The sequence below is a fragment of the Polaromonas sp. genome (assembly GCF_016185115.1).
In the GTDB taxonomy this organism is placed as follows: Bacteria; Pseudomonadota; Gammaproteobacteria; order Burkholderiales; family Burkholderiaceae_C; genus Polaromonas.
The window spans coordinates 1-113,472 of the sequence record NZ_JACPOF010000004.1; the positions used below are offsets into that span (position 1 = coordinate 1).

The 113,472-nt window shown below is 59.7% G+C and carries 106 protein-coding genes and 1 pseudogene (1 of these 107 only partly in view); 75 read left to right on the forward strand and 32 right to left on the reverse strand.

Features of this window, described 5'->3' with window-relative positions; genetic code table 11:
- Positions 1–245: 245 nt before the first annotated feature.
- The 20 genes from HYX42_RS00750 to HYX42_RS00845 all read left to right on the forward strand — a co-directional run bounded on the left by HYX42_RS00750 (position 246) and on the right by HYX42_RS00845 (position 19,784).
- Positions 246–1,010: an SDR family oxidoreductase gene (locus HYX42_RS00750; RefSeq protein ID WP_293398693.1), complete on the forward strand. Its 765-nt coding sequence runs from the start codon at positions 246–248 to the stop codon at positions 1,008–1,010.
- Between the two features lie 31 nt (positions 1,011–1,041).
- On the forward strand, positions 1,042–2,697 hold the full coding sequence (locus tag HYX42_RS00755) for an AMP-binding protein (RefSeq protein ID WP_293398694.1): 1,656 nt from the start codon (positions 1,042–1,044) through the stop codon (positions 2,695–2,697).
- A gap of 40 nt (positions 2,698–2,737) precedes the next feature.
- Complete coding sequence (locus HYX42_RS00760) at positions 2,738–3,580, forward strand: amidohydrolase family protein (protein WP_293398695.1); 843 nt, start codon at positions 2,738–2,740, stop codon at positions 3,578–3,580.
- 3 nt (positions 3,581–3,583) lie between these two features.
- A complete protein-coding gene (locus HYX42_RS00765) occupies positions 3,584–4,387 on the forward strand; it encodes a crotonase/enoyl-CoA hydratase family protein (protein WP_293398696.1) in 804 nt (267 codons plus the stop codon).
- Complete coding sequence (locus HYX42_RS00770) at positions 4,384–5,163, forward strand: enoyl-CoA hydratase-related protein (protein WP_293398697.1); 780 nt, start codon at positions 4,384–4,386, stop codon at positions 5,161–5,163. Before HYX42_RS00765 ends, HYX42_RS00770 begins: the two co-directional genes overlap by 4 nt.
- A gap of 173 nt (positions 5,164–5,336) precedes the next feature.
- Entirely contained in the window at positions 5,337–6,350 is a 1,014-nt protein-coding gene (locus HYX42_RS00775; RefSeq protein ID WP_293398698.1) for a Bug family tripartite tricarboxylate transporter substrate binding protein, read from the forward strand.
- A 62-nt stretch (positions 6,351–6,412) separates the two neighbouring features.
- Positions 6,413–8,053, forward strand: coding sequence for a CocE/NonD family hydrolase (locus HYX42_RS00780; protein ID WP_293398699.1), 1,641 nt, complete (start codon positions 6,413–6,415; stop codon positions 8,051–8,053).
- Positions 8,054–8,100: 47 nt separating this feature from the next.
- Positions 8,101–9,084 (forward strand): tripartite tricarboxylate transporter substrate binding protein, encoded by a 984-nt coding sequence (locus tag HYX42_RS00785; RefSeq protein WP_293398700.1) that lies wholly within the window; start codon positions 8,101–8,103, stop codon positions 9,082–9,084.
- 7 nt (positions 9,085–9,091) lie between these two features.
- Positions 9,092–10,105, forward strand: a complete 1,014-nt coding sequence (locus HYX42_RS00790) for an amidohydrolase family protein (protein WP_293398701.1) — start codon at positions 9,092–9,094, stop codon at positions 10,103–10,105.
- Positions 10,092–11,288 carry a M24 family metallopeptidase gene (locus tag HYX42_RS00795; protein WP_293398702.1) on the forward strand — a complete coding sequence of 399 codons (1,197 nt, stop codon included), beginning with the start codon at positions 10,092–10,094 and terminating at the stop codon, positions 11,286–11,288. The genes HYX42_RS00790 and HYX42_RS00795 overlap by 14 nt, the downstream gene beginning before the upstream one ends.
- 25 nt (positions 11,289–11,313) lie before the next feature.
- Entirely contained in the window at positions 11,314–12,270 is a 957-nt protein-coding gene (locus tag HYX42_RS00800; protein ID WP_293398703.1) for a D-2-hydroxyacid dehydrogenase, read from the forward strand.
- Positions 12,271–12,582: 312 nt separating this feature from the next.
- Positions 12,583–12,957 (forward strand): YciI family protein, encoded by a 375-nt coding sequence (locus tag HYX42_RS00805; RefSeq protein WP_293398704.1) that lies wholly within the window; start codon positions 12,583–12,585, stop codon positions 12,955–12,957.
- Positions 12,958–12,960: 3 nt separating this feature from the next.
- Positions 12,961–13,845 carry a VOC family protein gene (locus HYX42_RS00810; protein WP_293398705.1) on the forward strand — a complete coding sequence of 295 codons (885 nt, stop codon included), beginning with the start codon at positions 12,961–12,963 and terminating at the stop codon, positions 13,843–13,845.
- Between the two features lie 18 nt (positions 13,846–13,863).
- Positions 13,864–14,016, forward strand: coding sequence for a hypothetical protein (locus tag HYX42_RS00815; RefSeq protein ID WP_293398706.1), 153 nt, complete (start codon positions 13,864–13,866; stop codon positions 14,014–14,016).
- Between the two features lie 78 nt (positions 14,017–14,094).
- Positions 14,095–14,769 carry a DUF2269 family protein gene (locus HYX42_RS00820; protein ID WP_293398707.1) on the forward strand — a complete coding sequence of 225 codons (675 nt, stop codon included), beginning with the start codon at positions 14,095–14,097 and terminating at the stop codon, positions 14,767–14,769.
- A gap of 16 nt (positions 14,770–14,785) precedes the next feature.
- Positions 14,786–14,923, forward strand: coding sequence for a hypothetical protein (locus HYX42_RS00825; protein ID WP_293398708.1), 138 nt, complete (start codon positions 14,786–14,788; stop codon positions 14,921–14,923).
- A 58-nt stretch (positions 14,924–14,981) separates the two neighbouring features.
- Positions 14,982–15,899: a LysR family transcriptional regulator gene (locus HYX42_RS00830; RefSeq protein WP_293398709.1), complete on the forward strand. Its 918-nt coding sequence runs from the start codon at positions 14,982–14,984 to the stop codon at positions 15,897–15,899.
- A 159-nt stretch (positions 15,900–16,058) separates the two neighbouring features.
- On the forward strand, positions 16,059–16,523 hold the full coding sequence (locus HYX42_RS00835; protein ID WP_293398710.1) for a (2Fe-2S)-binding protein: 465 nt from the start codon (positions 16,059–16,061) through the stop codon (positions 16,521–16,523).
- Between the two features lie 10 nt (positions 16,524–16,533).
- Positions 16,534–18,675: a xanthine dehydrogenase family protein molybdopterin-binding subunit gene (locus HYX42_RS00840; RefSeq protein WP_293398711.1), complete on the forward strand. Its 2,142-nt coding sequence runs from the start codon at positions 16,534–16,536 to the stop codon at positions 18,673–18,675.
- Positions 18,676–18,755: 80 nt separating this feature from the next.
- Complete coding sequence (locus HYX42_RS00845) at positions 18,756–19,784, forward strand: XdhC family protein (RefSeq protein ID WP_293398712.1); 1,029 nt, start codon at positions 18,756–18,758, stop codon at positions 19,782–19,784.
- A 9-nt stretch (positions 19,785–19,793) separates the two neighbouring features.
- Here HYX42_RS00845 and HYX42_RS00850 read toward each other — a convergent pair whose 3' ends face one another.
- Positions 19,794–21,938, reverse strand: a complete 2,145-nt coding sequence (locus HYX42_RS00850; RefSeq protein ID WP_293398713.1) for a glycosyltransferase family 41 protein — start codon at positions 21,936–21,938, stop codon at positions 19,794–19,796.
- A 37-nt stretch (positions 21,939–21,975) separates the two neighbouring features.
- On the opposite strand from HYX42_RS00850, the gene HYX42_RS00855 reads away from it, so the two are divergent.
- Positions 21,976–23,013, forward strand: coding sequence for a glycosyltransferase (locus tag HYX42_RS00855; RefSeq protein ID WP_293398714.1), 1,038 nt, complete (start codon positions 21,976–21,978; stop codon positions 23,011–23,013).
- Positions 23,014–23,023: 10 nt separating this feature from the next.
- On the opposite strand, the gene HYX42_RS00860 is transcribed toward HYX42_RS00855, so the two are convergent.
- Entirely contained in the window at positions 23,024–24,469 is a 1,446-nt protein-coding gene (locus HYX42_RS00860) for a FecR family protein (RefSeq protein ID WP_293398715.1), read from the reverse strand.
- 17 nt (positions 24,470–24,486) lie between these two features.
- Positions 24,487–25,818 (reverse strand): surface lipoprotein assembly modifier, encoded by a 1,332-nt coding sequence (locus tag HYX42_RS00865; RefSeq protein WP_293398716.1) that lies wholly within the window; start codon positions 25,816–25,818, stop codon positions 24,487–24,489.
- A gap of 267 nt (positions 25,819–26,085) precedes the next feature.
- On the opposite strand from HYX42_RS00865, the gene HYX42_RS00870 reads away from it, so the two are divergent.
- The 16 genes from HYX42_RS00870 (at position 26,086) to HYX42_RS00945 (ending at position 46,333) form a co-directional block, all read left to right on the forward strand.
- A complete protein-coding gene (locus tag HYX42_RS00870) occupies positions 26,086–26,490 on the forward strand; it encodes a metalloregulator ArsR/SmtB family transcription factor (protein ID WP_293398717.1) in 405 nt (134 codons plus the stop codon).
- Complete coding sequence (gene soxC / locus HYX42_RS00875) at positions 26,484–27,812, forward strand: sulfite dehydrogenase (protein ID WP_293398718.1); 1,329 nt, start codon at positions 26,484–26,486, stop codon at positions 27,810–27,812. Before HYX42_RS00870 ends, soxC begins: the two co-directional genes overlap by 7 nt.
- Before the next feature lie 103 nt (positions 27,813–27,915).
- The gene (locus HYX42_RS00880) at positions 27,916–28,944 is read left to right on the forward strand and encodes a c-type cytochrome (RefSeq protein WP_293399969.1); all 1,029 of its coding nucleotides are present in this window, start codon (positions 27,916–27,918) and stop codon (positions 28,942–28,944) included.
- Positions 28,945–29,040: 96 nt separating this feature from the next.
- Positions 29,041–29,508, forward strand: a complete 468-nt coding sequence (soxY, locus tag HYX42_RS00885) for a thiosulfate oxidation carrier protein SoxY (RefSeq protein WP_293398719.1) — start codon at positions 29,041–29,043, stop codon at positions 29,506–29,508.
- A 55-nt stretch (positions 29,509–29,563) separates the two neighbouring features.
- Entirely contained in the window at positions 29,564–29,875 is a 312-nt protein-coding gene (gene soxZ, locus HYX42_RS00890) for a thiosulfate oxidation carrier complex protein SoxZ (protein ID WP_293398720.1), read from the forward strand.
- Between the two features lie 117 nt (positions 29,876–29,992).
- Entirely contained in the window at positions 29,993–30,769 is a 777-nt protein-coding gene (soxA, locus tag HYX42_RS00895; RefSeq protein ID WP_293399972.1) for a sulfur oxidation c-type cytochrome SoxA, read from the forward strand.
- Between the two features lie 102 nt (positions 30,770–30,871).
- Positions 30,872–31,453 (forward strand): sulfur oxidation c-type cytochrome SoxX, encoded by a 582-nt coding sequence (soxX, locus tag HYX42_RS00900; RefSeq protein ID WP_293399974.1) that lies wholly within the window; start codon positions 30,872–30,874, stop codon positions 31,451–31,453.
- 289 nt (positions 31,454–31,742) lie between these two features.
- Complete coding sequence (soxB, locus tag HYX42_RS00905; RefSeq protein WP_293398721.1) at positions 31,743–33,461, forward strand: thiosulfohydrolase SoxB; 1,719 nt, start codon at positions 31,743–31,745, stop codon at positions 33,459–33,461.
- Between the two features lie 233 nt (positions 33,462–33,694).
- Entirely contained in the window at positions 33,695–36,592 is a 2,898-nt protein-coding gene (locus HYX42_RS00910; RefSeq protein ID WP_293398722.1) for a 2-oxoglutarate dehydrogenase E1 component, read from the forward strand.
- Between the two features lie 49 nt (positions 36,593–36,641).
- The gene (odhB, locus tag HYX42_RS00915) at positions 36,642–37,901 is read left to right on the forward strand and encodes a 2-oxoglutarate dehydrogenase complex dihydrolipoyllysine-residue succinyltransferase (protein WP_293398723.1); all 1,260 of its coding nucleotides are present in this window, start codon (positions 36,642–36,644) and stop codon (positions 37,899–37,901) included.
- Positions 37,902–38,067: 166 nt separating this feature from the next.
- Positions 38,068–39,495: a dihydrolipoyl dehydrogenase gene (gene lpdA, locus HYX42_RS00920; RefSeq protein ID WP_293398724.1), complete on the forward strand. Its 1,428-nt coding sequence runs from the start codon at positions 38,068–38,070 to the stop codon at positions 39,493–39,495.
- Positions 39,496–39,507: 12 nt separating this feature from the next.
- Positions 39,508–40,611 carry a cell division protein ZapE gene (zapE, locus tag HYX42_RS00925; protein ID WP_293398725.1) on the forward strand — a complete coding sequence of 368 codons (1,104 nt, stop codon included), beginning with the start codon at positions 39,508–39,510 and terminating at the stop codon, positions 40,609–40,611.
- Positions 40,608–41,258 carry a hypothetical protein gene (locus tag HYX42_RS00930; protein ID WP_293398726.1) on the forward strand — a complete coding sequence of 217 codons (651 nt, stop codon included), beginning with the start codon at positions 40,608–40,610 and terminating at the stop codon, positions 41,256–41,258. The genes zapE and HYX42_RS00930 overlap by 4 nt, the downstream gene beginning before the upstream one ends.
- A 96-nt stretch (positions 41,259–41,354) precedes the next feature.
- Complete coding sequence (locus tag HYX42_RS00935; RefSeq protein ID WP_293398727.1) at positions 41,355–42,641, forward strand: HlyD family secretion protein; 1,287 nt, start codon at positions 41,355–41,357, stop codon at positions 42,639–42,641.
- An 18-nt stretch (positions 42,642–42,659) separates the two neighbouring features.
- On the forward strand, positions 42,660–44,828 hold the full coding sequence (locus tag HYX42_RS00940; RefSeq protein WP_293398728.1) for a peptidase domain-containing ABC transporter: 2,169 nt from the start codon (positions 42,660–42,662) through the stop codon (positions 44,826–44,828).
- On the forward strand, positions 44,825–46,333 hold the full coding sequence (locus HYX42_RS00945) for a TolC family protein (protein ID WP_293398729.1): 1,509 nt from the start codon (positions 44,825–44,827) through the stop codon (positions 46,331–46,333). The genes HYX42_RS00940 and HYX42_RS00945 overlap by 4 nt, the downstream gene beginning before the upstream one ends.
- 30 nt (positions 46,334–46,363) lie before the next feature.
- Here the strand turns inward: HYX42_RS00945 and HYX42_RS00950 are convergent, their stop codons facing one another.
- From HYX42_RS00950 to ompR, 4 genes are all read right to left on the reverse strand, one after another.
- Positions 46,364–46,576, reverse strand: coding sequence for a hypothetical protein (locus HYX42_RS00950; protein WP_293398730.1), 213 nt, complete (start codon positions 46,574–46,576; stop codon positions 46,364–46,366).
- A 360-nt stretch (positions 46,577–46,936) separates the two neighbouring features.
- Complete coding sequence (locus HYX42_RS00955; RefSeq protein WP_293398731.1) at positions 46,937–47,881, reverse strand: hypothetical protein; 945 nt, start codon at positions 47,879–47,881, stop codon at positions 46,937–46,939.
- 44 nt (positions 47,882–47,925) lie between these two features.
- Complete coding sequence (locus HYX42_RS00960) at positions 47,926–49,302, reverse strand: sensor histidine kinase (RefSeq protein ID WP_293398732.1); 1,377 nt, start codon at positions 49,300–49,302, stop codon at positions 47,926–47,928.
- A 93-nt stretch (positions 49,303–49,395) separates the two neighbouring features.
- Positions 49,396–50,133, reverse strand: a complete 738-nt coding sequence (gene ompR / locus HYX42_RS00965; protein ID WP_293398733.1) for a two-component system response regulator OmpR — start codon at positions 50,131–50,133, stop codon at positions 49,396–49,398.
- Between the two features lie 261 nt (positions 50,134–50,394).
- Between ompR and HYX42_RS00970 the strand changes: the two genes are divergently transcribed.
- Positions 50,395–51,102, forward strand: coding sequence for an SIMPL domain-containing protein (locus HYX42_RS00970; RefSeq protein WP_293398734.1), 708 nt, complete (start codon positions 50,395–50,397; stop codon positions 51,100–51,102).
- A 1-nt stretch (position 51,103) separates the two neighbouring features.
- On the opposite strand, the gene HYX42_RS00975 is transcribed toward HYX42_RS00970, so the two are convergent.
- Entirely contained in the window at positions 51,104–51,604 is a 501-nt protein-coding gene (locus tag HYX42_RS00975; RefSeq protein ID WP_293398735.1) for a multidrug/biocide efflux PACE transporter, read from the reverse strand.
- A 98-nt stretch (positions 51,605–51,702) separates the two neighbouring features.
- Here HYX42_RS00975 and HYX42_RS00980 point away from each other — a divergent pair, with 98 nt between their 5' ends.
- On the forward strand, positions 51,703–52,596 hold the full coding sequence (locus HYX42_RS00980) for a LysR family transcriptional regulator (protein WP_293399977.1): 894 nt from the start codon (positions 51,703–51,705) through the stop codon (positions 52,594–52,596).
- Positions 52,597–52,717: 121 nt separating this feature from the next.
- Here the strand turns inward: HYX42_RS00980 and HYX42_RS00985 are convergent, their stop codons facing one another.
- Entirely contained in the window at positions 52,718–53,341 is a 624-nt protein-coding gene (locus HYX42_RS00985) for an outer membrane beta-barrel protein (protein WP_293398736.1), read from the reverse strand.
- A gap of 192 nt (positions 53,342–53,533) precedes the next feature.
- Between HYX42_RS00985 and HYX42_RS00990 the strand changes: the two genes are divergently transcribed.
- A complete protein-coding gene (locus HYX42_RS00990; protein WP_293398737.1) occupies positions 53,534–54,391 on the forward strand; it encodes an N-formylglutamate amidohydrolase in 858 nt (285 codons plus the stop codon).
- Positions 54,392–54,406: 15 nt separating this feature from the next.
- Positions 54,407–55,513, forward strand: coding sequence for an NAD(P)/FAD-dependent oxidoreductase (locus HYX42_RS00995; protein WP_293398738.1), 1,107 nt, complete (start codon positions 54,407–54,409; stop codon positions 55,511–55,513).
- 65 nt (positions 55,514–55,578) lie between these two features.
- On the opposite strand, the gene HYX42_RS01000 is transcribed toward HYX42_RS00995, so the two are convergent.
- The 3 genes from HYX42_RS01000 to HYX42_RS01010 form a co-directional block, all read right to left on the reverse strand.
- On the reverse strand, positions 55,579–56,022 hold the full coding sequence (locus tag HYX42_RS01000) for a pilin (RefSeq protein ID WP_293398739.1): 444 nt from the start codon (positions 56,020–56,022) through the stop codon (positions 55,579–55,581).
- A 215-nt stretch (positions 56,023–56,237) separates the two neighbouring features.
- Positions 56,238–58,331, reverse strand: a complete 2,094-nt coding sequence (locus HYX42_RS01005; RefSeq protein ID WP_293398740.1) for an NADPH-dependent 2,4-dienoyl-CoA reductase — start codon at positions 58,329–58,331, stop codon at positions 56,238–56,240.
- Positions 58,332–58,787: 456 nt separating this feature from the next.
- Entirely contained in the window at positions 58,788–59,840 is a 1,053-nt protein-coding gene (locus HYX42_RS01010) for a quinone-dependent dihydroorotate dehydrogenase (protein WP_293398741.1), read from the reverse strand.
- A gap of 90 nt (positions 59,841–59,930) precedes the next feature.
- Between HYX42_RS01010 and rpiA the strand changes: the two genes are divergently transcribed.
- Positions 59,931–60,602 carry a ribose-5-phosphate isomerase RpiA gene (rpiA, locus tag HYX42_RS01015; protein WP_293398742.1) on the forward strand — a complete coding sequence of 224 codons (672 nt, stop codon included), beginning with the start codon at positions 59,931–59,933 and terminating at the stop codon, positions 60,600–60,602.
- Positions 60,603–60,676: 74 nt separating this feature from the next.
- Positions 60,677–62,356 (forward strand): alkaline phosphatase family protein, encoded by a 1,680-nt coding sequence (locus HYX42_RS01020; RefSeq protein WP_293398743.1) that lies wholly within the window; start codon positions 60,677–60,679, stop codon positions 62,354–62,356.
- Positions 62,357–62,395: 39 nt separating this feature from the next.
- Here the strand turns inward: HYX42_RS01020 and HYX42_RS01025 are convergent, their stop codons facing one another.
- Positions 62,396–63,313 (reverse strand): LysR family transcriptional regulator, encoded by a 918-nt coding sequence (locus tag HYX42_RS01025; protein WP_293398744.1) that lies wholly within the window; start codon positions 63,311–63,313, stop codon positions 62,396–62,398.
- A gap of 87 nt (positions 63,314–63,400) precedes the next feature.
- On the opposite strand from HYX42_RS01025, the gene HYX42_RS01030 reads away from it, so the two are divergent.
- The 4 genes from HYX42_RS01030 to HYX42_RS01045 are packed head-to-tail and all read left to right on the forward strand — an operon-like array spanning position 63,401 to position 67,595.
- On the forward strand, positions 63,401–64,597 hold the full coding sequence (locus HYX42_RS01030) for a 3-hydroxybenzoate 6-monooxygenase (protein ID WP_293398745.1): 1,197 nt from the start codon (positions 63,401–63,403) through the stop codon (positions 64,595–64,597).
- A 29-nt stretch (positions 64,598–64,626) separates the two neighbouring features.
- Positions 64,627–65,493 (forward strand): fumarylacetoacetate hydrolase family protein, encoded by an 867-nt coding sequence (locus tag HYX42_RS01035; RefSeq protein WP_293398746.1) that lies wholly within the window; start codon positions 64,627–64,629, stop codon positions 65,491–65,493.
- An 8-nt stretch (positions 65,494–65,501) separates the two neighbouring features.
- Positions 65,502–66,554 (forward strand): gentisate 1,2-dioxygenase, encoded by a 1,053-nt coding sequence (gene gtdA / locus HYX42_RS01040; protein ID WP_293398747.1) that lies wholly within the window; start codon positions 65,502–65,504, stop codon positions 66,552–66,554.
- A gap of 48 nt (positions 66,555–66,602) precedes the next feature.
- Positions 66,603–67,595: a tripartite tricarboxylate transporter substrate binding protein gene (locus HYX42_RS01045; RefSeq protein WP_293398748.1), complete on the forward strand. Its 993-nt coding sequence runs from the start codon at positions 66,603–66,605 to the stop codon at positions 67,593–67,595.
- 155 nt (positions 67,596–67,750) lie between these two features.
- On the opposite strand, the gene nth is transcribed toward HYX42_RS01045, so the two are convergent.
- Genes nth through HYX42_RS01060 form a run of 3 tightly spaced genes read right to left on the reverse strand, consistent with a single transcriptional unit; the run spans position 67,751 to position 70,058 of the window.
- On the reverse strand, positions 67,751–68,392 hold the full coding sequence (gene nth / locus HYX42_RS01050) for an endonuclease III (RefSeq protein ID WP_293398749.1): 642 nt from the start codon (positions 68,390–68,392) through the stop codon (positions 67,751–67,753).
- Positions 68,393–68,428: 36 nt separating this feature from the next.
- Positions 68,429–69,787 (reverse strand): type II toxin-antitoxin system HipA family toxin, encoded by a 1,359-nt coding sequence (locus HYX42_RS01055; RefSeq protein ID WP_293398750.1) that lies wholly within the window; start codon positions 69,785–69,787, stop codon positions 68,429–68,431.
- Between the two features lie 4 nt (positions 69,788–69,791).
- Complete coding sequence (locus tag HYX42_RS01060) at positions 69,792–70,058, reverse strand: helix-turn-helix transcriptional regulator (protein WP_293398751.1); 267 nt, start codon at positions 70,056–70,058, stop codon at positions 69,792–69,794.
- 182 nt (positions 70,059–70,240) lie between these two features.
- On the opposite strand from HYX42_RS01060, the gene HYX42_RS01065 reads away from it, so the two are divergent.
- The 6 genes from HYX42_RS01065 (at position 70,241) to HYX42_RS01090 (ending at position 77,845) form a co-directional block, all read left to right on the forward strand.
- Positions 70,241–71,449: a PLP-dependent aminotransferase family protein gene (locus HYX42_RS01065; protein ID WP_293399979.1), complete on the forward strand. Its 1,209-nt coding sequence runs from the start codon at positions 70,241–70,243 to the stop codon at positions 71,447–71,449.
- Positions 71,450–71,678: 229 nt separating this feature from the next.
- Positions 71,679–72,902 (forward strand): MFS transporter, encoded by a 1,224-nt coding sequence (locus HYX42_RS01070; RefSeq protein ID WP_293398752.1) that lies wholly within the window; start codon positions 71,679–71,681, stop codon positions 72,900–72,902.
- A gap of 17 nt (positions 72,903–72,919) precedes the next feature.
- On the forward strand, positions 72,920–73,333 hold the full coding sequence (locus tag HYX42_RS01075) for a hypothetical protein (RefSeq protein WP_293398753.1): 414 nt from the start codon (positions 72,920–72,922) through the stop codon (positions 73,331–73,333).
- Between the two features lie 45 nt (positions 73,334–73,378).
- Complete coding sequence (locus HYX42_RS01080) at positions 73,379–74,620, forward strand: MFS transporter (protein WP_293398754.1); 1,242 nt, start codon at positions 73,379–73,381, stop codon at positions 74,618–74,620.
- A gap of 205 nt (positions 74,621–74,825) precedes the next feature.
- On the forward strand, positions 74,826–75,866 hold the full coding sequence (locus tag HYX42_RS01085) for a DUF262 domain-containing protein (protein WP_293398755.1): 1,041 nt from the start codon (positions 74,826–74,828) through the stop codon (positions 75,864–75,866).
- A 758-nt stretch (positions 75,867–76,624) separates the two neighbouring features.
- A complete protein-coding gene (locus tag HYX42_RS01090; protein WP_293398756.1) occupies positions 76,625–77,845 on the forward strand; it encodes an MFS transporter in 1,221 nt (406 codons plus the stop codon).
- Between the two features lie 5 nt (positions 77,846–77,850).
- On the opposite strand, the gene HYX42_RS01095 is transcribed toward HYX42_RS01090, so the two are convergent.
- Both HYX42_RS01095 and HYX42_RS01100 read right to left on the reverse strand, forming a co-directional pair.
- Positions 77,851–78,168, reverse strand: coding sequence for a transcriptional regulator (locus tag HYX42_RS01095; protein WP_293398757.1), 318 nt, complete (start codon positions 78,166–78,168; stop codon positions 77,851–77,853).
- An 11-nt stretch (positions 78,169–78,179) separates the two neighbouring features.
- Complete coding sequence (locus HYX42_RS01100; protein ID WP_293398758.1) at positions 78,180–78,524, reverse strand: toxin; 345 nt, start codon at positions 78,522–78,524, stop codon at positions 78,180–78,182.
- A 116-nt stretch (positions 78,525–78,640) separates the two neighbouring features.
- Between HYX42_RS01100 and HYX42_RS01105 the strand changes: the two genes are divergently transcribed.
- From HYX42_RS01105 to HYX42_RS01120, 4 genes are all read left to right on the forward strand, one after another.
- Entirely contained in the window at positions 78,641–78,850 is a 210-nt protein-coding gene (locus HYX42_RS01105; protein WP_293398759.1) for a hypothetical protein, read from the forward strand.
- Positions 78,851–79,281: 431 nt separating this feature from the next.
- Positions 79,282–80,034, forward strand: coding sequence for a phosphatase PAP2 family protein (locus tag HYX42_RS01110; protein WP_293398760.1), 753 nt, complete (start codon positions 79,282–79,284; stop codon positions 80,032–80,034).
- 18 nt (positions 80,035–80,052) lie between these two features.
- The gene (locus tag HYX42_RS01115) at positions 80,053–80,976 is read left to right on the forward strand and encodes a diacylglycerol kinase family protein (RefSeq protein WP_293398761.1); all 924 of its coding nucleotides are present in this window, start codon (positions 80,053–80,055) and stop codon (positions 80,974–80,976) included.
- Positions 80,977–80,981: 5 nt separating this feature from the next.
- Positions 80,982–81,842, forward strand: a complete 861-nt coding sequence (locus HYX42_RS01120; protein ID WP_293398762.1) for a metallophosphoesterase — start codon at positions 80,982–80,984, stop codon at positions 81,840–81,842.
- On the opposite strand, the gene HYX42_RS01125 is transcribed toward HYX42_RS01120, so the two are convergent.
- The 3 genes and pseudogenes from HYX42_RS01125 to msrB form a co-directional block, all read right to left on the reverse strand.
- The gene (locus HYX42_RS01125) at positions 81,836–82,450 is read right to left on the reverse strand and encodes a hypothetical protein (RefSeq protein ID WP_293398763.1); all 615 of its coding nucleotides are present in this window, start codon (positions 82,448–82,450) and stop codon (positions 81,836–81,838) included. The two genes, HYX42_RS01120 and HYX42_RS01125, sit on opposite strands and share 7 nt — an antisense overlap.
- A gap of 107 nt (positions 82,451–82,557) precedes the next feature.
- Positions 82,558–83,205, reverse strand: coding sequence for a peptide-methionine (S)-S-oxide reductase MsrA (msrA, locus tag HYX42_RS01130; protein ID WP_293399982.1), 648 nt, complete (start codon positions 83,203–83,205; stop codon positions 82,558–82,560).
- A 77-nt stretch (positions 83,206–83,282) separates the two neighbouring features.
- A pseudogene (gene msrB / locus HYX42_RS01135) lies at positions 83,283–83,777 on the reverse strand (peptide-methionine (R)-S-oxide reductase MsrB).
- Positions 83,778–84,036: 259 nt separating this feature from the next.
- Here msrB and HYX42_RS01140 point away from each other — a divergent pair.
- Positions 84,037–86,400: a transglycosylase domain-containing protein gene (locus tag HYX42_RS01140; protein ID WP_293399985.1), complete on the forward strand. Its 2,364-nt coding sequence runs from the start codon at positions 84,037–84,039 to the stop codon at positions 86,398–86,400.
- 41 nt (positions 86,401–86,441) lie between these two features.
- The gene (locus HYX42_RS01145) at positions 86,442–86,921 is read left to right on the forward strand and encodes a hypothetical protein (RefSeq protein WP_293398764.1); all 480 of its coding nucleotides are present in this window, start codon (positions 86,442–86,444) and stop codon (positions 86,919–86,921) included.
- Between the two features lie 144 nt (positions 86,922–87,065).
- On the opposite strand, the gene HYX42_RS01150 is transcribed toward HYX42_RS01145, so the two are convergent.
- Both HYX42_RS01150 and HYX42_RS01155 read right to left on the reverse strand, forming a co-directional pair.
- Positions 87,066–87,293, reverse strand: coding sequence for a CsbD family protein (locus HYX42_RS01150; protein ID WP_293398765.1), 228 nt, complete (start codon positions 87,291–87,293; stop codon positions 87,066–87,068).
- Positions 87,294–87,506: 213 nt separating this feature from the next.
- A complete protein-coding gene (locus HYX42_RS01155) occupies positions 87,507–88,106 on the reverse strand; it encodes a 3'-5' exonuclease (protein WP_293398766.1) in 600 nt (199 codons plus the stop codon).
- 381 nt (positions 88,107–88,487) lie between these two features.
- Here HYX42_RS01155 and HYX42_RS01160 point away from each other — a divergent pair, with 381 nt between their 5' ends.
- A complete protein-coding gene (locus tag HYX42_RS01160; protein ID WP_293398767.1) occupies positions 88,488–88,745 on the forward strand; it encodes a hypothetical protein in 258 nt (85 codons plus the stop codon).
- Positions 88,746–88,764: 19 nt separating this feature from the next.
- Positions 88,765–89,148 (forward strand): translation initiation factor Sui1, encoded by a 384-nt coding sequence (locus tag HYX42_RS01165; RefSeq protein WP_293398768.1) that lies wholly within the window; start codon positions 88,765–88,767, stop codon positions 89,146–89,148.
- Here the strand turns inward: HYX42_RS01165 and HYX42_RS01170 are convergent.
- Positions 89,145–89,558, reverse strand: coding sequence for a hypothetical protein (locus HYX42_RS01170; protein ID WP_293398769.1), 414 nt, complete (start codon positions 89,556–89,558; stop codon positions 89,145–89,147). The genes HYX42_RS01165 and HYX42_RS01170 overlap by 4 nt on opposite strands.
- Positions 89,555–90,895, reverse strand: coding sequence for a multicopper oxidase domain-containing protein (locus HYX42_RS01175; protein ID WP_293399987.1), 1,341 nt, complete (start codon positions 90,893–90,895; stop codon positions 89,555–89,557). The genes HYX42_RS01170 and HYX42_RS01175 overlap by 4 nt, the downstream gene beginning before the upstream one ends.
- 234 nt (positions 90,896–91,129) lie before the next feature.
- Between HYX42_RS01175 and HYX42_RS01180 the strand changes: the two genes are divergently transcribed.
- Positions 91,130–91,351, forward strand: coding sequence for a DUF3820 family protein (locus tag HYX42_RS01180; RefSeq protein WP_293398770.1), 222 nt, complete (start codon positions 91,130–91,132; stop codon positions 91,349–91,351).
- A gap of 157 nt (positions 91,352–91,508) precedes the next feature.
- Here the strand turns inward: HYX42_RS01180 and HYX42_RS01185 are convergent, their stop codons facing one another.
- The 4 genes from HYX42_RS01185 to HYX42_RS01200 all read right to left on the reverse strand — a co-directional run bounded on the left by HYX42_RS01185 (position 91,509) and on the right by HYX42_RS01200 (position 94,709).
- The gene (locus HYX42_RS01185; RefSeq protein ID WP_293398771.1) at positions 91,509–91,763 is read right to left on the reverse strand and encodes a pentapeptide MXKDX repeat protein; all 255 of its coding nucleotides are present in this window, start codon (positions 91,761–91,763) and stop codon (positions 91,509–91,511) included.
- Positions 91,764–91,845: 82 nt separating this feature from the next.
- Positions 91,846–92,637 carry a molybdopterin-binding protein gene (locus HYX42_RS01190; protein ID WP_293398772.1) on the reverse strand — a complete coding sequence of 264 codons (792 nt, stop codon included), beginning with the start codon at positions 92,635–92,637 and terminating at the stop codon, positions 91,846–91,848.
- 17 nt (positions 92,638–92,654) lie between these two features.
- Positions 92,655–93,248 carry a cytochrome b/b6 domain-containing protein gene (locus HYX42_RS01195; RefSeq protein ID WP_293398773.1) on the reverse strand — a complete coding sequence of 198 codons (594 nt, stop codon included), beginning with the start codon at positions 93,246–93,248 and terminating at the stop codon, positions 92,655–92,657.
- Between the two features lie 570 nt (positions 93,249–93,818).
- Entirely contained in the window at positions 93,819–94,709 is an 891-nt protein-coding gene (locus HYX42_RS01200) for a dienelactone hydrolase family protein (RefSeq protein ID WP_293398774.1), read from the reverse strand.
- Between the two features lie 376 nt (positions 94,710–95,085).
- Between HYX42_RS01200 and HYX42_RS01205 the strand changes: the two genes are divergently transcribed.
- Together HYX42_RS01205 and ybaL are read left to right on the forward strand one after the other, a co-directional pair.
- On the forward strand, positions 95,086–95,871 hold the full coding sequence (locus tag HYX42_RS01205; RefSeq protein ID WP_293398775.1) for a DUF2726 domain-containing protein: 786 nt from the start codon (positions 95,086–95,088) through the stop codon (positions 95,869–95,871).
- Positions 95,872–96,074: 203 nt separating this feature from the next.
- Positions 96,075–97,769, forward strand: coding sequence for a YbaL family putative K(+) efflux transporter (ybaL, locus tag HYX42_RS01210; protein ID WP_293398776.1), 1,695 nt, complete (start codon positions 96,075–96,077; stop codon positions 97,767–97,769).
- 248 nt (positions 97,770–98,017) lie between these two features.
- Here the strand turns inward: ybaL and HYX42_RS01215 are convergent, their stop codons facing one another.
- The 3 genes from HYX42_RS01215 to HYX42_RS01225 all read right to left on the reverse strand — a co-directional run bounded on the left by HYX42_RS01215 (position 98,018) and on the right by HYX42_RS01225 (position 102,292).
- Entirely contained in the window at positions 98,018–99,544 is a 1,527-nt protein-coding gene (locus HYX42_RS01215; protein ID WP_293398777.1) for an NAD(P)H-hydrate dehydratase, read from the reverse strand.
- 37 nt (positions 99,545–99,581) lie between these two features.
- Positions 99,582–100,841, reverse strand: coding sequence for a D-amino acid dehydrogenase (locus tag HYX42_RS01220; RefSeq protein ID WP_293398778.1), 1,260 nt, complete (start codon positions 100,839–100,841; stop codon positions 99,582–99,584).
- A gap of 113 nt (positions 100,842–100,954) precedes the next feature.
- Positions 100,955–102,292 carry an amidase gene (locus tag HYX42_RS01225; protein ID WP_293398779.1) on the reverse strand — a complete coding sequence of 446 codons (1,338 nt, stop codon included), beginning with the start codon at positions 102,290–102,292 and terminating at the stop codon, positions 100,955–100,957.
- Between the two features lie 152 nt (positions 102,293–102,444).
- Between HYX42_RS01225 and rpsB the strand changes: the two genes are divergently transcribed.
- From rpsB to lpxD, 11 genes are all read left to right on the forward strand, one after another.
- Positions 102,445–103,194 carry a 30S ribosomal protein S2 gene (rpsB, locus tag HYX42_RS01230; RefSeq protein ID WP_293398780.1) on the forward strand — a complete coding sequence of 250 codons (750 nt, stop codon included), beginning with the start codon at positions 102,445–102,447 and terminating at the stop codon, positions 103,192–103,194.
- A gap of 135 nt (positions 103,195–103,329) precedes the next feature.
- Positions 103,330–104,244, forward strand: a complete 915-nt coding sequence (tsf, locus tag HYX42_RS01235) for a translation elongation factor Ts (RefSeq protein WP_293398781.1) — start codon at positions 103,330–103,332, stop codon at positions 104,242–104,244.
- 63 nt (positions 104,245–104,307) lie between these two features.
- On the forward strand, positions 104,308–105,018 hold the full coding sequence (gene pyrH / locus HYX42_RS01240) for a UMP kinase (RefSeq protein ID WP_293398782.1): 711 nt from the start codon (positions 104,308–104,310) through the stop codon (positions 105,016–105,018).
- Between the two features lie 60 nt (positions 105,019–105,078).
- Positions 105,079–105,639, forward strand: a complete 561-nt coding sequence (gene frr / locus HYX42_RS01245; protein ID WP_293398783.1) for a ribosome recycling factor — start codon at positions 105,079–105,081, stop codon at positions 105,637–105,639.
- A gap of 28 nt (positions 105,640–105,667) precedes the next feature.
- A complete protein-coding gene (gene uppS, locus HYX42_RS01250) occupies positions 105,668–106,423 on the forward strand; it encodes a polyprenyl diphosphate synthase (protein WP_293398784.1) in 756 nt (251 codons plus the stop codon).
- On the forward strand, positions 106,423–107,283 hold the full coding sequence (locus HYX42_RS01255; RefSeq protein ID WP_293398785.1) for a phosphatidate cytidylyltransferase: 861 nt from the start codon (positions 106,423–106,425) through the stop codon (positions 107,281–107,283). The genes uppS and HYX42_RS01255 overlap by 1 nt, the downstream gene beginning before the upstream one ends.
- On the forward strand, positions 107,280–108,467 hold the full coding sequence (ispC, locus tag HYX42_RS01260; RefSeq protein WP_293398786.1) for a 1-deoxy-D-xylulose-5-phosphate reductoisomerase: 1,188 nt from the start codon (positions 107,280–107,282) through the stop codon (positions 108,465–108,467). The genes HYX42_RS01255 and ispC overlap by 4 nt, the downstream gene beginning before the upstream one ends.
- Before the next feature lies 1 nt (position 108,468).
- Complete coding sequence (gene rseP / locus HYX42_RS01265; RefSeq protein ID WP_293398787.1) at positions 108,469–109,860, forward strand: RIP metalloprotease RseP; 1,392 nt, start codon at positions 108,469–108,471, stop codon at positions 109,858–109,860.
- Positions 109,861–109,895: 35 nt separating this feature from the next.
- Positions 109,896–112,196, forward strand: a complete 2,301-nt coding sequence (gene bamA, locus HYX42_RS01270; protein ID WP_293398788.1) for an outer membrane protein assembly factor BamA — start codon at positions 109,896–109,898, stop codon at positions 112,194–112,196.
- Positions 112,196–112,708: an OmpH family outer membrane protein gene (locus HYX42_RS01275; protein WP_293398789.1), complete on the forward strand. Its 513-nt coding sequence runs from the start codon at positions 112,196–112,198 to the stop codon at positions 112,706–112,708. The genes bamA and HYX42_RS01275 overlap by 1 nt, the downstream gene beginning before the upstream one ends.
- Positions 112,709–112,747: 39 nt before the next feature.
- Positions 112,748–113,472: the 5' portion of a UDP-3-O-(3-hydroxymyristoyl)glucosamine N-acyltransferase gene (gene lpxD / locus HYX42_RS01280; protein ID WP_293398790.1), read on the forward strand. Its footprint extends 343 nt past the window's final position; only the first 725 of its 1,068 coding nucleotides appear in the window; it begins with the start codon at positions 112,748–112,750; its stop codon lies off the right edge, out of view.

A 113,472-nucleotide genomic window follows, 5' to 3' on the forward strand; every position in this document is an offset into this window, starting at 1 on the left:
CAACAAGGTCGTGATGGCGCCGGACCTCGTGGCCCGCATGGCCGAGCTGGGTGTGTACCCCAAGACCGGCACGCCCAAACAGCTGGGCGAGTTTGTGACCGAGCAGCGCGGTGTGTGGAAGAAGGTCGTCACTGACCTGAAACTGCAACCCCAGTAAAACATTTTTTACACATTGGCGGCAGGCCTGCTGCGCCAGCATCGGCCGCCGCGTACCCTGAATTCAACTTCAATCAAAGGAAATCTTCATGACAGCAGCACGCAAAAAAGCCCTGGTGACCGGCGGCGCAACAGGCATAGGCAAAGCCGCAGTACTGGCGCTGGCCAAAGCCGGCTACGACGTGGCCATCAATTACGGCTCAAGCGCCGCCGCGGCCAAGGCTACCGCTCTTGAGGCTGAGAAACTGGGCGCGACCATGCTGTGCATCCAGTGCGATGTGAGCGATGAAACTGGCGTGCGCGCCATGATGAAAACCATTGAAGAGAAGTTCGGTCACCTCGATGCGCTGGTCAACAACGCCGGCACTACCGCCAAGTGGAAGGTGAAGGATCTGGAAAGCCTGGACCTCGATGAGTGGGACCGCACTTTTGCGGTCAATGTGCGCGGCCTGTTCCAGGTGACGCGTGCTGCCGTGCCCTTGCTGAAGAAGGGCAGCAACCCGTCCATCGTCAACACCGCCAGCATCGTCGGCCTGCGTCCCGGCCCGCAGCCCCTGCCTTACGCCGCCAGCAAGGCAGCGGTCGTCAACATGACCAAAACCCTGGCCTGGAACCTGGGCCCCGAGATTCGCGTGAACGCAGTCGCACCGGGCTGGATGGAAGGCGACTGGATGGAACGCATGCTGGGCGACAAATACGAAGACCTCATGGGCAAGCGCGCCCGTGCCACGCCGCTCAAGCGCTGCGTGACGGCAGAGGACGTGGCCGAGACCATGATGAATTTGCTGCAGGGCAACCGCTTTGTCACGGGCGAAATCATCGTCATCGACGGCGGCTTCACGGCCTCGACCTGAACACCCACAAAACAACGCAAAGGCACACATCATGTTGCAAGGCTTTGTACCTTTCCCACCCGAGTTCGCTGCCGACTACCGTGCCAAGGGCTACTGGCGTGACCAGTCGCTGGCGCAGGAGTTCGACGCTGTCTTCAAACGCTACGCCAACAAGATTGCACTGGTCGACGGCAAGCGCGAGTACAGCTACGCCGACCTGGACCGCATCACCGACAACCTGGCACTCAACCTGCTCGAAATCGGCATCAAGCCGCAGGACCGCATCGTGCCGACGCTGCCCAATGTGGCCGAGTTCGTCATCCTGTACTTTGCGCTGCAAAAGCTGGGCGCAATCCCTATCGCCGCGCTGGTAACGCACCGCTACCTCGAGATCAGCCAGTTCGTGAACCTCTCGCAGGCCACCACCTGCGTCTACCCTGAAACGCAGGGCGATTTCGCCTTTGCGCCTGTGATTGACCGTGTACAGGCAGAGCAGCCTTGCCTGAAGTTCCGCATCGTGCTGGGCAAGGCCGGCAAGGGCGAACACTCGCTGGTCGAGCTGATCGAAAAGCCCGCCACGCTCAAACGCAGCGAACTGGAGAAGATCAGGATAGACCCGACCGACCCCTGCATCTTCCAGCTTTCGGGTGGCACAACGGGCATACCCAAACTGATCCCGCGTACCAACAACGACTACGCCTACAACTCCAAGGTCGCTTCGCAAGCCGCGCATGTGGACGGTGACTCTGTACTGCTGCTGGTGCTGCCGATTGCGCACAACCTGCCGCTGGCCTGCCCAGGCATCCAGGGCTTTATGTTCAACGGTGGCAAGGTGGTGGTGCATGCCAACACGCGGCCTGAAGAAATGTTTGCGCTGATCCAGCAGCACAAGGTGACCCACCTCAAAGTGGTGCCGGCCTTGCTGATCCGTCTGATCAACGACCCGTCCATCGGCAAATACGATTTGTCATCGCTCAAGCAGATCCAGAGCGGCGGCCAGCGCATGCAGCCTGAGGTGCGTACCAAAACGACGGAGCTGATTCCCTCGGCTTTTGTGCAGGAGAACTTCGGCATGTCCGAAGGCGTGCTGATGTTTGTCAGCTTTGATGACCCGGCTGATGTGAAGCTTGAAACCTGCGGCCGGCCCATCTGCCCCGACGATGAGGTTCGCCTGGTGGATGACGATGGCAAGGTGGTCGCCTTCGGTGAAGTCGGCGAGCTGACCTGCCGCGGCCCCTACACCCTGCGCGGTTACTACGGCGTGCCGGAGTACAACGCACGCCAGTTCACACCTGACGGCTTTTACCGTTCGGGTGACCTGATGCGCCAGCACCCGTCGGGCAACTACATTGTTGAAGGCCGCAAGAAGGACCTGATCAACCGTGGCGGTGAAAAAATCAGTGCCGAAGAAATCGAGAACCTCGTACTCATGCACCCCGCCGTGCAGAACGTGGCCATCGTGCCCATGCCCGACGCCAACCTGGGCGAGCGCATGTGTGCCTATGTGATTCTTCACAAGGGTCAATCGCTGCAACTCAAGGAACTGGTAGCCTTTCTGCTGACCAAGGAAATCGCCAAATTCAAGCTGCCCGAGCGGCTGGAAGTGCTGGATGAGTTTCCGGTGTCGACCTTCGGCAAGGTGTCGAAAAAAGCGCTGGGCGAAATGGTGACGGCCAAGCTGGCACTGGAACAAGCGGCCACGGCCTGAATCACGGCCTGAACATCAAAATTTAAAGAGAACAGAAAAAATGCGAATCATTGACCTGCACTGCTACCCCGGAACCCAGACATGGATTGACGCCCAGGGCCCTTACCCCGAAGCGCTGGCGACTTACTGGAAGCGCGATTGGGTCGCCAAGGACGAAGAGGGCGTTATCCAGGAATTTACAGACGCGGGCGTTGAAGCCTGTCTGGTCGCACTGGATCTTGAAACCACAGTCGCCACGCCGCCGTGCACCAACGAGTATGTGCACGACATGTGGAAGCGCCACCCCAAACGCGTGATCCAGTGCTGGGGCGCGGTTGAACCTGCCAAGGGCGAAATCGCCATCCAGCAGGCCAAAAAAGCCGTGAAGGAACTCGGCTTTATCGGCTTTCACTTCCACCCCATCATGCAGCACTTTGCGGTGGACGACAGGCGCCACTACGACCTGTTCGAAGTCATCAATGAACTGGGCGCAGCCGTGATGATTGACGTAGGCACGACCGGCATGGGTGCCGGTATGCCGGGCGGCAACGGCGCACGCGTGCGTCATGCGCACCCCTCGGCGATTGACAACCTGGCAGCGGATTTCCCCAACCTGAAAATCATCATGGCCCACCCCGGCTGGCCGTGGGTGGATGAGACCACCGCTGTCGCATTGCACAAGGGCAATGTGTACTGGGAAATGTCGGGCTGGGCGCCCAAACACTTTCCGGGCAACCTGAAGGTCGATATTCGTGGTCGCCTGCAGGACAAGATCATGTTCGGCAGCGATTACCCGAGCCTGCCTTACGAGCGCATCCTGCGCGAGTGGAAAGAACTGGGCTACAAGGACGAAGTGATGGAAAAGATCATGCACGGCAATGCCGAGCGTGTGCTGGGTTTGTAGGCGATGAGCAGCGACGCTCCCCTCCTGCTTGAACGCCACGGCAATGTCGCCGTGCTCACCATCAACCGCCCGCAAACACGCAATGCGCTGTCGGGCGAAGAGGTGTTTTCCGCGTTTGAAAGCCGTTTTGCCGAACTCAACGCCGACAAAGGCGTTCGCGCAGCCATCCTCACCGGCAGCGGCACCGCATTCTGTTCGGGCGGCAATGTTGCGGACATGCGCAACAAGACCGGCATGTTCGGCGGCGGTGCAGCAGAGGTCACCGAGGGCTACCGCGTCGGGATTCAGCGCATACCGCGCGCCTTTCTCACGCTTGAAGTGCCCATCATCGCGGCCGTCAATGGCCCGGCCATGGGCGCGGGCTGTGACCTGGCGAGCATGTGCGACATTCGCATCGCATCAAGCAGCGCGAAGTTCGCAGAGAGTTTTGTCAAGCTGGGCATCATTCCGGGGGATGGTGGTTGCTGGTTGTTGCCGCGCGTTGTCGGGCAGTCGAAAGCGGCCGAGCTTGCGCTGACGGGTGACACGATTTCTGCGGACGAGGCGCTGCGTATCGGGCTGGTCTCGCGTGTAGTGGCGCCTGAAGAGTTGATGGCTGCGGCGCTCGAACTGGCCGGCCGCATTGCCGCCAACCCACGCGAAGTGCTGCGCTGGACCAAACAGCTGCTGCGCCAGGCACAGACCCAGACGCTGGACCAGGCACTTGTTGAAGCGGGCAGGGTACAGGGCCTGGCGCACCAGACAGCCGACCATCATGAAGCCGTCAATGCGTTTTTTGAAAAGCGGCCACCGGTGTTCTCCAAATGAACGCGCAGGACGTGATTCTCGAAACGAGGCCGGCCGATGGCGTGGTGCTGCTGCGCTTGAATCGGCCTGAAGTGCTCAATGCCCTCAACATTGCCTTGCGCCATGCACTGGCTGAAACCTTTGCGCGGCTGGATGCCGACGAGAGCGTGAAAGTCATCGTGCTGACTGGCAACGAGCGCGCTTTCTGTGCAGGTGCCGACCTCACTGAGTACGTGGATGCCACACCGGTCGAGATAGTCAACCGCAATATGGGCCGCCTGTGGGATACCGTTGCTGCTTGCCGCAAGCCGGTTATTGCTGCGGTGCGCGGCCATGCGCTCGGTGGTGGCTGCGAGCTGGCCATGCATGCCGACATCATCATTGCAGGCAAGGGCGCAAGCTTTGGCCAGCCTGAAGTGAAGGTCGGCATCATGCCGGGTGGTGGCGCGACGCAGCGCCTCACGCGTGCTGTCGGCAAATTTGCCGCAATGAAAATTTTGCTGTCGGGTGAACCCTTCAAGGCCGATGCGGCTCTGGCGATGGGGCTGGCCAGTGAAGTTTTGGAAGATTCAGAGGTAGAAGCACGGGCTTTGCAACTGGCAGGCCAACTGGCAGCGCTGCCTGGCATGGCGTTGCGTTTTATCAAGGAGGCTGTGCTGCAGGGCATGAACAACGGCCTGGATGCGGGGCTTGAATTCGAGCGCAAGTGCTTCCCGATTTTGTTTTCGACTGCAGACAAGACCGAAGGCATGCGTGCGCGCCTCGACAAGCGGCCCGCGAAGTTCACGGGTACCTAGTTACCCGCATGCATCCACGTGAATCCGCACACCGGATTCACAAACCGGATGACAGGTATCACGACGATTCATTCGACTTCGTGTGTGACGGAATCTAGGATTAAGCCTACGGCTTAAAAACCAGAAAAACCGGTCTGAACCCAGACTGTTCTGTCAATACAAAGGAGACGACGATGACGATGCAACATACCCCCCACAACTATTCGCGCCGGCAAATGCTGCAGGCTTCGGCCGCAGCAGTGGCCGCAGGCAGTGGCTTCCCCGCCGCGATGGCGCAGGGCAATGAGATGAACATGGCCAAGATCATTCTGGGCTCGCCAGCCGGTACGCTGATGGATCTCTTCTCCCGCCGCATCGCTGACGCGATCCAGCCCGCTTATGCACGCAACATCATTGTCGAGAACCGCAATGGCGCCGGCGGCCAGATCGCAATCTCGGCAGTCAAGGCTGCGCCTGCCGATGGCACGACCATCCTGGCGACGCCGTCGCCCATGATGTACCTCTACCCCTATACCTACAAAAAGCTGCCGTATGACCCGGTCAATGATTTCACGCCGGTCTCGCTGGGTGCTGTGTTTGATGTTGGTTTTGCCGTCGGCCCCATGGTGCCCGCAAGCGTGAAGACCATGCCCGAGTTCTTTACGTGGTGCAAGGCCAACCCGGGCGCTGCCAATTTCGGCTCACCTGCCGCTGCATCAACGCTGCATTTTGTAGGCAGCATGGCTGCGCGCGCCGCTGGCGTTGACCTCACGCATGTGGCCTTCCGCGGAACCACGCCTGCCATCCTGGACATGATTGGCGGCCAGATTGCTGCCGTCTGCGCGCCTGTCGGTGATTTCCTGCCTTTCCTGGCCGATGGCAAGTGCCGCATCCTGGCCACGACGGGCGCAAAACGCAGCCGCTTCGCCCCCAACGTGGCGACCTTCCAGGAGCAGGGCTACAAGGACATCGTGCTCAACGACTGGTTTGCGTTTTTTGTCGCTGCAAAGACACCGCCCGCACATGTGCAGCGCCTTAATGCCGCCATCAAATCCGCACTGGCGACGCCGGCCGTCATCAAGGCGCTTGAAGACAGGGGCCTCGAGCCGCGCTGGTCCACCTCTGCCGACATGGCTGCGCGCCTGAAATCAAACATGGCGCAGTGGGCGCCCATTGCGAAGTCCTTCAATTTCTCGGCAGACTCCTGAACTACGCGGCTCGCTGAAGTACAGCGGCGGCCAGATGAGATTGCCCAGATAAAGGATTAGCCGTGATTGAAGAAAAAGATGTGATGGTCCGCATGCGTGACGGTGTGGAGATCGCCGTACGTATTTACAGGCCTGCCGGGCCTGGCCCTTTTCCCGTGCTGTATGCGGCATCGCCCTACCGCTACGACAACAACGAGTTGCCGGCCACACCGCAGTTTTTGTGGCGCGAGACGGGTCCCATCGAGTTTTACATCGAGCAGGGTTATGCCTATGTGCATGCCGACGTGCGCGGCACCGGCATGTCGGGCGGCGACTATGGCCTTTTCAGCGAGGCCGAGCAGCGCGATCATTACCAGCTCATCGAGTGGATAGCTGCGCAGGCATGGAGCACCGGCAAGGTGGGCGGCATAGGGCAGTCTTACTATGCGATGTCGCAGTGGCACATGGGCATACAGAACCCGCCGCACCTGGCATGTATTGCGCCGTATGACGGCATGCTGGATTTTTACCGCTTCTTCGGCACGCTCAACGGCATCGAGTCGGACTGGTTCGGCATCTGGTTCAACAGCAATGTGCGCGTGGCCAACAAGTACCCGGCCAACGGTGGCAAGCCGCGCGAGCTGCCGCAGGACATGGCCTATCTGGTGGGCCAGCATCCGCTCAACGATGCATTCTGGAAGGAGCGCACGGCGATCAACCGTGTGGGCGAGATCAAAGTGCCGGTCTTTTCCATCGGTGTCTGGGCCAAGCAGGACCTGCACCTGGAGGGCAACATCCTGGCCAGCCGCCTGCTTGGCGAAAAATGCAAGCTGCTTGTCAGCGGCGTGCCCACGCCTTTCCACGCGGCAGGCGAGTTCGAGTCTATTCCCTTTCACCGCGATGTCATGCTGCCGTTTTACGACCGCTACCTCAAGGGCATTCCGTCTGCGTATGACGCCCGGCCGCCTGTGGAATACCCGGTGCGCAATTCGCAGATCAGGAAGCAGGGCTCAGCCTGGCCTCCCGCAAACGCACGGCGTGAGAAGTTGTTTCTGGGCACGGTGAAAACCGGTTCGGTCAATTCGGTCAATGACGGGTCATTGCACCGCGATGCTGGCGCAGGTGAGGGGCGCGATGCCAGCCTCACCTGGAGTTACCCCCATCCTGACTGGGTGCTGGGCACTGCCGTCATCACCCCGCAGGGGCCGGACACGGTGCGCGGCGTGCTGACCTTCACCAGCCCGCCGCTTGAAAACGACAGGATCATGGAGGGTAATGCCAAGGCCGTTATCCACGTTGAGAGTACGCGGCGCGACACCGATGTGTTCGTCAAGATCACCGAGCAGTTCGCGCCCGATGTCGCAGCACCCCCCGGCGCCCAGCCGCGCGCAGTCATCGTGACCAAGGGCTGCCTGCGCGCATCGCATGCGCTGTCACCGAACGCACGCGACCCCAAACTCAGCAACGCCGATACCCCGTACTACCTTCACGAGTCGGAAACATTTTCAGAACCTGGCACCTTGCTGAAGCTTGAAATTCCCTTGCGCTCCATGGCCTACCAGTTCAAGAAGGGAAGCCGCATCCGCATCGAGATTGCCAATACGGACACACCGGTGACTGAAGTTGTCTGGGCGCATATCTACAACCCGCAAAAGATGGGCTCCGACACGATCTACCTGCGTGAGCCGCATGCGTCGTATGTCGAAATCCCGTTCGTTGATTGAAACGTTGGTTCCATGACGCATGGCCGTTGGATTGAAGGAGACATCAGGTGAACCCTGCAAAAAAAATATTCAGGTTTTTCTCGTCTGTGCTGTGTGTCGCCGCTCTGGCGGTCATCGTACCGGCAAACGCGCAATCGCCTTACCCGGCTCGACCAGTCAAGCTCGTAGTTCCCAGCCCGCCGGGAACAGGGCCCGATCTGCTGGCCCGGCTGATGGCGGTGAATCTGTCGGCCAGTCTGGGGCAGCCCTTCGTGGTGGAAAACAAGGTGGGCGCCAACGGCAATATCGCCGCGGAGTTTGTCGCCAGGTCGCCAGCTGACGGTTACACGCTGCTGGTAGGACCTGATGCGCTACTCACCATCAACCCCCATGTGTACGCCAAATTGCCGTTCAACCCGACGGGTGACTTTATTCCCCTGTCGTCGCTTGTCTCGCAGGAACTCTTTCTCTGCGTGAACCCGTCGGTGCCTGTGAAAACCTTGCGGGAGTTCATCGATTTGTCCAGGAAAAGTGGCACACCCCTCAGCTATGCATCGGCGTCGAGCGGCACCCAGAGCCACCTCGCCATGGAAATCCTCAAGACCCGCACCGGCATGAACCTCATGCACGTGCCCTACAAGGGGGGTGCTGCGGCATCATTGGCGACCATGTCCGGCGAGGTGTCGGCGCTGTTCGGCGCCACCGCGCTCAAGCCCCAGATTGCCTCGGGCAAACTCAAGGCGCTGGCTTCCACCGGATCCAAAAGGTCGACCATCCTTCCGGATGTGCCGACAGTGGCCGAGACCGTTCCGGGTTTTGAGAGCGTGCTCTGGATAGGATTGTTTGCGCCTGCCGCAACCCCCCCGGAGGCCGTTGCTGCGATGCGCGGTGCAGTTCAGAAGTTTCTGACCGCCCCGGAATCGCTCGAGAAGATTGGGACCGTGGGGTTCGATCCCTATGTCACATCACCCGAAGCCTTTCGCGACCTGGTGCGCAATGACCTGGTCAAATATGCGCAGGCGGTCAAGGCTGCTGGTGTGAAGCTTGACTGACGGCGACATGACTACTTCACCATACCGCAGCAACTGTGGATGTGACGGCAAGCCGCACCGCATCGACACGCATCACCATATTTTCCCGCCCAGCTATCTGGTCAAAGAGCGCGACCGCATTCTGGCGCCGGCGCCGGGCTATACAAAGCAGTTGACCGAATGGACACCGCAAAAGGCCATCGATGAAATGGACCGCAATGGCGTGGCCACTGCTGTGACATCGATCTCCACCCCGGGCATCTGGTTCGGTAATGCCGAGCAGACACGTGTGCTGGCGCGTGAGTGCAATGAATATGCTGCCACGATGTCCGGCGAACACAAGGGCCGCTTCGGCATTTTTGCGGCCTTGCCTTTGCCGGATGTGGACAACAGCCTGAAGGAAATTGCCTATGCGCTGGATGTGCTGGGCGTCGACGGCTTTGGGCTGGTGACCAACTACGGCGACGTCATGCCCGGCGACCCCCGGCTTGCGCCGGTGTTCGATGAGCTCAATCGCCGCAAGGCGGTGGTTTATTTTCACCCGACGGCGGCGCATTGCTGCATCAACCACGGCACGGGCCTGCCCCCGGCGATTCTCGAGTTTCCATTCGACACCACGCGCGCCATCAGCAGCCTGCTGTGTAGCGGGACTCTGTCACGCTGCCCGGACATTCGTTTCATCTTTTCGCATGGTGGCGGTACCTTGCCCATGCTTGCGGGGCGCATCGCCCGTGTGCTCACGGTGCGCAAGGAACTGGCCGAAAAAGTGCCGCTGGGCGCCATGCATGAGTTCAGGAAGCTTCACTACGACATGGTCAGCATCAATACTGCGGCAGCCTTCCAGGCCGTGCGCTCGCTGGCCGAGATACCGCAGTTGCTGTTTGGAAGTGATTTCCCTTACTGGTCTCCATCCGTGGCGGTCGAAGAGCTCTCGCAGCTTGGCCTGACAGAGCAGGAGGTGTGCGACATCGAGCGGAACAATGCGCTGAGGCTGCTGCCGCGCCTGGGAACTGCCATGAAAGCAAACGATGGAAAGAATTGACGAACGGCTTTGCAACATCGTCTCGACCGCCGAACTGGAGCGGCGCTGGGCCCTGGTCCGCAAGCGCATGGAAGACGAGAAGATCGACGTGCTGGTGGCGCACGGCACCAACGGTTATGGCGGCGGCCCGGGGCATTTCAGGTGGCTGACGGGCATACCGGTCATGAACAGCTACGCGCAGGTCGTGATCTTCCCCAGGGACGGGCTGGCCACCGTGATCCACCACGGCGACTTCGGCGGCCGCAAGGAGAACGATCCGGCGACGCCTGAGTTCAGGGGCATAGGCGAGCGCTTCATGACGCCCAGCTTTCCTGCAATTTCCTATGCCGCAGGATATGAGGCGGAAATCGCTGCAAGGGTCATCAAGGAGCGCGGTTATTCGAGGATCGGCCTGGTGGCGCCGTCGTCGGTGTATCACGGCTTTGTGAGCCGCCTGCACGAACTGGTGGGCAGCGGGAAGATCGTGGACTTCACGGAACCAATCGACGGTTTCAAGGCCATCAAGAGCGACGAAGACATCGCCTGGATACGGCAATCCGCGAGGATGCAGGACGAAGTGATGTCGGAGATCGCAGGCTTCGTGACGCCGGGCATGAAAGACTTCGAGGTAATGGCTTATGCGCAATACCTGGGTCAATTGCGGGGCAGCGAGGGCGGCTACATGATAGGCACCTCGGCGCCCATGGGCCAGCCGGCCATGATCCGCCACCGGCCTTTTCAGGGCCGGACCATACGGGATGGTGATGTGCTGATGTTCCAGTGTGAAAACAGCGGCCCGGGCGGCTTTTTTGTGCACCTCGGCCGCATGTTCGTGCTGGGCAAGGCATCGCAGGAAATGAAGGATGCTTTCGAGGAGGTGGTCGAGGCGCAGAAGTACACGCTGGGGCTGCTGCAGCCGGGCGTGTCTTGCCGCGAGGTGTTCCACCAGTTCAACGGCTACCTGCGGTCGCGCAGGCTGCCCGAGGAAAGGCGTTTGCATTGCCACGGCCAGGGGTATGAAGTGGTCGAGCGCCCCCTGGTGCGGGACGATGAATCCATGGACATCGCGGCCGGCATGAACATCGGCATCCATCCGGCCATAGCCAATGCACGCATGTTTGTGACGGTGTGCGACAACTTCCTGTTGACCGACGGCGCGCCTGAGCGGCTGCACGCCACGCCGCAGCAGATTTTCGAGATTTGACTTTAGTCCCTGCAGGATAACGCGCATGAAAAAACCAGAACTGCTGATACTGCTGCCACATGAAAAAATGCGCAGCAAGCTGCAACAGCTCATCGCTTCCCGCTTTCCGGATGTCACGTTGCACATGGCAGGGGACAAGGCCGGGGCATTGCCGGTCATCGGGTCTGCCGATGTGATCGTGACTTTCGGCTCCATGCTGGCTTCGCCGCTGCTTGCGAGTGCGCGCGAACTCAAATGGGTGCATTCGCTGGGGACGGGCGTGGATGGCATCTGCGACAACCCCGAATTGGCAGCTGGGGTGGCTGTCACGGCGACGCGGGGCATTCACGGGCCCGTGATGTCGGAGATGGCTTTTTGCATGATGCTGGCGCTCAGCCGAGACCTTCCGCGCAATATACGCAGCCAGGCTGTGCACAAGTGGGACCGCTGGCCGGCAGCGCTGCTGTTCAACAAGAAGATCGGGATTATTGGGGTCGGCGCCATCGCGCAGGATATTGCCCTGCGATGCAAGGCCTTCGGCATGCATGTGACCGGCGTTTCCCGCGCGCCGCGCGAACTGGCCAACTTCGACCGCATGGTCGGTCACGAAGGCATGCTTGATGCAGTCAGGGATTTTGATTACGTGGTGCTGACCATTCCCTACGCGCCTGAAAGCCACCACATCGTCAACGCGAAGTTTTTGTCGCAGATGAAAGCCAGCAGCTTCCTGGTAAACATTGCAAGAGGAGGTGTCGTCGATGAGGCTGCACTGCTTGAAGCCCTGAAGAACCGACAGATTGCAGGTGCCGGACTGGATGTCTTTGTCACTGAGCCTTTGCCTGCAGACAGCCCTTTCTGGGTCCTTGACAACGTGATCATCACGGCCCATCAGGGCGGGTTCTCAAACACCTATATTGCCGATGCCTTTCCGTGCCTGGCGCACCACCTTGAAATTTTTTGCGCTTCGGGTGTGGACGGCATGGACAGTTTGATTGCACATTGAATTTTTACCGCATATATATGGCAGTTACCCCTGATTAGTGCTTTCATCGTGCCGCCAAAAGCGGGAGGACGAATCTTTGCAAAACTGGAAACTGGCGATTGCCGTGTTCGTCAACTTGTTGCGAGCGGATGACGCGGTCATTCGTTGCAACCGCCGCCCATGCCCGGCGTTTAGGGCTGCGGGTTGGGTAACGGTGACCTTGGCGCAACTGCGCCAGGTATCCGCCGTGATCTTTTGCTTGCCCACAGGCAAAGCATCTGGATTTGCAGCAGAAGACTGATTTCAATCAGTATTTTTTAAAAGGAAGACCGAATGTCTACCCATCAACAAGAGATTGAGCGACTCAAGTCGCTCATGCTCAAAAAATCGTATTACGTGATGTTTCGCAAGGTGATTGACCGCAGCAAACTTGCTGCCGTGCTGCTGGATCACTACCACTGGATCATCGCCCTGGAGAAGAAGGGGCTGGTGTTTGCCTCGGGTCCCTTGTTCGAGGCGGATGGAAGTCAGGGCGTGGGCATGACGGTCTTTCGCGCCAGTTCAGAGGAGGAGGCTTCGGCGCTGGCGGCGGGGGACCCATTCTGCGCTTTGGGCGCAATGACGTTCACCATTCAACGCTGGCAACTGAATGAGGGCCGGATTCAAATCCACCTGGACATCTCCGATCAAACCTACAGCCTGGGGTAAACGATGGCACAAGTGAACTCTCTTCGCGGCGTGACGCTGGCCACAACGTCGCGCGACATACAAATGCGCTTCTACTCCGAACTGTGGGGCCTGACACCCGTTGTGTATTCCAGCGCCAATTCAACACGCTGGCTGCGAGCACGCGGCTCCGAGCCATGGGTGCTCGGATTCACGGATGCCGCGCGCAACGGGCTGGAGCGGCTGCGGCTTGGTGCAGCCTCCAATGCCGCCGTCATCGCATTGCACGCCCGTGCGCTAGCCGCTGGCTGCCCTGTTCTGACTGAGCCAGCGCCACTGGAAGGGCCTGGGGCGTATTTCGGTTTTCTGCTGCACGATCCCGACGGACGAATCGTCGAAATCAGCGCCACTGAGCAACACGCTGCGCGGACAGACCTGGATACACCCTTGCCATTGCGCATGAGCCATGTGGTGCTCAACTCGCCCGACACACGTCGCACACTGGCCTTTTACTTAGACATCCTGGGTTTTCAGATATCTGATTGGTATGAAAACGATGCCATCGTGTTTCTGCGGTGCAATGAAGATCATCACTGCCTGGGCATCGGACAAGGCAGCAATACGGCGATCAACCACATGGCATTCCTGGTTGATGATGAAGCAGCCGTCCTGGCCGCAAGCGAACGCGCCAAAGCGGCTGGTGTACCGCAAATTTGGGGGGCGGGAAGGCACGGGCCTGGCGGCAATGTGTTCAGTTATTTTCGGGATCCGGCTAACTTTGTTTGTGAATACACCGCCGAACTCATCCAGATCGAACCCGACCAGGTGTGGAATGCAAAAGAATGGAAGCGCACGCCACAGAACGCCAATGTTTGGGGAACGGGCGGGCCCACGCCTGAAGCCATTCGCTTGATGAGCGGTGAATTTTAAATAGAGGAGGTAGACGACATGATGACGTTTAACAAGGCGACTGGCATGACCACCGTAGCCACAATTTCACGCAGTCGAGCACTGCGCGCACTCGCCCGATCCGATCAGCTTGAAACGGCCAAACTGGTCATTGGCTCGCCACCAGATTACGTCCTCAATGCCTTCTCTTGATGCCCATGCTGATCGGTGGGCGTATTCCCGCACAACACCATCGTCGCGGCAGATTAATCTTTAGAAAACCCAACTACCATGAAATCCACTTTTATCAAATTGCCTATCATCTCAGCCGTACTGCTGACCATCGCCTGGCTTTTGGGGAAACTGATCCCGTTTTACACCGTATTCAAGCTGCTGCACGTCCTGGCATTCGTTCTACTGGGCGCCGGACTGTTGGGCGTTCTGGTGAGTGACCTGCGTGCGCGTCGGGCGCAGTCGTTGCCGCTCCTCGTTGACTCTCTCGAAGCCATGATGACTTTTTATTACAAGCTGGTCATGCCCGGTTCCCTGGGCATTTTGTTGAGTGGCTTCACCATGATTTTTGGCTACTACGGGTGGACGTTCCTTGATATGCCATGGCTGTCGGGGATGATGGTTTTGTTCGTGTTCGAGTTTTTTGAGGGCCACCTCATCATGAAGATGCACTACCTGAAGCTGCGCGAAGGTGTCGCTCAGGCCAAGGCAACGGGTGGCTGCGTTCCCGCGCTTGAGAGCGAGCTACGGGCCAGACTCACAACGGCGACGCACTTTCTCGATGTGCCCAACTTTGCGCTGATTGTGGTGCTGGGCATTCTGCGGCCTACCGATTGGACTGTTTTTGCCGTCGGACTGCCGCTGGTGATTGTGGTGACCGCGTGGATGACCAACCGCATCCCGAAACGCCTGCCCTGGCAAGGCGCTTTTACCAAGTCGCCATCGGCTGCGTAATGGGTATTTGCCAGCCATGAAAGAGCGCATCTTTTGGCTGGGATTGGCCGTTGCGTTCCTCATTGCAGCATGGCTACTGAATTCGCACGTGCCCTGGGCGATCAACCTGCTGTTGCCTGCAGCTGGCTGGTTTGCCTTGAAAGGCCTGACTTGATTTTGGAAATGGATAATCCCGGTTAAAGTCAATAGAGGGCTTTCATTTCTGTTCGTGCATGAACATCAACACCGTCGACCTCAATCTCTTCCTGGTTTTTCAGGCGATCTACGCAACCCGCAGTGTGACGCTGGCGGGTGATCGTCTTGGCATGTCCCAGTCTGCGGTCAGCAATGCACTCAAGCGTCTGCGAGAGCGCTTTGACGACCCGCTTTTTGTGCGCACGCCCAATGGCATGGTGCCCAGCGCTGTCGCTGCAAAGCTGATTGAACCGGTCGAAGAAGGCCTGGCCAAGCTGAACCAGGCCATAGACCAGAGCCGGCGCTTTGACCCGGCCACTTCAAACCAGCTGTTCCGGATTGCGGTCAATGACATCGGGCAACTGGTGCTGATGCCCCCCTTGCTGGCCAAAGCCCAGGAGCTGGCCCCCCACGTGAGATTTGAAACAGTCGAAGCTTCGCCATCCAATTGCAGGCAACTGATGGTTGACGGCGAGATTGACATGGCCATTGGCAGCTGGCAGCCACTCGGTACCGGCATCTATCAACAGCGCCTGTTTGAGGAGGGTTATGTGGCGCTGCTGAGTGCAGATCACGAATTGAAAGCCGAAAAACTGGAGCTTCCCGAGTATCTCGATGCGGCGCATATCGTTTACCGGCCCAGCGGCGCCAGTTATGACGCCCTGCATTCAACCTTGTCGGAACTGAACGTCCTGGACAAGCGCAAGGTGGTATTGACTGCCGTTCATTCGCTCGGGCTGTCAACCATGGTGGCTAACTCACGATTGCTGCTCAGTGTGCCGGAGCGGCTCGCGCTGGCCATGGCTGCCTCACGCACCGGTTTGCGCATCGCGCAGCTGCCATTTGATGTGCCGCGCTTTCCCATCAAGCAGCAGTGGCACGAGCAGCGTCATGCCGATGCAGGCCACCAGTGGCTGCGCCGTATGGTGTTCGACATCTTCAACGACCTGCCGTAACTTTTGGAAACAAGCCCGGCTGTCGCCGATGTTACGTGGTGAGGGTTTCTACGTGGACGCGGCCGGATACGCAGTCGTAGCATGTACGCGTGCCGAGCCTGGAACCGGTTGCCGGTTCGGGGCGGACTGACGATAGCAACTCCAGAAGGACCCCCCACCATGAGCACAAAATTCAACGTCAACGGCCGCGCCGTGTCCGTCAATGCCGAGCCGGATACGCCCCTGTTATGGGTGATACGCGACGAACTCGGCATGACGGGTACCAAATTCGGCTGTGGTGTGGCGCTGTGCGGCGCCTGCACTGTGCATCTCAATGGCCAGCCGGTACGTTCCTGCCAGACGCCGCTGTCGGCTGTTGCGGGTAAAAAGGTAGCCACTGTTGAAAGCCTGTCGCGCAACAACACCCACCCGCTGCAGGTGGCGTGGATCAAACACGATGTGCCGCAATGCGGTTATTGCCAGTCCGGGCAACTGATGAGCGCTGCAGCCCTGCTCAAGGGCAACAGCAACCCCAGCGATACCGATATTGATGCGGCCATGAGCGGCAATATTTGCCGCTGCGGGACTTACCCGCGCATCAAGGCCGCCATCAAGGATGCCGCTTCAACCATGCGCAAAGCCTGAGGGGAACATCATGAATGCTTCACTACAAACCGCGTCCCTGAACCGCCGCAGCTTCCTCAAGACATCATCCACGGTGACCGGCGGGCTGATGCTTGGTGTCAGCCTTGGCCTGCCGCTGTCAACGCAGGCTGCCGGCACGCTTTACACGCCCAATGCCTGGGTGCATATCGCCGATGACAACACCATCACGCTGATATCGGCGCGTTCTGAAATGGGGCAGGGTGTCTACACGTCCATGCCCATGCTGATTGCGGAAGAACTCAATGTCGACATTCGCCGCATCAAGGTGGCGATTGCGCCGCCCGACGGCAAGGTCTATGGCAACGCATTGCTGGGTGGCCCGCAACTGACCGGCGGCTCTACCTCGGTGCGCGATGGCTGGGAAAAACTCCGCATTGCCGGCGCGCAGGTGCGCACCATGCTGGTATCTGCAGCAGCCGCAAAGTGGAATGTGGACGCATCTACGCTGAGAGCCGAAAACGGTGTGGTGATTGGCGCGAAAGGCAGGCGCGCGACCTATGGGTCCCTGGCAGAAGCCGCATCCAAGTTGCCTGTGCCCGAGAAGGTTGCGCTGAAAGATCCGAAAGACTTCACCATCATCGGCAAGCCGACGAAACGGCTTGACACGCCGGCCAAAACCAACGGCACGGCCGAGTTTGGTATTGATGTGAAGATGCCTGGAATGGTCTATGCCTCGCTGGAGCAATGCCCTGTGATTGGCGGGACTGTCAAAAGCTTTGATGGCGCCAGGGCGAAGGCGATGCCCGGTGTGATTGATGTGGTGCAGATTCCCGATGGCGTCGCGGTTGTCGCCGACAGCTACTGGCATGCCAGAAAGGCCAGAGCCGCCTTGAGCATTGTGTGGGATGAAGGCCCGGGTGCGGCGATTACCAATGCCTCCATGCTGGAAGGTATTCGCAAGGCGACGGACAAACCCCTGCCGCTGAAGGCTGTGGGTGATGCCGATGCGGTGATTGCCGGCGCCGCCAAAGTGGTTCGCGCCGAATACGTTTCGCCGCTGCTGGCGCACGCCACCATGGAACCCATGAACTTCACTGCCAGTTACAGCAACGGCAAGATGGCCCTGATAGGCCCGACCCAGTGGCAGGACGGCGCGCAGGGCGCTGTGGCAAAGGCGCTGGGCATGAAGCCCGAAGACATCACGGTTAAAACCACTTTCCTGGGAGGCGGTTTTGGCCGGCGCATTGATCTTGACTTTATCGTGCAGGCGGCCCAGATATCAAAGGCGGTCAACAAGCCGGTCAAGCTGCTGTGGACGCGGGAAGACGACATGACGCACGACTTCTACCGGCCCATGTCCGTGCACCAGCTGGCGGCAGCAGTGGGGCCTGACGGCAAACCGACAGCAATGACTTTCCGCATGGTGTCGCAGTCGGTGACGGGCCGTGTGTTTGGGCTGCCCGGCGAGGCGCAGGACCCGCTGATGACCGAGGCGGCACTTGCGCCTTACGACATCCCGGCGACGCGCCATGAGATCGTCAAGCATGACAGTGGCCTGCGCGTGGGCTACTGGCGATCGGTCAGCCATGCGCTCAACGCTTTTGCCAATGAAAGCTTCATCGACGAACTGGCCGCAGGTGCAGGCAAGGACCCCTATGCCTACCGCATGGCCCTGCTTGAAAAACAGCCGCGTTTTGCGAATGTGCTCAGGATGGCGGCCGACAAGGCAGGGTGGGCCACACCGGCACCTGCGGGCCGCTACCGGGGTATTGCGCTGATGGAAGGTTATGACACCTATATGGCGCAGGTGGCCGAGATATCCGTCAAGGACAAACAGATCACCGTGCACAAGGTGACCGTGGTCGCAGACCTTGGCCGCATGGTCAACCCCGACACCGTGATCGCGCAAATCCAGTCGAGTGTGGTGTTCGGCTTGACTGCAGCGCTGAACAGCCAGATCACGCTGGACAAGGGGCGCGTGCAGCAGACCAACTTCGGCGACTATCCCGTGTTGCGCATGAACGAGGTGCCGGTGATTGACATCACGCTGGTGCCGAGTACCGAAAAGCCTGGCGGCATTGGCGAGCCTGCAACGGCGCTGGTCGCCCCTGCAGTTGCCAATGCGCTGTTTGCTGCAACAGGAAAGCGCGTGCGGCAATTGCCGCTGCACGACAACCTGGCCAGGGCGTGACGATGACTGGCAGGAATGGCCTGAACTGAAAACACATCGGCCTCCGCCGATGCGGGGCCGATTTTTGGTAACCTGCGGGTATGGACAACATTGATCTCGAAGTTCTGAAGACCTGTTCGCAGTGGCTGGCCTCAGGCCTGCGCTGTGAGCTTGTGACTGTGCTTAAAACCTGGGGTTCCAGCCCGCGGCCTGAGGGGTCCATGCTGGCCATCTGTGAGGATGGCCGTGTGGTGGGTTCGGTTTCAGGTGGCTGCATCGAAGACGACATGATCGACAGGGCGCGGCGTGAAGGCCTGAGCCGTACGCTTCCTGCAGTCGTGACCTACGGCATGACGGCGGATGAGGCCCACCGGTTTGGCCTGCCTTGCGGCGGCACGATTGAACTGGCCATAGAGCCGCTGTCAGTGGAGAGCAGGATTGACGACATGCTGCAGCGCCTGGGTGCAGGTGAACTGGTGGCGCGCCGGCTGGACATGCAGACCGGCGTGGTCACACTCAGCAATGCATTGCCCGCGCAGTCGATGCAGGTCTCTGCAAATGCGCTGGTCACCTTGCATGGGCCGCGCTGGCGCCTGCTGATCATTGGCGCCGGGCAGCTGTCGCGTTTTGTCGCGCAGATCGCACAAGGCATGGATTACGCCGTCACGGTTTGCGACCCGCGCGAGGAGTATCGCAACTCATGGCAGGTCCCCGGTGTGGAGCTGGTCACCGACATGCCTGACGATGTCGTTCAGTCCATGAAGCTGGACAGCCGCTGCGCCGTTATTGCACTGACGCACGACCCCAAGCTCGACGACCTGGCCCTCATGGAGGCCTTGCGTTCGGACGCTTTTTACGTGGGTGCCATTGGTTCGCGCGTCAACAACCAGCGCCGCCGCGAGCGGCTGGCCGAACACTTTGAGATGACTGATGAGGAGCTGAACCGGCTGCATGGGCCTATCGGTATTTATATCGGCAGCAAGACGCCTTCGGAGATTGCGATCTCGATTCTTGCGCAGCTCACAGCCGTCAAGAACGGCGTGGCCCTTTCACGAGCCTCAAGCGTTGCAGATGCCAAGAGTGAACTGGGCCTTCCGCCCACCGGTGAGGTGTGTGAGGTTACCGGCTGACGGGGGTTTTTAGAAACCAGGCGCAGAGGCCGCCGGTACATCAAAAGCAGACGGAGGCAGTCCGGCGTGCGTCCGCTCCGCCATCAGGGTCCATGCGCTTTCCCAGTCCCTGATTCTTGCCGCGGTATCAAATAGCGGTGATGCTGCAACCCTGGATGCCATGCTCTGGCGCAATGCCGTCAGCTCGGCGCTGTTGCGACCCAGTCTTGTCGCAGCCGCTATATACGCTTCCCGACTCTCAACTACACATTCCTGCAGTCCGGCCGCACTCAGGATGCTTCCACCCATGCGTGATGCCATGCTTTCCCCCGGGCAGGTGAGGGCGGGCAGGCCGATACGCATGGCGTCAGCCAAACCTTCGCAGGCGTTAACGGCCAGGGTGTCCAGAAAAAGATCGGTACCCTGCATCGCGCCCAGCATGGCTGCCCGCGTCATGGGTGAGGCGAAAAAAAGCCGCTTGCTGTTGATGCCTGCCGCCTGCGCTTCCCGTACCAGGTTGGCTGCAATTCCGGGGTCGTAGGGCGGAAGCCACATTACTGCATCCGGCAGGGAGCGCAGGATTTTCATCCATGCGCCAAAGCTGGCGGCGTCGAGGCATAGCGGGTGAACGAAGGTGGAAATTACAAAACAGTCTTCTGGCAATCCGGTGTCCCTGCGGTCTTGAAGCTCAGGTATGCAGGTACCAGCCAGCGTGTCCAGCCAGCATGTGACCGGCAGTCTTACGATCGCGCCTCTGTGCTGTTGCGACATCCGGTCAGGATGCACCCAGCTGTCCGAGACCACGTAGTCGCATACGCCGCGTAACTGGAATCCGTGCCTGGCAGGGATACCCAGTTGCACGGGCGCAACCCGCATTTTTGCAATCTCGCTGCGCGGGCGTGCTGCGGCAGACGCCATGTCGATAAAGATATCGAGCCGGTCCAGTCGGATGCGGCCTGCGGCCTCGGCGTCACTCATATGGGCCAGCTCAACCACGCTCGCAGCATGGGGCCGAACCGCATCCGCCCATTGCGGCTCTGGCGCTTTGGTGGAGGCATAGACGTGACAAGCGAAGCGGGACGCATCATGCATGCCCAGCTGGTGAATCAATGCATCGCGGACCTGGCTGTCACGCAGGTCCGGCAGGGCCAGGCCCACATGGATCCGGCCGTCGTTTCCGGGGCCGCCTGCCGTGCTCCGCAGGTGACGGACATAGGGTCGGAGTTTTTCTTGCCGGTTTGCTTCTGATGCCTTTGCCGTGTGCACTTCAATGGTTTCGACCTCGGCTTCTGTCAATCCCAGGATGTCGCTGTAGAAGCCGACAGACTGCCAGTCACGGGCGATACCCTGGGGTGTGTCTTCCGCAATTCGTTGCCGCAGCAGCTTTATGAATTTGCCCTGGCTGCGCCAGTCACACACTGTTGCGGCTTCAAACACCTGTGCCGCACAAAGCTGCAGGGCATCGGGCAGTTGTTCCTGGGACAGAGTGGCCGACATGGGTGGCCAGCTGGATAAAAAGCCGCGCAGGTGGGCGATGCCTGCAGCGTCAAGGCCCGAGATGGCCTGATCAGCCTGCTTTAGCTCGCCATTGAACGCGAGGATGATGATCTGCCGCGTGTGCAAGGCCATGTCATCAGGGAAAAGCGCCCTGGCCTCCAGGACGGCCTCGAGCGCCTCTGGCAGGCTGCGTGCGCCACACAGTGCATCGCACAGGTGGGCCCGGTAGTCCGCTCGGTAGGGCGCCAATGCCACGCATCGTGCCGCACAACTGATTGCGGTGGCCCAATTCAGCTGAGCAGCAGCCATCAGGCCCGTGTTGTTGAGGCTGCGCAGGTGATTTGCGTCGAGTTCAAGCGCCCGGGCATACGCCAGGCGGGCGTAGTCGATATCTCCGCTGGCCTGGGCGGTGATGGCCAGGTTGGCGGCACCGTCTGCACTTTGCATCAACACCGCCTCCAGTGTCAGCATCACCCTGTATGCGGCAATGGGCCTGCCCAGCGCGGACAGCATGGCGGCGCACGCCGAGGCCGTATTGACGTTGCCCGGCTGCAGTGCAAAGGCTTCTTCAAACGCCAGCAGTGCGTATTCGATTTTCCCCTGGGCATGCAACTCGCTGCCGCGCTGCATCAGGGCGTCATGGCTGGCAATGCTGTCCGGGCTCCGCAGATCTTCCATCCCCGAATTATGTTGCAGCGTTACGGCCCCCAAGGCCGTGCATGACTATGATTCGGGCATGGATGCCACTGCGCCGTCAACACTTCACCTGCTGGGCCACTTCACGGAACTGTTTACCGGCGCAGAACGTGAACTGCTGGAGATACGGCACCTTGTGGGCGCACGCAGGCCCGTGAAGATCTGGTCTGATGTACCGGTGAGCGCTGCTTACGCGGGAGACGCCATCAGCAGCATCCAGCCTTTTGCGCGCCAGTATCCGGCAAGCGGTGTGCTGCTGATTGCCGGGGTGCATATGCAGGCCGGTGTCTGGCTCAAATACACAAAGTTTGAGCGCATCATTCTTTTTTACAACCTTGCCAATCACGGGCAACTGTTTGCAGTGATCGAGGACATTCGCCATGCAACCGGACTGGAACCGGAACTTGTGTTCGTCTCGCACATGCTGCAAAAAAGCGTCGGCTTGCCGGGGCAGGTGATCAGGAGCCTGATGGACATCGCCCCTTTTACCCGGGTGGGCGAAGAACGCCTTGCCGGGAATGCGTCTGGCAAGAGCTCCGGTTCAGGCGGGCAGCGCAAAGCCCTGGCTGTGGGACGCATCAGCCGCGACGCCCCCGACAAGCATCACCCGGAGGACCCGGCCCTTTACCGCATGCTTGCAAGCAGGGGCGTGCGCGTACGGATCATGGGGGGCATGTGCCTGGTACCGCTACTGTCCGGCGTGGACGGTATCGAACTGATGCCCGCAGGCGCGATGCCGGCGGCTGATTTTTACCGCTCTCTCGACATCTTCTTTTACCGCACTGGGGCTTCCGTTGAGGCCTATGGGCGCGTGGTGGTGGAAGCCATGGCGAGCGGTTTGCCTGTGGTGGCCCATTCTCGCGGAGGCTACGCTGAGGTGGTGGAAGACGGCGTTTCAGGCTTTCTGGTTCACACCCAGGAACAGGCCTGGGACACGCTGATGCGGCTTTGCGCTTCTGCTGAACTTCGCACTGATGTGGGACGTGCGGCGATGGTGCAGGCCTTGTCGCTTCATGGCCGCGATGCCATGGAGCGGGACCTGGCGTTTTACCTTTAGCCGGAACGCTTCAGGGAGCCCTGAAAACAGCAACGCCGGTGAAGGTGCCGCCAACGGCACCGTTGCCGGAGACGATGGTGCCGTTGTAAAGCACGCCGGCGTTTACTGCATTGGCGCCTGTAAACAGCACATACAGCTTGCTGTCCGAGCTGGTCACGGTGGAACTGGAGAAATACACAAAGTTCTGGGAGATGGTTCCGAAACTGGTGGCCGCATTGAACTTCAGCAGGCGGCCGCCGAGCTGGGTGGGATCGAAATTCACCTGCAGTGTCGCGGAAGTGAGGGTTCCGCTCGTGCCCGTGTAACTGGTCGGGTTGGTGCCTCCGACCAGCACATAGTTTGCAAACACATTGCCCGTTGTCGGCAGGGTGGCCGTTGGCTGCCCGACAAGGTAATGGTTCTGGTAAATATTGGACGTGGTGCCGTTGAAGGATTTTGTACCCGTTACCCAGTTGCCCCAGCCGATGAAATTGTTGTCAGCGATAGTGCCCCGCGACCCCGATTCCGCGCTCGTGGTGACGTCAAATGTCGATCCGTTGATCAGGATTGATGTCGCCTTGCCCGAATCCAGCGTGCCCGAACCTGCGTTGTTGGAGGCCGCAGAGACAAATGTGCCGTTCTGGTCGGTGTTGTTCAGCGCGGTGTGGAAATGCCCGATACCGCGCAGATCGGTGAATGTACCGGTGTTGCTGACCTTGCCATCGACTTTGGTTTCCGTCGTCGTCGTTGTCTTTGTCGTCGTTGTTGTGGTCGTGGTTGTTTTGGTTTCTGTCGTCGTTGTAACCTGCGTCGTCTTGCCCTCGGCGTTCGTCTGGTTTCCCGCAACCGTAGGCTCCTGCTCGGGACCCGGTGTGGGCAGGCTTGCCTTGACGTTGGTTCGTACGGGTGCTTCCGTGCTGTTGAGCACCCTGACGGATTCACCGGCTGTAAGGCCCACGCATCCGCCGGCATTGCAAACCTCGATCGAGTCAAGCTCCGTTGTCACGCCCACCGAGCCGTCGGGGTTGTAGCCCACATTGAAGCCGGATCCGCGGATCCCTATGGTGGCCGTGGCGGTGTTGACCTTGTAGTTCTCGCGGTTGCGTTTTCCAATCAGGCCCGTGATGGCGCGCATGCTCCCGCGCAACAGGTCGACGAGGAAACGGTCCTCTTTGGGGTCGGCCTTGTCCACATAACTGGCGATCTTGAATTCGGTATTTGGCTGCAGTGATATCAGGCCGCCATCGGTGAACTTAACCTGGGCACGGCCATTGATACCGGTCAGGATCGACTCACCGCTTTCGAGATCCTTGCCCTTGGACAGTGGTGCCGTGCCTCCGTCAGGACGCCGCACATTGACCTCCCCGGCGGTGAATTGCGCCACCCCGGCGGTCGAAGCCGCGCGGGATTGCAGCGGATAGATGGATGCCAGTGCAATGACAAGAACCGTTTGCTGGATCTGGAGTGAGGTGGTCATGATTTTCCCGGGACAGCCTAGAAATCGCGGCGCAAAGAGATCGAAATCGTTGAACGTTTGTAGTCGGAAAGGGCCACGTTCGACTTGACCCGGGTCAGCGCCAGTTGCGGTATGACGCGCCAGGCTTTGCCGGGTATCCAGTTCAGCCCAAGGTTGAGGTTGAACTGATCATCCTTGCGTGTCATCAGAAAAAGGGTGTCTGGCCCGTTGTACCTGCGGTTTTCATAGCTCAGGCCCGCAAAGAGCGAGAGATCCGGGGACAACTCCTGTTGCACGCCCGTGCGTATGCCATAAAGTTTGTGGCCTGACTGCGGAAAGGCGCTGTCTTTTTCTTTTTCCGTGCCGATGTAGCCCCCCCCGAAGGTGAGGAACCCGTTGCGGAAGGCGTGGGCATATGACGAGCCAATGACCGTTCTGTCGGTATTTCTTGTCGGCTGCCCCGGGTAGCTGAGTGAACCCCACTGGATATAACTGCTGAGCTGCCTGAAACCATCAAACCGGTACGTCCATTCGCCGACGATACCCGCCTGGTCACGGGATCGGGTGCCGTTGACATCGTAAGTGCCGACCTGAACCACGCCCGTGAACTCGTTTTTTTCGTAACGGTAGCTGGCGCCCGCGTTGGCGTCGAGCTGCAGGTTGTTGTAGGTCGCGTTTTTCTGGTGGCCCCGGGCATTGCCGGAGAGGTTTGCGATGAGGGACCAGCGCGGATCGATCACGTAGCGGGCGGACATGCCTGCACTCAGCGTGGCGTAGTTGTCCTTGGTGGCAAGGCCCGAATTGTTGATCGTAAACACCAGCCCGCCAAAGGCTGGCACGGCGACATTGGAGTTGGCGACCCCGCTGTTGATATTGCTGTCATACCCGATGCCGGCCTCGACATAGGACTTGACCGAAGAGCGCGCCGCCTCTTCGGTGCGGTCTATCGCCTGCAGGAACTGGTCTATGGTGGCTGCGGCTTCTACCGGAATGTTGTCCTGTTTTGTCTGGAGCAAAACCCGGCGAGACCCCACGGTATCCCCCACGGAGAAGAGGGCGCGGCCGAGTTCGGCGCGGGCCCGCGAGTTTTCGGGCTGCACCGACAGCACGCGTTCAAGGGCAAAAATCGCGCGGGTGAACTGGCCGGTTTCATTGGCGGCAATACCCAGGACCGTGTCGAAGTCAGGATCGCCGGCGCGCGGTGTTTCCTGGGGTTCCAGCAGGTCAAACGCTTCCCTGGCCTGGCTTTTGTCCAGCAGCGCGCGTGCATCGCGCACGAGTGCATCGACTTCCGCATGCACAAGACCCGCTCCTGAGGCCAGAAGCGATGCCAGCAAACCGCTTGCAAATAATTTTTGTTTTGACCTCATGGCGCTCACAACCCCCACAGTTTTTGTAATTTTAGGCAGCCACCTTTGAAACAAAAAGTTTTATAGCACGCGGTGTACTTGCACGCCGTGACTTTTTACACTTGTTTCCGCTCCGCAAAGCAGCGTTTGCCCTCGAGGCCACATCATGGTGATACGTAACAAAATGTGCGCGGCGTGTTGCGTCACACCAAGGGTAAGTCCGGGCATGACGGAATTGATTCAGCGCCCAGAATATAAGCAAATACTTATATTTAAGCCGACATGCCAATGGAAAAAATGATTCAGGCCGATGGGCCGGTAGAGCAAAGCCGGGTGTTTGAACTGGCTGCCGAGCTGTTTGCGGTGCTGTCCACGCCCATGCGGCTGCGCGTGCTCAGTGCGCTGTGCGTGCGTGAGAAATCAGTCAATGAACTGCTCATGGAGATCGACACCACGCAGCCCAACCTGTCACAACACCTGGCCGTGCTTTATCGCACGGGGGTCCTTGCCAAACGCAAGGAGGGCGCGCAGGTGATTTACCGCGTGCAAAGTGAGAAGGCCATTGCCCTGTGCCGCAGCGTCTGTACCCAGATTGCGATTGAGCTTGATGAGCCGGATGCCTTGCCCCCCGGCCAGGCGCTCGCGCCCACATCGCCCCTCAAGGCGCCCGGGAAAGCGCCCCGGACATGCTGAGCCGCTTCATTCGCAGGGCGCCCGAGAATTTCCTGACGCGCGACCAGATGCAGGACGTCCGGGCCGGCAGGCGCGGTTTCCTGGCCGGGGCACTGGCTGCCGCGTCTTCCGCTGTCGCCGTCAATGCGCAAGCCCAGGCCGCTGAAGGTGATCCCAACATCCTGAACCTGCCGCCACACAGCACGGGTCTAGGCCAGCCGGTAGCCGCGCGGCCGTACGGCTTGCCCAGCGAGTTTGAAAAAAACCTGCAGCGCCGTGAAAGTCCCGGCCTCACGCGCATAGGCCAGGCCAGCGTCAGCTTTTGCCCGCTACAGGGCCTGTTCGGCATCATCACCCCCAGCGGCCTGCACTTTGAACGTCACCACCAGGGCTGGTGGGACATTGACCCCACCAGGCACCGCCTCATGGTCAATGGCTCGGATGAGACCATGCTCAAGCGCCCCATGGTGTTCAGCATGGACGAACTCATGCGCCTGCCCAATGTCAGCCGCATGCATTTCATAGAGTGCGGCGCCAATACCGGCATGGAATGGGGCAACACTGCCGTGCCGACGGTGCAGTACACGCATGGCATGCTCAGCTGTAGCGAGTTCACCGGCGTGCCGCTGCGCACGCTGCTTGAACTTTGCGGCGCCGATTTGAAGCGCGGCAGGTTTGTGCTGGCCGAGGGCGCTGACGGCTCCGGCATGACGCGCACCATCCCCATGAGCCTCATCATGAGCGGCGAGGTGCTGGTGGCCTATGGCCAGAACGGCGAAATGCTGCGACCCGAAAACGGCTACCCGCTGCGCCTCATCGTCCCCGGCGTGCAGGGCGTGAGCTGGGTCAAATACCTGCGCCGTATCGAGCTGGGCGACATGCCCTACGGCACAAAAGACGAAACCATCCACTACGTCGACCTGCAACCCAGCGGCCTGCACCGCCAGTACACCAGCATTCAGGAAGTCAAAAGCGTCATCACCTCGCCCAGTGGCGGTCAGGTGCTGCTGGACAAGGGCTTTCACACCATCACCGGCCTGGCCTGGAGCGGCCGCGGCAAAGTCAAAAAGGTTGATGTCTCCACCGACGGCGGCCGCAACTGGCGACCCGCACGCCTTGAAGGCCCGGTGCTGGGCAAGTGCCTGACGCGTTTTAACGCCGACTTTGTGTGGGACGGCAAACCTGCCATCTTCCAGAGTCGGGCAGTCGACGACACCGGGCAGATCCAGCCCGACTATCACCAGCTCAGGCAGGTGCGGGCTTCGCGCAGCATCTATCACAACAATGCCATCCAGTCCTGGTCGCTTGAAGAAAACGGCGAGGTCAAGAATGTCCAGGTTTAAGACCTCTTCCACGCTGCTGCGCCACGGCCTGTTGATGACCGCCGTGAGCATTTCCTCTTTTGCGCATTCGCAGGTACCTGCCAAAACGCCAGCACAAACCGCCATGTCTGCGATAGGCCGCACAGCCACACCGGCAGAGATCAAGGCCTGGGACATCGACGTGCGGCCCGATTTCAAGGGCCTGCCCAAGGGCCAGGGTTCCGTGAAGCAGGGCGAAGTGATCTGGGAGGGCAAGTGCGCTTCGTGCCACGGCAGCTTTGGCGAGTCGTCGGAGGTGTTCACGCCGATCGCTGGCGGCACCACCGCAGAAGACGTCAAGGCAGGGCGCGTGGACGGCCTGATGCCGGGCGCCAACCAGCCGCAGCGCACCTCGCTCATGAAGGTCGCGACGCTGTCAACGCTGTGGGACTACATCAACCGCGCCATGCCCTGGAATGCGCCCAAGACATTGACGACCGATGAGGTCTATGCGGTCACGGCCTATGTGTTGAACCTGGGCAACATCCTGCCGGCCGATTTCACCCTCTCGGATAAAAACGTCCGCGACGTGCAGGCCATGCTGCCCAACCGGAACGGCATGACGACTGCCCATGCCATGTGGCCAGGCAAGGAGCTTGGTGGCACTGCAAAACCCGATGTGCAGGGCTCGGCCTGCTTGTCAAATTGCGGCCCTGAAGCCGTCATCAAAAGCTTTTTGCCTGACTACGCCCGCAACGCACACGGCAACCTGGCCGGGCAGTCGCGCATGATTGGCGCCAGCCGGGGTGCGGACACGACACAGCCACCGCCAGCCGTGTTTGGCCAAAACACCCTCGCAAAACCTGTTGTGGCACAGGTAGCCGCAGCTCCTTTATCCAGTGGGCCGACGACATCAGGCATCACGCCCCTGCTGCAAAAAAATGCCTGCCTGGCCTGCCATGGCCTGAACAGCAAACTCATAGGTCCCGGCTTCAATGAGATCGCAGCCAGATATAAGGATAAGGGCCGCGCCGACGCGGTGAATTACCTCTCGGGCAAAATCAGGGCAGGCGGGCAGGGCGTCTGGGGTGGCATTGCCATGCCGGCGCAGTCTCTCAGCGAGGCTGAAGCGTCACAGGTCGCGCAGTGGCTGGCCCAAGGCATGCCCAGATGATGCAGGTAACCCGGTAGAAATCCCCTGTGAAGCTCAGCAGTTTTTGTGTCCAATATTCAACAGTCTTCAAGTTTTTTCAGACCAAAGGAGTCCACCATGGAACGTCGTGATTTTCTGGCAAGCGGTTCAGGCGCAACAGCGCTGGCGCTGGCTGCCGCTACAGGCCTCGCCCCGGCGCATGCGCAAAACGCGCCCGGCTGGAACAAGGCCGCTTTTGAAACCAAATCGCTTGCCGATGCAGCCAAGGCCCTGGGCGCCACCAGCGCACCGGTCGAAAGCAAGGACCTGGTACTGCAGGCGCCCGAGATCGCCGAAAACGGCGCCGTGGTGCGTGTTGCCGCACAAAGCAACATCGCCAACACCACGCAAATCTCATTTGTGGTCGAGAAAAACCCGTTTGCGCTGGCAGCCGCGTTCGACATTCCTGCAGGTACCGATGCCAATGTCTCGACCAACGTCAAGATGGGCCAGTCGTCCAATGTTTATGCGCTGGCCAAAGCCGGCGACAAGTTCTTTTATGCAGTCAAGGAAGTGAAAGTCACGTTGGGCGGTTGCGGCGGTTAACCGCGCATCTGTTCATTCAAGACCCACAACCCAACACTGAATTCAGGAGAAAAACATGTCAGATCCAATGAGAATCCGTGCCCAGGCCCAGGGCGACAAAACCACCGTTCGTGTGCTGGTCAGCCACGAGATGGAAAGCGGCCAGCGCCGCGATGCCGCCGGCAAAATCGTACCGGCCTGGTTCATCCAGAACATCAACGCCACCTGGAATGGCAAGACCGTGATGAGCGCCCAGTGGGGCACGGCGGTGTCCAAGAACCCTTTCATCCAGTTCGCCTTCAAGGGCGGCAAGGCCGGCGACAAAGTTGTGGTCAGCTGGGTGGACAACCGCGGCGACAAGCGCAGCGACGAAGCCGTGATTACCTGATTTATCCCTTGACGCCCCGCTTGCGGGGCTTGCGCACCGGTTACAAAAAAACGTCGAGGAGACACGATGAAACTGACCCGTTCAAGCGGCCTGACCCTGCTGGCAGCACTGGCCACCATGGCAGCCGTGGCGACCTTGCCCATGACGGCATCCGCCCAGAAAACCACGGCCGAGGGCATTGCCGAATACCGCGCCATGCTGGCCGACGGCAACCCGGCAGAGCTGTATGAAGCCAAAGGCGAGGGCCTCTGGAAGGAAGCCCGCGGCCCCAAGAAAGCCTCTCTTGAAAGATGTGACCTCGGCAAGGGCCCGGGCGTTGTCAAGGGCGCGTTTGTCGAACTGCCGCGCTACTTTGCCGACACCAATCGCGTGCAGGATCTGGAATCGCGTCTCCTGACCTGCATGGAGCAGCAGCAGGGTTTCAGCGCTCTTGAAATCGCCAAAACGCCTTTTGGCGCCGGTGAACAAAAAACCATCGAATCGCTGGTCGCCTACATTTCGGGCGAATCGCGTGACATGAAGTTCAACGTGCCGCAGGCCCATGCACAGGAAAAGCTCATGTACGAGGTCGGCAAGAAGGTGTTTTACCTGCGCGGCGGTCCGTATGACTTTTCATGCGCGTCCTGCCATGGTGCCGACGACAAGCGCGTGCGCCTGCAGGATTTGCCAAACCTGACCAAACAGCCTGGAGCGTCCACCGGCTTCGGCTCCTGGCCGGCCTACCGCGTCTCCAGCGGTGACCTCTGGAGCATGCAGCGCCGCCTCAACGACTGCTACCGCCAGCAGCGCTTCCCCTTCCCGGGTTACGCGTCTGACGCCACCATCGCCCTCGGTGTGTTCATGGGTGTCAACAGCAAGGGCGGTCAGTCGATTGCCCCGGCCCTCAAACGCTGAGCGGGGAGTTTCAACATGAAAAAAACAATCAACCAGACCGCCAAACGGGTCAGCCTTGTTTCAATGAGCCTGGGTGTGGCCGTGCTGCTGGCCAGCTGCGCCATGGCGCCGACATCCCAGCAGGTGGCCGAAGCGACCCAACAGGTCATGAAGTCGTCTTTCCGCGCCCAGGGCGAGGCGAAGATGGACCGGCTGGTGCAGGATGCGTCCAACCAGGCGTGCTCTGAAGCTGCGGGTGCGGCGCTTGACGAAAAACTCGCCAAGGCTATTGAAGCAGCCAACCTGAAGACGGTGAAGTTCCCGGCCGACGGCAAGCTGATTGGTGACTGGGCCGAAGGTGAAAAAATTGCCCAGAACGGCCGCGGCCTGACCTGGAGCGACCCGGCCAACTCGGTCAACGGTGGCAGCTGCTACAACTGCCACCAGATCAGCAAGGCCGAGCTGTCGTTCGGCTCCATCGGCCCCAGCCTCTACAACTACGGCAAGCTGCGCGGTGTGAGCAACCCGGCATCGCCCGAGAGCAAGCCTATCGTCGACTACACCTGGGGCAAGCTCTGGAACTCCAAGGCCTACAACGCCTGCTCCGACATGCCGCGTTTTGGCCATGCCGGCATCCTGACCGAACAGCAGATTCGCGATGTCATGGCGCTGCTGCTGGACCCGAAATCACCGGTCAACCAGTAACAGGTCCGCGACAGGCTTCCGACTGATCAGTGGCAGCCTTCAGCCATTTTTTAACGTGCACGGCAAAAATTTAGCGTGTACGTTAAAAAATCTCAAAAAGTTAAGTTCCATATTAACTTTTCGTGGTTTGGACCTGTTTTTGGACCGTCGATCGCTTCAAAATGTCCAAAAAACGGTCGTTTTAAGGTGGCAAATCGGCTGCAGGCCAATAAATACGTACGTGAGCAGCTATTAAATTGATAGTAATTAATACCTCCCAAACGCTTTAGCCAACACCAAGTAGCCCGCCATGAACCTGTCCCGCCGAGAGTTTTCAAGCGTCATGGCCGCCGCGCTGGCCGCCGGTTTTCCGCTGCAGCGCGATGCCAGCGCCGCCCAGGCCGGCGCGCTGTACGACGTGCCGCGCTCTGGCAATGTGCACCTGCTGCACATGACCGATTGCCACGCGCAGCTGATGCCAAGTTATTTTCGTGAGCCATCGGTCAACCTGGGCGTGGGGACTATGCGCGGCCGGTCGCCGCATCTGGTGGGCCAGCACCTGCTGAAAGCCGCCGGCATCAGGGCCGGCAGCGCAGAAGCCCATGCGCTGACTTACCTCGACTTCGAGCGCGCCGCCCGCCAATACGGCAAGGTCGGCGGCTTTGCGCATTTGGCGACGCTGGTCAAACAGCTGCGGGCCTCGCGGCCCGGCGCCTTGTTGCTGGACGGCGGCGACACCTGGCAGGGCAGCGCCACGGCACTTTGGACGCAGGGCCAGGACATGGTCGATGCCGCAAAACTGCTGGGCGTGGATGTGATGACCGGCCACTGGGATTTCACCTACGGCCAGGACCGCATCAAGAAGATCGTCGAGGGCGACTTTGCCGGCAAGATCGACTTCCTGGCGCAAAACGTCAAAACCAGCGACTTCGGCGACCCGGTGTTCAAGCCTTACGTGATTAAAGAGATGAACGGCATCCCGGTCGCCATCGTCGGCCAGGCCTTCCCCTACACGCCGATCGCCAACCCCGGCTGGATGACGCCCGACTGGAGCTTCGGCATCCGCGAAACAGACATGCAGGAAACCGTCAACGACGCCCGCGCCAGGGGCGCGCAGGCCGTGGTGCTGCTGAGCCACAACGGCATGGACGTCGATCTGAAAATGGCCTCGCGCGTCACGGGCATAGACGCCATCCTGGGAGGGCATACGCACGACGGCGTGCCGCGGCCAGTTATCGTGAGCAACCCCGGCGGCAGGACCATAGTCACCAACGCGGGCAGCAACGGCAAGTTCCTCGGGGTGCTGGATCTGGATGTGAAGGATAAAAAAGTCACTGGCTTCAACTACAGGTTGCTCCCGGTGTTCTCAAAACTCCTGCCCGCAGATGGCGCCATGGGCGAGCTGATCACCAGGGTGCGTGCACCTTATGAAGCAAAACTGGCCGAAAAGCTCGCCACCACCGAGGGCACGCTGTACCGCCGCGGCAACTTCAACGGCACCTTTGACCAGGTCATCCTCGACGGCCTCATGGAAGTGCGCGGTGCGGAAATCGGCTTTTCGCCGGGCTTTCGCTGGGGAACCTCGCTGCTGCCGGGCCAGGCCATCACGCGCGAACACCTGATGGACCAGACCGCCATCACCTACCCGTGGACGACGCTGACCGACATGCGCGGGGACATGATCAAGACCATTCTTGAAGACGTCGCCGACAACCTCTTCAACCCCGACCCCTATTACCAGCAGGGCGGCGACATGGTGCGTACCGGCGGGCTGACCTGGACCTGCGAGCCGGGTGCAAAGATGGGTTCACGCATCCAGGACATGCGCCTCAAGGGCAAGTTGATCGAGGCCGACAAGACCTACAAGGTTGCCGGCTGGGCGCCCGTGGCCGAGGCCAGCAAAAACGCCGGTCCGCCCATCTGGGAGGTCATGGAGACGTACTTCAAGGCCCACAAAACCATCAAACCGGTCAAGCCGAATACACCCACACTGATCGGCGTGGCTGGCAATCCGGGGCTGGCGGGCTAGCGTGTACGGCAAAAACTCATGCCGTCAATGCATGGGAAATCAGGTGCTCAAACATGCGCCAGGCCCATGGTTTCTTGGCCCTGTCGCAGAACGGTGGCACAATCATGGGTGTTTCTGAAGGCCCTTCCTGCCACAGTCGCATCCGCAAATCGGTCCAGCCGTGATCGCGGAAGGTTAATCAACCCAGCTTTAACCAGCTAATGTTTCCCCAAGGGAAACGGAGGTCAGCGGATATGAGTTCAAACTCGCAGTCGTCCACGTCTGCATCGTCAATTTACGCCGCCTACAGCGGCAACACCTATCTCTTCGGCGGCAATGCGCCCTATGTCGAAGAGATGTACGAAAACTACCTCGCCAATCCCGGCAGCGTGCCCGACACCTGGCGCGAGTATTTCGACGCCCTCCAGCACGTTCCCGCAGTTGACGGCAGCAATGCCAAAGACGTGCCGCACCTGCCGGTCATCAATGCATTCGCCGAGCGCGCCAAACAGGGCCAGACCAGGGTTGTCGTGGCCAGTGCCGATTCCGAAATGGGCCGCAAGCGCACCGCCGTCCAGCAGCTCATTGCCGCCTACCGCAACGTCGGCGCACGCTGGGCCGACCTCGACCCGCTCAAACGCACCGAGCGCGACAAGATTCCCGAACTTGAGCCGTCTTTCTATGGTTTCGGCGATGCCGACCAGGAAACCGTCTTCAACACCAGCAACACCTTCTTCGGCAAGGACACCATGTCCCTGCGCGAGTTGCTGAACGCCCTGCGCGAAACGTATTGCGGCACCATTGGCGCCGAGTACATGTACATGACGGACCAGAACCAGAAGCGCTGGTGGCAGCAAAAACTGGAAGCCATCCGCAGCAAGCCCAGCCTGAGCAAGGAAAAGAAGCTCCACATCCTGGACCGCCTGAGCGCAGCCGAAGGCCTGGAGCGTTTCCTGCACACCAAGTACGTCGGCCAGAAGCGCTTCTCGCTTGAAGGCGGCGAAAGTTTTATCGCCTCCATGGACGAACTCATCCAGCGCGGCGGTGAAATCGGCGTGAAGGAAATCGTCATAGGCATGGCCCACCGCGGCCGCCTGAATGTGCTGGTCAACTCCCTGGGCAAGGTGCCGGCAGACCTGTTCGCCGAGTTCGACCACACAGCACCTGAAGACCTGCCCAGCGGTGACGTGAAGTACCACCAGGGTTTCAGCTCCGACGTGACCACCCCTGGCGGCCCGGTTCACCTGAGCCTTGCCTTCAACCCCTCGCACCTGGAAATCGTCAACCCCGTGGTGGAAGGTTCCGTGCGTGCCCGCATGGACCGCCGCGATGACCCCAAAGGCCTGCAGGTGCTGCCCGTGCTGGTGCACGGCGACGCCGCCTTTGCAGGGCAGGGCGTTGTGATGGAAACACTGGCGCTGGCCGAAACGCGCGGTTATTTCACCGGCGGTACGGTGCACATCGTCATCAACAACCAGATCGGCTTTACCACCAGCGACCCGCGCGACAGCCGCTCGACGCTGTATTGCTCCGATGTCGTCAAGATGATCGAAGCACCTGTGCTGCACGTCAACGGTGACGACCCCGAAGCCGTCGTGCTGGCCACCCAATTGGCGCTGGAGTTCCGCATGGCTTTCCAGAAGGATGTTGTGGTTGACATCATCTGCTTCCGCAAGCTGGGCCACAACGAGCAGGACACGCCTGCGCTGACCCAGCCGCTGATGTACAAAAAGATTGCGCAGCACCCCGGTACGCGCAAGCTGTATGCCGACAAGCTGTCCGCACAGGGCATGGGCGACACGCTGGGCGACGACATGGTCAAGGCCGTGCGCGCCGCCCTGGACGCAGGCAAGAGCACCTTTGACCCGGTCATCACCAACTTCAAGAGCAAGTACTCGGTCGACTGGAGCCCCTACCTCGGCAAGAAGTGGACAGATGCGGGCGACACCGCATTGCCCATGGCCGAGTGGAAGCGCATCGCTGAAAAAATCACGACCATTCCTGCAACCGTCACGCCGCACCAGCTGGTCAAGAAGGTCTATGACGACCGCGCAGCCATGGGCCGCGGTGACGTGCCGGTGGACTGGGGCATGGGCGAGCACATGGCCTTCGCCTCGCTGGTGGCCAGTGGCTACCCCGTTCGCCTGTCGGGTGAAGACTGCGGCCGCGGTACCTTCACGCACCGCCATGCCGTCATTCATGACCAGAACCGCGAAAAGTTCGACACCGGTACCTATGTGCCGCTGCAGAACGTGGCCGACAAGCAGGCGCCGTTTGTGGTCATCGACTCCATCCTGTCAGAAGAAGCCGTGCTGGCTTTTGAATACGGCTATGCATCGAACGACCCCAACACGCTGGTGATCTGGGAAGCGCAGTTTGGCGACTTTGCCAACGGCGCACAGGTCGTGATCGACCAGTTCATTGCCTCCGGTGAAGTCAAGTGGGGCCGCGTCAACGGCATCACGCTGATGCTGCCGCACGGCTATGAAGGCCAGGGCCCGGAGCACAGCTCGGCACGCCTTGAGCGCTTCATGCAGCTGTCGGCAGACACCAACATGCAGGTGGTGCAGCCGACGACGGCCAGCCAGATCTTCCACGTGCTGCGCCGCCAGATGGTGCGCAACCTGCGCAAGCCCTTGATCATCATGACGCCGAAGTCGCTGCTGCGTAACAAGGACGCGACCTCGCCGCTGTCCGAGTTCACCAAGGGCGGTTTCCAGACGGTGATCCCCGAGCAGAAAGAAGACGTCATCAAGAAGGCCGACAAGGTCAAACGCATCGTGGCCTGCTCGGGCAAGGTGTATTACGACCTGGCCAAAAAGCGTGAGGAAAAGGGTCTTGACGACACGGTGCTGATCCGCATCGAGCAGCTCTACCCCTTCCCGCACAAGGCATTTGCCGCCGAGCTCAAGAAGTACCCGAACGCCACCGACATCGTATGGTGCCAGGACGAGCCGCAAAACCAGGGCGCATGGTTCTTTGTGCAGCACTACATCCACGAGAACATGCTTGAAGGCCAGAAGCTGGGTTATTCCGGCCGTGCGGCTTCCGCGTCGCCTGCGGTGGGTTATTCACACCTGCACCAGGAGCAGCAAAAGGCGCTGGTTGAAGGCGCTTTCGGCAAGCTCAAGGGTTTTGTACTGACCAAATAAGGTCACTGTCGCCCCACACAGATACACAAGAAATAATTGAAAGAAATACATGGCTATCGTAGACGTCAAAGTTCCCCAGCTGTCTGAATCCGTGGCGGAAGCCACCATGCTGCAGTGGAAGAAAAAAGTCGGAGACGCAGTTGCGGTCGATGAAATCCTGATCGAGATCGAGACTGACAAGGTCGTGCTGGAGGTGCCAGCACCTTCAGCAGGGGTCATCACCGAAATACTGGTGGCCGATGGTGGCACCGTGGCTGCCGAGCAGCTCATCGCCAAGATCGACACCGAAGGCAAGGGCGCTGCGGCTGCTCCTGCACCGGCTGCTGCAGCCGCAGCGGCGCCTGCCGCCGCACAGGCCTCGGCGCCCGCTCCCGCAACTTCGGGCGCTGGCTCCATGGCTGGCGTGGCCATGCCTTCTGCCGCCAAACTGATGGCCGACAACAACATGGCCGCAGGTTCCGTTCCTGGCACCGGCAAGGACGGCCGCGTGACCAAGGGTGATGTGCTGGGCGCCGCCGCCAAACCTGCTGCGGCTGCAATCCCTACCGGGGCACCTGCCACTGCGTTGCCTCAGGTGTCTGCGCCTTCCAGGGCATCCGACCTGGGCGACCGCCCCGAGCAGCGCGTGCCCATGAGCCGCCTGCGCGCCCGTATCGCCGAGCGCCTGCTGCAATCGCAATCGACCAACGCCATCCTGACGACCTTCAACGAAGTCAACATGGCCCCGGTCATGGACATGCGCAAGCGCTTCCAGGAAAAGTTCGAAAAAGAGCATGGCGTCAAGCTTGGCTTCATGAGCTTTTTCGTCAAGGCTGCGGTTCACGCCCTCAAGAAATACCCGGTTCTGAATGCGTCTGTTGATGGCAATGACGTCGTCTATCACGGCTACTTCGACATCGGTATTGCGGTGGGTTCGCCGCGCGGCCTCGTCGTGCCCATCCTGCGCAATGCAGACCAGATGAGCTTTGCCGACATCGAGAAGAAGATTGCAGAGTTCGGCCAGAAGGCCAAGGACGGCAAGCTGGGCATTGAAGACATGACAGGCGGCACCTTCTCCATCAGCAACGGCGGCACTTTCGGTTCCATGATGTCCACCCCCATCATCAACCCGCCGCAAAGCGCCATCCTGGGCGTGCACGCCACCAAGGACCGTGCCATGGTTGAAAACGGCCAGGTTGTGGTTCGCCCGATGAACTACTTCGCCATGTCCTATGACCACCGCATCATCGACGGCCGTGAAGCGGTCCTGGGCCTGGTGGCCATGAAGGAAGCGCTGGAAGACCCGGCACGCCTCCTGTTTGATTTGTGACACCCCTGTTGCCGCTCACTGCGTGTAGCGGCCTCCCCCTTCAAGGGGGCGACACCTGCGGCCCGGCAAAGCCGGTTCCGCGGTGTCTCTTGAAAAGGCTTTGCTTCGTTCGCCGGTGCGAAGGCAAACCCAGGTATTGCCACCGGCAGCTTTATTGAAAGAGTACATGTCAAAACAATTCGACGTGATCGTCATCGGCGGCGGTCCTGGCGGCTACATTGCCGCCATCCGCGCTGCGCAACTGGGCTTCAATGTGGCCTGTATCGACGAATGGAAAAATGCCAAGGGTGGCCCCGCACTGGGCGGTACCTGCACAAATGTTGGCTGCATTCCATCCAAGGCATTGCTGCAGTCGTCAGAGCACTACGAGCAGGCCAGCCACCACTTTGCCGACCACGGCATTGAGGTCAAGGGACTGGGCCTGGATGTGGCCAAAATGATTGGCCGCAAGAACAACGTCGTCAAGCAGAACAATGACGGCATCGTTTACCTGTTCAAAAAGAACAAGGTGACTTTCTTCCACGGCCGCGGCTCTTTTGCTGCAGCCAAAGATGGCCTGTACGACATCAAGGTGGCGGGCGCTGCCGAAGAAACCATTTCCGGCAAACACATCATCGTGGCCACCGGCTCGAATGCCCGTGCATTGCCTGGTGCGCCGTTTGATGAAGAGAACATCCTCTCAAACGACGGCGCCCTGCGCATAGGCGCGGTGCCGAAAAAGCTGGGCCTGATCGGCTCCGGCGTGATCGGCCTGGAGATGGGTTCCGTCTGGCGCCGCCTGGGTGCAGAAGTCACGGTGCTCGAAGGTCTGCCGACCTTCCTCGGTGCAGTTGACCAGCAGATCGCCAAGGAGGCGAAAAAGGTTTTTGACAAACAGGGCCTGAAGATCGCGCTCGGCGTGAAGGTCGGCGAGATCAAGAACAGCAAAAAGGGCGTCAGCGTCGCTTATACCGATGCCAAGGGCGAAGCCCAGACGCTGGAAGTTGACAAGCTCATCATCTCCATCGGCCGTGTCGCCAACACCATAGGCCTGGCGCCTGAAGCCGTGGGCCTCGCGCTGGACGAGCGCGGCGCGATTGTGGTTGACGGTGACTGCAAGACCAGCCTGCCCAATGTCTGGGCGATTGGCGACGTTGTACGTGGCCCCATGCTGGCGCACAAGGCCGAGGAAGAGGGCGTTGCGGTGGCCGAGCGCATTGCTGGCCAGCATGGGCATGTCAACTTCAACACCATTCCCTGGGTGATCTACACCAACCCCGAAATCGCATGGGTTGGCCAGACAGAAGAGCAGCTCAAGGCTGCAGGCCGTGCCTACAAGTCCGGTACCTTTCCCTTCCTGGCGAATGGCCGTGCCCGTGCATTAGGTGACACCACCGGTATGGTGAAGATGCTGGCTGATGCTACGACTGACGAAATCCTGGGCGTGCACATCGTGGGCCCGATGGCGAGTGAGCTGATTGCCGAATGTGTGGTGGCGATGGAGTTCCGTGCCAGCAGCGAAGACATTGCACGCATCTGCCATGCCCACCCATCGCTCAGCGAAGCCACCAAAGAGGCAGCGCTGGCAGTGGACAAACGTACCCTGAACTTCTAAACGGCAACACGGGTGACAGGTCCGGTTCGCGCAGCCTACGAGGCTGAGCTTGTAGCGCGGGGTTACGTCAGTGACCCCGCCCAGTTGCGGGCCGTAGATGCACTTGAGCGTTGCGCTGCCGAATGGGCCGGGTTCAAGGCGCAGCGATCCAATGCCCTCAAGAAGCTGATCAATCGCCCGCCGATTCCTCGTGGCGTTTATATGTTTGGCGGCGTGGGGCGCGGCAAAAGCTTCCTCATGGACTGCTTTTTCAACGCCGTGCCGCTGAATCGCAAAACCAGACTGCATTTTCATGAGTTCATGCGTGAAGTGCACCGCGAGTTGCGCGACCTTCAGGGAACGGCAGACCCGCTGGACGAGCTCGGCAAGCGCATGTCGAAGCGCTATCGCCTGATCTGCTTTGACGAATTCCATGTCGCGGACATTACCGATGCGCTTATCCTGCACCGGCTGCTGGCGGCGCTGTTTGAAAACGGCGTCGGGTTTGTCACGACATCCAACTTTCACCCGGATGACCTCTACCCCAACGGCATGCACCGGGATCGCGTGCTGCCGGCCATTGAGCTGCTCAAGGAGAAGCTTGAAATTGTCAACGTCGACAACGGCACGGACTATCGCCGGCGTACGATGGAGCAGTTGACGCTCTACCACACGCCGCTGGGTGCAAAGGCCAATGCCGAGATGAGGGATTCCTTCAACAAACTGGCCGAATCGCCCGACGAAAACCCCATCCTGCATATCGAATCGCGCCAGATACAGGCCAGCAGAAAGGCCGGTGGCCTTGTATGGTTTGATTTCAAAACGCTCTGCGGCGGGCCCAGGTCCCAAAACGACTACCTTGAAATCGCCACGCAGTTCCACACTGTTTTCCTTAGCGATGTACCCGCCATGCCCATGCGGATGTCCTCGGAAGCGCGGCGCTTTACATGGCTGATAGACGTGCTTTACGACAGGCGTGTAAAACTCATCATGTCGGCAGAGGTGGGCCCCGATGCGTTGTACACGGAAGGGCCTCTGGCCCACGAGTTTCCCCGCACCATCTCACGCCTGGAAGAAATGCAGTCTGCCGAGTACCTTGCGCTGGAGCGCAGGGATGTAGACACCACATTGACATGAAAAAAATACTGTTGTTGCTGCTGTCGGCTCTGGCGCTTGCTGTGCATGCGCAGCTCCCGCCTGCTGCCGCCCCGGCATCTGTCCCGATGGCGGATGTGGAGCGTACCCGCATCAACAACGCGCGAGCGCGCCTTGAGGCAGGCTTTGTGACAGAGGAGATTGCCTGCTACAAAAAATTCCTGGTCAACAGATGCCTCGACGAGATCAAACCAAGGCGGCGAGACGCCATGGCTGATCTGCGGCGCCAGGAAGTCCTGCTTGATGAGCTGGATCGCAAGGCCAGGGCGGCCGAGCAGATTCTCAAAACGGAAGAAAAATCGTCACTTGAGAAACAGCAGGATGCGGCCGACAGGCGCGCAACGTCCCTCAAGGATTTTGACGATCGCATGGAACGCGACGCGCAGAAAAAAGCTGATCGGGATACCCTGAAAGCGAATGAGAAAACCAATGTCGAATCGGCTGCCAGCAGGGTGACAAACAACCAGCAAAAGGCATCGGGCCGGTCCACAAAAAAGGCCGAAAGTGCCGAAGAAGTCCGCAAATTCAACGAGCGGCTGGAAAAAGCGAAGGAGCGGCAGGCCAGGCATGAGCGTGACGAGGCCGCCCGCACCGGCCCGCCCGCCAAATCACTGCCCCAGCCTCAATAGCATCCTTACCACGGCATGCCCCAAAGCGGTTGCATAGCTGCGACCCTCGACTAAAATCGGCTGGCGATTTGTAACATTTTGCAATCGCTCCCTGATTTGACCCCAAACCCGCCAATCCCAAAGCCTGATACCAAGCTCTTCCGCGAGGAAGTGCTGGAAGCGCGCAGTACCAGTGCTTTGGGGGAAATTGTTCTCAATCCGCGCGTGTCCATGTCCTGGTTCGCAGGCATCGCCGCCGTGATTGGCCTCACCGTCGTGCTGTTCATGACGCTGGGCAGTTACACCCGCCGCTCCACGGTGACGGGCCAGCTGGTCCCATCCGCGGGTGTTATTCGCGTTTTTACGCCCCAGCCCGGTGTGGTGGTCGAAAAGGCCGTTGTCGAAGGGCAGGCCGTTAAAAAAGGCGATGTGCTCTACGTGTTGAGCAGCGACCGTGTGGGTGCCGGCTCACGCGAGATTCAGATGGACATAAGCGCCCAGGTAGATGAGCGCAAACGCTCCCTGGAGGCGGAAATCGCCCGTAACCGCATTGTTGAAACCGGCGATGTCGGTTTGCTTGAGCGCCGCGTCGGCATTTTGCGCGCAGAGGCTGCCGCCTTCCAGCGACAGCTTGAACAGCAGCAGATACGCCTGAAAATTGCGGAAGATGCGCGCACGCGTTACCAGGGCCTGGCCGACCAGGACTACATACCGCGCGAGCAGCTTTACCAGAAGGAGGCCGAGCTCAGCGAGCAGCAGGCAAGAATGCAGCAACTGCAGCGCGAGTCCCTGACTGGCCAGCGTGAACTGGCAACAGCGGTGCGTGAGATAGAGGCAACGCGCATGCGCTTTGCCAACCAGAATTCGATTCTGCAGCGCAGCATCTCGTCTGCCCGGCAGGAGCTGACCGAAGTTGAAGGCCGGCGCCGCGTGGTGATCACTGCGCCCGAGGCGGGCCGGGCAACCCTGGTCGCCGGGGAAGTTGGCCAGACTGTGGACACCACGCGCCCACTGGTCAATGTGGTGCCCCAGGACGGGAAACTCGAAGCGCGCCTTTATGCACCCAGCCGCACCATCGGATTTGTGCGCAAGGGTGACAGGGTGCTTGTGCGTTACCAGTCCTACCCTTTCCAGAAATTTGGCCAGTACGAAGGCGTGGTGGAGTCCGTGTCCAACGCCTCTGTGCCGGCGACCGAACAGATTGGCTTTACCCTGCCGGATACCCCGGTGGGTGAACCCGTGTTTTCCATTACCGTCAGGCTGAACCAGCAAAGCGTCAGGACCTACGGTACCGAACTGCCCCTGCAGGCCGGGATGCGGCTGGATGCAGACATACTGCAGGAGACCAGGCGCCTCTATGAGTGGATGCTGGAGCCGCTCTACAGCATTTCGGGACGGATGTGATGTTGAAGAAGGACCACCGTGGCCTGGATTGAATCGCTGTCCCTGGGCTTGCGCCGACGCCTGCCTGTCATCCTCCAGACAGAAGCTGCCGAGTGCGGCCTGGCATGCCTGGCCATGGTACTGGGCTACCACGGTGTCATGACCGATCTTGCGACATTGCGCGCACGCCATGCGATTTCCCTCAAGGGCATCACGCTCGCGTCACTTGGCAAACTTGCACAGGAAGAAAAGCTGGGTTTTCGGGCTGTCAGGCTGGACTTGCCGGACCTCGACAAGCTGCGCCTTCCCGCCATCCTGCATTGGGATCTGAACCATTTTGTGGTGCTCAAGGCGGTCACGGGCAACACCATCACGATTCACGACCCCGATGTCGGGGAGCGCAAGTTTCGGCTTGATGAAGTTTCCCGGCTTTTCACAGGTGTGGCCCTTGAGTTGTGGCCTGATCCCGGTTTTGAGCCGCGCAAGGAAAAGACATCCATTTCTCTGGGGCAGTTGACGGGCCAGGTCTCGGGATTCCTGCCTTCCCTGGCCCAGTTGCTGACGCTGTCGCTGGTGCTGCAGGTCTTCGTGCTGGTCAACCCGCTGTTCATGCAGTTGATCGTCGATCAGGTTGTTGTGTCGCGCGATACCAGCCTGCTGACGACTCTGGCGCTGGGCTTTCTCCTGCTTTTGCTGGTGCAGCAGGGCATAGGCCTCGTGCGCAGCTGGTTGCTGCTGTCCATCAGCACATCCATCCGGGTGCAGTGGAAGGCCAACATCTTCAGTCACCTGCTTCGCCTGCCGCTTGAGTATTTCCAGAAACGGCATCTGGGCGACATTGTCTCCCGCACCAATTCCATCGATGAGATCCAGCGCGTGCTGACCGGGGCTTTCGTGGAAGCCCTGTTTGACGGTCTCATGGTCATCCTGACGCTGGGCATGATGTTCCTGTACAACCCGAGCCTGGCCGGGGTTTCGGTTCTCGCAGTTGCGCTTTACCTCGGCCTTCGACTCGCCTGGTTCAAGCCGCTATACCGTGCGACTGAAGAACAGATCGTACGTGCCGCAACGCTCTCTACCCACTACCTTGAGACGATACGCGGCATGCGGACCATCAAGCTGTTTTCACGGCAAATGGTGCGAAGGAGCGCATGGCAGACACTGCTGGTCAATGAAACAAATGCCTCGCTCAAGATCCAGAAGCTGCGCATTTTTTACGGCCTCGCACGAAGCACGCTGAGTGGCGTCTTCAACATCATTCTGCTGTGGGTGGGTGCCAGCCAGATTCTTGCAGGCAACCTCAGCGTGGGCATGCTTGTGGCTTTCCTGGCTTACCGCGGCCAGTTCGATGCACGTTTTACAGGGCTGGTTGACCAGTTCATTGACCTGAAAATGCTTGCCCTCTATGGCGAACGCCTGGCCGATGTTGTGCTGACGCCGGCCGAGGTCAACACGCGCCGTACCCTGACCACGCAGGCCGCATCGCAGGCGCCTGAGATACGCATCGAAAACCTGCGCTTCCGTTACGCAGAGCAGGACCCCTGGGTGCTGGATGGCCTGAACCTGCTCATAAAGCCCGGTGAGGCGGTGGCCATTACCGGCGCGTCGGGCTGTGGAAAAACCACGCTTGCCAACCTCCTGCTGGGTGTGTTGAAGCCCACCTCCGGGAGCATTCATATCGGAGGCGTTCCGCTTGAACATATGGGCCATGAGGAGTGGCGCGATATGGTGGGTACGGTGATGCAGGATGACACCCTGTTCTCGGGCTCCATCGCCGAAAACATCTGCTTTTTTGATCCCCGGCCGGATCCAGCCCATATCGAGGAATCGGCCAGGCTGGCCGCCATTGCTTCGGACATCGAAGCCATGCCCATGGGATACCAGACGCTTGTCGGCGACATGGGGACAGTGCTGTCCGGTGGCCAGAAGCAGCGTGTCACACTGGCGCGGGCGCTGTACAAGAAGCCGCAGGTGCTGATACTCGATGAGGCCACCAGCCATCTCGATGTCAGGCGTGAAATACAGGTCAATGCCTCCATCGCAGGGCTGAACATCACCCGCATCGTTATTGCCCACAGGCCGGAAACCATCAAAGCTGCGCACCGGGTTGTCGATATGAACCGGGGGCAGGTCGTTTATGACGGCTCTCCCCAAGGTTATTTTGCGCAGGTAGAGATGGATTCCCCGTCTCCCGCGTTGCCAGCGTGAAACGTCCTGGCGTCAGGCTGACGGGTATCGCAGGGCTGATGGCCATGGCCTTTGCGCCCTGCGGATTTTCGGTACACGCACAAACCCCGGTGGATGCGGCCATTCCATTGCGCATGGACACCTCGCTAAACCTGCTCACGCGTGCACCTTCAATCGTTTTGCCAGGTACGTCCGCGGCCACCAGTCCGGGGGCGGGGCAGGGTGATCCTCTTCCCCTGTCCATCAACATACAGGAGCCCGGCAGTACCTCCTGCCGCGACCTGAGCCCTGCAATGCTCAAGCGCCTGACCTTGATGGACACGGTGCAGTATGTGATGTGCAAGACGCCGCTGTATAACCAGGCCGTCCTGCTTGTTGATGAGCAGCAGGCAGGCGTGGACCTGGCAAGGTCCGCTTACAGGCCTCGCATGTCGGCCAACGCAGAGCTGGCGACCAACCGTATTCCCCTGAGCAACAGCGGCTCGGGCTCCCTGAGTGCAAGTGGCACCGGGTCGCTGGGTGTCTCGTGGGTGCTTTTTGACTCTGGGGTACGTGACGCCAATCTTGAACAGTCGCGCCAGACATTGAGTTCAGCCAGGGCGGCACAGCAAAATGCTGCCCTGAACGCCATCAACGAAGCCTTGCGGCTTTATGTGGAGGCCGCCGCAGCGCTGTCCCGGCTGGAAGCGCTAAGGGAGACCGAGGCGGTGGCACGCCAGAGTGTGCAGGTTGCGCAGGCCAAGTACGATGCCCAGGTGGCATCCCTGTCCGAGAAGCTTCAAACCCAGACTGCACTCGCACAGGCCGTACTTGACCGCGTGCGCGGCGAGGGCGTCTGGGAAACGGCCCGCGGTGCGCTGGCTGTGGGTATGGGTTTTCCGGTTGCTGTCGACCTTGAACTGGCTCCACTTTCTGAAGCCTTTCCGGCAGGTGGCGGCAGGCGATTTGATGCGGCCTGGATGGAGAGCACCAGGCTCGACCACCCCCGCCTGCGAGGCGCCAGGGCAGATGTACTTGCGCTGAAGTCCCGGCTGGATTCTGTCCGCGCGGAAGACGGTGTGAGTGTTTCTCTGGCGCTTGGCGCTGGCAGTACCAGGGATTTCAGCGTTCGAAATGGACGCGCTGACAACAGCGTGAGCGGATCGGTGGTGGCCAGTATTCCCCTGTTCAACAAGGTGGAGCAGCAGGCCAGGGAGGGACAAATCCTGGCCCAGATTGGCAGCCGCGAAGAGGCGATTATTCAGGCAGAACGGGAGGTCGAGTCCGAACTCTGGCGAAACATCAAACTGCTGGAAACAGAAGGCCAGAATCTGGAAGCCGCCACAGTGCTGCTGTCATCGGCAAACCAGAGCTACCGTATTACCCTTGGGCGCTACAAGGCGGGTGTAGGTTCGATTCTTGAGTTGATTGCAACCCAGGTCGCCCTGGCCGGCGCACGCTCACAGCTTGCGCAAGCGCGCATTTCGCAAGCCCAGGCAAGGCTCAGGCTGGAGGTCGCCGCAGGGCGAATCGTGCTGAGCAAATAAAAAAGCCCCTGACTCAGGGGCTTTTAAAAATCAGAGTGTGCCGGTATCGACGGGTGGCGGAGGTGGTGGCGTCACAGTGCCGCCGTCTTCGCTGCTGCTATTGCTGCTGTTGCTGCTATTGCTGCGACCACCGCAAGCCCCACGGCCTGGCTTCTTGGGCGATGCTGCTTTATGGGACCTTGCCTTTGGCTTGCCGCAACCGCCGGCTACCAATTCCATTTCTTCAAGAGTAAGAATTCGCATGATGCTTCCTTTATTTTTACTTCAGTAACTGTGGCGGGCCCGATTTTTTGGGTCCAATTACGTTTGGTTTCAAGATAATGGATCTCTCTGATCAAACGACAATTGAATTGTAAGTCGTAAATTGATTTTGATGCAATTAGTTACAAGTCAAATATTTCACATTTTTGACTCTATTTTCACGTGTCTTGGGGCGGCAAGGGGCAATTTGGCTGATGTCCCACCTGATAAGCGCATCCTCGATTTGCTGTTTGCGTAATTTGTTACAGGCAAATGGGGGTGTATTTGGCGGGCGTGGATGCGATTCAACTGGTTACAAGTAAATTGTTTCCGAGTTTGACCCAATTACATCCCGCCGGATCGTTAAAGGCCCAACTGTGCGGTGTCCACTTCGTAAGTCAGGGTGATCTGCTTTCTCGTGCGAACGGTGTTAAATGCCCTGGTCAGTGCCGGATTGGCGTAGTCGCGGAGCAGTGGCGGCCGGCTGGCTGTGAAGTAGACCGCCGCGTTGTGATACACCTCCTGCGATCCGGCCAATCCCACTTCCTCCCAGTGGCCGCAGACCTGAATGAGGCACGGTGCATGGGTGATGCCCAGTTTTCTCAGGGCTATGGCGCGGTGATATCCGTTGTTCAGAACCATGCGTGGCCCGAACCGCACGACATTTAATACATTTGTCGTAAACCCGACGCTGAGCGCCAGCACAGCCTGGACATGGCCGCCGACCGTGTGACCCTTGATATCAGCAGGTTTGACGAGTTTTGCCCCCAGAAAACGTGCATCGTGGGTATCCGAGCTAAACACATACCGGCCGTTTTCCTCAAGCGCAACGCCAAAAGCCGATGGATCGGGCGTGAGAGGCAGGCAAAGTTCGGCCAGGGCCGTTTCTGACAGCGGCGTTTTGAGCGAACGGGTCATTTTCTGGACACTGGATTGTGTGATGTGCTGCTGGCTGACGATCAGCTTGTCGAGTTCCACCATCCCGAATGAGACCGGGACTGCCGGAAAGCACGCCTGGAAGTGCGGGAGCCTGGTCAGCTTGTCGACATGCGCCTGAAGCTTGCGCGAGAGCGGTTTGACCTCGGGTTTGTCCGCTATTCCAGCCTCGGAAACCTGCAGGCCGGCAAATACGCCAGCCGCTTTTCGCCACATGTCAACCAGTGTGCCCTCGTCAATGTCCCGTCCATCAACGGCCTTTTTGCGGACAAATTCGATGAAGTCGGGCAAACGGGTGACCCCCAGGAGGCACAGCTCCTGGTCAACTGTTATTCGAGATGTGCTGGTTTTGCGGCCGGATTTTGATGTCATGCCTGATTTTAGAGAGCGATTCAACCCGGCATTGACTCATGCACTCAGCACCTGCGCAACTTGATGTGCGCAGCCAGCCCGCCCGAGGCGGTGTTGGCCAGTCCAAAGATGCCGCCCATACGCTGAATCGTCTTGTCGACGATGGCCAGTCCGAGGCCGGCGCCTGTAGCCGCCGTCCGTGCCGCATCACCACGGAAAAACGGCCGTGTCAGTTTGGGAAGTGTTTCCGGCGATACACCCATTCCGTGATCGCGCACCTTGATCAGCACCCACTGGTCCCGGGCCCTGGCCGCGATATCGATGATCGCAATTCCGGTTTCCGGCGTTTTTCCATACCTCCGGGCATTCTCGATAAGATTGGAAATGACCCGGAGCAGTTCGATCTCGTCCGCCAGAACATTCATGTTATCAGGTATGGAGATGGTGATTTTCAGGTCTTCGTGGTCCGCAACTGCGTACGCTGCGGCCTCCACCACCGCATTGAGCGACACCGGCGCCAGTTGGGCAGGGTCGGGCCTGGCGTAATCCAGAAACTTGTCGATGATGGCGTCGAGTTGCGAGATATCTGCAGCCATGTGGGCGCGCGCATCTTCATCGGAGACGCTCATCTCGGTTTCCAGGCGCAGGCGTGCCAGGGGGGTACGCAGGTCATGTGAAATGCCGGCCAGCATGATGACCCTGTCCTGCTCTATTTTCGAAAGCTGCTCGGCCATGCGGTTGAAGCCGATGTTGACCTCGCGGATTTCACTCGTCGCCGCCTTCTCGTCGAGCAGGCTCGCATCGAAATCGCCATCACGCATGCGGCTCGCCGCGAACGACAGCTGTTTGAGCGGCCGGTTGATCAGGCGTGCGATGAATGCAGCGCCTGCCAGCGAGAGCACGGCTGCGGTAATGAGCCATATGACCCAGGTACTGCCTCTGGACGGCCCCACCCGGGACACATCGGTCAGCAGCCAGAAGGAGTCCCGGTCTATGGTGAAGCCCACCCAGAGGCCTTTTTCGCCATTGACGCTGCTGGCCACGATGGTGCTGGGGCCAAGCCGTGTCTTGAGCTCTTCGGTGATGCGCTCGCCCAGATCATCACTTTCAAAAACCTCGAACCTGTCTTTGGGCTCGTGCATCGTGATGCGAACACGCTCTTCGTCCGCAAGTGTCTTGATGAGGGAAACGCGCGCAATGGCATCGGAATAACGCAATGCTGCACGGCTCAGATTGACGAGCGACGCCAATTGCTGGGCACTCTGAATGGCGCGGGGTTCGGACTCAAGGGACCGGAAGGTCTGGAGCCAGGCAACTATCGACCCGAAAAGCAGCAGCGACAGGAAAAAGAAAGTGCGCCAGAAAAGGCTGAAACCGCGCCGCGGCCGCAGTTCCAGCGGTGCGGGTGCAGTTTCGAGGGGAGCCGGGCTTGTGAAATCCATGTACTTGTTGTGCGCCTTGATGTGCACACAAGTTTATGCTGAGCGTCGTCTATCGGTAAAGACTGTTTTCAATACCGGCCCGTGACAGACCCGTCAGTTGGTGCCGTCCGGCACAAATACATAGCCCACGCCCCAAACCGTCTGGATATAGCGGGGCACGGCAGCATCCACCTCGATCAGCTTGCGCAGCCGTGATACCTGGACGTCCAGACTTCTGTCGAAGGGCTCGAACTCACGGCCCCGTGCCAGTTGGGCCAGCTTTTCCCGCGACAGGGGTTGTCGGGGATGGCGCACCAGCGTTTTCAGCATGGCGAACTCGCCGGTCGTGAGGGGGAGTTCTTCGCCGTTCTTGTGCAGCGTACGCAAACCCATGTCGAATGAGAACGGTCCGAAAGTGATGACCTCCTGGTCGACCGAAGGAGCTCCTGGCACCTCGGCTGTTGGACGGCGCCTCAGAACCGCATGGATACGTGCCAGCAGTTCGCGGGGGTTGAAGGGCTTGGACAGGTAATCATCCGCACCGACCTCAAGGCCCACGATGCGATCCACGTCTTCGCTTTTGGCGGTCAGCATGATGATGGGGGTCCGGTCGTTGGCTGCGCGCAGGCGGCGGCATATCGACAACCCGTCTTCGCCCGGCATCATCAGGTCCAGCACGATCAGGTCCACGGCATCACGCAACATGATCCTGTTGAGCGCTTTGCTGTCCTCTGCAAGGATGACCTCAAACCCTTCCTGGGCGAGGTAGCGCCGGAGCAGATCGCGGATACGGGCATCATCGTCAAGGATAAGAATTTTGTCGGCGCGGGCAGTCGTTGTAGCTTGGTTCATGGTGATCCGGTAATTTGTAACATGGCCATTTTGAGGGCTGAAAACGTGTGATGTGGCATTTTTCCTTCACTTTGACACACTGTTACAAAACATGGTTAAGAACAAGCAATTTATACGGCGATCCTGACCCGCGCGTTTGTAGTCAGAATTCGCCAGTTCAAAATTTGCCGTCGGCCGCAAGGGAAAATATTGCCCTCGACCGGGACGCCCCGCATTGCAGACGGCCCGGGCCCAAATAAAAACCCTTGTGAAAGAACCCTGATGCACACCTCAAGACTGATCGCCGGCTTTGCCTTGCTGGCCGCTACAAGCGGGCTTTTTGCCCAGACCGTTTTCCGTGAAGCGCCGCAAAATGTCGCCCAGCTTTCAGCCAGTGGTTCAGTTGAGGTGCAGCAGGATGTGCTCTCGATTTCATTGAGCACCACACGTGACGGTGCCGACGCCACAGTTGTTCAAACGCAGCTGAAACAGGCGCTGGATGCAGCACTGGCGCAGGCAAGGCCGGCGGTGCTTCCCGGCCAGCTTGACCTGCGAACCGGCAACTTCAGCCTATACCCGCGTTATGGCAAGGACGGCAAGATCAATGGCTGGCAGGGGTCCACGGAACTGGTGCTTGAAGGCAGGGACTTTTCCCGCATCACCACCACTGCAGGGAAGATCCAGACACTGACCCTGGGTAATGTGAGCTTCTCCTTGAGCCGTGAACAGCGTGCGAAAGTGGAGGGTGAGGCGCAGACCCAGGCCATCGAGCGTTTCAAGGCCAGGGCGCTTGATGTTGCCAGAGGCTTTGGTTTCACCAGCTACACCTTGCGTGAAGTCTCCATCAACGCCAACGACCAGGGTCCGGTTCCGCGCCCCCGGGTCATGGCCATGCAGGCCAAATCCGAAATGTCTGATTCCCCTGTTTCTGTGGAAGCCGGCAAGAGCACGGTCGTCGTCAATGTCAGCGGATCGGTTCAGATGAGATAAGTCACCCGTTTGCGGGTGAGCGCTCATTTGTCGCAACGGCTTTTGACGCAGGGCAGCGCTTCAGTTGGGCCCGGGCTTTTCGTTTCCTGAGGATGGCTTCCCTCAGGTAGTCGTAGGTCCAGTTAAAGCCAAACGTGTACGGCAAAAAGAACAGCACGATCCCGATATCCAGTACAAAGGCGTGCCACAGGCTGATTGAAAGCCACCAGGCCGCCAAAGGCACGACTGCGATCAACAGGCCAATTTCAAACAGTACGGCATGCACCGCCCTTGCAAGCAGGGTGCGGCGAAAACCCATGCGTTGCTGGGCGCGGTCAAACGCCGCATTGAAGACCATGTTCCAGGTCATGGCCATCAGGGAGATCATCAGGGTCAGCAGGCCCATGTGTGCCAGCGGGCGATCGAGGAGCCAGGCACCCAGTGGTGCGCATATGGCAATGGCGAGCACCTCGAAACCCAGAGCGTGGAAAAAGCGTTCCTTTATCGATCGGTGTGTATTCATCGTGGGTGTCATCGTCAGGTTAATGTCTGTATTTTCATCTTTATGGTCAATGGATTAAAATCGATAACCATCTATAAAATCGATGATTGATTGAATTCGTGCGTCATTCTCCCGAAGCCCTTTCAGCTTTCGCCGAAGCTGCCACGCTGGGTTCTTTCTCGGCCGCTGCACGCAAACTGGGCAAAAGCCAATCCACGGTAAGTACTGCCATCGCCAACCTCGAAGTTGATCTGGGCGTGACGCTGTTTGATCGCAGCACCCGTAAGCCCGGCTTGACTCCTGAGGGGCGCGTGCTGCTGGGCCGGGTCAAAGATATCCTTGCCGCCAGTGACCGGCTTGACCTGGCTGCCAGCCAGCTGGGTGGTGAGCTGGAGGTGAAACTTGGGGTGGTCTGGTCGGACACCTACCAGTCAGACCGCTTCGAGGAAATGCTGCAAGCGTTTGACCAGCAGTTCCCGGATCTTGAATTTGAATGCCTGATTGCCGAGCACGGGGACCTTGTATCGCTGGTGCAAACAGGCCGGGCCCAGATTGGCGTGGTGGCTGCGCAGGCGGTTTATCCGCCGGATATCGGGTCGGCGACCATTGCAGAGCAGTCTGAAATTACCTTGTTCGTCGCGACTTCCCACCCGCTGGCGAACATGACCGACATCACGCCGGACGTGCTGAATGGCTTTCGCGAGCTCAGGCTTGAGACCTATCTTGAGCCCGAACAACAGGCCGTTTCCGCAGCCCGGAGAGCCTGGTCCGCACCCAGCTACCTGATGCTGCTGGAGATGGCGGTGTTGGGCATGGGCTGGGCCGCCATTCCGCGCTGGATGGTGACCCGGTTCGCTGCAGACAAATTGAAGGAGCTGGATGCGCGCGGCTGGCCACGCCGCGTGCCGGTAGATGCCGTCTGGTCACGGCGGAGGCCGCTGGGCCGCGCAGGCACGTGGTTGCTTCATGAAATGCTCGCCTTGCCTGGGCAGGCGCCAGGCACGCCAAAATAAGCTGCGCCTATACGCGGCGCCCTTTCTCTCTGGCCTAAGTTTCTCCGGGGTAGTCGCATAAAAAAACCTGCAAGCCCGTGAGGGCATGCAGGTTTGAGGTCAGGAATACTCCGGGGAAAAATCAGAAGTGGTAACGCACACCCAGGGTGGTGGTGTTGAGACGTTCGCTGCCGCCGCCCTTGTATCGTGGGTTGTATTCGTCATACTGCAGGACTGCGGACCACGCCGGCGTGAAGTTCCATTCAGCGCCAATGCCATAAGACGCACCGAAGCGGCTGTCGCGTCCTCCGGTAACACCGCTGGCCGGAGAGGTGGAGACGTCTGTGCGGACGTAGCTGCCACCCACGCGGCCGAGCAGGTTGAAAGACTGACCAAGCGGCAACCTGCCCACAAGGCTCAGGCTGATGCCGTTTGCGGTGGTGGATCCACCGAAGCGGTTGACACGGCCAAAGTCGTTATAGCCCAGCTCAAGGCCGAAATTGTTGTTGAAGTAGCTGCCGCCGTACAGGCTGTAGGCGTTGTTGTTGCGGTCATTGATAAATCCGCCGAGGCCGGGCGTACGGTCACCATAACGTGAACGGCCGGCGTTGAAGCCGAAATACCCGGAACCGGGCGCATACATGGAATAGCCACTCGAGCCGGAGCCCGTTTGTGTGGTTTGCGCCTGCGCGCTCATGGCTACTGTGAAAGATCCGGCGGCCAGGGCCAGCCCGGTCAATACGCGGCTCAATTTGGTTTTAGTCACGATTCGTCCTTTGGTATGTCGTGATGTTTATCTGCAACTCCATACATGCTGGAGGTGAATGCACTCTATTTGCGCGTAAGCGCGCCCTGTGTAGGTGCGGCAGGGCGGCCCTTGTAGGACATGACTGACGCTGGGCCATGAAGGCCGCCGGTTCAGGCCGCATTCAGGTCTGGACGGGGCACAATTGGCCGCATGAATTCACCTGCACAGCTTGTTCGCCATGTCAGGGGAAGCTCTGTCCTGGTGCTTGACTCGCCGCACAGCGGCACCGCTTACCCTGAAGATTTCGGGCATGCCTGCGATATGCCTGTGTTGAGGCGTGCAGAAGACACACATGTCGAGAAACTCTATGACTTTGCACCTGCTTTGGGAGTGCACTGGATTGAAGCGTTTTTTCCACGCAGTTATCTGGATGTGAACCGCAACACCACAGAAGTGGATGTCACGCTCTTCGATGAGGCCTGGCCGGACCCGGTCGAGACAGACCCGCGCATCATGTCCAAGGTCCGGCTGGGCAAGGGTCTGATCTGGCGCACGACAGATGACGGCCTGCCGCTCTACAGGCGCAAGCTCTCGGTGGCAGAGGTGAAGTCGCGTATTGATCGCTGCTGGAAGCCCTATCACGCCGCGGTAGGGGCTGCAATTGATGAGGCGCACCGCATGCACGGCTACAGCATCCACCTCAATTGCCACTCGATGCCGGCGGTTGCCTCGAGCAAGGCCACAGACTTTCCGGGTGAGGCGCATGCCGATTTTGTGGTGGGCGACCGTGACGGGTCTACGGCCAGCCCCGCGCTTTCACGGCAGCTCTGCGAGCACCTGTCTTCGCTCGGCTACAGCGTGGCCTACAACCACCCCTACAAGGGTGTGGAACTGGTACGCCGTTATGGCAACCCCGGCTTGCATCGCCACAGCATCCAGCTGGAGATCAACCGCAAGCTGTACATGAACGAAGAAACCCTTGAGATGAACGAGGGCTTCGACGCCCTGAAGAAAAATCTCGGGTCACTGGTCCGGCGGCTTCTGGACATCAACCCGCGCAAACTGTGACTGGCAGGAAGACTGATGGAAGAGGTTGATTGTGTAGTGATTGGTGCGGGCGTGGTGGGCCTGGCCACAGCGCGTGCGCTTGCCCTGCAGGGCCGTGAGGTGATGGTGCTTGAGGCTGCTTCCGCCATAGGCACGGGCACCAGTTCACGCAACAGCGAGGTCATTCATGCAGGCATTTATTACCCGCAAGGCTCATTGAAGGCGCGCCTGTGTGTCGAAGGCAAGCAACTGCTCTATGCCTACTGCGAAGAGCGGGGTATTGGCCACAGCCGTTGCGGCAAACTGATTGTGGCGACCAGCGCCGCGCAGGTGGTGCAGTTGCAGGCCATCATTGAAAAAGCCGCTGCCAACGGCGTGCATGACCTGGTGCTGTTGACCCGGGATGAGGCGAGGGCACTGGAGCCCGCCCTGGAGTGCATGGCCGCGGTGCATTCGCCGGGCACCGGCATTGTCGACAGCCATGCGCTGATGCTCTCAATGCAGGGTGATCTTGAAAACGCGGGCGGCATGGTGGCGTTCAACTCGCCGCTGGCCCATGCCGTATTCAGCCAGACGGGTGCGGTGTTGACCACGGTTGACGGCACCTGCCTGAATGCAAACACCGTGGTGAATGCGGCCGGGTTGAACGCGCCCTTGCTGGCCGGAAAATTCGAGGGGCTGCCGGCGGAATTTGTACCCGTCAGCCACTACGCCAAGGGAAACTACTTCACACTCGCTGGCCGCTCGCCATTTGGCCGCCTGATCTACCCGGTTCCCGAAGCTGCGGGGCTGGGCGTGCACCTGACGATTGACCTCGGTGGCCAGGCGAAATTTGGGCCTGACGTGCAGTGGGTTGAATCAGCCGACGACCTGGTGGTTGATGCTGCGCGCGGCGAGGCTTTTTATGCCGAGGTTCGCAAATACTGGCCGGCGCTTGCCGACGGCGCGCTGCAGCCCGGGTATGCAGGCATACGGCCCAAGCTGCACGGGCCGGGCGAGCCCGCAGGGGACTTCGTCATTCAAGGCTCTCTGGACCACGGCGTGCGTGGGCTGGTGAACCTGTTTGGCATTGAATCGCCAGGCCTGACGAGCTGCATGGCCATAGCGCGCTGCGTCAGTGAGATGCTGCAAAACAGGCACTAGCCCTAATGGCGGTCAGCACGTAAAAAAGCCCCTGTGAAGGGGCTTTGGTCATCAGGCAGTCAAGCTTAACCGCGGCAGCTTGCTGGCAGATATTTGGTGTCCATTGGCGTACCGGTTCCAGGTCCGCAAACCCAGATCACCACACCATTTTGACCCGTGGTGCCAGCCAGCTGAACCGTCTTGCCGGTAATGCTGCTGTCGCCCTGAGCGGTCACCGTCACAAGGCCAGATGAAGCGCTCGTGTTGGAATAAACCAGCGATGCCACATATTTTGAGGACTGAGTGGCGATGGCGGCATCCGATGCGGTGGCTGGAAACGCACCGCTGGCGGCAACATATTCAGCAATCGACGTCCGTGCAGACGACGCGGCCAGAACAATTTCAGACACTTTGGCGCGGGTTGTGTAGTCCTGATAAGCCGGCAGGGCTACAGCAGCCAGGATACCGATGATGGCAACAACAATCATCAGCTCGATCAGGGTAAAACCCTTTTGAATAGCACGCTTCATAAATACTCCTCCTGTTAAAAATATGATCCAACCAGACTAAGCAGTTTTCAGACCAGCTTTGCAGCATCCCGATAAAGGCAAAAAATCAGGGTTATCGCGTAAATTTTCACTTTTTTGCTATATTTTTGCAGCGAGTGTGACAATTTTGTCTTTCTGGCGAGAGGCGGCGGCGGCCTTGTCGCGAGCAAAGTCAAATTTGCAGCCGATGTTGCAAATCAGAGCACCGCTGCCAGCCGCGTCCCCTGATCAATCGCACGTTTGGCGTCCAGTTCCGAGGCTTCATCTGCACCGCCTATCAGGTGCGTGGTGACCCCCGCAGCACGCAGCGGTTCGAGCAGCTCGCGCAGGGGTTCCTGCCCTGCGCACAGCACGATGCTGTCGACTTCCAGCACAGTGCCGTTCTCGCGCTTTTCTCCGAAAGTGATGAAGAGCCCCAGACTATCGCCATGCGCGCCTATGCTTTCGTAATTCACGCCCGACAGCATCTCGACGTTTTTCATCTTGAGGGCTGCGCGGTGTATCCAGCCCGTGGTCTTGCCCAGGCCCTTGCCCAGCTTGCCGGGTTTGCGCTGCAGCAGCGTGACCTGCCGTGCCGGCGGGGTGCTGACAGGGCGCACCACGCCGCCGCGTGCCTGTTCCGGGTCGGTCACGCCCCATTCGGCAAGCCAGGCCGGCAGATCAAGCGCGGTGGAGTGGCCGGGCTCGGACACAAGGAATTCAGCAATATCAAAACCGATTCCGCCTGCCCCGATCAGCGCGACGCGTTGCCCCACGGGTTTGCGGCCCAGCAGCACATCTATATAGCTGAGCACGGCCGGGTGGTCCTGGCCGGGGATGCGCGGGTTTCTGGGTGTGACCCCCGTGGCAAGAATGACGTCGTCAAATTTGCCGCCGATCAGGGCTGCCGCATCCATTCGCGTATCAAGGTGCAGCTTGACGCCGGTGGCCTCTATGCGACGACCGAAATAGCGCAGTGTTTCTTCAAACTCCTCCTTGCCGGGCACGCGCTTGGCCAGATTGAACTGTCCGCCTATGCGGTCGGCGGAATCGTAAAGATCCACAAGGTGGCCGCGCTGGGCCAGCGTGGTTGCTGCTGCAAGGCCGGCTGGCCCGGCGCCAATCACTGCTACGCGCTTCTTTACAGGCGAGAGTTTGATGACCAGTTCGGTCTCATGCACGGCGCGCGGGTTGACGAGGCAACTGGCCAGCTTGGCCTGGAAGGCGTGGTCAAGGCAGGCCTGGTTGCAGGCGATGCAGGTGTTGATGTCCTGCCCGCGACCCTGCGCCGCCTTGTTGACAAAATCCGGGTCGGCCAGAAAGGGCCGGGCCATGCTGACCATGTCTGCGCAGCCGTCGTCCAGCACCTGTTCAGCGACTTCCGGCGTGTTGATGCGGTTGCTGGTGACCACGGGAATATTGACGCCTGCAGCGCGCAGGTCAGCGCGCAGCTTTTTGGTCACCCAGGTAAACGCACCGCGCGGCACCGAGGTGGCAATCGTCGGCACACGAGCCTCATGCCAGCCTATGCCGCTGTTGATCAGCGTGGCGCCGGCGGCCGCCACTGCCTTGCCAAGCTCGACCACTTCTGCCCAACTGCTGCCATCGGGAATCAGGTCAATCATCGACAGCCTGTAGATGATGATGAAGTCACGGCCGACGGCTTCACGCGTGCGTCTGACGATTTCAATCGCCAGCCGCATGCGGTTGGCGTAGGAGCCGCCCCATTCATCCTTGCGATGGTTGGTGTGGGTCACCAGGAACTGGTTGATGAAATAACCTTCGCTGCCCATGATCTCCACGCCGTCGTAACCGGCATCGCGTGCCAGCAGGGCGCAGCGTATGAAGGCCTTGATCTGGCGTTCGACGCCTGCCGCGCTGAGCTCGCGTGGCGTGAAGGGTGAGATGGGGCTTTGTATGCGTGAGGGCGCGACGCACAGCGGGTGGTAGCCGTACCTGCCCGTGTGCAGGATCTGCAGTGCGATCTTGCCGCCTTCCGCGTGCACGGCGTCTGTCACCTGTTTGTGCCTGCGGGCTGCGCCTGAACTGGCGAGCATGCCGGCAAAGGGTTTTGTCCAGCCCGCAATGTTGGGTGCAAACCCGCCCGTGACCATCAGGCCCACGCCGCCGCGTGCGCGCTCTGCGAAGTAGGCTGCCATCGCCGGGAAGTGCTTGCGCCCGTCTTCCAGTCCGGTGTGCATGCTGCCCATGAGCACGCGGTTTTTCAGCGTGGTGAAACCGAGGTCTAGTGGTGCGAGCAGGTGGGGGTAGGGGGAGGCGGATGAAGAGCCTGGGGTGGGAAGGTGCGCCATGCGGGTTCTTGTTTTGTCAATGTGCGCACGATGGTAGCGGCAGGTTTGGCCCGAATGCCGCGGATGCCCGCGTCCGGGGCATGCTTAGTGGCGGGCCTCTATGGCGGCTCGGTGTAAACCCTTTCAGGCTGGCCCGGTTTCGCGTGCGGGTGTGCGAAATGGCTTGCCCCGTCTGGCCGGCGGAGAATCCTGAAAATTTAACGTATATGTTAAAAAACCGCCAAATGTTAAGTTGGGTATTAACATTTGGCCTGCTGGAAGGCTTTGCGGCGTTTTGGAGGTCAAAAATCAGCCCAAAAAGGTCATTTTCAGGCATCAAATATGCCGCCAGACCAATAAATACACACGTGAGCAGCTATTTAAATGATAGCAATTTCAGGCCTGGAGCCAGATTCAGGCGAGTCTGGCTGGCGAGTGGGCGCGCGTAGCAGCTCCGCAATCACCGCCCCAGCGGCATCAGCGCATCTTTTTGATCGCCAGTGCGGCTTCGGTGACGAGTGCGGGGCCCTTGTAGATCAGCCCGGTGTAGATCTGGACCACATCAGCACCGGCTTTTATCTTCGAGGCCGCGTCAGCGCCGCTCATCACGCCGCCCGCGCCAATGATGGGAAAGCCCTTGCCCAGGGACGCCCGCAACAGGCTGATCACGCGGTTGCTCGCCTCCAGCACTGGTGCGCCGCTGAGCCCGCCGGCTTCTTCGGCATGGACCATGCCCTTGACGGCTTCGCGGCTGATGGTGGTGTTGGTGGCAATCACGCCGTCCATCCCGTGGCGTTTGAGGGTGGCGGCCAGCAGGCTGACCTGGTCTTCATCAAGGTCGGGCGCAATCTTCACGAAAAGCGGCACGCGCTTGCCGTGGCGGCTGGCCAGCGTCTCGCGGCGTTTGGCAATGGGGCCCAAAAGCGCGTCAAGGGCCTCGTCACTCTGCAGGGTGCGCAGGTTTTTGGTGTTGGGGCTGGAGATGTTGATGGTCACATAGTCCGCATGCGGATAAACGCCGTTGAGGCCGATGAGGTAGTCATCCACGGCATCCTGGATAGGTGTGGCGGCGTTCTTGCCTATGTTGAGGCCCAGCAGCAGTGCAGCCGGACCCGTTTGCTTGCGAACCCGTGATGCCTGTACGTTGGCAATAAAAGCATCCAGACCGTCGTTGTTGAACCCAAGGCGGTTGATCAGGGCATTGGCCTGCGGCAGGCGGAACATGCGCGGTTTGGGGTTGCCGGGTTGCGCCTTGGGGGTTACCGTGCCGACTTCAATAAAACCGAATCCCATGGCGGCGAGGCCGTCAATGCAGCGCGCGTTTTTATCCAGGCCTGCGGCCAGGCCCACCCGGTTGGGAAACTTCAGGCCGGCCAGCTCGATCGGGTCATCGACTCGGGTGTTGCAGTAAGCCAGCGACAGCGGCGTGCCCTGGGTACGCGCCAGCGAGGCCATCGTCAGTTCATGGGCGGTTTCGGCATCCAGGCCAAATAAAAAGGGGCGGGCGAGGGCGTAAGGGATCAGGGACATTGGATAATTTGTTGTGTACTGTGCAGCAAGCGCCATTGTCGCAAAACACATTCCGGCCCTCCATTCCCCCAACTGACACCCAAGCCCACCATGACCCAAGACGAACTCAAAACCCTGGTTGGCCAGGCAGCACTGCTTTATGTCGAACCCGGCAGCATCGTGGGTGTAGGCACCGGTTCAACGGTCAACAAATTCATTGATGCGCTGGCCGGCATGAAAGACCAGATTGCAGGCGCCGTGTCCAGCTCAACCGCCTCCACGGCACGCCTGCAGGCGCTGGGCATCAAGGTGTTTGACGCCACCGAGGTCGATGAGCTGGCCGTCTACATCGACGGTGCCGATGAGATAGACCACGCCGGCTACATGATCAAGGGCGGCGGTGCAGCCCTCACGCGCGAGAAAATCGTCGCCGCCCAGTCGCGCAAATTTGTGTGTATTGCGGATGAGTCCAAGCTGGTGAAGACGTTGGGGGCTTTCCCGGTTCCGGTGGAGGTGATTCCCATGGCGACTGGTCGAATCACTCGTCAATTTGCGGCTCTGGGCGGTGTGGCCGCATTGCGGCTCAAGGACGGTGTGCCGCTGGTGACCGACAACGGCCAGCACATCCTGGACGTCACAGGCCTGAAGATCATCGACCCCCTGGGTTTTGAGTCCCAGGTCAACCAGTGGCCCGGTGTGGTGACTGTCGGGGTCTTCGCTTTCCAGAAAGCCGACGTCTGCCTGCTGGGTGCCCCCGGCGGCGTCAAGACGATGCTGTTTTAAGCCAGGGCTGCTCCCGCAAGCGGCTGGCTGTGCCAAGCCCGCAATGACGGGCCAAATTCATTTAGGCTTGAGCCATGCCCTCCATGTTTATTGCCTCCTCGAAAAGGCCAGCAGCCGTGCGTAGTCGCACGCGGACCTTCATCGCGCTCCTGGCAACTGTCGTCCTTGCCGCGTGCGCATCCCCACCCACCCCGCAAGCGCCACCAAAACTGGTGGTGCTGCTCGTCGTCGACGGCCTCCCGCAAAGGCAGATCACCGCCTACCGCGACCAGTTGGCGCCTGACGGGCTGGCGCGTTTTCTGGACCGCGGCGCATGGTTTGCCGATGCGCATTACGAACACGCCTTCACCGTCACCGCCGCCGGCCATGCCACGCTGCTGACGGGCGCTTACCCCCACCGTACCGGCATCATCGGCAACAGCTGGCGCGACCCCGCGACCGGTGCGCCTATCTACAACACGGCTGACAGCTCTGCCACCTACATCGACCACAGGACCGACCCCGTCGACGACGGCACCAGCCCGAAAAACCTCAAGGCTGAAACCGTGGGTGATGTGCTGCGGCATGCTGATGCGGCATCGAAAGTGATCGCGGTTTCCGGCAAGGACCGCGGCGCCATCCTGCCCGCAGGCAAGGCCGGCACTGCCTATATGTATATGGATGAATCGGGCCAGTTTGCGTCGAGCACCCACTACATGAAAGAGCACCCGGCCTGGGTCAATGCATTCAATGACGCGAAACCCGCCGACCGGTATTTCAAAACCGAATGGAAACCGCTGTTGCCCGACGCGGCCTATGCGCGCTCATTGCCCGACAACCAGCCCTGGTATGCACGCGGCGGGCAGTTGCCGGCCCTGATGGGTTCGCCTGCAGATATTTCGCCCACACCCTCGTTTTATGCAGGCCTGCTGCGCAGCCCGTTTGCCGATGCGCTGGCGCTTGACTTTGCGCGTGCAGCCATTGCTGGCGAGCAACTGGGCCAGGATGCATCGCCCGATATTCTGGCCATCAGCCTGTCAGGTCATGACTATGTGAACCACGCCTTCAGTGCAGAGTCGCGCCTGTCGCATGACCACCTGCTCCAGCTTGACCGACTGCTGCAGGCCTTTTTTCTCGACCTCGACGCGCGCGTAGGCAAGGGCAACTACCTCGCAGTGCTCACGGCAGACCACGGTTTCATGCCGGCACCCGAAGTCCTTGCAGCCCAGGGGCTGGCGGCTGGCCGGGTGAGTTCCAGCCTGATGCTGGGCCGCATCAATGCGGGGCTTGTGGCGCGCTTTGGCCCCGGCCGCTGGGCCAGCTTCTCGGCTTCGTCGCTGCTGCTTGATAAAAAGCTGGTCGCGCAAACGCAGGCTGATGCCAATGTGGTGATCGAAGAAGCGCGCAGGCTTTTGCTTGCCGAGCCGGCGATTGCCACCGCCTATACCCGCCGCGAGCTTGAAAGCCGCAGCCGCGCAGGCGAGCCTTCATTCGACGCGTCTGAAAAATCCTGGCACCGTGATGTGTCCGGTGACATCCAGTACACCGTCAGGCAGAACTGGATGTTTGGCGGCAGTACTGGCGCCACGCATGGCTCGCCGTATGACTATGACAACCACGTTCCGCTCCTGATGTATGGCCCGGCATGGATGAAGCCCGGCCGCATCGACAGCCGCGTTCACATGACCGGCCTGGCCCCCACGCTGTCAGGCATATTGGGCATCGCCACGCCGGCCATGTCTGAAGGGCGTGTGCTGCCGCTGCAGGCGCCTTGAAGCAGAAGACACATCAGGATTCTGACCCTGCGTGGGTCGCTAGTGCCTGTTCTTGCCGTCGCGGTACAGCCCGGCAATCACATTGCGCAGCCAGATGTGGCCGGGGTCCCTGGCCTGCCTTTCATGCCAGTGCTGCTTGACCTGGTAAGTCGGTATCGCAAACGGCGGCTTCCAGACCTTCACCTCTGATCCCCTTGCCATGATCTCGCCGGCCTTGCGCGGCAGTGTGCACAAATAGTCCGTAGCGCCTATGACAGTGGCCAGCCCGATGAAGTTGGGTATCTGCACACCCACCTTGCGCCTGACGTTCTGCTCGCGTATGGAGCTGTCCACCACCAGGTGGCCCGTGCCCGATGAGCTGACCAGCACGTGAAGTTCGGACTCGTAGCGCTTGAGCGTCAGCTCGCGTTTGATGCGCGGGTGGTCGCGCCGCGCCAGGCAGACAAACTCTTCATCGAACAACACCTGCTGGTAAAAACGCGATTCAATGCGCGGCATGAAACCGACGGCCAGGTCAATGTCGCCGGCTTCCAGTGCACGCGAAGTCCTGTCGGTGATGTTGGTGACATCAACCCGCACGCCGGGCGCAGTTCCGCGCAGCGTATTGAGCAGGCCGGGCAGCAGCACCGTCTGGCCGACGTCGGTCATGCAGAGGCGAAACAGCCGGTCTGATTTTGCCGGCGCGAAGTCCAGTTTGAAATCAATCGTCGCCTGCAGCATGCTGATGGACGAGCGCACCAGCTCTATCAGCCCGCTTGCATGCAGCGTCGGCTCCATGCCGTCGGGCGTCCTGACAAACAGCGGGTCATTGAAATGTCGCCTTAGCCGCGCCAGTGCCAGGCTCACGGCTGGTTGCGTCAGCGACAGCCTGTCTGCCGCGCGTGAGAGGTTGCCGGTTTTGTGGATTTCGTCAAACAGAAGCAGCAGGCGAAGGTCAATGTTGGCAAGCTTGTTCATCAGTATTATTTATGAAATATATAAAACCCATTTTATAGACTGATGTTGCCAATCTCCCGATGATGGCGTTCCTCAAGGAGACAGACATTGAAGAACGCAGACAGGAATCCGGGCGGCGACCAGTTGCCCGTCATCATTGCCGGTGGCGGCATAGGCGGTTGCGCCGCCGCCCTCATGCTTGCAAAGCGCGGCCACAGGGTGCTGCTGCTCGAGCAGGCCAAAGAGTTCGCAGAGATAGGCGCCGGCATCCAGCTCGGCCCCAATGCCTTTCGCATGTTCGATGCGCTGGGCATCACGGAGCGAATCGACAAACTGGTGTCCTACCCCGATAACCTGGTGATGATGGACGGCCTTACCGGCGCGCAGGTCACCAGCATGCCTCTGGGCCAGCCCTTTGTTGAACGCTTCGGCAAACCCTATGCCGTCATCTACCGTGCCGACCTGCACCTGGTGCTGGTAGACGAATGCCGCAAGCAGCCCCTGATCACCATGCGCACCAGCCAGAAGGTGCTGGGCTTTGACGACGACGGCACACAGGTGAGCGTGCGCACTGAAGGCGGTGAGAACCACACGGGCAGGGCACTGATCGGCTGTGACGGCCTCTGGTCACCCGTGCGCAAGCAGTTGCTGGACGACGGCAAGCCAAGGGTGTCGGGGCACATCGCCTACCGCGCCGTACTGCCGATGGAAGACGTACCCGTCGAACTCCGCCGCAACGACATGGTGTTGTGGGCCGGCCCGCGCAACCACCTCGTGCAGTATCCGCTGCGGCGCGGCGAGCTCTTCAACCTGGTCGCCGTGTTTCACAGCGACAGATACGTCGAAGGCTGGGACGCTTCGGCTGACCCGGTTGAACTGCATGCCCGTTTTGCCAGCAACTGCCCCGCAGTCAAGGCCATGCTGGACAGGATAGAAACCTGGCGCATGTGGGTTCTGTGTGACCGCGATCCGGTCGACAACTGGAGCCGTGGCCGCGTCACCCTGCTCGGCGATGCCGCCCACCCCATGCTGCAGTACATGGCGCAGGGCGCCGCCATGGCGATGGAAGACGCAGTCAGCCTTGCAGGCCATATCAGCCGCGCCGGTGACAACATCGAAGCAGCTTTTGTCGCCTACCAGGGCGAGCGTTACCTTCGCACCGGCCGCGTGCAGCTCACGGCCCGCATGTATGGCGAGGTCTACCACGCGCACGGCGTAGCGCGTGAACTCCGCAACCAGATGCTGATGCCGCGCACCGCGGAGCAGGGCTACGAGAGTCTGGCCTGGCTGTATGACGCGGCCTGATCATTTCTGATTTTTTACAGGGACATGTGATGAAGATTTGCAGATTTAACGACAACCGGCTCGGTATTGTCGAAGGTGATGAGGTGCTTGACGTGACAGCGGCGCTCGATGTGTTGCCCGCGCTGCGCTATCCCTATCCTGTGCATGACCAACTGGTGGCCCACCTGCCGGAGTTGCGTACACGCATTGCAGCACTCAAGGCATCGGCGACGCGCCTGCCGCTGGCTCGCGTCAACCTGCTGTCGCCAGTGGCCAACCCCGGCAAGATCATTGCCGCACCGGTCAATTATGTGAAGCACCTGCAGGAGGTGCTGGACGACCCCAATCTGCACCACGACAACCAGATCAGCCACATCCAGCGTGCGGGCCTCTTTTTAAAGGCCAACAGCTCGCTGAACGGTGCGGCCGAAGGCGTGACGCTGGTACTGCCCGACAGGCGCACAGACCACGAGATTGAACTGGTCGCCGTCATCGGCAAGACTGCACGCAACGTGAAGGCGGCCGATGCGCTGGACTACGTGGCTGGCTACAGCATTGGCCTGGACATCACCATACGCGGCCCAGAGGAGCGCAGCCTGCGCAAGTCACCGGACAGCTATACCGTGCTCGGCCCCTGGCTCACCACGGCCGATGAAATCGCCAACCCCGGCCAGCTTGCGATGGAACTGCTGATCAACGGCCAGACCCGGCAAAAGACCAGCACCAGTGAACTCATCCTGGGTGTGCAGGCCCTGATCGAGTTCGGCTCGCGCTTTTACACGCTGCACCCCGGCGACCTGATCTTCACCGGCACACCCGAAGGCGTCAGCCCCATTGAGGCCGGTGACCAATTCAGCGCACGCATTGAGGGCCTGGGCGAAATGCAGGTGCTCATCAAACCCCATCTTGCGAATTGAGCCTTTTGATGCAACAGACATTGAGCGCATCAAAGCCAGGCAACGTTTCGGGCGAACGCCAGGCTTTCTATAAAACGATTGACGCCGAAAGCATGGCGCCGCTGTGGGAAGTGCTGGGTGACCTGGTGCCACGTGAACCGCGCACACCCTGCGTGCCCTGCCACTGGCCCTGGGATGCGGCGCGTGCACGGCTGATGCAGGCGGGTCAACTCATCACTGCGGCAGAAGCAGAGCGCCGCGTACTGGTGCTCGAAAACCCCGGCCTGCGTGGTGCTTCGTCCATCACCCATTCGCTCTATGCCGGCCTGCAGTTGCTGTTGCCCGGAGAGATCGCTCCAGTGCACCGCCACACGGCGACTGCCGTGCGCCTCATCATGGAAGGTGAGGGCGCGTACACCTCCGTCGATGGCGAGCGCACGCCCATGCATGTGGGTGACTTTGTGATCACGCCGTCGTGGACCTTCCATGATCATGGCAACCCCGGTAAAGAGGCGGTGATCTGGTTCGACGGGCTCGACGTTCCCATCATCAAGCTATTTGATGCAGCGTTCTCCGAGCATCAACCTGCGTCACCGTTGCCCGCGCGCGCTGAAGACGATTCGCTGGCGCGCTATGCCGGTAATTTGCTGCCGGTGGATTACCGTGCAGGTCTTGCAAACCCGGTTTTCCGCTACCCCTATGCGCAGACACGCAGCACGCTTGTGCGTCTGCAGGCGAGCGGCCCGCTGCATTCGGCGCACGGCATCCGTATGCGCTTCGCCCATCCCGGCACAGGCGGCTGGCCGACGCCCACCATAGGCGCCTTCATGCAACTGCTGCCCAAAGGCTTTGAGGGCACAGCCTGCCGCAGCACCGACGCCACTGTGTATTGCGTGGTCGAGGGCAGGGGCCACAGCGACATTGGCGGCACGCGCATCAACTGGGGCCCGCGCGATGTGTTCATGGTGCCCTCCTGGGTGGATGCCCGGCACACGGCTGGCGAAGATGCCGTGCTGTTCAGCATGTCAGACCGGCCTGCGCAGCTTGCGTTGGGCATCTGGCGCGAAGCCCTGCAGCCCTGACCCAATTTCGTTCAGCCCGGCTTTTTAATAACCACGAAGGAGACAAACATGAAGAACAAGCGCACCATCCTGAAAGTCTTTTCCGCCCTGGCAATCGCCGCAACAACCTGTTCAGCCATTGCGCAGGCTGCGGTTGACGGCTATCCCCACAAACCCGTCACCATCATCACGCCCTTCGCGCCGGGCAGCGGCCCGGACGCCGTCCTGCGCATGGTGGGCGAGGTGTTGTCGAAAAAATGGAATCAGCGCGTGGTGGTGGACAACCGGCCGGGCGGCGGCGGTTTTATCGCCATCGATGCCGCAAAACGTGTCGCGCCTGACGGCTACACATTGCTGCTGCTCGACAGCGAGCAGGTCAGTCTGTTGCCTTACCTCTACAAGCAGCGCAACTTCAGGACGCTGGATACATTCGATCCGGTGGCTGCACTGTTCCGCACGCCATTTTTCGTCGCAGTATCAAGTGAGTCAAAGTGGAAGTCCATGGCTGACCTTGTAGCCGGTTCAAAGGCGGCCAATGGCAATGTGACCTATGGTTCCTGGGGCGTCGGCAGCCCCGGCCACCTGGGGGGCGTGATGCTCGAAGGCCTGTCGGGTGTGAAGATGCAACACGTGGCCTACAAGGACGTGAGCCAGCTCTTCATCGGCGTGAGCTCGGGCGAAGTGAACTGGAGCCTCGGCGCCCTGCCGTCAAGCAGGGCGGCCTATCAGGCAGGCAAGCTGCGTTACATCGCGGTAGCTGCACCCAAACGTATTCCTCAAATGCCTGATGTGCCCACCGTCGCAGAGGCTGGTGGCCCTGCCGGGATGGAAGTCAGCTCGTTTGCCGTGTTGCTGGCGCCCAAGGGCACAGCCGATGCGCTGGGCAGAAAAATCAACGCCGATGTCGCGCAGGCGATTGCCGACCCCGGCATACGAGCGCGGTTCGATACCTTCGCCTTTGAACCGCTGGCCTGGCCCAAGGCTGAAATCCTGGCGAACACGCAGGCCAAGGCCGTCGTCTACAAGCAGCTGGTGCAGCAGGGCAATATCAGCCTGGACTGAATGGCGATCCGCCCTCCATGGGGCGGGGAATGATTCGGATTCAGGGGGTGATTTCTTCTCTGTCATCCCGGACTTGCTCCGGGATCCATCCCCGCTTCGTTTCCGATGGATTGCGGATCAAGTCCGCAATGACAGCCGGGGCATAAACCTAAAACTTACTCAGGCCGAGGCGTCTTGGGCTCGTAATCGCAGTACGGGCTGACCGCACATTCCCAGCAGCGCGGCGTGCGTGCCACGCACACATAACGACCATGCAAGATCAGCCAGTGATGTGCATCGACCAGGTATTCCGCCGGCACCCGCTTGAGCAGCTGCATCTCGACCTGCAGCGGGTTCTTGCCCGGCGCCAGGCCTGTGCGGTTGCTGACGCGAAAGATGTGCGTATCGACCGCCATGGTGGCTTCGCCAAAAGCCGAGTTCAGCACCACATTGGCAGTTTTGCGTCCCACACCCGGCAGCGCCTCCAGCGCCTCACGTGTGCGCGGCACCATACCGCCGTGCTGCTCGACCAGCATGCGGCAGGTCTCCATCAAATGTTTGGCCTTGCTGTGATACAGGCCTATGGTCTTGATGTAATCCTTCAGGCCATCAATGCCCAGGTCAAGAATCGCCTGCGGTGAGTTGGCCACCGGAAAGAGTTTGCGCGTTGCCTTGTTGACGCCGACATCTGTGGCCTGTGCTGACAGCAGCACGGCTGTCAGCAATTCAAAGACGCTGGTGTATTCCAGCTCGGTCAGCGGTTCGGGGTTGGCGGCTTTGAGAGTTTCAAAAAATGGGGTGATGGCGGCGGCTTTCATGCCCCGAGTCTAGCTATCAACGGCCACTTCGTAGTTTCAGGTCATTTCATCGGTAAAGCGGCGGGCCTGCGCGAGCATGCCGGCGCGTATGGCCTTGAATACTTTGGCAGGAAAGCCCTTGGGCAACAAGGCCTCCGCCCGTTCAAGTGCGCCCGGCACCTGCAGCACCAGCGCCACCATGCTGTCGAAGGCATTGGGCACGCCGCTTTGCTGCGCCAGCGTCTGCCAGTGGCGGGTGTGGATTTCCTGCAGGTTGTAGTGTGCATTCTTGCTGCGCAGCGCCATGGCCAGTTTTGCACGGCGCGGGCTGACCTGGTTGGGTCCGTTACCGATGATGGGCCACGCCGACAGTACGTCATACAGCGGCGTCATGCGATAGCCGCCGCCTCGTTCAAGAAAGATCGAGAAGTTTTTGGCATGGCCATCTGTGGCGGCCATGATCCAGAAGGCGAGCAGGGTTTTGACAAATACCAGCTTGTCGGCATTGGCCTGGCTGCTGTTGTCAAGCTGGCGCAGGATGGCGCGCACGCCCGGTCCACCATCTGATTCGTATTTCATATCGCCCGCTACGCCGAGAGCCTGGCAGAAGTCCTCCTGGGGCAGGCGGGCCAGCCAAGGCGTGCGACCTGGGGGTGTCTCAAGTGCGCGGTCAAAACGTTCGACGACCAGCACCTTGCGCTTGCCAAAGGTAGCGATGTCGCATGCGGCTACCGGCAGGCCCAGTAAGCCCAGGATTTGCGCGCACAGCCATTCGTTTTCGACTGATTCGTGCATGTCTGCACGCACATTGCCGACCAGGCCCAACGGCAATTTAAAGATATGGGTTGTCGGGGTTGCGTTCAACGGCCTGCACCACTGCCCGTTGTGCCACAGCAGGGCGGTCTTTTCCTGCGCACCTGCAATTGAAATGCGGAAATCATCTTCATCTTGAAAGCCCAGCACCCGACCCGCCGTCACAGCGTTATTGATAGCCTGTTCAACACCCACCTCATCAAGCGGTACCGCATCAATGCGGTCAAAACCTTCCGGCGCGATTCCGGGCGCAAGCAACTGCACCGCTCCGACGCAGTCTCGCCCAATAGCCGAAAGAAGGTCGAACGCCGCTGTGCTGCCGGTTGCAAATTTGTCGCGCAACCTGCGGCGGATGGCGTCACTGTCTGGTAACAGGTTGTCGAAGTAGTTGTGCACCACCTGTCCACGATGCGGCAGGTTGCCCGGTACAAATGGCATCGACAGCGAGACGGGCCTGCCGGCCGCGGATTGCAGCCAGTCGGCCTGGTACTGAAACCGGTGCTCTCCGTCACTCAGGTACCAGGTGCCCACTCTTTCGCCGTTGGACCAGACGGCAAGTTCGTTGTCCTGCGGTTTTGTGCGGGGCCGACGAAAGGTCACCATACGTTCACCACTTGGGCGAGTAGGGTTGGGGGATGTCTTCCGCCACGCGGTGCTGAGGCGGTTCCTCAATGACAAGCTTGCATCCAAGTGCCGAGACCATGCGTGCAATCTGGTCAAAAGCCGTGACCTCTGGCGCGGCTTCTATGCGTGCAATGCGTTTCTGACCAACGCCCAGCATCTCGCCCAGTTGCGTCTGGGTCAGGTTGCGCGACTGCCTCAGGGTTCGAAGAATGGTTCGCAGTTGTTGAGGGGTGTCTACCGGGTAAGTCAAAATACGCCTTTAAAGTAGTTAACAAATAATACGTCTTTAAGGTAGTTAAGTCAAATAACTCCTTATAAGTAGTATAAAACTCTTCCCCTCGGGTTCTGGCATTTCCCCCGTCCGGTGCTGCCAACCCCAATTGGCGACAATAAGTGTTTCCCCAAAAGCACTCCGAGACCTCACCCATGCCATTGCAATTTGCCGACCGCCTGAACAGCGTCGAAACCTCTGCCATCCGCGAACTCTTCAAACTGCTGGGCAAGCCCGGCATCATCAGCTTTGCCGGCGGCTTTCCTGACCCGGCCATGTTTGACGTTGAGGGTATCCGTGAGGCCTCCGCCAAAGCCCTGCAGGAAGAACCCGGCGGTGCGCTGCAGTATGGCGCGACTGAAGGCTATGAACCCCTGCGCCAGCAGCTCAGCCAGTTCATGGCGACCAAGGGCGAAGGCCGGCCTGGTACTGCGGTCACGGTTGCGCCCAATGAACTGATCGTCACCACCGGCAGCCAGCAGGCACTTGACCTGCTCGGCAAATGCATGATCTCGCCCGGTGACAAGGTCATTGTTGAAGGGCCAACTTTTCTTGCCACCATCCAGTGTTTTCGCCTCTACGGCGCAGAACTCATCAGCGCGCCGGTTGATGGCAATGGTGTGAAGACCGACGAGCTTGAAAAACTCATCGCCCAGCACAAGCCCAAATTCGTTTACTTGATCCCCACCTTCGGCAACCCCAGCGGTGCACTGCTCAGCCTTGAGCGGCGCAAGAAGGTGCTTGAGCTCGCCGTCAAATACCAGACGCTGGTGGTGGAAGACGACCCGTATGGCGACCTCTACTTTGGCGACGCACCGCCGCCCTCATTGCTGGCCCTGAGCGCCACCGTGCCCGGCAGCCTCGAGCTGCTCGCGCATTGCGGCTCGCTCAGCAAGGTGCTGTCGCCCGGCCTGCGCGTCGGCTGGATGATCGCGCCCGCCGCCCTCATGGCCAATGCCGTGATGTGCAAGCAGTTCAGCGATGCGCATACCAGTACCTTTGCCCAGGCCACAGCGGCCCAGTACCTCAAGGCCGGCCGCATGCCCGCCACGCTAACCAATGTGCGCAAGGTGTATGCCGAACGTGCCCGCGCCATGGGCGAGGCATTGACCAAAGAACTCGGCGACGCCGTCGAGTTCACGCAACCGCAGGGCGGCCTGTTCTTCTGGGCCAGGCTCACGGGCAAGGGCGGCAAGGTGAAAGACGCCGGCGAGTTTGCAAAACGTGCGATAGAGCAGGGCGTCGCTTTTGTGCCCGGCGCGCCTTTCTTTGCGGCTAACCCTGATGTGTCTACTTTCCGCCTGAGTTTTGCGACGGCTGATGTGGAGAAGATCAAAGAGGGTGTGGCGCGTCTGGGCAAGGCGATTTGATATCTCCCATTTTTGTCATTGCGGACCTGATCCGCAATCCATGACGCCGCTCAGGTACCCCGTGGATTGCACACCAGGTTCCAATACTGTCCGTTTAACCCAAACCGTTCGGGCTGAGCTTGTCGAAGCCGGTTTGTACTGTGACTACCCTTCGACAGGCTCAGGGCGAACGGCTGAACAAACAGTATTGGATTAGTCCCGCAATGACAAACCCCTGACCCCACCCACAGTGACCTCTCCCGACCCCGTCTCCGCCGCCACCCGGCGCTCCATTCTGCTGCTGTCAACGGCCACGTTCTCCAGCATGGTCACGCAGCGCATCTGCGATGCCATGCTGCCCGAGCTGTCGCGCGTGTTTGCCGTCGGCCTGCCCAAGGCCGCGCAGGTGGTCTCCGTGTTTGCCATCACCTACGGCATTTGCCAGCTTGTCTTTGGCCCGCTGGGCGACAGGCTGGGCAAATACCGCATCGTCACGCTCTGCGCTTTCTTTTGCAGTGTGGGCAGCGCTGTCGCCGCGTTTGCGGGCACGCTTGATGTGTTGCTGTTCGCGCGCTTTCTCACCGCCGTGGGCGCGGCCGGCATGATTCCGCTGGCCATGGCCTGGGTGGGTGACTCGGTGCCTGATGACCGCCTGCAGGAGATGCTCACTAAAACCGGCCTGGGCAGCACGCTGGGCCTGGTCATTGGGCAGTTGCTGGGCGGGCTGCTGACCGATGCATTTGGCTGGCGCTGGTGTTTTGCGTTTCTCACGCTGCTGTTTGCCCTTGTCGGCACCTTGCTCTATACCGACCTGCGCCGCCAGGGCGTCACCCTGTTGCCGCAGCGCCAGCACGCAGGCGCTGAAGCCGTGCAGGCCGTCGCGCAGGCAGGCTTCATCACCCAGGCCTGGCGCATCGCCAGCGGCCCGTGGTCACGCATCGTGCTGATCATGGCCACGGTTGAAGGCGCTGTCGGCTTCGGCGTGCTGGCCATCTGGGCTTCGCACCTGCACAACAAGCTGGGCCTGTCGCTGTCGGTCGCGGGTGCCGTGGTGTCGCTGTTTGGCCTGGGCGGCATGCTCTACATGGCCATGGGTCGCAGGCTGATCGCCCGCTTCGGCCAACAGGGGCTGGTCATGCTGGGTGGCGGTGTGCTTGGTGTGTGCGCCTGCATCATCGCCTTCACCCCGCACTGGTTGCCGGCGATTCCGGCCAGCCTGTTTGCAGGTTTTGGCTTCTTCATGTTTCACAACACCATGCAGGCCACCGCCACCAACATGTCTGCCGAAAACCGGGGCACCGGCGTGTCATTGTTTTCATCGGCGCTGTTTCTGGGCCAGTCAATTGGTGTGGTGCTGGCTGCGGGTTTGATCGCATTGGTAGGCAGCAGCACCGTCATCGCTGGCGGCGGGGTGTTGATGGCGTTTGAGGGCCTGTTTTTTGCGTGGTCGCTGAAGCGGCGAGACAACAGTTAAACAAGCAAGGGGGCGTGATGAGCGATGGTTTGAATCACTCAGGCCAGTCAGGTCAGCCGGTTGGCGAGCTTGCCGGTGCCAATGAACAGGGCTGGTTGCGGCGGTTTTTCTGGCGTTACTGGGGCGGCGGTTATCGCCTGCCAGTCAGCTATTGGCTGGTCGGCTGGGTTCTTCAGTTTGTGTTGCTGTTTCTCAGCGTCGTTGTTGGCGCCGCAGTGGGCGCCCTTGTCGGCTCGGCTGTGCTGGCATTGCTGGTGATGAGTGCTCTGGCCCTGGCCGTTGCCGTATGGGTCAGTACAGGCCTGTGGCGTTCTGCCACCGTGTACATGCAGACCTCATCAAGGGTATGGGGCACGCTCGCAAAGGTGAGCGCCGTGGGCAGTGTGGTTCAGGTACTTGTGCAGGTGGGCTCTCTCTGGTCAGGCAGATAGCCACACGCCCGGCGATGACCCACCCATGACATGAATTGATTGCAAGTGACCAAACCTTCCGACTCCGTCTCAGCCGCCACCAGCCGCTCCATCCTGCTGCTGTCGTGTGCCGCGTTTGCCAGCATCGCCGCGCAGCGCATTTGTGATGCCATGCTGCCCGAGCTGTCGCGCGTCTTCAGCGTCAGCCTGGGGCAGGCCGCGCAGGTGGTGTCTGTCTTTGCCATCACCTACGGCGTGGCGCAGCTCATGTACGGCCCGCTGGGCGACAGACTCGGCAAGTTTCGGGTGGTGACATTCGCCACGCTTTTCTGCAGCGTCGGTTGTTTCATCTCTGTGCTGGCGGCCAGCCTTGATGTATTGCTGTTCGCCCGCTTTTTAACCGCCATGGGCACCGCCGCTTTGATTCCACTGGCCATGGCCTGGGTAGGTGACTCGGTGCCCAACCACCGCGTACAGCAAATGCTCACCCGCACCGGCCTGGGCAACACCCTGGGCCTGGTGTTCGGCCAGATGATGGGCGGCATCATCACCGACGCCTTCGGCTGGCGCTGGTGTTTTGTGTTTTTGACGCTGCTGTTTGCCGTGGTCGGCGGCTTCTTGTGGCTTGACCTGCGCAGGCAGCAGCTTGAGGCGCGTGTTCAGTCAGAAGCCACGCCGGTGCAGTCAGTAGACCCTGCTGATAACAAACCCCGCGCCAACTTCATCATGCAAACGCTGGGCATCTTCAAATACCCCTGGGCCCGCGTGGTGCTGGGGCTGGCGCTGATTGAAGGCGCTGCTGTCTACGGTGCTCTCGCCATCTACGCCACCCATGTGCACTTGAAGCTCGGCCTGTCGCTCACCAAGTCTGGCGCAGTGGTGTCCGTCTTCGGCCTGGGCGGCGTGCTGTTCATGGTGATGGCCCGGCACTTGATTCCCCGCCTCGGCCAGTCAGGCATGGCGCTGGCAGGTGGGTTGATGATTGGTGCAGGCGGCCTGCTTATGGCACTCACGCCGCACTGGTCGCTTGCGGCATTGGCCGTCTTGCTCGCAGGCTTCGGCTTCTTCATGTTTCACAACACCATGCAGGCCAACGCCGCAGCCATGGCCCCCGAAGCGCGTGGCACGGCAGTGTCGCTGTTTGCATCGATGCTGTTTCTCGGCCAGTCGGTTGGCGTGGTGCTGGTTGGTGCTTTTATTGGGCGGCTGGGCAGCAGCGTGATGATTGCGATCGGGGGTGGGGTGATGGTGGTGTTGGGGGTGGTGTTTGCTTGGGCGCTGCGGTGGCGGAACTCCCCCCTTCGTTAGGCGTATATCTATTTTGGCCGCACCCTCGTGAGAGTGGGGGTAGATGGTAGCGTTTGCTTTTGTGGGGACCTGCAGCAAAACGACAAGATAATTAAGCTTTCTTGAGCCTAAACTTCAAGAACGCCTAGTACCACCCTTGAATTCATGCATTCGAACACGTTGATAAGATGTACCGGTAGCCATCATCTCTGAAAGAACAAGCAATATGGAAGTCATCCGCTCAGTCTTCACAATTAGTGAACTAAGAGATATGTGGGAGCGCCGTGAACTCATAGTGAATAAAAATTATCAAAGATCATCTGCAGTTTGGCCGGAGGCCGCTCGAACATATCTGATCGACACGATTCTGAATAATTATGTTGTTCCTAAGGTGTACTTTTATCAAGTCTTTGACAAGTCAAGAAAGAAGGTCATACGTGAGATCGTTGACGGTCAGCAGCGCATAACTACGATCTTGGATTTCCTGAATGGCCACTTTAACTTGACCAGTCGATCCGCGCATTACGCAGGGAACGATTTCGAAACTTTGGATGATGAAACTCAACAGAAGTTTCTAACATATAGCATTGAAGCTGACATCATTGCTTCAGCTGAGCAAGCGGATTTGCTCGCGATGTTCACCCGCATGAATGCTTACACTGCACCCTTGAATCCAGCGGAAAAACGGCATGCGCAGTTTGAAGGGCCTTTCAAGTGGTTCGTGCTTGAAGCAAGTGCGACCCTAGGCCCACAGCTTGTGGGCTTGGGGATCCTCACTGCAAAACAAAGTATTCGGATGCAGGATTCTGAGTTTCTAACTGAACTGGCGATTGTGCTGGAGAACGGAATCACAAATAAGTCCGAAAAAGGGCTTGCCGATATCTATAAACTTTATAACGGTGACTTCCCAAGGGAGCAAGAGTTTAGCGATAAATTCGTAGAGTTCTTTGAGTTGTTAACGGGAGAATTCGCGCCCTTGCAAGACACGTTCATAACCAAATCCTACGTCGTGCATTCGTTGTTTTGCGCACTGATGCAGAAAAAGTATGGCATCCCTGGTGGAGATGTGCTTGGCATAAATACAGACGGCAAATTTTTCAACAATTTGCCGCGTACTCTCGACATGCTTGGCAAGCTTATGGAGGCGCATGAGTTGCACGCTAATGAAGGAATGTATGCTGAATACGTGGATGCATGCTTAAGTACCACGCATAGAGTAAAGCAGCGTGAGATTCGGACTCGATGGATCGGTGCTGCCCTGAGCTGAACATATTTTCATGGATCTCGGTCCAAGTTATGTCCAATTGATTGCCCGCTTATCGAGGCGACGAGCGCAAGCAAATTCAATATTGGATGACCAAGCCAAAGGTTTCTTAAAACCCTGGGAGCTTAGATTTCTCGGGGAGTCGTTGCTGTCCAATGTTTGGCTAGATTGGAATAACTTTGTCAAACAAGTTCTTGTCGGATCTTGTGCTGGAAGTGCGACGCGCGCAAACCTACCAATACTTCCAAGGGCGGCGGCAGATAACACCGAAGCCCGGATAAGGCACGAATTTAAGCGGTACTCAAGAGGTGCCGTACCCGCTGTGGGGGCCGTTGATAACGGGCAAATGGAACCAACTTGGGCCCATCCAGACTATCTCGTCACTTGTGTAACCGGGCTGGCACCTTCCAACGCAGTTGTGTTGCAGGGTGCGTTCGGTTCAGGCGGTTTGGCCGGTGCAAGGAGAATTCACCTTGTTAGAAACGCGTGCGCTCACAAAAGCAAGGCAAATCGCCAAAACGTACGCGGTTTGCGAACGCTGTACAGCACGGCACATTTCATGGATCCAGTCGATATTCTTTGGGGTAAAAGCGCCGCCAATGGAATAGCCATATATGAATGGATACTTGATTTGGAAACAATGGCAGACCTTGCGACTGCGTAGTGTTGCAGGATCGAATATTCGGTTTGTGCAAAGATCATTGTTTGTGGCCATGGGATGAACGTGGCACCATCCGCTGACTGCAACCCGAAGGCGCATCATGCAAACGCCCACATCACCAAAAGTCGGCCTTACCCTGGCCGCCATCCAGCTCTTCTTCACCCTCTCCTGGACGGTCTACGTCATCTTCTTGCCGCAGCTTGCAGCTCAGGTGGGCATTGCGAAAGAGGCGGTGCTGCTCATCTTGCTGATGGACCAGCTCATCTTTCTGGTGGCCGACACGGCCATGGGTGTGGTGGCTGACAAATCTGTTCGGGTGTTTGGGCGGCTGGGGCGCTGGGTGGTGATAGCTACCGTGCTGTCTTGCGCCGCCTTCTTGCTGCTGCCGCTGGTGGCTGCGCAGGGGCCGGGGGTGCAGTGGCTGTTTCTGGCGTGCACGGTGGTCTGGTCTGTCACCTCGTCTGCCTTGCGGGCACCGCCGCTGGTGCTGCTGGGCAAGTATGCGAAGGTGTCTTCCATTCCCTGGCTGGCGAGCCTGTCGTTCTTCGGTTTGGGTGTGGCCGGTGCGCTGGCGCCTTACCTGACCGTGACCCTGCGCGGTGTTGATCCGCGCTGGCCGTTCGCGCTTTCAAGCATTGCACTGGCGCTGGCGACCTTTGGCATTGTTTGGGCTGAGCGCAGTTTGAAGCAGGGCGCTGTCGCTGTTACCCCCACCGTTGAGGCAGCCAGTGATGCGCTGCTGAAGAAGCCGCCCGTGCTGCCTTTTCTGGCGGCCATGGCCTTGCTGGGTGTGGGCTTTCAGGTGCACTTCTCTTTGAACACGGCGCCGCTTTATTTGCGGTTTGCACAACCGGCGCAGCTTGAGTATTTGATGCCGGTGTTCTGGGTGGGATTCAGTTTGCTGATGCTGGCTGCAAGCCGGCCGGTGGCGCGCTTTGGCGGTGTGTGGGTGATGGCGATTGCCGCCTGCGTGGGCGCGTGGGCCACCTGGCTGACGACGGTGGCGGGCTCGCTGCCGCTGCTGGTAGCCGCGCAGTTTGTGGCGGGCGGGGCCTGGGGCATCTTGATGATGAGTGCGTTTACCAGCGCGCTGGTGATTGGCCGCACGGGCCGCGAGGGGCTGGTGACGGGCAGCATGTTCTCGCTGCTGGCGCTGGCGGCGTTTGCCCGCATCGGTATCGTGGCTGCGCAGCTGAACAAGGACGCCAGCCTGGTGCCGCTGATCGCCTGGTTGCCTACCGTAGCCTGGGTGGTGGCAGGGCTGGTGCTGCTGGCGATGGCGCGGCTGTTGCGCGGGCAGCGTTCAACTGATTCTGCCTAGTCAATTCAAACTGATTCCAGGCGCGCCACCATGTCGGGGAACTGCGCGACCATTCGAATCAGCAGGGCAGCCTGGGCGTTGGGTTTTGCGCGGCCCTGTTCCCAGTTTTCAAGCGTGCGTGGGTTGGTGCGCAGGTAGCGGGCAAACACCGGGCGCGACAGGTGCAGTTGTTCACGCACGCTCACCACGTCCTCCGGTGAGAGGGTGGGGGCGGGCTTGCTTTCGACTTTAAAGGTGCGCAGCGTGAGTTTGCCTTCGCGCTGCGATTTCAATGCGTCAAAGCCTTCTGTCAGCTCTGAAAAGATGTCGCGTTTTTTCTTCATGTTGCTGGCCTTTATCTTGGCTGGCGATTTGCCAACTCGCTTTTAAGAAGCTGTTTCAATACCTTGCGCTGGTCAGGCGTCAGATCGTCAGCGTCGTCTTTGTCATACACGGTGAATAACCAGAACTGGTCGCCGCCAAAGTACCAGTAATAAATGACCCGCAATCCGCCCCGTTTGCCTTTTCCCCGGCGCGGGTCGGGCTGGCGCAGTTTGCGCAAACCTCCGGTACCTTCAATCACATCGCCAGCTTCCGGGTTGACCATCAGCTCAAGCTGGAGTTGCTGATAGGCCTTGTCGTCCAGATAGTCTGGCCTGACTCGCTCGAATGGCGGCAGTTCTACGAAGGTGGCTTTCATTTCTTATTGTACGTTAGTTGCGTATATTTCAGATTGCGAGTGTCTGCAGTGTATTGCGACCTCAGGTCAGCGGCGGCGGCTGCAGAAACCCGACAACCCGACCGACCACTGCCTTTTTGTTTGCGCCGGGCGCGATGAGCGATGCGCAGACAGCGCAGGCGCGTGCGCTGCTGTCGCGCTGGCGCGGCCCGGGCACGCTGGTGGTGGTGACGCACCAGATCAACATCACGGCGCTGACGGGCATCTACCCGGCTTCGGCGCAGGGCGTGGTGCTGCGGCCATCCGCCGATGGCAGTTTGAAGGTGCTGGGCACGGTGACGCCCTGAACTGACTGCCTGGCGGGCGCCCGGCCTGATTATTTTTACTATTGTTTTGATAGCTGCTCACGTGCGTATTTATTGGTCTGCAGCCTTATTTGGCACCTGAAAATGGCATTTTTTGGTGTTTTTGAAGCCGTTTTTGGCTCTGAGGCGGGCGCAAAAGCTCAAAAGTTAACTTCCATATTAACTTTTGCCTGAAATTTAACGTGCACGCTAAAAATTTGCTGTATACGTTAAATGTTGGAGTGGCGGCGTCTGGCGGCCTGTCTCCGCCATTGCGTGCGCAGGTAAGCCAACTGTTCGCGCCTTCGCCCGCGCGCCGCCTTGCTGCACACCCGTCTTGCGAGCTGGGCGCATGACCGAAAGCCGCGCCGGCCAGACACTGCGGCGGCAAAGTCCTACCCGTTTGCCGGCGCCTGTGACGTAAGCTCGAAGCCATGCCTTCGCCGCCCCCAGCGTCACCGACCTTGCCAGATTCATCACGCAAACCATTGGGCTTTGTGCGTGCGCGTCTCTCACCTGAGGGTTACCTGGGCCTGCACCTGACGATCGGCATGATGGCCGTACTGCTGGCGGTGTTTGTGTTTGCAAATATTGCAGAAGACGTGATGACCAACGATGGTCTCGTCCTGTTCGACGAACGGGTACTGCAGTGGTTGCGTTTACATGCCACCCCAACGCTCACGGCACTCTTCATTTTTGTGACGACCATGCACAACACGCTGGGTGTGCTGTTGATGACGTGCCTGCTGGCGATGTGGATGGGTGCGAAGAAGCGGTGGGACTGGGTGTTGCTTGTGCTGCTGTCGGTGCCACTGGGCATGCTGCTCAATTGGTTGCTGAAAAGCGTTTTCCAGCGCGACAGGCCGATTTTTGACCAACCCATCCTGACACTGGTGACCTACAGCTTCCCGAGCGGGCACACGGCTGCTGCCACGCTTTTTTACGGCGTGCTTGCTGCATGGCTGCTGACGCTGCTGCACCGCGCCTGGTGGGCGCCCGTGGTGGTGGTGGCTGCAGGCATGGTGTTGCTGGTGGCGCTGAGCCGCGTTTACCTGGGCGTGCATTACCCGAGCGATGTATTGGCGGCCATGGCATCAAGCACTGCCTGGCTGGCCATCACGTTTACCGGGGTGGCGACGTGGCGCAAGCGGCAGCGCTTTGTGCTGAACCGTTCACGACCAACCTGATCTGGGTATCAAGCGTTCATGCCATCCACCAGAAAAATCGCTGTCATCCTCAACGCGTCTGCAGGGTCGGGGTGCGATGAAAACTCGGCCCGAAGTTTTGCAGAGAAGTTTGCAGCCCATGGCATTGAAGCCAAAGTCACTCTGGCCAGGAACGGCGGTGAACTGGTGGGTGCGGCACAGCAGGCGGTGAAAGACGGCATGCCCATGGTGGCGGCAGGCGGCGGTGATGGCACGCAGAACGCGGTGGCGTCTGAACTGGTTGGCACGGACATGATTTTTGGCGTACTGCCCATGGGCACCCTCAACCACTTTGCAAAAGACCTGGGCATTCCGCTGGCCATGGACGACGCCATCGCGACGATTGCTGCCGGGCACAGCACGCAGATTGATACCGCAGAGGTCAATGGCCGCAGGTTTTTGAACAACTCCAGCCTGGGCCTGTACCCCGACACCGTGCACCTGCGCGAAATCCAGCAAAGCCGGCTGGGGCGCAGCAAGTGGCCGGCCTTCTTCTGGGCTGCGCTGACCTCGCTCAAGCGTTACCCCTTTCTTGACCTGCAACTGACGACAGACAAGCGCAGCTACCGGCAGCGCACGCCTTTTATCTTTATCGGCAACAACGACTACATCATGGAAGGCTTCAACATCGGCGCGCGCAGCAGCCTGCAGGATGGGCGGCTGAGCCTTTACTTTGCACACCGCACAGGCCGCCTCGGGCTGTTGGTGCTGGCTGTGCGCGCCGTGTTTGGCCGCCTGAAGCAGGCAAAGGATTTTGAAATGCTGCACGCCACAACGCTGACGGTTGCAAGCCGCCACCGGCATTTGCGGGTGTCTACCGATGGTGAGGTCAATGTCATGAGTACACCGCTGGTGTACAGAATTGTTCCCCGCAGCCTGAATGTGTTTGTGCCACGCCCGGCATCAACGGAAGTGAAGGAGTAAACACCATGCGCACCATCGCCCATTTGTCTGACCTGCACTTTGGCCGCGTGGATGCTGCGCTGCTGGACCCGCTGACCGAATTCCTGCACGCTGCCAGGCCCCATGTGCTGGTGGTGTCGGGCGATTTGACGCAGCGCGCCAAATCAAAAGAGTTCATCGCAGCGCGCGCCTTTCTCGATGCCTTCGACATGCCCAAAATTGTGGTGCCCGGCAATCACGACGTGCCGCTGTACCACGTGTTCCGGCGCTTTTTCAGCCCGCTTGGGAGGTACCACGAGCACATCACCACCGACATGGAACCGTTTTATGTGGACGATGAAATTGCGGTGATGGGCATCAACTCTGCCCGTTCATTGACCTTCAAGGGTGGCCGCGTGAACAGGGAGCAGCTGGAGCGGGTGCGGGCGCGCCTGGACCCGCTGCATGACAGGCTGGTCAAGGTACTCGTCACGCACCACCCGTTTGATTTGCCGGCCCACATGGACAAGGACGACCTGGTGGGCCGTGCGCGCAAGGCCATGAAGGAGTTTGCCAACAGCGGCGTCGATGTGCTGCTGGGCGGCCACATGCATACCAGCGAGGCCATCACCACAGATGCGCGTTACCAGCACGGCGCCTATTCGGCGTTGTCGATACAGGCGGGTACCGCCACGTCAACCCGGCAGCGCGGTGAGGTCAACTCGTTCAACATGCTGCGCGTGGCGTGTGACCGGGTGGAAGTCGACGAGATTGGCTGGGCTGCAGAAGAAGGCATCTTCAGGAAGACCGGCATGCAGGCTTTCACGGGGACCAAAGACGGCTGGGTGCCTGCAGGCTCCCGGGATGCGCCGCCCGCTCAGCCGCCTGTTCAGTCACCTGTTCAATAAGGCAGGGCGAACCCGTTTTTACCGGCGTTCAGGCGCAGCACAGTCGGCTTGCCTGCCACTTCCTGTGCAAAGAGCGATACGCTGGCGCCGGGCACCAGCAGGCTGCGGTCGCCGGGGCGTGAGGTGACGACAGGTACATCGGCCGGGACGATGACGGTTTTTTCGCCGTCCTTGTATTTGAGCTTGAGTGTCCTGCCTGCGGCGCTGTTCGATATCGTTCCCACATCATCAACCGTTGCATTCGTCATGGTGCTTTGCGGCAGCAGGTCAAAAAGGCGGTGGCCTTCACCAGTGCCGCGTGCTGCTTCGGGGAAGACGCTGACGGCAATGGCACGCTGCGTGCCATCGGCCTGCGGCATGGCGGCGGTGCCGATGTAGCTGCCGGGCTTGATGTCTTCAAGCCTGATGGGGTAAACCTCTGACACGACCAGTTTGTCGGAGATAAGAAGGTCAACCACCTCGCCGCTGCGGTCCTTCACCACCATGCTGGTGGGCGTGACGCTGACGATGTTGCCGCGCATGCGCACGACAGGCGGGGTTTGTGCGGCGGCAATGCTGGTGGCGAGGAAAAAAGCACAAAAGGCTGCAAAGGCACGGCGTTGTTGCATGGGGGCTCCGTTATGTTTTGTTGTGAATGCGAAAGCTATTGTGGCCGCTGGGCAAGGCAACCTGCGTTATCAATGCCAGCAGCACATATTCACCACCGCTGCATTGCTCACCTGCCGGCCTGTGACACCAGCATAGGCTTGTCTCTATAGACCTCGGGCATCACCAGCTTGAGGTTGGCAATCTTGGGCCTGTCAAACCTGGCGATGTAGGGCTGGTTGGGGTTGAGCGTGGCGTAGTCCTGGTGGTAGGCCTCGGCCGGGTAGAAGGCGATGGTGCCGCCCAGTGGGGTGAGCTGGGTCACGATTTTGTCGGGGTAGACCTTTGCCGCATCAAGCTGGGCGATGTATTTTTCAGCCACCTGCTTTTGCGTGGCGTCCTTGTAGAAGATGGCAGAGCGGTATTGCGTGCCGCTGTCGGGGCCCTGGCGGTTGAGGGTGGTCGGGTCATGCGCGACCGAGAAGTAGATTTGCAGCAGCTTGCCGTAAGACACGACTTTGGGGTCGTAGGTGACCAGCACCGATTCCGCATGGCCGGTGCGGCCAGAGCCGATCATGTTGTAGCTGGCGGTGGACTTGTCACCACCCGCATAACCCGACACGGCATTCAGCACGCCGTTGGTGTGCTGGAAAACTGCCTGCACGCCCCAGAAGCAACCGCCTGCAAAAACGGCTGTTTCGCGTGCGGCCTGCGCGGTGGCTGGTGCGTCCATCGCGGGTGGTGGCAGCTTGACGGCTTTTTCTTCCGCCAGGCTCATGCCCACACCGCCGCCAAAAAATGCAAATGCAGCCAGGGCAACAGCGCCTGTGGCAAAAAGTGTTTGTTTGATCATCATCATGCTGCCTTGAAGTTCATCGCCACGCCGTTCATGCAATAGCGCAGGCCTGTGGGTTTTGGGCCGTCATCAAACACATGGCCAAGGTGGCCGCCGCAGCGGCTGCACAGTACCTCGGTGCGTTTCATGAAAAGGGTGGTGTCGCTCTCTTCAACAACGGCGGTTTTGGCAATCGGCTGGTAAAAGCTGGGCCAGCCGGTGCCGCTTTCAAACTTGGTGGCAGACGAAAAAAGCGGCAGCGCGCAGCCGGCGCAGGCAAAGGTGCCTGGGCGCTTTTCCTTGTTCAAGGGGCTCGTGTAGGGTGTCTCGGTGCCGGCTTTTCGCAGCACGCTGTACTGGTCTGGCGTGAGCAGCTTCTTCCACTAGGCGTCGGTTTTCACGATTTCATAGGCGCGCGCCGCGTGTGCGGGCGACGACAGCAGCAGGCCGCGTGCGCCGGCAATCAGGGCAGGGATGGCGGCCAGGCTGAAAAGGGAGTTTCGTCTCGACATCATGTTGTAGTCTTTCTTTGTACTTGATGAATCAGTGGAGGTAGGAGTGTTGGTCTGGCCAACAGTTCATTTCTTACGGTTGTTGCCGTTCCCGCACGATTACTTCTGTTTACGCTGGCAAACTCCAAACCGATTCAAAATACCGCAAAACAGCTAAAAACCCGCGTCTTGTAGGGGCATTGCGCCGCAGTCCTACAGTCGGGCAAACACGACCCGCCTAGACTCGGGCCTGCATATGACGACACCCCCAAACCCGTCCGGTATGTCCGGTACGTACACCTCCCGCTTCAGGCAGTTCGCAGACCGTGCCTGGTACCACCTGCGCCACCCCACCCGGCGCGGTGTTCTGCTTGCTGTGGCGGCAGTACCGGCGCTGTTGCTGCTGTATGTGTTGTTGCTGATTCCTTTCACGCCCAGCATTTCAGACCTGCGAAAAGCCAAGACAGCCAAGCCCTCCGTGGTGCTGTCGGCTGATGGCAAGGAACTGGCAGTCTTCAAGCGCGCCAACCGTGACTGGGTCAAGCTTGAAGACATTTCACCTAATGTCGTGAATGCGCTGATTGCGACTGAAGACCGCCGTTTTTATGATCATCACGGCATGGACTTCAAGCGCACCGCCGCAGCCGCAGTCAACACCTTCAAGGGTGACCTGCAGGGCGGCTCGACCATCACGCAGCAGCTGGCGCGCAACCTGTACCCGGAAGACATTGGCCGCTCGGCCACGCTGACGCGCAAGATCAAGGAGGCCATCACGGCGCTCAAGATTGAGTCGGTCTACACCAAGGACGAGATTCTTGAGACCTACCTGAACACCGTGCCATTTCTCTACAACGCCTACGGCATAGAGATGGCGGCGCGCACCTACTTTGACAAATCTGCCGATGAGCTGGATGTGCTTGAAAGCGCGACCCTGATCGGCATGCTCAAGGGCACCAGCTACTACAACCCCGTGGTCAACCCCGGCCGCGCGCTTGAGCGGCGCAACACGGTGCTGGCGCAAATGGTCAAGCACGGCAAGGTGCCTGAAGCAAAGCTCGCAGCGCTGAAGAAGATGCCGCTCAAGGTTGATTTTGAGCGCCAGGAAGAACCGCTCGGTTCTGCACCGCACCTGGCGCAGCAGCTCAAGCGCTGGCTGATTGAGTGGGCCGACAGGAACGACTACAACATCTATGCCGATGGCCTGGTGGTGCGCACCACCCTCGATTCGCGCCTGCAGAACATGGCCAATGCAGCCGTCACCATGCAGATGGACAGGCTGCAGGCAGTGGTCAATTCAGACTGGCGCCTGACCTCTGGCTGGAATGCCAAAACACGGCCGGGCCAGGCGCGTGAGCTGGTGCTGGGTTTCATACGCGACTCGAAAGAATACAAGGCCGCGCGGGCTGCAGGCTACAGCGATGATGAGTCGATCAAGGCCATTCAGGGCAATGCGACCGTCCTGCAGAAACTGCGTAATGACAAGCTGCGCCTGCAGGCCGGCTTCATGGCCGTAGATCCGACCAACGGCCATGTGAAAGCCTGGGTCGGCAGCCGTGACTACGCCAGCGACCAGTTTGACCATGTTTCGCAGGCGCGCAGGCAGCCGGGCTCGACCTTCAAGCCTTTTGTGTATGCCGCAGCATTTGAAAACGGCTCACGCCCCAATGATGTGTTTGTGGACCAGGCGCTGGAAATCCCCTTGGGTAATGGTGCCTTCTGGCGGCCCGGCGATGCGGGTGGCCCCAGCGGCGCCACCATGACCTTGCGCCAGGGTTTGATGTATTCAAAAAACAGCATCACTGCGCAGGTCATGCAGGGCGTAGGCCCGCAGCATGTGGCCAAACTGGCGAAATCAATGGGCGTACGGCAGAGCAAGATGGACGAGGTGCTCTCGCTCGCACTGGGCACCAGCCCTGTAACCCTGAAAGAAATGGTCACCAGCTACAGCACGCTGGCCAATGACGGGCGCTATATCGAGCCCATGATGATTGCCCGCGTGGAAGACCGCAATGGCAAGGTGCTGGAGCAAATGGTTGAACCCGTGGCTGAAACAGCGATGCAGACGACTGTGGCCCAGACGGTTGTAGATGTGTTGCGCGGCGCCGTTGACCAGGGAACCGGCGCGGGCATACGCAGCCGCTACGGCATACGCGCTGACGTGGCCGGCAAGACCGGTACGACGCAGGACAACACTGATGCCTGGTTCATCCTCATGAGCCCGCAACTGGTGGCGGGTGCCTGGGTCGGGTTTAACGACAACCGCGTGACCATGGGCTCGGGCTGGGGCCAGGGTTCACAGGCGGCACTGCCCATCGTCGGCGAGTTTTTCAGGCGCGCCTACCGTGACAGGGTGGCAGATGTGAATGCCAGATTTACAGCCCCACGCGACACCAGTGTGGCGGACCCGGCCCCTGTAGAGATTGAGGTCAACAGAACACCTGCGCCTGTTGAGGAACCGAGTCCCATAGACCGAAGCGTGAGTTTTGCCAACCCCGCCGCGCCGCGCGAGGGCAGCTGGCAGCCTTCGCCCGGCATCAGATATGTCACTGTACAAGTGCCTGCTGCAGAATTACAGGGACCGCAGCCGGTGGCCAATGCCGATATCGTTCCGCGCGACCTGCAGCCGCCGGAGCCCCGCAGGCCTTGATGCCGCCAGCAGGAACCGCCACAAGCCTTTAAGCTGGCGACATGAATTCGTTCAAAAAGCCGGTTCTCATGACTATTGCGAAAGTTCTCCATCGGGCGTCATGGTCGGCATTGATGGCCGGATGTGCCTTGCTTGCAGCCTGCAACCAGTGGTCGGAGGACTCGCCGCAGGATGACATCCAGCAAAAACTGGTCGGCAGCTGGCTGCGCGAATACAACCAGGAAGGCGCCCATGTACGCCGTCTGCTGGTGCTGGGGTCTGATGGCCAGTTCACCGAATCTGCAAAGGTCGTGATGGGTGATGCGGTGACAACGCACCAGCATGCGGGGCGCTGGCTTTATGACGGCATGAACCTCAAGCGCCACTACACCAGCTTTGACGGCGTGCAACCCTCATCACCGGTACTGCCCTATGCCACCTTCCAGGTGAGGTTTGAATCCAGCCGCGAACTGGTTGGCACAGATAACGTGCGCAGGCGGGAAGTGCGTTACCAGCGGGTGGAAGATGGCTCGGCGCTTTGAGGAGTTTTAACGGCCCATGAAGGGCCCATGCAAACAGGCCGGTTCTGCCGGCCTGTTTAACTCGGGGAGACTGTATCTCCCGGAGCTTTGATGCCCTCAGGGCATCTAAAAAGTCGAGGCACCATGCAAGTGCCGTGGCGCTGATCAGCGCTTGTCCAGATCCTTGTGCCACTGGGTGCCGGCATCCCTGGCCTTGTCTGCTGCGTCTTCAATGTTTTCCTTCACGTCGCCGACGGTCTTCTGTGCCTTGCCTGCAAATTCACGTGCGTGGCCTTTGGCTTCCATTTGTTTGTTACCCAAAGCCTTGCCGGTGTGCTCCTGGATCTCGCCAGCAGCTTCCTTGATCTTGCCTTTGACCTGGTCCTTGTTCATGAGTTTTCCTTTCGGTTGGACATGGAAAATTCCATGCCTTCAAGTTAATGGCAATGAAAATTCTGCAAAGCAGGGATGCGCCGCAGCGTTTTGTCAGAACCGGCCTACACCGTCGTTACAGGTAAAAACATGCGGCCATGCCTGTGTAAACGCCTATGGACAAGGTGATGCCGGACGCCCAGGCATGTGAGTTCAGTCGAGTGCTGTGTTGCCCTAAAGACCCAGGGCCTTGTACACACGCAGCGCAGCATATGCGTCGTTGGCGGCATAAACAAGTTGCGACTCGTTGAGTCTGTCATTGGCCCAGTTTGACGTGGCGGCTTTTTTTGACTTGATGAATCGCTTGTTGAACAGCACAGCCACTGCGCCGCGTACGCCCATGTCCTTGCGGTAGCCGCGTTCGCGAAAAATCACGTTCAGTTCCAGCACGCCCTGCAGGTCAACACCGAGCTTGTGGATGATGCGGCGGCGGTCATCGCCCAGGCCGAAGCCAGCCTTGATGATGTGCGGTGATTCGAGCAGCACGCCGACGGCGCGGCGGCATTCGGCATCGGTGAGCTGGAAGATCCAGGCTTTTTCAAGCGTTGACAGCTGTACGATGTGCGGCCCGTCGCTGGCCTCGTTCTTGAGGAAGGTGGGTTTGGATTCGGTATCGAAGCCCAGCACTGTTTCGCCTGCCAGGTCTTTCAATGCCTGGGCCGCCTGTTCAGGCGTAGCCACGACCTGGATCTGGTTCAGGTCCAGCCGGTCAAAGACTTCAAGCAGTGCAATTTCTTCCTTGCTGGGTGTGTGGAGTTTAGGGCCTGTTAACATTATTTTCAGGAGTGCGAACGGGGTAAAAACAGCGCCAATCAAGGCGCGCGACGACGGCAAGGCTCCTGCCTTGCCTAGGAGTGCAACGCTGAGTGGCGCTGTTTTTACCCCGTTCCCTGCGGGTTGTGATCAAAAGGGCCGTGCGCGGCGTTGCAAAGCCTTGCCGGGGTCTACCCCGGCTGCGTTTTGCGCCTTGCGCACAGCCCTTTTGAATCACAACGCACCTCCTGAAAATAATGTTAACAGGCCCTAATCATGTATGGATCAAAATAGGGTCTCGAGGCCTTCAGGCTGTCGTAGCCTGTGTGCGCAAGCCACAGAGCTTACCTGTTCAACCCGATGACACTCCCTTTGCTCACCACATAACCGGTACAAACATTCATGGCAACAGCCCAGGCCATCACGACGGACGAGTTCAAACTCTTTCCGTCACCACGCAACCGCCATCGCACCATTTTTGAATGTCAGGTGTTTGTGCCTTACCCCTACATGCTGATTGACATGGATAGCTACGGCTTCAAGGGCAAATCAAGCCTCTTTGCAGCCTACAGGCTCAGCGATGAAAAGAATGGCCAACTGGTGACGCTTGAGCTGCCTGAAGACGAGATCAAATTCAAAAAACTCTTTGTGCCGGATTGACGTGCCGGATTGAACCCTGATGAACAGCAAGACAAAAACAGGATTGAGTGGATTGGCCGGCCTGGGTGGGCTGGTGTATTCAACCGACGCGGGCCGCATGTGCCCTGACTGTCGCCAGCCGGTAGCGAGCTGTACCTGCAAACGGTCGGTGATCCCCAAAGGCGACGGGGTGGTGCGCGTGAGCCGCGAGACCAAGGGCCGGGGTGGCAAGAGCGTGACGCTTGTGAAAGGCCTGGCGCTGGATGCTGACGCACTTGCACAGGTCGGCAAACAACTGAAGACTGCCTGCGGTTCTGGCGGCACCGTGAAGGAAGGCGTGATAGAAGTGCAGGGTGACCATGTCGACACCGTGATGGCGGCGCTGCAGAAGCAGGGCCATCTCGTCAAAAGGGCAGGCGGCTAGCCGGGCGATTTGATGGCAGCAGAGGGTGGCTGTAACAGCGTGACTGACAGCCTGATGGGCCCCAGCATTTTTTGCAGTCCGGCCTGCACGCTTTGAACGTTGCTGCGCTGCGGGTCAAACGCGACAGCCAGCGCTGCTGGCTCCATGGACACGCGTGTGCTGCCTTTGTCCACGCCCGCTGTGGCCTCACCAAGTGCGATTATTTTCTGGCGCATTGCTTCGTTGCGTGTGACGGGGCCATCCCATGCAAAAAAGGCCATCTGGTGCTTGTTGGCCAGCGTGCGTTGAAGCAGGGCATGGTCGTACACCGCCGCGATGCGGTCTTCGACGCAGTAGCCACAGGCGACGGCTGCCGTGCCAGCCAGTGCCAGCCACAGACAGAGCGCATGGCGGGTGAGTCGAACTTTCATTTGCCGGCCCCCGCCTGGGGCTTGCCCGCCTGCGCATCGACCCAGTGAAAATAGGCCATGTATTGCCGGATCTCGGCGTCCCCCAGGCCCTGGTTGGGCATGGGAATGTTGTTGTATTCCTTGAGCATGGCCTTGGCATCGGCATCGGTCTGCAGCATCTTGTCGGGTGACTTGAGCCATTGCGCCAGCCAGGCGTCGGTGCGCCGTCCGGTCACGCCAGCGAGGTCGGGCCCGAGCTTTTTGCCCTGGCCAATTGAATGGCAGGCCAGGCATTTGCTTTCAAACGCCAGCTTGCCTGCGGCCGTGCCCGCGTCTTTTGGCGTGGCTGTGGCCTCCATGTTGTGGTGTTCCAGTTCGCTTTCTTTTGGTTTATCTTCGGTAGATATCAGGCCGACAGCGCCCTGTGAAGCGTTGGCGAAGTGGTGATCCACCATGATGTAGGAGCCGGCTTCCGGGATGATCATTTCAACAATCGCGCTGTTGCTGGAGCCCAGCAGCACCGTCTGCATGCCGCGCATCTGGTTGTCGGGGTTGCCGTCCATCCAGACGCGGTCAAAAATCGTTCCAACCACGTGAAAGCTGGATGTCCTGCTTGGACCCACGTTGAGTACAAACAGCCTGACGCGTTCGCCCGGTTTGGCGGGCAGCGGATTTTTCACCATGCCGTTATGAACGCCGTTAAACACGGTATGCGTTGGCTGCGCGGCCTTCAGGCGTTCGTTGTCAAGCACATAGAGCGGCGCACCGTCAGCCTTGCGGCCATCCGCATCGGGCCTGGCGTAAAACTCGCTTTGGACAACCAGGTATTCGCGGTCCACCTTGGTTGGGTAGCCTTCACGCGGTTCCACAATCACCGCGCCGTACATGCCCGAGGCGATGTGTTCAAGAATCATCGGCGTGCCGCAGTGGTACATGAAGACCCCCGGGTAATTGAGCGTGAACTCAAACTCTATGGTCTGCCCCGGTGCCACCGAACGGTACTTGTCCTGGGGTGAGACCATGGCTGCGTGAAAGTCCATGGAATGCATCATTGGCGCGGCTGTCATGGCGATGCCGGGTGCAACTTCATCGCTGCGGTTGGTCATGCTGAAGCGGATCTTGTCGCCCACCCGTGCCCGAATCGCCGGACCAGGCACCTGGTCGCCAAATGTCCAGGCGCTGAACTTCACGCCGGGGGCGATTTCAATGATCTTGTGGGTTGTGTCGAGCCTGATCACTTTGACGGGTTCTGGGTCTAGCGGCTTGAGCGCCGCACTCATGTTCAGGGAGGCACCGCTGGCAAACGCGCCGGTGTGCCGTTCGTTGCTGAGCCGGGCCGGGGCTGGTTTCAGGTCCATGCTGGCCGGATCGTAGCGATCAACCACGGCTGTAGGTGCTGGATTGCAGGCACACAGGGCGAATGCAGCGCTGCACCCCGCGAGAAAACGGCAGATTGCGGTGTACATCGATGGCGCCTTTTGTAATGGTTGGTCGCTTGCATGATGTTCCCGGGCTGCGGAGTTTTATATGATGCAGATCAATGAAGTGCTCAATAGGGGCATGCCAAAAACCTTTGCTCATTCTGCATGACCATGGATTCCGAACAACTGGAACTCTTGCTGACCCGCGAGATGCCTTATGGAAAATACAAGGGCAGGGTGATTGCTGATCTGCCGGGCAACTACCTGAACTGGTTTGCCCGCGAAGGCTTTCCCAAGGGTGAAATCGGGCGCCTGCTGGCCCTGATGCAGGAGATTGACAGCAACGGACTCAAACCGTTGCTGGATCCGCTGAGAGGCAGAAACCCCCGTTGAAGTGCCGGCCATGTTTTGCCATTGGATTTGAAAAGGCACGATGTAACGGGTTTAGGCAAGCGGGGGCCGCGGGACTGGCTTCGCCAGACCGCAGGCGCCGTCCCCTGAGAGGGGAGAGGAGGCTACACGCAGTGAGCCTCAACAGGGGTGAACCTGTTTATTTTTTCATCTCGTCTTTCTTGGCCATGCCGTCCTTGGCCATTGCATCCTTGCCCATCGCGTCTTTTTTCATGGCATCTTTTTTCATGCCGTCCTTGGCCATGCTGTCCTTCTTCATGCCGTCTTTGGCCATGGCTTCAGGCTTTGCCATCGCATCCTTGCCCATGGCATCTTTTTTCATGGCGTCCTGGGCCATGGCGCTGCCGGCGAAGAGCACGCATGCGGAGATCAGGGTTGCAGTGAGGTTTTTCATGTTGTCGTCCTTGGTAAAAATGATTGATCAATCGTTGAATGAATGGCACAGGGATGTGCCGCGTCTGGGGTAAGCCGATCGCTCAGCTGCCCCCGAACCAGTTGTAGCCCTGGTCTTCCCAGTAGCCGCCAGGGTAGGTGTTGGTCACAAAGATCGCCTGGATATGTTTCGGATTTTTGTAGCCCAGCTTGGTGGGCATGCGCAGCTTCATCGGGAAGCCGTATTTGGGCGGCAGCACCTGGCCGTCGTAGGTGAGTGCCAGCAGCGTCTGCGGGTGCAGGGCGGTTGGCATGTCTATGCTGGTGAAGTAGTCGTCTGCACACTTGAAACCGACGTACTTTGCGGTGGTGTCTGCGCCAATCAGTTTGAGAAAGCTGGCGAAGGGCACGCCGCCCCATTTGCCGATGGCGCTCCAGCCTTCGACGCAGATGTGGCGCGTGACCTGGTCTGCCTGCGGCATGGCACGCAGCTCCGGCAGCGACCACTTGCGTTTGTCGGTGACCATGCCCGCCACTTCCAGGCGAAAGCCTTCCTCGGGAACCACACGCACTTCGTCTTCGCCGTAGTAGGCATTGAAGGGGAAGGGCCGGGTGATCATCGACTCGGGGTAGGTTGGGGCCAGCCGGTTGGGATCGAAAAGCAGTCCCTGCAAATCGTCGTTGATACGGGATATGCGGCCCAGGGCGGCATTGATGCTGGCGCTGTCGTCCAGCACGCAACCGGTCAGCATGGACAGGCCGCCCAGCGTGAGCGTTGAACGCAGAAAATTGCGGCGGGGGTTGCTCAGCTTGTTGGCGATGGCGATGCGGTCGACAGCTTCTTTCAAAACTGCATCTGAATCGATGCCGAGCTTGCGGGCTTGTTTGATGTTCATGAGATTTCTCCTGGCGCCTAGCGTCCGCGAACCATGTAGACCAGCGTTTTCGGTACCAGTGCGACCATGACAACGTGGATGACGACGAAGGCTGCGAGGCCGGCCATTGAAAAGAAGTGGACGAAGCGTGCGCCTTCATAGCCACCCATGAACTCACGCAGGATGGGGAACTGAACCGACTTCCACAGCACCAGGCCGGACAGCACAAGCACGATGCTGTCTACCATCACAAAAAGGTAGGCCAGGCGCTGCACTGCGTTGTAGTGGGTGGGGTCGGCATGCGCCAGCTTTCCCTTGAGCGCCGCCAGCATGTCGGCCACCAGTGCGCGTGGCGAGAGCGGAAAGAATTTGTGAAACAGGCGCTTGCTGAAGATGTTGAAAGCCAAATAGAGCAAGCCGTTGAAAATCAGCACCCACATGGCGGCAAAGTGCCACATCAGGGCGCCGCCCAGCCAGCCGCCCAGGGTGATGTCTGCCGGTATGGCGAAACCGAGAAACGCCGTCGCGTTATAGATGCGCCAGCCGCTCATCATCAGCAGCACGACCGCAATGGCATTGAGCCAGTGCATGGCGCGCAGCCAGCCGGGGTGTATCAAGGGTTTGGTGCTCATGGTGAGGTCCTCGTTTTGCGGTCTTGCCGCTTTGTTGTATTTGCAGGATTGGTCGCGGCAATACGCCAGGTCTTACAACTGTTTTGATTTTTTTTGGGATCAAGGTGCCTGAAGCACGCGGGGCAAGCTATACGAAGTGAGCGACCGTGGGGGGTTCTTCTTCGCAAGCAGGGGCCGCGGAACTGGCTTTGCCAGGCCGCAGGCGCAGCGGCCCCCTCGGGGGGCAGGGAGCTACACGCAGTGAGCGAGCGTGGGGGCTCTTCTTTGCAAGCAGGGGCCGCGGAACTGGCTTTGCCAGGCCGCAGGCGCAGCGGCCCCCTCGGGGGGCAGGGAGCTACACGCGGTGAGCGGGCGTGGGGGCTCTTCGTCGCAAGCAGAAGCCGCGGAACTGGCTTTGCCAGGCCGCAGGCGCAGCGGCCCCCTCGGGGGGCAGGAAGCTACACGCGGTGAGCGGGCGTGGGGGCTCTTCTTTGCAAGCAGGGGCCGCGGAACTGGCTTTGCCAGGCCGCAGGCGCAGCGGCCCCCTCGGGGGGCAGGGAGCTACACGCAGTGAGCGACCGTGGGGGCCATTTACATCCTGAGGTTCTTGTTAAAGAACTCCAGGGTCCGTCCCCAGGCCAGTTTGGCGGCGGCTGCATCAAAGCGCGGCGTGGTGTCATTGTTGAAGCCGTGCTGGGTGCCGGGGTACTGGTACGCGGTGTGCGGCACATTGGCGGCCTTGAGCGCTGCTTCATAGGCTGGCCACGAGGCGTTGATGCGTTCGTCAACAGCGGCGAAATGCATCAGCAGGGGTGCCTTGACCTTGGCGGCATCGGCGGGTGATGGCTGGTTGCCGTAGAAGGGCACGCCTGCATTGAGCTCGGGCATGCGCACCGAGAGCATGTGCACCATGCCGCCGCCGTAGCAAAAGCCGACTGCGCCGATCTTGCCGTTTGACTCAGGTCGGTTCTTCAGGAAGTTGGCGCCCGCGACAAAATCCTCCAGCGCTTTTTTCTGGTCGAGTTTGGCGAACTGTTCGCGCGCCTTGTCTTCATCGCCTGGGTAACCGCCCAGTGGGGTGAGGGCGTCAGGCGCGAAGGCGACAAAGTTGTCGAGCGCCAGGCGGCGGGTGATGTCTTCAATGTGGGGGTTGAGGCCGCGGTTTTCATGAATGACCAGCACCGTGGGGAGCTTGCCCGTCATGCCGGCAGGTTTTGCCAGATAACCTTTCATGGTGCCGTTGCCCGCGGTTGATGGGTATTCAATCATCGCGGCCTGGATGCGTTTGTCGTCCTTGGGCACGACCTGCGCACGGGCGAAGTCGGGGCTCAGGGCCGCGAGCAGGCCGGCCGCCGTCACGCCGCCGACCGCAAACTTCTGCGCCCGGTCAAGAAAACCGCGCCGGTCTATGGTGCCGTGCACATAGGCATCAAAAAGAATCAGCAGTTCCTGGTCGAAATCCTGGGCGGTCTTCAGTTGCATGGCTATCGCTCCTTGCGGTGGGTTGGGTGACAAGAATCCTGAGGCTGCGCCGGCGTCAAGGCTGCCTTGGAGATCGCAGCATAACGCTCGCGGTGAACCATGGACACCCGGCTTTCCCCTGCCTGTCGCTGCGTGGGGCCCCCTTTTCGTGCGCTATGGAAAGCGTAGCTGGTTGCGTTGGGACAACAACGACCGGCGGGGTTTTGCCTTCCGGGGCTGTTTTGATCCTATAGTTTGAAACCGGTGGTAACAGTAAGTTGTGCAGGCGTAACAGGTGTGGGAATGGCCACGCCGGCGCGAGTACCATCAAAACGCACGGAACACTGTGCAGGTGGCCCGGGCGGACTGCCTTGAAAACACAACAACAGGAGTTACCGTGAACCTGACTGGCTTGCTCATGACCTTTCTCGGCTTGCTGCTGGGCGCCGTGATCGGCATAGGCGGATATGTCTGGTGGCTACGCAGGCAGGCCAGCGAGTCGCTTCGCCTGCCGGACAAATGGCCCCTGGTTTCCCGGGTGCTGATCACCAATGAAGAATACGAAGTGCTGAAGTGGCTGCGCACGACTTTTCATGACCACATGGTGATGATCAAGCTGCCTGTGCTGCGTTTCACCAAACCGACAGACCTTGACAAAAACGGCGGCGGCAAACGCTGGCAGGATTTGCTGGGCGGCGTCTACTGCACCTTCACCATCTGCACTGCCAATGGCAACGTGGTCGGTTGTGTCGATGTGCCGGGCAAACGTGGCATCAGCAAGTCGGCCCGTCAGGTCAAGGAATCGTTGCTGGAAGACTGCCGCATCGCCTACACGCTGGTTCGCAGTACGGCATTGCCCAGTGGCAGCGCGATGCGTGCTGCCTTTCTGGGTGAGGTGGAGGTGGAAGAGCAGGTCGAGCACCAGCCGACCAGGGGCGGGGACAGCAGCTTCCACGCTGACCTGGACAGCTTCACCCGGCAAAAGCGCCTGGCTGCAAAAGATGCTGCGCTCAGGGAGCTCAACAAGGGCAACGACGTCAAACCCGAGCCCAAAACGCAACCGGCGGGTTTTAACCCCGATGGCACCGGGTCTTTCACCACGAGGAAGCCTGACCGTTTCCCGCAGCAGTGGGATGACTCATTTATCGGCATGGATGAAAGCCGGCCTGCAAAGCTGAGCTAGTTTTCCGCTCTGGCACTGCGCGCCGGGGAGGGAGCTAAATACGGCGGCTGCGTAATGGCTTTCGCCATTTTTTCGCGGGCATGGTGTAAATTCTTTGCTGTCATTTCGCATTGCGTGCCACGCGTATTGCGCTTTACCCATCACGTTTTTGTAGTTGCAGCCCCGGCTGTGCTGCATGCCATCTTTTCTAAAGGATTCACCGCATGCCCCACAGCGTTTCGCTGATCAGTACTATCGCCGCCGGTCTTGGCCTGGCCCTCATCTTTGGTTTTATTGCTGCGCGGCTACGCCTGCCGGCCCTCGTCGGCTATTTGCTTGCTGGCGTTGTCATCGGCCCTTTCACACCGGGTTTTGTGGCTGATGCCGAAATTGCCAGCCAGCTGGCCGAAATCGGTGTGATGTTGCTGATGTTTGGTGTGGGTCTGCATTTTTCGCTGGACGATTTGCTGGCGGTGCGCAAGATCGCCGTGCCGGGCGCCGTGGTCCAGATGACCGTGGCGACTGCATTGGGCATGGGGCTGGCGCACTGGTGGGGCTGGAACCTGGGCGGTGCCCTGGTGTTTGGCCTGTCGCTGTCATGCGCCAGTACCGTGGTGTTGCTGCGCGCGCTGGAGAGTCGCAACATTCTGGACTCCGCCAACGGCCGCATCGCTGTCGGCTGGCTGGTGGTTGAAGACCTGGCCATGGTGCTGGTGCTTGTGATGCTGCCGCCGCTGGGCGGCTGGCTGTCTGGCAAGGCGGGCTCTGATGTGAATGCCCTCTGGAAGACGCTGGGCGTCACCCTGCTGCAGGTGGGCGGTTTTGTGGCGCTGATGCTGGTGGTGGGCAGGCGCTTCTTCCCGTGGGTGTTGTGGCAGGTGCAGCGCACCGGCTCGCGCGAGCTGTTCACGCTGTGCGTGGTGGCTGCGGCAGTCAGCATTGCCTACGGCTCGACCATGCTGTTCGGCGTGTCGTTTGCGCTCGGTGCCTTTTTTGCAGGCATGGTGATGCGTGAGTCGGAGTTCAGCCACCGTGCGGCGGAAGAGTCGCTGCCGCTGCGTGACGCTTTTGCGGTCCTGTTTTTTGTATCGGTCGGCATGCTGTTCGACCCGTGGGTGATCATCGAGCGGCCGCTGCAGGTGCTGGCAGTGGTTGGCATCATCGTGGTGGGCAAGTCGCTGGCGGCGGGCATGCTTGTCATGGCTTTCCGCTATCCGCTCAACACCGCACTGACGGTGTCGGCCAGCCTGGCGCAGATTGGCGAGTTCTCTTTCATCCTGGTCGGGCTGGGCGCATTCTTGGGTTTGCTGCCGCCCGAGGGGCAAAGCCTGGTGCTGGCGGGCGCGCTGATTTCGATTGCCACCAACGAGCTGGTTTTCAAGGCCGTGTCGCCGCTGCAGAAATGGCTACTGGCCAAATCACCGCTGGCCCGCAAGCTGGAGGCACGCGACGACCCGACAGCCGAGCTGCCTGCGACGACCGAAGCCAAATACCTGGCGAAGCACGTCGTGCTGGTGGGCTACGGCAGGGTGGGGCGGCGCATAGCGGAGGCCCTGACGGCCAGGCAGATTCCCTTTGTGGTGGCCGAGCAAAACCGCGAGATGGTCGAGCGCCTGCGCGCCCAGGGCATCCCCGCAGTTTCGGGTGACGCCGCAGAGCCTGATGTGCTGATACAGGCCCACATCGCGCATGCCCGCATGCTGGTGATCGCCACGCCAGACACGCTGGATGTGCGCCAGATGATCGCGTCGGCACGGGCGTTGAACCCGACCATAGAGACCGTGGTGCGTACGCACAGCGAGGCTGAGGCGAAGCTGCTGGCCACCGAGAATGCCGGGCACATATTTCTGGGTGAACACGAACTCGCGTTGTCGATGACGCGGCATGTGCTTGAGCGGGTGGGGCCTGAGCCTGCTTGACGCCTGCCAGCAGTTTTTTTCGAAAAACAGCTGTTATAGCTATAACAGCTGTTTCCGAGCCCCTGCAACCACGGGTTGAAGGCCAAAAACCACCGAAAAAGCGCGAAAAATGGCCATTTCTAAGTGCCAAATCGGGCTGCAGGCCAATAAATACGCACGTGAGCAGCTACGTAATTGATAGCAATTTTGCTCTTTCGTTTACAGGCCCTGGTGATTGCAGGCTGCCCGGATGCTGGACAGCGCGGCCGTCAAACCCGGCAAAGCGCCGAAGCCGTCAAATTCTCGTGCGGCCGATTTACCAGCCAGTCGTCCGCCATCCGCCCGTGTGTAAACACCGCCGAACAGGCGGCTTCAAAAGCCTGCTGCCCGCCGGCCATGGCCGCCCCCACCATGCCTGCCAGCACATCGCCCGTACCGGCAGTCGCCAGCAGCGCATTGCCTGTGGGGTTGATGCAGCTGGTCTGGCCTGGTGACGCGATCACGCTGCCTGAGCCTTTGAGCACCACCACCACGCCGAAACTTTCAGCCAGTTGCGCCGCGACCTTGAGCCGGTTGGCCTGCACATCGGCTGCTGTGATGCCTGCCAGCCGCGCGGCTTCCAGCGGGTGCGGTGTGAGCACGGTCTTGTAGCCGCGTCCATGCCGCGCCTTCAGCAGCGTCTGCAAGGCGCTGTCGCTGGCAATGGCATTGAGCGCATCGGCGTCCAGCACCAGGCGCGGTGCACTCGACAGCACTTTGGGCAGCACGGCCCTGACAGCCTCACCGCCACCACAGCCGCAGACGACCACCTGGGTTTTCAGGTCAAGCGCATCCGGGCTGCGAAACATGAGCTCGGGTTGAACGGGGTCCACCGTCAGCGCGGTCTGGCCTTCCTCACCCAGCAGGGCCACAAACACCCGGCCCGCACCGTTGAAAAGTGCTGCCCGCGCCGCCAGCAGTGCAGCGCCAGCCATGTGGCTTCTGGCGGTCGATTCGCCGCCGATGACGGCTACATCGCCGAAGCTGCCTTTGTGGCTGGCGTGCGTGGCGAGGACCCGTGAGCGCGGCAGCGCGCGGTCTTCGCCCAGCAGCCGGGCGTCGGGAGGGGGGCTAGTCGTGACGCCAAGGTCATCAAACCAGACCTCGCCTGCGCAGTCGCGACCTTGCGCCGTGAAAAGACCGGGTTTGAGCGTCAGCAGGCTCAAGGTAAAACGCCTGCCGGATGATGAGGCGTTCGACGATGGCAGGATGTGCCCGGTGTCGGCATCCAGCCACGTGGGTACATCCACGCAGAGGCAGGGCTGGCCGCTGGCCTGGATCAGTGCCAGCCAGGCATGAATTTTTGCGCTGCCGGGGCGCTGGGGGTCTGCTGTTGCGCCTATGCCCAGCAGGGCATCAATGCAGAAGTCAAAGTCAGCGGGTGGCTGCTCTGCCACGGGCACGCCTGCTGCCAGGGCGCGCCCGTGTGAGAGCTGTGCGTCAGGCGGCAAAGCTGCCTTGCCGGCCAAGCCCGTTGAGGGACCTGTCCAGGTCAACACCACGTTTTTGCCCCAGCGGTGCAGATGTAGCGCCGCCTCAAAACCGTCGCCGCCGTTGTTGCCGGGGCCGCAGGCGATCCAGATGCGCTGTGCATGCGGTGCGAGGGCCAGCGCGAGTTTTGCGGTGGCCAGCCCTGCACGCTGCATCAGCGTGTGCGCGGGCAGGGCGGCGGCAGCCTGTTGTTCCATCGCACGGGTGGTGGCGACGCTGTAAAGCGGGAGGCTTGTGGCTCTGGTGAAACGGGTGATTCGCTGCATGGCCTGATTGTGCTGCAGCGCCCGGCTGTTTCAGGCGTCAGGCCAGGCGGCTGATGTCCAGGCCTTCCATGTCGATGTCGGGCTTCCTGCCTGCCATCATGTCGGCCAGCGCACGCGCGCTGCCGCAACTGAGCGCCCATCCGCTGGAGCCATGCCCCAGGTTGAGCCACAGCCCGGCGATGCCGCTGTTGCCAATGATGGGCGGGCCGTCCGGGAGCATGGGGCGTGCCCCTTTCCACTCCTGCACGCTCGCGCCTGTATTCGAATGCTGCGCCGCGCCGGGAAACCAGTCGTGCAGAACCTTGTAAAGCGTCTGTATGGACGCGGCGCGTTTGCCCTCCAGCGTGCCGCCGATCTCGGCGCTGCCGGCCACGCGCACCCGGTTGCCCAGGCGCGAGATGGCCACCTTGTAGCGCTCGTCCATCAACGAGGAGCGCGGCGCATTGAGCGGCTCACGGATAGGCGCGCTGATCGAATAACCATAGACGGCTGCCATGGGGATCTTCAGGCCCATGGGCCTCAAGAGCCGCGCGGATGCCAGTCCCGCGCACATGACGATGCGGTCAAAGCTGCGCGGCGAAGTCTCGCCCTTGATGAGCAACCGTCCCGGGCCTGATTTGTCGATATGCGCAACATCAGTGTTGAACTCGAAATTCACGCCTGAGCGCTGGGCCTCGTTCTTGAGCAGCAGCGCGAACTGGCGGCAGTTGGCGACCTCGTCATTGGGCAGATGAATGCCGCCCAGGAACTGCGTGTCGGTGTTGATGGCCGGTTCAATCTTGCGCACCTCGTCGGCAGGCATTTCCTTGAAACTCACACCGGCTTCACGCAATACCTGCAGGCCGGGCTGCACCAGCTTGCTGTCTTTTTCACTGCGCAGCAAGACCATGTAGCCGGGGCTGCGGTCGTATTCAAGCTGCAGTTCAGCCGTCAGGTGGTGCAGACGTTCGCGGCTGTAAAAAGCCAGTCGCTGCAGGCGTGCGCGGTTGGCCAGGTAGGTGTCGAGCTTGCAGGCGCGCCACCATTTCCACATCCACGCGATGTCGCTGCCGGACAGCGGCAGGCCTATCTTGACGGGCGCATGGCGGCTGAACAGGTGGCTGAACACCTTGCCCGGCATGCCGGGTGCGGCCCAGGGCGTGACATAGCCGGGGGCGACCACGCCTGCGTTGGCAAAACTGGTTTCTTCAGCAGCGGCGCCGCGTCTCTCAAAAACCGTGACCTCATGGCCGTCTGCAGCGAGCTCATAAGCGGTGGTGATGCCGACGATGCCGGCGCCGATAACGGCAATTTTCATGCGCGCTCCGTCCTGTTGCACATCCACAGGGCAGCGCTATAAATACGGGGGGTCATTGTTGTTGGTGTTTCCGGGATTCGAAAAACCGGCAATCCGCATGGCGGACGCCGGTTTTATTGGGGTTGCGGCTGCAACAGGGCTTCGACCTGCAGGGCCAGGCCCAGCACTGCATCGTCTTTCATGGCAGATTGCCAGATCATCAGGCCGACGGGAAGTTCGCTGCGGTCGTGGCAGGGCAGGGATATCGAGCAGCCATCGAGCATGTTAACCACCGCGGTGTTGCGAAGCAGCAGGCCATTGACGCGGAAAAATTCGGTGTCATCGGCAAGGCTGGCGATGGGCGGCGCGACGATGGGCACAGTGGGCGAGAGCATCGCGTCATAGCCCTCCAGTTGCTCCTCCATGCGACCGATCCAGCTCTTTCGGGCGGCAAGCAGGGTGATGTAGTCGGCAGCGCTCATGCCCGCGCCCTTGAGGATGCGTACCGCTACGCGCTGATCGTATTGCGCTTCGTGTCTTGCAATCAGCTCGCGGTGCCAGGCATAGCTCTCGGCAGCAGACAGGCCGCCGGTGGCGTTGATGGCTGCCAGCTCCGCGATGTCTTCGAGTGTGGTGTATTCAATTTCTGCGCCCGCCTGCTGCAACTGTGCAAGCGTGCGCTCGAAGGCGGCGGCGACCGTAGCATCCACGCCGTCCAGCATCCATGTACGCGGTACGCCAAAACGGCAGGATGAAAGGGGCTTGCCTGCCAGGTTGACGCTGCGCGCGGCCAACACTTCATGCACGGTGATGGCATCGCGCACGGTGCGGGTGAGGGCGCTGACGGTGTCCAGCGTGGTCGATAGCGGCAGTGCGCCTTCTGTCGGCACCAGCCTGGCCGTGCTTTTAAAACCAACGATGCCGCACAGCGCCGCCGGTATGCGGATCGAGCCGCCCGTGTCCGAGCCCAGGCCAATCAGCGCCGCGCCCGTAGCTACCGAGACGGCCGCGCCCGAAGACGACCCGCCTGGAATGCGGTCTACAACCTGATCCGCCGGGTTGACCGGCGTGCCGTAGTGCGGGTTGATGCCGACGCCCGAAAAGGCGAATTCGACCATGTTGGTGCGGCCGGCCAGTACGCCGCCGGCGGCCAGCAGGCGCGCTACCGCGGGGCAGGTTGCTTCTGCCGGTGCTGCATCCGCCAGCACCTTGGAACCCGCCCTGGTGGGCTGGCCAGCGATGTCAAACAGGTCCTTGACCGAGAAAGGGATGCCGGAAAGCGGCCCCTGAATGTCGCTGGAAGGGCCTGCTGGCGCGCGTTGGGGCTCAAAACCGGGCATGTAAACGTGCCGGCAGGCAGCACTTGCGGACGTTTTCAGGGCGTTTTCCAGAACCTGGGCCGGGCTGGTTTGACCCGCCTTGACCAGCTCCAGGGTGCTGTGGATATCGGCAGGTGTCGGTGGCTGGCTCATTGGGTGGGAAGGTGTTATACTCGACTGGCTTTGCAGATGACGCCGTGTTGTCTGCGGCAAATCGCAAATCAGCCATTCAAGGTGTTGCCGGGCCCCGTCATATGGGCTTCGCGATAAGCGCTGATTTTAGACACAACCTTTGGAGTATTCATATGTCAACCACCATGCGCGAAATGCTGGAAGCCGGCGTCCATTTCGGACACCAAACCCGCTTCTGGGACCCCAAGATGGCCCCGTACATCTTCGGTCATCGCAACCGCATCCACATCATCAACCTGGAAAAATCGCTCCCGATGTACCAGGACGCGATGAAGTTCGCGAAACAGCTGTCTGCCAACCGCGGCACCATCCTGATGGTCGGCACCAAGCGCCAGGCCCGTGAAATCGTTGCCACCGAAGCAAAGCGCGCTGGCGTGCCCTTCGTTGACCAGCGCTGGCTGGGCGGCATGCTGACCAACTTCAAGACGGTCAAGACCTCCATCAAGCGCCTGAAGGAAATGAAGGCCCAGCAGGAAGCCGGCCTCGATTCCATCAGCAAAAAAGAACAGCTGACCTTCAAGCGCGAAATCGAAAAGCTTGAAAAGGACATCGGCGGCATCCAGGACATGGCTGCACTGCCGGACGCGATTTTTGTGATCGACGTGGGCTTCCACAAGATCGCCGTGCTCGAAGCCAAGAAGCTGGGCATCCCGCTGATCGGCGTGGTTGACTCCAACCACTCGCCTATCGGCATCGACTACGTGATCCCCGGCAATGATGACTCGTCCAAGGCTGTGGCCCTGTACGCACGCGGCATTGCCGACGCCATCATCGAAGGCCGCGCCAACGCCGTCAACGACGTCGTGAAGATGGCCCAGCCCGAAAGCGCCGACGAATTCGTGGAAGTGAACGCTGCTGCCTGATTGTTCCGGCATTGCGCAAGACGCGAAAAAGGGGCTCGCGTAGCCCCTTTTTCACAAGTGAATGATTTTGGATGGCGGGTTGGGCGTGTGCTTCAACCCCGCTGCAACGACAAACGGAAACTGGAGATTTAAAAAATGGCTATTACCGCAAGCATGGTCGCTGAACTGCGCGCCAAGACCGACGCCCCCATGATGGAATGCAAAAAGGCTTTGACCGAAGCCGAGGGTGATTTCGAAAAAGCGGAAGAAATCCTGCGCGTCAAGCTGGGCAACAAGGCCGGCAAGGCTGCATCGCGTGTCACGGCTGAAGGCGTGATCGCCTATCACGCTGAAGGCGGCGTGGGCGCACTGGTTGAAATCAACTGCGAAACCGACTTTGTGACCAAGAACGACAGCTTCCTGGCATTCACCGATGCGGTTGCCAAGGGCATCGTCAAGAACAACCCGGCTGACGTGGCTGCTGTTGGCGCCATGCCCCTGAGCCTGGACGGCTTCGGCCCGACGGTTGAAGACGTGCGCAAGGGCCTGATCGGCAAGATCGGCGAGAACATGAGCGTGCGCCGCTTCAAGCGTTTCGCGGACAACAAGCTGGCGTCTTACCTTCACGGTACGCGCATCGGCGTGGTCGTCGAGTTTGACGGTGATGAGACTGCCGCCAAGGACGTTGCCATGCACGTGGCCGCCATGAAGCCGGTGTCGCTGTCCAGCGCCGATGTGCCTGCCGAACTGGTCGCCAAGGAGCGTTCGGTGGCAGCAGCCAAGGCCGCTGAAGATGCAGCCGTTGCAACTGCTGCAGGCAAGCCTGTGCAGTCCGCTGAAATCGTTGCCAAGCGCATCGAGGGCGGCGTCCAGAAGTACCTGAAGGAAGTCAGCCTGCACAACCAGGCTTTCGTCAAGAACGACAAGCAGACCGTCGAGCAGATGCTCAAGGAAAAAGGCACTGCAGTCAAAGCCTTCACGCTTTACGTTGTCGGCGAAGGCATCGAGAAGAAGGTTGACGACTTCGCAGCCGAAGTGGCGGCGCAGGTCGCAGCTGCCAAGGCAGCCTGAGTATTTTTCTACAGCCGGAAGGCCGCTAAACTTCAAATAACCCAACCTCCAGAAAGCGCCTACATGCCAGCCTACAAGCGAATCTTGTTAAAACTGTCAGGTGAGGCCTTGATGGGGGACGATGCCTTCGGCATCAACCGCGCGACCATCGTGCGCATGGTTGAAGAAATCGCCGAGGTCACCCGCATGGGTGTTGAAGTGGCCGTGGTCATAGGCGGCGGCAATATTTTTCGCGGTGTGGCGGGCGGTTCGGTCGGTATGGACCGCGCCACCGCAGACTACATGGGCATGCTGGCAACCGTCATGAATGCCCTGGCACTGGGCGATACCATGGACAAGGCCGGGCTGATCGCCCGTGTGATGTCCGCCATCGGCATCGAACGTGTCGTTGAGCCTTACGTACGTCCCAAGGCGCTTCAGTATCTTGAAGAAGGCAAGGTTGTCATCTTCGCCGCGGGTACGGGCAATCCTTTTTTCACGACCGATACTGCCGCCGCCTTGCGCGGCGCTGAAATCGGCGCTGAAATCGTGCTGAAAGCCACCAAGGTTGATGGCGTGTACACGGCTGACCCGAAAAAAGACCCGGCCGCTACACGTTATGCGAACATCACGTTTGATGAAGCCATGGGCAAAAACCTCGAAGTCATGGACGCCACGGCGTTTGCGCTGTGCCGTGACCAGAAGCTGCCCATCAAGGTTTTCAGCATTTTCAAGCACGGTGCCCTCAAGCGCGTCGTGATGGGTGAAGACGAGGGCACGCTGGTCCACGTTTAAGACCGACTTAAGCAGAGAGCATCAGACTTTCCATCTCACAGACATCCGGAGTCCGAAATCATGAGCATTGCCGAGATCAAGCAAACCGCAGAGCAGAAGATGCAGCAGTCGATGGAGGCGTTCAAAAACAGCCTGTCCAAAATCCGTACCGGCCGCGCCAATCCTGGCATCCTGGATACCGTGCAGGTTGATTACTACGGCTCCATGGTTCCCATCAGCCAGGTGGCCAACGTGTCGCTGCTTGATGCGCGCACCGTCAGTGTCGCGCCCTGGGAAAAAGGCATGGGGCCGAAGATTGAAAAGGCGATTCGTGATTCGGATTTGGGCCTTAACCCCGCAGCGCAGGGCGACCTGATTCGCGTGCCCATGCCGGCCATGACGGAAGAGCGCCGAAAGGAACTCACCAAGGTTGTTCGCAGCGAAGGGGAGCATGCCAAGGTCGCCGTGCGCAACCTGCGCCGCGATGCCAACGACCATGTCAAAAGGCTGCTCAAGGACAAGGAAATCTCAGAAGACGATGAGCGCCGTTCGCAGGACGAAGTCCAGAAATTCACGGACAGGTTCATCGCTGAAGTTGACAAGCTTGTCGCCAGCAAGGAACAAGACATCATGGCAGTTTGATCACGGTTAAATCAACCTGATCAAAACAATGGCCAAGCCAAAGTCCACAGCCGTCCCGCACCATGTCGCCATCGTGATGGATGGCAATGGGCGATGGGCCACCAAACGATTTTTACCGCGCGTAGCTGGCCACAAGCAGGGCGTGGATTCGCTGAGCCGCTGCGTTCAGGCATGCATGGACCGCGGCATTGGCGTGCTGACTGTTTTTGCCTTTTCGTCCGAAAACTGGAACCGTCCTTCCGACGAGGTTTCGGGCCTGATGGAACTGCTGGCTTTCTCCCTGTCGCGTGAGATGCCCCGGCTCAAGGCCAATGGCGTGCGCATTTATTTTGTGGGCGACCGCACCCGGCTTTCTGAAAAAGTACAAGAGGGTCTTGCACAGGCAGAACTCGCGACCTCTGACAACACCCGGCTTGTCTTCAATGTCTGCTTCAACTATGGCGGCCGCTGGGACATTGCCCAGGCAGCCCAAAAACTGATGAAAGCCGGCCAGGAAATTACGGAGATGTCGCTGGACAGGGCCATGGCCCTGGCTCATGTGCCTGATCCGGACCTGCTGATACGCACCGGGGGAGAACTGCGTATCAGCAATTTTCTGCTATGGCAGGCGGCTTATTCCGAGCTCCATTTTTCCGACCGGCTCTGGCCAGACTTTGACGAAGCGGCGCTCGATGAGGCCATCGCCATCTTTCAAAGCCGCGAGAGGCGGTTTGGACAGACCTCTGCGCAGCTGGAGGGGCGCAAATCCGCGGTGAGCCCGACTTCAAAGGAAAAGGTGACCTGATGCTCAGGCAGCGTGTGATCACCGCGATTGTTTTGCTGGCCGTACTGCTGCCCGCACTTTTTTACCCATCACCCGCACCTTTCTGCCTGCTGGCGCTGCTGCTGATAGCGGCCGGGGCCTGGGAGTGGGGCAAACTCAATGGCTGCAGCCAGAATCAGTCCCTGGTGCTGGGCGCAGTTTCTGTGGTGTTGTGTGCTGCCGCCTGGTACGCCGGACTGCTGACGAAGTCCTTGCCGCTGCTCTGGACCCTTGCAGGCGCTGCCTGGGTGTTGGCCGGCGCCTGGCTGTTGCGCGGCGGCGTGACTGGTTGGTCAACCATACCCCGGGCGATACGCATCCCTGCCGGGATTTTTGCGCTCTGGCTGGCCTGGCTGGCCATTTCCCAGGCGCGTGTCATGGGCATCAGTTTCCTGCTGTCGGTGTTGCTGCTGGTCTGGGTCGCCGACATTTTTGCCTACTTTGCAGGCCGCGCCTTTGGCGGGCGTTTCAGCAAGGGCAAGCTTGCGCCTGCCATCAGTCCCGGCAAGAGCTGGGAGGGTGTCTGGGGCGGTATGGCTGGGGTGGTTGTGCTGGCTCTCGCCTGGGGATTGTTCGAGCGCCAGTCGGGTGTGGCCGGAACTGCCAGCCTTTATGGCCGTCTATGGTCGCAGCACGGCCTGCTCGTTCTGCTGGTGTCTGCCATCTTCATGGCGGCCATGAGTGTGGTGGGCGATCTGGTCGAGTCGTTGATCAAGCGCAGCGCGGGCGCCAAGGATTCCAGTAATTTGCTGCCCGGCCATGGCGGGGTGCTTGATCGCGTGGATGCCTTGTTGCCCACCCTGCCGCTGGCCATGATGCTGATCAACCTGGCCGTTCCATGAGCGTGCGCAAACAGCGCGTCACGGTACTGGGCTCCACAGGTTCCGTTGGTGTCAATACACTGGATGTCATCGCCGCCCACAGGGATCGATTCGAAGTTTTTGCGCTGAGCGCCTCGACCCAGGTCGAACTCATGCTGGGGCAGTGCCGGCAGTTCACGCCGCGTTATGTGGTCATGGCAAGTGCGCCGCACGCAGTGCTGCTTGCTGAAAAGCTGAAACAGAACGGACTTCAGACGGAAGTTGTGCAGGGGCAGGGTGCCCTGTCGCAGATTGCCTCCCATGATGATGTGGATGCGGTCATGGCTGCGATTGTGGGTGCGGCTGGCCTTGAGCCCTGCATGGCTGCGGCCAGGTCGGGCAAGCGCCTGCTGCTTGCGAACAAGGAGGCGCTGGTTGTTGGGGGTGAAATTTTCCTTGATGCTGTCCGTAGCGGTGGTGCCCAGTTGCTGCCTATCGACAGCGAACATTCGGCGGTGTTCCAGTCTCTTCCCGAAGATCCGTCTACCTGGCCTGAACGGGTAGAGAAAATCATTCTGACTGCGTCGGGCGGGCCGTTTCGCACACGCGACCCGGCCACCTTGCGCGACGTGACGCCCGAGGAGGCTTGCGCTCATCCGAACTGGGTCATGGGCCGGAAAATCTCGGTTGACTCTGCGACCATGATGAACAAGGCGCTGGAAGTCATTGAGGCCAGGTACCTTTTCGGGCTGGCGCCTTCGCAGATTGAGGTGGTGATACACCCGCAGAGCGTCATTCACTCCATGGTGCAGTACCTGGATACTTCTGTCGTGGCCCAGTTGGGGTGCCCCGACATGCGGGTGCCTATTGCCTACGGCCTGGCCTGGCCTGGCCGTATTGCCTCCGGGGCGCAGGCGCTCGATTTTCGTGCCATGGCCAACATGACGTTTGAAGTGCCTGATCACGCTCGGTTTCCTGGCCTGCAACTGGCATGGGACGTGCTCGCCGCGCCGGTCGGTACGACAGCCATACTCAATGCCGCAAATGAGATCGCTGTTGCAAAGTTCCTTGAGAAGCGCATACGGTTTGACCAGATCCACTCTGTAAACCTTGCAACTTTGGACAGGCTTTCCGTATCCGACATCCACGGAATTGATGACCTGCTCGCGCTTGACGCCGAGGCGCGTTCTGTGGCCGGTGATATCGCCGGACAACTGGAGTTTTGAGATGTTGACTGTGATTGCTTTTCTGGTTGCCCTGGGCTTGCTGATTGCGGTGCATGAATACGGTCATTACCGGGTCGCCGTTGCCTGCGGGATCAAGGTATTGAAGTACTCGATCGGTTTCGGCAAACCGATCTACACCTGGCGGCTCAAGGGCAAACCAACCGAATTTTCCATCGCCATGTTGCCATTGGGTGGTTACGTGAAGATGCTGGATGAGCGTGAGGGTCCGGTGGATCCCGCCGAACGGCATCTGGCTTTCAATACACAGCCTCTCAAATCACGTGCTGCCGTTGTCGCTGCAGGCCCTATCGCAAACCTGCTGCTCGCCGTACTTCTTTACAGCGTGGTCAACTGGATTGGCCTGCAGGAGCCGAAAGCCGTTCTGGCCAGCCCTGTTGCCGGCTCGATTGCCGATCGGGCAGGCCTGCGCGGTGAAGACCTTGTCCGTCAGGCCGCGTTTGACGGCGATGCGCTTGAGGATGTCCGCTCTTTCGAAGACCTGAGGTGGCGCCTGACGCAGGGGGCGCTCAATGGCCGGGATGTACGTCTGGCTGTCAGCGCCAATGTCAATCCGCAGGAGGCAGACGCGCTTCCCGTCAAGGAAGTCGTCCTGAAAATGGCGGAGTTGAATGCCAGCGATGCAGATGCGCAGCAGTTCCGCAAGATCGGCATTCTGGGTCCGTGGACCAGTCCGCTTATCGGGGAGGTGATGGCCGGCAGTGCGGCGGCCAGGGCCGGTTTGCGTGCGGGAGACGTGGTGCGGCGTATTGGTAACACGGTTATTGTGGATGGTCAGCAGTTGCGTGAAGCCATTCGATCATCTGTATCGCAAGGCAGCAATTCAACGGGTGCCATAACGCAGACATGGCAGCTTTTGCGGGCGGGACAGGCCCTTTCTCTTGAAGTGACACCTGACGTCCGCCTGGAGGGAGCGCTGGGTGTTGGTCGCATTGGCGCCTATGTCGGTGCTCCGCCTGTGTTTGTTACCGTACGCTACGGCCTGTTTGACGGATTGTGGCAGGGGGCAGTCCGGACCTGGCAGGTGTCGGTGCTGACCCTGAAAATGATGGGCAAGATGGTGACCGGACAGGCTTCCCTGAAAAATCTCAGCGGTCCCCTGACGATTGCCGACTATGCCGGCAAATCGGCCAGCCTTGGCTGGAGCGCGTACCTGCTGTTTCTGGCTCTCATCAGTGTCAGTCTTGGCGTGCTTAATTTACTGCCGCTGCCGGTTCTGGACGGTGGGCACCTGATGTATTATCTTTGGGAAGCCGTCACCGGGCGGGGGGTGTCAGACGCCTGGATGGGCAGACTGCAGCGCGGTGGCGTTGCCCTGCTACTGTGCATGATGTCCGTAGCCCTGTTTAACGATGTCACCCGGCTCTTTGGCTAGCATCCAGATTCCCACCCGGCTAACACCTAAAGTTCATGCAAAAACAATTCAATCGATTCAAACTTCGAACGGTGTCTGCCATCGCGGCCAGCCTGCTGATTGCACACTCGGCCTGGGCAGTAGATCCCTTCACGGTACGTGACATCCGCGTGGAGGGCCTTCAGCGGGTCGAGCCGGGAACCATATTTGCCTCCCTTCCATTTCGCGTGGGTGAAACCTACAGCGACGACAAGGGCTCAACGGCCATTCGCGCACTTTTTGCCCTTGGCCTTTTCAAGGATGTGCGCCTTGAAGTCAGTGGCGATGTCCTGGTTGTGATCGTTGAAGAGCGTCCCACCATTGCCGACGTGAGTTTTGTCGGATCCAAGGAATTTGACAAGGACGTGCTGAAAAAAGCACTGCGCGAAATCGGCCTGAACGATGGCCAGCCGTTTGACAAGGCACTGGCTGACAAGGCCGAGCAGGAACTCAAGCGTCAATACATCAACAAGAGCATGTACAGCGCGGAGGTGATTACCACCGTAACCCCTATCGAGCGTAACCGGGTCAACCTCACATTCAATGTGGTGGAGGGGGATGTCGCGAAGATCAAGGAGATCCGCATCGTCGGCAACAAGGCATTCAGCGAAGGCACCCTGCGCGACCTGTTTGACCTGGACACCGGCGGCTGGATGAGCTGGTACACAAAATCAGACCGTTATTCGCGCACCAAGCTGAATGCGGATATCGAAACGCTGCGCTCTTATTACCTGTCGCGTGGCTATCTGGAATTCAGGATTGATTCAACCCAGGTTGCGATCTCTCCGGACAAGCAGGACGTCAGCATCACCATCAACATCAGCGAGGGTGAGCGGTTTATTGTTTCTGGCGTCAAGCTTGAAGGCAATTTCATCAACAAGGAAGACGAGTTCAAATCCCTTGTCACTATCAAGCCCGGTGAAGCCTACAACGCCGATACCGTCGCGGCGACGACCAAGGCGTTCACGGATTATTTTGGTACCTTCGGTTTTGCGTTTGCGCGGGTGGAGGCAGTTCCGGAAATCGACCGCGTCAACAACCGGGTATCGCTTGTATTGCAGGGTGAGCCTTCGAGGCGTGCCTATGTGCGGCGTATCAATGTCTCGGGCAACAATCGCACCCGCGATGAAGTGATTCGCCGCGAATTCAGGCAGTTCGAATCGTCATGGTATGACGGTGACAAGATTCGCCTGTCTCGTGACCGTGTGGACCGCCTTGGCTTTTTTACGGATGTCACCGTTGATACGCAGGATGTAAGTGGAACGCAGGATCAGGTTGATGTGGCTGTGACAGTTGTCGAGAAGCCTACCGGCAATATGCAGCTAGGTGCGGGATTCTCAAGTGGAGAGAAACTGTCTTTGAGCTTTGGTGTGAAGCAAGAAAACATATTTGGTTCCGGTAACTACCTCGGCGTGGAGGTGAACACCAGCAAGTTGTACCGAACCCTGGTTTTAACCACCGTAGATCCATATTTCACGGCGGATGGCATATCGAGGTCGTTAGATCTGTATTTTCGAACTACCCGTCCGCTTGATGGGCAGGGCGGCGACTATGGTTTGAAAACCACAGGTGCCAGCTTGCGCTTCGGCGTGCCGTTTAGTGAAACTGACACAGTTTATTTTGGCGGTGGCTATGAGCGCCTGACTATTGAGTCCGGGATCAATCCTTTGCCAACAACCTATTTGGCCTACGCTAACCAGTTCGGATTCACCAGCTCATCGGTGCCCCTGACAGTAGGCTGGACGCGGGATGACCGTGACAGTGCGCTGGTACCCACAAAAGGGCGTTATCAGCGTGCTTTCGGAGAGTGGGGCGTCGCTGGTGAGGCCCGATATGTGCGGGGGAATTATCAAGTCCAGCAGTACATACCACTAAACAAACAATATACGGTAGCGCTGAATGCGGAGTTGGGTTGGGGCAAGGGTCTGGATAATCGGCCGTTCCCGATCTTCAAGAATTTCTCGTCAGGTGGCCTTGGATCGGTGCGTGGCTTCCAGCAGGGCTCTCTGGGTCCACGGGACGCCTCGGATCTGGCTCTCGGCGGTCCCAAGAAGATATCGCTCAACGGTGAGTTGATTGCGCCATTCCCCGGCACGGGAAATGACCGCACACTGCGCATGTTTGCATTTATAGACGCAGGTAATGTGTTCGGTGAAAATCAGAAATACAGCGTCAGCGAGCTCCGGGCTTCAGTGGGTATAGGCGTCAGCTGGATCTCGCCTGTGGGCCCTTTGCGCCTGGGTATCGCAAACCCCATCAGGAAAAAAGTTGGCGATAGAATAGAGCGTTTTCAATTCCAGATCGGTACATCTTTCTAATGATGAATATCTCACGCCAACTACTTTTGGGCTCTTTGATTGCAGTGGCAGGGTTTTCCGCTTCTGCCCAGGAATTCAAGGTCGGGATCGTCAATCTGGACAGGATTTTTCGGGAAGCCAATTCTGCAAAAGCGGCACAAACCAAGCTTGAAGCCGAGTTTGGCAAACGCGACAAGGAACTGAACGATGTTGCGACGCAGCTCAAGACGCTGTCGGACAAGTTCGAGCGCGAAGCACCAACCTTGTCTGAAACACAGAGAAACACACGGCAGAAACAGCTCGTCGATCAGGACCGTGATTTTCAGCGCAAGCGCCGCGAGTTCCAGGAAGACCTCAATGCCCGCAAGAATGAAGAGCTTCAGCAGGTCATAGAGCGTGCCAATCGTGTCGTCAAAACCCTTGCCGAGGCTGAAAAGTACGACCTGATCATTCAGGAAGCGGTCTATGTCAACCCCAAGCATGACATTACTGACAAAGTGCTCAGGGCATTGAATGCCGCGGGCGGCAGGTAAGCTGCGCAGTAGTTACTGGCCTTGCCCGGCGGGTGAAGCGTGACGCTCAAACTCGCCGCCATCGTGGAGTCGCTGGCTGGCGAGTTTGATGCCCGACTGTTAGGCGATTCCGGCATCCAGATTGAAGGTTTGTCGACTCTGGACATGGCCACCGGTCATGATCTGACTTTCCTTAGCCATCCGAAATACACGGGCCAGCTGGCTGATTGCAAGGCGGGTTGTGTGGTCGTGTCACCGTTGGCTGAAGACGCAGCCATCAGGCGGGGTGCGTGCATTGTTGTTGACGATCCCTACCGCTACTTTGCGCGCATCACGCAGATATGGAAGCAGCACCTGTCTCCTGCGTCCTTGCCATTCATACATCCGACGGCATTCATTGATCCGGCAGCCAGGGTCGCCGAAAATGTTTCGGTTGGAGCGTTTGCCTCCATTGGCCCGGGTGCAGACATTGCTGCAGGCGTTCATATCGGGGCGCATGCCTTTGTTGGTGCACATGCCACGATTGGCAAGGACAGCCGCCTTGCCGCACGGGTCACCATCCTCGACGGATGCAGGATTGGCGAACGTTGCATCTTGCATCCGGGCGCGGTGATAGGGGCCGACGGATTCGGTTTTGCGCCGCATGACGGCCAGTGGGAAAAGATTGAACAGCTTGGGTCGGTTCGTATTGGCAATGATGTGGAAATCGGCGCCAACACATGCATTGACCGTGGCGCACTGCAGGACACAGTGATCGGGGACGGCGTCAAGCTGGACAACCTGAT

What these genes read in the sequence shown, in the direction of transcription:
- soxZ (WP_293398720.1), top strand. Translation starts at nt 29,564, where the DNA reads ATGTCAGATCCAATGAGAATCCGTGCCCAGGCCCAGGGCGACAAAACC.
- HYX42_RS00800 (WP_293398703.1), top strand. Translation starts at nt 11,314, where the DNA reads ATGAAAAAACCAGAACTGCTGATACTGCTGCCACATGAAAAAATGCGC.
- HYX42_RS00865 (WP_293398716.1), bottom strand. Translation starts at nt 25,818, where the DNA reads ATGAGGTCAAAACAAAAATTATTTGCAAGCGGTTTGCTGGCATCGCTT.
- HYX42_RS00960 (WP_293398732.1), bottom strand. Translation starts at nt 49,302, where the DNA reads ATGGATTTCACAAGCCCGGCTCCCCTCGAAACTGCACCCGCACCGCTG.
- soxC (WP_293398718.1), top strand. Translation starts at nt 26,484, where the DNA reads ATGCTGAGCCGCTTCATTCGCAGGGCGCCCGAGAATTTCCTGACGCGC.
- HYX42_RS00995 (WP_293398738.1), top strand. Translation starts at nt 54,407, where the DNA reads ATGGAAGAGGTTGATTGTGTAGTGATTGGTGCGGGCGTGGTGGGCCTG.
- ispC (WP_293398786.1), top strand. Translation starts at nt 107,280, where the DNA reads ATGAGCGTGCGCAAACAGCGCGTCACGGTACTGGGCTCCACAGGTTCC.
- rpsB (WP_293398780.1), top strand. Translation starts at nt 102,445, where the DNA reads ATGTCAACCACCATGCGCGAAATGCTGGAAGCCGGCGTCCATTTCGGA.
- HYX42_RS00820 (WP_293398707.1), top strand. Translation starts at nt 14,095, where the DNA reads ATGAAATCCACTTTTATCAAATTGCCTATCATCTCAGCCGTACTGCTG.
- HYX42_RS01160 (WP_293398767.1), top strand. Translation starts at nt 88,488, where the DNA reads ATGGCAACAGCCCAGGCCATCACGACGGACGAGTTCAAACTCTTTCCG.
- HYX42_RS01075 (WP_293398753.1), top strand. Translation starts at nt 72,920, where the DNA reads ATGAGCGATGGTTTGAATCACTCAGGCCAGTCAGGTCAGCCGGTTGGC.
- HYX42_RS01200 (WP_293398774.1), bottom strand. Translation starts at nt 94,709, where the DNA reads ATGCAACTGAAGACCGCCCAGGATTTCGACCAGGAACTGCTGATTCTT.
- pyrH (WP_293398782.1), top strand. Translation starts at nt 104,308, where the DNA reads ATGCCAGCCTACAAGCGAATCTTGTTAAAACTGTCAGGTGAGGCCTTG.
- HYX42_RS00860 (WP_293398715.1), bottom strand. Translation starts at nt 24,469, where the DNA reads ATGACCACCTCACTCCAGATCCAGCAAACGGTTCTTGTCATTGCACTG.
- rpiA (WP_293398742.1), top strand. Translation starts at nt 59,931, where the DNA reads ATGACCCAAGACGAACTCAAAACCCTGGTTGGCCAGGCAGCACTGCTT.
- HYX42_RS01225 (WP_293398779.1), bottom strand. Translation starts at nt 102,292, where the DNA reads ATGAGCCAGCCACCGACACCTGCCGATATCCACAGCACCCTGGAGCTG.
- HYX42_RS01150 (WP_293398765.1), bottom strand. Translation starts at nt 87,293, where the DNA reads ATGAACAAGGACCAGGTCAAAGGCAAGATCAAGGAAGCTGCTGGCGAG.
- HYX42_RS00880 (WP_293399969.1), top strand. Translation starts at nt 27,916, where the DNA reads ATGTCTGCGATAGGCCGCACAGCCACACCGGCAGAGATCAAGGCCTGG.
- soxA (WP_293399972.1), top strand. Translation starts at nt 29,993, where the DNA reads ATGGCAGCCGTGGCGACCTTGCCCATGACGGCATCCGCCCAGAAAACC.
- HYX42_RS00830 (WP_293398709.1), top strand. Translation starts at nt 14,982, where the DNA reads ATGAACATCAACACCGTCGACCTCAATCTCTTCCTGGTTTTTCAGGCG.
- HYX42_RS01005 (WP_293398740.1), bottom strand. Translation starts at nt 58,331, where the DNA reads ATGGCGCACCTTCCCACCCCAGGCTCTTCATCCGCCTCCCCCTACCCC.
- HYX42_RS00825 (WP_293398708.1), top strand. Translation starts at nt 14,786, where the DNA reads ATGAAAGAGCGCATCTTTTGGCTGGGATTGGCCGTTGCGTTCCTCATT.
- HYX42_RS01055 (WP_293398750.1), bottom strand. Translation starts at nt 69,787, where the DNA reads ATGGTGACCTTTCGTCGGCCCCGCACAAAACCGCAGGACAACGAACTT.
- HYX42_RS01175 (WP_293399987.1), bottom strand. Translation starts at nt 90,895, where the DNA reads ATGGACCTGAAACCAGCCCCGGCCCGGCTCAGCAACGAACGGCACACC.
- HYX42_RS00750 (WP_293398693.1), top strand. Translation starts at nt 246, where the DNA reads ATGACAGCAGCACGCAAAAAAGCCCTGGTGACCGGCGGCGCAACAGGC.
- HYX42_RS01140 (WP_293399985.1), top strand. Translation starts at nt 84,037, where the DNA reads ATGTCCGGTACGTACACCTCCCGCTTCAGGCAGTTCGCAGACCGTGCC.
- HYX42_RS00840 (WP_293398711.1), top strand. Translation starts at nt 16,534, where the DNA reads ATGAATGCTTCACTACAAACCGCGTCCCTGAACCGCCGCAGCTTCCTC.
- HYX42_RS01180 (WP_293398770.1), top strand. Translation starts at nt 91,130, where the DNA reads ATGGATTCCGAACAACTGGAACTCTTGCTGACCCGCGAGATGCCTTAT.
- HYX42_RS00810 (WP_293398705.1), top strand. Translation starts at nt 12,961, where the DNA reads ATGGCACAAGTGAACTCTCTTCGCGGCGTGACGCTGGCCACAACGTCG.
- frr (WP_293398783.1), top strand. Translation starts at nt 105,079, where the DNA reads ATGAGCATTGCCGAGATCAAGCAAACCGCAGAGCAGAAGATGCAGCAG.
- HYX42_RS00845 (WP_293398712.1), top strand. Translation starts at nt 18,756, where the DNA reads ATGGACAACATTGATCTCGAAGTTCTGAAGACCTGTTCGCAGTGGCTG.
- HYX42_RS00770 (WP_293398697.1), top strand. Translation starts at nt 4,384, where the DNA reads ATGAACGCGCAGGACGTGATTCTCGAAACGAGGCCGGCCGATGGCGTG.
- gtdA (WP_293398747.1), top strand. Translation starts at nt 65,502, where the DNA reads ATGCAACAGACATTGAGCGCATCAAAGCCAGGCAACGTTTCGGGCGAA.
- tsf (WP_293398781.1), top strand. Translation starts at nt 103,330, where the DNA reads ATGGCTATTACCGCAAGCATGGTCGCTGAACTGCGCGCCAAGACCGAC.
- HYX42_RS01025 (WP_293398744.1), bottom strand. Translation starts at nt 63,313, where the DNA reads ATGAACAAGCTTGCCAACATTGACCTTCGCCTGCTGCTTCTGTTTGAC.
- HYX42_RS01010 (WP_293398741.1), bottom strand. Translation starts at nt 59,840, where the DNA reads ATGTCCCTGATCCCTTACGCCCTCGCCCGCCCCTTTTTATTTGGCCTG.
- HYX42_RS01045 (WP_293398748.1), top strand. Translation starts at nt 66,603, where the DNA reads ATGAAGAACAAGCGCACCATCCTGAAAGTCTTTTCCGCCCTGGCAATC.
- HYX42_RS01170 (WP_293398769.1), bottom strand. Translation starts at nt 89,558, where the DNA reads ATGAAAGTTCGACTCACCCGCCATGCGCTCTGTCTGTGGCTGGCACTG.
- HYX42_RS00795 (WP_293398702.1), top strand. Translation starts at nt 10,092, where the DNA reads ATGGAAAGAATTGACGAACGGCTTTGCAACATCGTCTCGACCGCCGAA.
- HYX42_RS01115 (WP_293398761.1), top strand. Translation starts at nt 80,053, where the DNA reads ATGCCATCCACCAGAAAAATCGCTGTCATCCTCAACGCGTCTGCAGGG.
- HYX42_RS00755 (WP_293398694.1), top strand. Translation starts at nt 1,042, where the DNA reads ATGTTGCAAGGCTTTGTACCTTTCCCACCCGAGTTCGCTGCCGACTAC.
- HYX42_RS00970 (WP_293398734.1), top strand. Translation starts at nt 50,395, where the DNA reads ATGCACACCTCAAGACTGATCGCCGGCTTTGCCTTGCTGGCCGCTACA.
- HYX42_RS01020 (WP_293398743.1), top strand. Translation starts at nt 60,677, where the DNA reads ATGCCCTCCATGTTTATTGCCTCCTCGAAAAGGCCAGCAGCCGTGCGT.
- HYX42_RS01190 (WP_293398772.1), bottom strand. Translation starts at nt 92,637, where the DNA reads ATGAACATCAAACAAGCCCGCAAGCTCGGCATCGATTCAGATGCAGTT.
- HYX42_RS00910 (WP_293398722.1), top strand. Translation starts at nt 33,695, where the DNA reads ATGAGTTCAAACTCGCAGTCGTCCACGTCTGCATCGTCAATTTACGCC.
- HYX42_RS01195 (WP_293398773.1), bottom strand. Translation starts at nt 93,248, where the DNA reads ATGAGCACCAAACCCTTGATACACCCCGGCTGGCTGCGCGCCATGCAC.
- HYX42_RS00775 (WP_293398698.1), top strand. Translation starts at nt 5,337, where the DNA reads ATGACGATGCAACATACCCCCCACAACTATTCGCGCCGGCAAATGCTG.
- HYX42_RS00790 (WP_293398701.1), top strand. Translation starts at nt 9,092, where the DNA reads ATGACTACTTCACCATACCGCAGCAACTGTGGATGTGACGGCAAGCCG.
- odhB (WP_293398723.1), top strand. Translation starts at nt 36,642, where the DNA reads ATGGCTATCGTAGACGTCAAAGTTCCCCAGCTGTCTGAATCCGTGGCG.
- HYX42_RS01035 (WP_293398746.1), top strand. Translation starts at nt 64,627, where the DNA reads ATGAAGATTTGCAGATTTAACGACAACCGGCTCGGTATTGTCGAAGGT.
- HYX42_RS01000 (WP_293398739.1), bottom strand. Translation starts at nt 56,022, where the DNA reads ATGAAGCGTGCTATTCAAAAGGGTTTTACCCTGATCGAGCTGATGATT.
- bamA (WP_293398788.1), top strand. Translation starts at nt 109,896, where the DNA reads ATGCAAAAACAATTCAATCGATTCAAACTTCGAACGGTGTCTGCCATC.
- HYX42_RS01085 (WP_293398755.1), top strand. Translation starts at nt 74,826, where the DNA reads ATGGAAGTCATCCGCTCAGTCTTCACAATTAGTGAACTAAGAGATATG.
- HYX42_RS01185 (WP_293398771.1), bottom strand. Translation starts at nt 91,763, where the DNA reads ATGAAAAACCTCACTGCAACCCTGATCTCCGCATGCGTGCTCTTCGCC.
- HYX42_RS01220 (WP_293398778.1), bottom strand. Translation starts at nt 100,841, where the DNA reads ATGAAAATTGCCGTTATCGGCGCCGGCATCGTCGGCATCACCACCGCT.
- HYX42_RS00765 (WP_293398696.1), top strand. Translation starts at nt 3,584, where the DNA reads ATGAGCAGCGACGCTCCCCTCCTGCTTGAACGCCACGGCAATGTCGCC.
- nth (WP_293398749.1), bottom strand. Translation starts at nt 68,392, where the DNA reads ATGAAAGCCGCCGCCATCACCCCATTTTTTGAAACTCTCAAAGCCGCC.
- soxB (WP_293398721.1), top strand. Translation starts at nt 31,743, where the DNA reads ATGAACCTGTCCCGCCGAGAGTTTTCAAGCGTCATGGCCGCCGCGCTG.
- HYX42_RS00850 (WP_293398713.1), bottom strand. Translation starts at nt 21,938, where the DNA reads ATGGAAGATCTGCGGAGCCCGGACAGCATTGCCAGCCATGACGCCCTG.
- HYX42_RS01215 (WP_293398777.1), bottom strand. Translation starts at nt 99,544, where the DNA reads ATGCAGCGAATCACCCGTTTCACCAGAGCCACAAGCCTCCCGCTTTAC.
- HYX42_RS01120 (WP_293398762.1), top strand. Translation starts at nt 80,982, where the DNA reads ATGCGCACCATCGCCCATTTGTCTGACCTGCACTTTGGCCGCGTGGAT.
- HYX42_RS01090 (WP_293398756.1), top strand. Translation starts at nt 76,625, where the DNA reads ATGCAAACGCCCACATCACCAAAAGTCGGCCTTACCCTGGCCGCCATC.
- HYX42_RS01275 (WP_293398789.1), top strand. Translation starts at nt 112,196, where the DNA reads ATGATGAATATCTCACGCCAACTACTTTTGGGCTCTTTGATTGCAGTG.
- HYX42_RS00950 (WP_293398730.1), bottom strand. Translation starts at nt 46,576, where the DNA reads ATGCGAATTCTTACTCTTGAAGAAATGGAATTGGTAGCCGGCGGTTGC.
- uppS (WP_293398784.1), top strand. Translation starts at nt 105,668, where the DNA reads ATGGCCAAGCCAAAGTCCACAGCCGTCCCGCACCATGTCGCCATCGTG.
- HYX42_RS01165 (WP_293398768.1), top strand. Translation starts at nt 88,765, where the DNA reads ATGAACAGCAAGACAAAAACAGGATTGAGTGGATTGGCCGGCCTGGGT.
- HYX42_RS00930 (WP_293398726.1), top strand. Translation starts at nt 40,608, where the DNA reads ATGAAAAAAATACTGTTGTTGCTGCTGTCGGCTCTGGCGCTTGCTGTG.
- lpdA (WP_293398724.1), top strand. Translation starts at nt 38,068, where the DNA reads ATGTCAAAACAATTCGACGTGATCGTCATCGGCGGCGGTCCTGGCGGC.
- HYX42_RS00975 (WP_293398735.1), bottom strand. Translation starts at nt 51,604, where the DNA reads ATGAATACACACCGATCGATAAAGGAACGCTTTTTCCACGCTCTGGGT.
- HYX42_RS01095 (WP_293398757.1), bottom strand. Translation starts at nt 78,168, where the DNA reads ATGAAGAAAAAACGCGACATCTTTTCAGAGCTGACAGAAGGCTTTGAC.
- rseP (WP_293398787.1), top strand. Translation starts at nt 108,469, where the DNA reads ATGTTGACTGTGATTGCTTTTCTGGTTGCCCTGGGCTTGCTGATTGCG.
- HYX42_RS00955 (WP_293398731.1), bottom strand. Translation starts at nt 47,881, where the DNA reads ATGACATCAAAATCCGGCCGCAAAACCAGCACATCTCGAATAACAGTT.
- HYX42_RS01155 (WP_293398766.1), bottom strand. Translation starts at nt 88,106, where the DNA reads ATGTTAACAGGCCCTAAACTCCACACACCCAGCAAGGAAGAAATTGCA.
- HYX42_RS01110 (WP_293398760.1), top strand. Translation starts at nt 79,282, where the DNA reads ATGCCTTCGCCGCCCCCAGCGTCACCGACCTTGCCAGATTCATCACGC.
- HYX42_RS01100 (WP_293398758.1), bottom strand. Translation starts at nt 78,524, where the DNA reads ATGAAAGCCACCTTCGTAGAACTGCCGCCATTCGAGCGAGTCAGGCCA.
- HYX42_RS01255 (WP_293398785.1), top strand. Translation starts at nt 106,423, where the DNA reads ATGCTCAGGCAGCGTGTGATCACCGCGATTGTTTTGCTGGCCGTACTG.
- ybaL (WP_293398776.1), top strand. Translation starts at nt 96,075, where the DNA reads ATGCCCCACAGCGTTTCGCTGATCAGTACTATCGCCGCCGGTCTTGGC.
- HYX42_RS01125 (WP_293398763.1), bottom strand. Translation starts at nt 82,450, where the DNA reads ATGCAACAACGCCGTGCCTTTGCAGCCTTTTGTGCTTTTTTCCTCGCC.
- HYX42_RS00805 (WP_293398704.1), top strand. Translation starts at nt 12,583, where the DNA reads ATGTCTACCCATCAACAAGAGATTGAGCGACTCAAGTCGCTCATGCTC.
- HYX42_RS00760 (WP_293398695.1), top strand. Translation starts at nt 2,738, where the DNA reads ATGCGAATCATTGACCTGCACTGCTACCCCGGAACCCAGACATGGATT.
- HYX42_RS00815 (WP_293398706.1), top strand. Translation starts at nt 13,864, where the DNA reads ATGATGACGTTTAACAAGGCGACTGGCATGACCACCGTAGCCACAATT.
- soxX (WP_293399974.1), top strand. Translation starts at nt 30,872, where the DNA reads ATGGCGCCGACATCCCAGCAGGTGGCCGAAGCGACCCAACAGGTCATG.
- HYX42_RS00870 (WP_293398717.1), top strand. Translation starts at nt 26,086, where the DNA reads ATGGAAAAAATGATTCAGGCCGATGGGCCGGTAGAGCAAAGCCGGGTG.
- HYX42_RS01145 (WP_293398764.1), top strand. Translation starts at nt 86,442, where the DNA reads ATGAATTCGTTCAAAAAGCCGGTTCTCATGACTATTGCGAAAGTTCTC.
- HYX42_RS00835 (WP_293398710.1), top strand. Translation starts at nt 16,059, where the DNA reads ATGAGCACAAAATTCAACGTCAACGGCCGCGCCGTGTCCGTCAATGCC.
- HYX42_RS00990 (WP_293398737.1), top strand. Translation starts at nt 53,534, where the DNA reads ATGAATTCACCTGCACAGCTTGTTCGCCATGTCAGGGGAAGCTCTGTC.
- soxY (WP_293398719.1), top strand. Translation starts at nt 29,041, where the DNA reads ATGGAACGTCGTGATTTTCTGGCAAGCGGTTCAGGCGCAACAGCGCTG.
- ompR (WP_293398733.1), bottom strand. Translation starts at nt 50,133, where the DNA reads ATGAACCAAGCTACAACGACTGCCCGCGCCGACAAAATTCTTATCCTT.
- msrA (WP_293399982.1), bottom strand. Translation starts at nt 83,205, where the DNA reads ATGAGCCTGGCGGAAGAAAAAGCCGTCAAGCTGCCACCACCCGCGATG.